This window comes from Flavobacterium algoriphilum (assembly GCF_048158655.1).
Lineage (GTDB): Bacteria > Bacteroidota > Bacteroidia > Flavobacteriales > Flavobacteriaceae > Flavobacterium > Flavobacterium algoriphilum.
Genome location: NZ_JBLNKY010000002.1, coordinates 403,700 through 494,520, shown reverse-complemented (window position 1 = coordinate 494,520; position 90,821 = coordinate 403,700). Strand labels below are relative to the sequence as shown.

The window sequence follows — 90,821 nt, the reverse complement described above, 5'->3', positions numbered from 1 at the left end:
AATCTTTCGATTCTATTACTCTTTATTCTTTTGTCTTGAAATCTCTTTCAAAACGGCTGTCAATTCAATATGTCTAGGAACGTGTTCTTCTTTTTTATAAACTGAATTCTATTCAGTCTCTTTGCTCATCACAACACTCGTTAAAGTGTTTCTCAAAGCGGGTGCAAAAGTGCAACTTCTTTTCTTAACCGGCAAGAAATATTTGAAGTTTTTTTTTGGAAATTTTTATCTCCTTTTACTTCTTCTTTTCTTATCAGTTTATCAAGGAACTCACCTGTTTTGCGGGGTGCAAATGTAACAAGCGTTTTCTAATCTCACAAGCTTTTCTGAATCTTTTTTTGAAAATAAATTCTCTAGTTTAATTCGTATTACTTGCCAGTTTGTTAAAGAACGTCTGCGTTGTTGCGGGTGCAAAAGTAGCCCCTTTATTCGCTTTATCAAGCTTTTTTAAAGCTTTTTTTTGATAATTTCTCAACCTAATCTTTAACTCGCTGGAAACATGATTCTTGAAACGAAACTATTTTCCTATACCCGGCCCAAGCTTCGGGAGAGAGTGACGAATAGATAGAATTAGTGGCAATCATTGTATATAGATAGTAGAAATATAACATTCTAAGTACACAGCTTATAAGGTAGCAAATGAATACTAATAAGTGAGATTTCTCCTTTGACTAAATCATAAAGTCGATAAAACAGACACCGTAGCCCCGATAGCAGTGAAAATCCTTTTCTCTCGTTTCTTTTACGAGAAAAAAGATTGAAACGAATAGCGGGAAATAGCTCCTAAATAAAAACATTCACTCTTTACCTATATATAAATGAGTGCGATTTTGTTTTTACACCTATTATAGTAACAAACCTTACATATATATTGTATGTATTTTTGTAATGGTCTATATTTGCATTCTTAAAATAATAAACAATGATTAAGATTACTTTGCCCGACGGGTCAGTTAAAGAGTTTACTCCAGGGGTAACACCTATGGATGTTGCCAAGAGCATTAGTGAAGGATTTGCCAGAAATGTGATTTCGGCTTCTTTTGATGGTACAACTGTGGAAACCATAACTCCTTTGACAACGGACGGCAGTCTTATATTGTATACCTGGAATGACGCTGATGGAAAGAAAGCTTTTTGGCATTCGACTTCACACGTGATGGCACAGGTGCTTGAGGAATTGTACCCAGGAATAAAATTAACTCTTGGGCCAGCAATATCTAATGGGTTTTATTATGATGTAGATTTTGAAGACCAGAAAATCACAGATGCGGACTTTAAAAAAATCGAGGATCGTGTTCTTGAAATATCAAGAGGAAAGCACGAATTCAAATTACGTCACGTTTCTAAAGCTGAAGCTCTTGAATTATACAAAGACAATGTTTACAAAACCGAACTGATTACCAATCTTGAGGACGGAACAATTACGTTTTGCGATCATGATACGTTTACTGATTTATGTCGTGGTGGCCATATTCCGAATACTGGAATCATCAAAGCGATGAAAATCATGAGTGTTGCTGGTGCCTACTGGCGTGGTGACGAGAAAAACAAACAGTTGACTCGTGTTTACGGAACTTCGTTTCCTAAACAGAAGGATTTAACTGAATACCTAGAATTACTTGAGGAAGCGAAACGACGTGACCATAGAAAACTAGGTAAAGAACTGGAGCTGTTTGCTTTTTCACAAAAAGTAGGTGCAGGATTACCATTGTGGCTACCGAAAGGAGCCGCTTTAAGAGATCGACTAGAACAGTTTTTGAAAAAAGCACAGAAAAAAGGCGGTTACGAGCAAGTGATTACGCCACACATTGGTCAGAAAGAATTATACGTAACTTCAGGGCATTATGCTAAATATGGCGCTGATAGTTTTCAACCTATAAGCACTCCGGCCGAAGGAGAAGAGTTTTTATTAAAACCAATGAACTGTCCTCATCACTGTGAAATTTATAATGTACGTCCGTGGTCATACAAAGATTTACCGAAGCGTTATGCTGAATTTGGTACCGTTTACAGATACGAACAAAGTGGTGAATTACACGGTTTGACTCGTGTAAGAGGATTTACTCAGGATGATGCGCATATTTTTTGTACTCCGGAACAACTGGACGAAGAGTTTAAGAAAGTAATTGACTTGGTACTGTATGTATTTGGTTCATTAGGATTTGAAAACTTTACAGCTCAGATTTCTTTAAGAGACAAAGAGAATAGAGATAAGTATATAGGTAGCGATGAAAACTGGGAAAAGGCGGAAAATGCGATTATCAATGCTGCCAAAGACAAAAATCTAGATACGGTAGTTGAATATGGTGAAGCAGCCTTCTATGGTCCGAAACTAGATTTCATGGTAAAAGATGCTTTGGGAAGACAATGGCAATTAGGCACAATTCAAGTAGATTACAACCTACCGGAACGTTTTGATTTGACTTACAAAGGATCTGATAATGAATTACACAGACCCGTGATGATTCACAGAGCTCCTTTTGGATCAATGGAACGGTTTATAGCTATTTTACTAGAACATACTGCAGGAAATTTCCCGCTTTGGCTGATGCCTGAACAAGCTATAATATTGTCTTTGAGCGAGAAATATGAAATATATGCGAAAAAAGTTTTAGATTTGCTAGAAAATCACGAAATTCGCGCCCTCGTAGATAATAGAAACGAGACGATTGGCAAGAAAATCAGGGATGCCGAAATGCAAAAAACCCCGTTTATGTTGATTGTAGGCGAGGAAGAAGAGAAAAATGGTACTATTTCAATCCGTCGTCATGGACAGGAAGGAAAAGGAAATATAAGCGTTACAATAGAAGAATTTGTTGCTATTGTAAACGAAGAGATCAATAAAACATTAAAAGTATTTACAGTTTAACTTAAATTATAAAGTCATAGCAATAAGAAGCAACAGAGGTTACCAACCTCGCGTAGAAAAAAAAGATGCACACAGAATAAATAGTCTTATTCGTGGTGTACAAGAAGTAAGACTTGTAGGAGAGAACATTGAGCCCGGAGTTTTTAAACTTTCGGAAGCTCTAAGATTAGCGGATCAATTTGAATTGGACCTTGTTGAGATTTCTCCAAATGCAGAACCACCGGTGTGCAAAATCATGGATTACAAGAAATTTGTTTACGAACAAAAGAAACGTGATAAAGTCTTAAAAGCGAAATCTACACAAGTTGTTGTGAAAGAAATCCGTTTTGGCCCACAGACCGATGAGCATGATTATGAGTTTAAGAGAAAGAACGCTGAGAAATTCTTGAAAGAAGGAGCGAAATTGAAAGCTTTCGTTTTCTTTAAAGGACGTTCGATTATCTATAAAGATCAAGGTCAAATCTTATTGTTGAGATTAGCAACAGATCTTGAAGAGTTTGGTAAAGTGGAAGCGATGCCTGTTCTGGAAGGAAAGAGAATGATTATGTTCATTGCTCCGAAGAAAAAGAAGTAAGCAGTTAGCAGTTTTCAGTTTTCATACTGTAAACTGAAAACCGAGACTGAAAACTAAAAAATAAGTAAGTAAGAATAAATTAAAACACTAGGAAAAAATGCCTAAAATGAAAACCAAATCTAGCGCCAAGAAACGTTTTAAAGTTACTGGTTCTGGAAAGATTAAAAGAAAGCATGCTTTTAAAAGTCACATCTTGACTAAAAAATCTAAAAAACGTAAATTAGCATTGACACACTCTGCGCTAGTTCACAAAACAGATATGAAAAGCATCAAACAACAATTAAGAATTATATAATTCTTTAGGTTAAAACAATTTAAAATAACCTTGGAGTATGGCTTTTAAGTTCTCTTGATTTAATTCGGGACGCCTGCTACAAAAAAAACAATAAAATTATGCCAAGAGCGGTAAATTCAGTTGCTAAAAGAGCAAGAAGAAAAAAAATAATGAAGCAAGCCAAAGGTTTCTTTGGTAGACGTAAAAACGTTTGGACAGTTGCTAAGAACGCGGTGGAGAAAGCAATGTGCTACGCTTACCGTGACAGAAAAGTGAACAAAAGAAATTTCCGTGCATTATGGATTCAACGTATCAACGCTGGAGCTAGATTGGAAGGAATGTCTTACTCACAATTCATGGGTAAAGTAAAAGCTAACGGAATCGAATTGAACCGTAAAGTTCTTGCAGATTTAGCGATGAATCACCCTGTAGCTTTCAAAGCAGTACTTAATAAAGTAAAATAAACGTTTTATCAACACAATTTAGATTACTTACTTATATAGAAACCTCAATCGAAAGATTGGGGTTTCTTGTTTTTAAAATCATTCATTTTTGCAAACTGTACTTTTTTATCATATACTTAGTTATCGGTTTCAAAGGTTTTCCTGTTTCTGGATGAAACCCTGGAGCATTAAAAAGTTCCACTACTCCATCGTGTTTACAATACCAAACTAATGGCTTATGATTCTTAAAGAAGCTTAACTTCCTATTTGAATCCAATTTATTTAACTTCATGATGTTTTCATCAATCGGAACAATCAACTCTAATTGACCGATTCCTAATTTATCATTAGCACAATCTACGGCTATATAATGATTACCCTCCCATTGCATGCATTCCTTTTTTGGAAATAAAATCCCTTTAACAGTATATCCCATAAAAAACAATGATAGTACTACTGCACAAAATAGCGCTGTCTTTTTACCCGTCTTATCATTATTCCCCTTCTTACCATCAGTTCCTGTTACAGCAACTTTTTCGATGAATTTCCCTAAAAGAAGATTCTCATCAGCTACTTTCTCATTCTCCATTAATGAAGGGAGTTCTAAATTATTATTTTCATTACTATTTCCATTAGATAAATACTTATTGTAAGGTCTTGGATTAAAATTAACCAAAACGGCTGCCAATTCAATCCTTGTCGGATGTCCCGAATCTTTCTCTCCTTTTAAAAAAGATATTATAGGTTTAAATTTTCCAATATCAAAATTCTCAATTGTCTTTCTCAAATCCACCTCTTCTTTAACATTAAAGAATATTCTATATAAATCCCCATCAGTATTTGTTAAGCTTTTATCCAGCTTCATCAAACACAGATTTCGCAATTGAGCGGGTGTAGGATTTAATAAAATACCAGAGACATCATCACTTTTCGACACCTCATATTTAACTCTAATAGCACTCTTATATTCTTCAAAAGTAATTTTGTTCATACGCTTTTATTGGAATTAATCGGAATTATCCAGAAACCTTCAGAATTACCGGAATTATAGGAATTCCATTAAAATTATTCTACAAAGACAGCATTCCTTTGCTTCAGAATTAGTTACTGTCTTGAATTGCAATAAGGACAAATGTACAAAACTACTTCCAAAAAAAGTGTTGCTAAACAGCATGGTAGGTTTATTCGGGAAGTATAAAAATACTATTCTGTTCCAGCACACTTTACTTCCCAAAAAACAAAAGAACGAAATGTCTTAATGGCTTGCCCACAGGCAAAGATCCGATTCCAACATCGGACAGCCAATCTATGTCTAATTTTTAATTAAAAAAAATGAAAAGAATAATTCTAGTATCGTGTTATATTGTTGCATGCGTTGCAATGGTTTCTTGTTCCAATGACGAAGTGGAAACTACTCCTAATAGTAAACAACAAGTATCGGCAAGTGCTGCTGCAGATCCAATTGACGGACAAAATGGTCAACTTCCGGTTCCTCCACCAAAATAATAATTATAATACAAAATCATAATTAGAACTGTATTTTAATTAATTACTGTATTTTCGGGGGATGAAACTTAAAAAGTTAAATCCCCTGTTTTTTATTTTATCCTTTTTTTTATTTATAGGACTTTCATCTTGCAAAAAAGAAGTGAACATTACAGCAAAACCAAAAAATAATTCGGAATATCAACACTACTATACACTTGCTGAAAAACATTTAGAGAACCAGCAAAACGATAGTGCCTTCTATTATTATAATAAAATAAAATCTAATTCAGATGTTTCCACAGATAATGAAAAAATAATTTATTCATTATTAAAAATGGCCATCATTCAACAAAATCAGGGAGATTATTCAAGTAGTGAAACTACGGCAACTGAAGCACTATCAATATTTCAAAAAAAGACTAACCCAGCTTTTAAATGTGCCATTTTAAATCTATTAGGAATTAACTACGAAAATTTATTTGATTTTGATAATGCGCTTCATTATTACAAACTAACCTATAATCAAGCGGATAATGAATCCCAAAAAGCAGTTTTGAAAAACAATATTGCAGTGGTATATATGGATAAAGAGGATTATCGCCGTGCCATACAAATTCTTTTGCCTTTGACTCTAAATAAAAGCTTTCCAAAAGATGATGAGAACAAAGCACGAGCACTTGATAATTTAGGCTATTGTTATTTTAAAATTGGGGATTCAAAAAGCCATAATTATTTGAATCAATCTTTGAAAATAAGAAAACAGATAGGAGATGACTTTGGAATAATGGCAAGTTATATTCATTTTTCTGAATTTTATAAAGATGCTAATTCTAAAAAATCCAATAGCTATGCTAGAATGGCCTATGAAAAAGCCACGAAAATAAACAGTGTAAATATTCGATTGAAATCATTGGCTCTATTGATAGGAAATAGCATAGGAAATGAATCTAAAAAATTCTCCATGCTGCACCTCAATATTACTGATAGTATTAATAAGGTGAGACAAAAAGCAAAAAATCAATTTGCTAAAATAAAATATGATTCCAAAAAGGAAAAAGAAGAAAATTTAAAACTAAAAACCCAAAAAGCGGAGAATGCTCTTCAATTGGAACAACAAAAAAATAAAAACCAACTTTTATATTTCGTTGTTGGAATAATCCTTTTGATCAGTATTTTCATATCCCATTTTCTTATCGCCAAAAGTAAAAGAGAAAAAATAGAAATCTCCTATCATACTGAGATTCGAATTGCAAAAAAACTACATGATGAGTTAGCTAACGATGTGTATCATACGATGGCATTTGCTGAAACTCAAGATTTATCCAACAGCCAAAACAAAGAAAAATTACTTAACAATTTGGACACTATATATTCCAGAACACGAAACATTTCCAAGGAAAATAGCACCATCGAGACCGGATCTCTTTTTATATTCAACTTGAAAGACATGCTGTCCGGATTCAATACTAATGAAGTCAATATATTGGCCAACGGAATTGATACTATTAATTGGACAACTTTAGAAAATAATAAGAAAATCACTGTTTATCGGGTGCTACAAGAATTACTGGTCAACATGAAAAAGCACAGTCAATGTAGTTTAGTTATACTAACTTTCAAAAAAAATGAAAATAAATTACAAATAGATTACACTGATAACGGTGTTGGAGCGACATTTGACGAAAAAAAATCAAAAAATGGACTGCTAAATGTGGAAAACCGTATTCAGGCTATAAAAGGAACAACTACTTTTGATACTAAATACAATAAAGGATTTAAAGTAAATATTATTTTTCCAATATAATCATAGTCTTATGTTTCATAAAGTTTTAGTTGCCGAAGATTTAGACAGTATCAGTATAACAGTTGTTCAAGCACTAGAGGAACTTTCTGTAGTAGAAATTCATCACGCCAAATATTGTGATGATGCTTTTTTAAAAATAAAAAAAGCACTCCATGATGAGAAACCTTTTGACTTATTGATAAGCGATCTATCCTTTAAACCGGATTATCGAGAAAATAGGCTGACTTCGGGTGAAGAACTTATTGAAGCCGTGAAAAAAGCGCAACCAAACATTAAAACAATAGTATTTTCTATTGAAGATAAATCATTTAGAATAAAATCCCTTTTTAATAATTCGGGAATCAATGCCTACGTATCTAAGGGGCGCAATAGTATTCCTCAACTTAAAAATGCGGTTGAAAACGTATTTGTCAGTGATGAGAAAATCATTTCAACCGAATTATCCCATCTATTAAGAGACAAATCAATCTTGGAAATTGAAGCCTATGACATTTCTCTTTTGAAATTTTTATCGAAAGGATTAATTTTAGATGAAATAGCATTAGAATTCAAAAAAACCGGAATCACTCCGAATGGAAGCAGCAGCATAGAGAAACGAATTAATAGACTCAAAATATACTTCAAGGCCAGTAACAATGTACATCTTATTTCTATAACCAAAGATTTAGGCTTAATATAATGCTCTACAGCGCCTCTTACAAGGACTAGAACAAAAGATATATCCTTCCAAATTTCAATTAATTCCCCTTATTTATTTGATACAATTGGTGATTCCTAATCACACGACTGAATATTTTTTATTTTTTTTTTAAAATAATTACCCTCTTTTACGGTTTCCCGTAAAGAATTAATTTTTATTAGGATTACGTTTGGCTTGTTTAACTTTAAAACTATAAAAATGGCCAATTTCACCAGTACCGATTTAGCATTTACAGGATATTCACAAACTATTGATCTTAATAATCCTGAAAATTTCAATGTGGTTTATGTAGATAAAACAGCAGAATTCGAAGTTGTTCATTTCTGCAATCAATTTTTAGAAAAATATAAAGTTCCTCAAACAAAAGCAAGCTTTCAAAAAGTAGAAAGCTTTTTACAACACGCTATTTTAGAACATCAAGTTTACCGGGAAGAATTATTAGACTGGATTGCGAGTAACTGGATTAAGTTATAGTTGGTTAGTTACTATTGTTTCTAAAACGAGTAAGTAATTGCAAATATATTCTATAGACAAAAAATATTTTTTGATCTGGCACTCCCATTATTTGCTTGAAAGCGGCTTTAGAATACTTTTCTTATCCAAAATGAGGTTTCCCGTAAGGAAGTGATTTTTAATAGGAATAAGTTTGGTGTCAGTTAAAAAGCCAAAGCTTTAAAATATTTATTCTTTTGAATTTTGATCTATTACTTCAACACAAATAACAATACTAATTATGGACCACGGCATCATTTATTGGGTATATAAATTTGGGAAATAAATAAGAATTAGGAAAACCATCAAGAAGTGATATTTTAATAAGTACAGGTTTGTTTCTAAATAATATCGAATTTTGTGGAACTAATTAATCAACTCAGATCATTGATCAACAAAATTAATCAGGTAAAAGATAAAATTGACTAACTAAAGTGTCTATAATTCTAAAAAAAATCTTTAATTAAATAACGTTAAACTAAATCAATTATGAAAAAACTAGCAATTCTTCTTTCTATCTTCTTCTTTATTTTAAGCTCGAATATAAATTCACAAAGTGGCCATTACAAAAATGGTAAAGGAAGTTCGCACAAAGGTGGTACTTACAAAAATTCTAGCACTAACAATCATTATAAAAAAAGAAAGTAATTAAATCTCTTTTATAATTTGAAATAAAAGCAAAAAACATCCAAATAAAATGAGCGCACTGAAAAACTACATGAAATACGGAAAATGAAAATACTTGAAAAGGAGCAAAAATACCTTGGTTTCGCTCCTTTTAGTTGTTATAAAGACCTTCTGGTTTCGTAAAATTAAATTTGAATAAAAAACTGAGATTAAATAAAATTAAACCCTTATTTAGCCGCTTTTTTAATAGTTTTTTGGAAAGAGGGACTTTTTCAATGCCCTCATTTTATTTGGATGTTTTTTGTTTTCTAGAATAGAATCATAATAAAAAAATCTAATTGAGATATATACTTCTTAAATTTATTAAGCTTTGAATCACTAGATTTTAAATAAAAATACTATTTTGGCTGAAGCCAATATTTTGCATTTCATATATTACATTCCATATATTTTTCTCTTGATGAAACCTTTATTTTTCCTACTATTTTTCCTTATTTCCACCATTGCCTTTTCCCAAACCAAACTCCTTTCCTGGAATCTGGAAAACTTTGGCAAATCAAAATCGGAAGAAACCATTAATTATATTGCAAAATCACTAAAAGAGTATGACATCATTGCCATTCAAGAAGTGGTAGCGGGTTTTGGAGGAGCGCAAGCAGTGGCAAGATTAGCCAATGAACTTAATAGAAAAGGAATGAAATGGGATTATGTGATTAGTGACCCAACCAGCAGTAGTGCTTATAAAGCCGAACGCTACGCTTTTATTTGGAAAACCAGCAAACTTAAAAAAATAGGAAAAGCCTGGCTTGAGAAAAAATATCATTTGAAAATCGACAGGGAACCGTATTTCTGCACGTTTCAATATGAGAACAAACAGTTTACAGTGGCTAATTTTCATGCCATAACCAAAAACAAACAACCGGAAACCGAGATTAAATATTTCAAATTTTTACCGGAGGAATATCCTATGCTGAATTTGATTTTTGCAGGGGATTTTAATTGTCCGCAATCGCACACCGTTTTCAATCCTTTGAAGAAAATGGGGTATCAGTCTATTTTGGTTGACCAAAAAACGTCGCTCAAACAAGAATGTAAAAATGATAAATGCCTCGCATCAGAATTTGACAATATGTATTTCAAAACTTTAAAAATAAATACTATAGATTCGGGAGTTATTCCTTTTTACAAAAATTTTAATTCACTAAAACAAGCCCGTGTAATATCCGATCATATTCCAATTTGGTTTGAATTTTCTTTGAATTGATATTAATCGAATACTTCAAAATTATCGCCGTCAAAACTGGCAAAAACCATACTGGGATGAGAATCCTGATGAAAAACATTTCCTTCCTTATCAATAGCAATTGCACCGGCAAAACCATCATAAGGTTTTAATTCGTTGAACGTTTTAGCAAAGGCTTCTTGTAATGTAAAGCCGTCAGTAACCCGAGTGACAATTTTAGCAGCAGTTGCATTACTTACAATATCCTCTCCTACTCCAGTCAAACTCACACCACAAAATGCATTGGCATAATTTCCGGCAACTGTTGCAGAATCTGAAATGCGTCCCGGAATTTCAAAACCTTTACCACCCGTAGAAGTAGCGGTGGCAATTTTTCCATTTTGGTCTAAAGCCACACAACCCACCGTTCCTGTTCCCAATGCTTTCAGTTTCGCTTCATATTCAGCTCGTCGTTGTGGGATTTCGGTTGAAAAAGATTCGAAACCGTGCTGTCGCGCAAAATTAATTGCTCCATTTCCTCCAAGAACTCTGTCCTCATATTGCATCAACATTTGGGCAACCTGAACAGGATTTTTTACTTCTTCGATATTGATAACACCACTCATTTTTTGAGTTTCACCATCCATAATTGCAGCGCTCATTCTTATTTTTCCGTCACTTTGTATTTGGGAACCAATTCCTGCATTAAACAATTCATCATCTTCCAAAAGAGAAACGGCATAAACCACTGTTTCTAATGCTGAATGTGTTTTTAAAAATGAATAGGAATCTTTTACAATTCGTTCCAGCGCGTTTTGCTTGGCAACTTTTGTTTCGTGATTGGTAGATGATTCTGAGAAAAAACCGCCGTGTATGATTAATTTCATATTATGAGTGTTTGGTATTGGATATTGCATATTTGGACTAAAGCCTAAAACCAATACCCAAAATTTGAATTATAAATAATGTGAAGATTCTATGTGCATCAAATGCGTTTCTAGATTATAGGTGTCAAATTTACTCATGACGTGTGTCACTAAATGTGAAATTGATATCGGCTGTCCTAATTCTACTTTCGTCAAATTGGTGTCTTTTATTTCCCGACCATCAACTAAAATAACCAATCCGGAACCAATGGCTTCCATTTGGACATTATTGGTAATCAACAACCCCGTATCTTCACCAAGTCCTATTCCCAGCACTCTAGGATTACCAACAACCGCTTGAAAAAGCCTTCCAATTCTGCCGCGTTGTACAAAATGCGTATCGATTATAACACCGTCTATTAAACCCAATCCGCTAGAAATTTTCACTTCCCCTTTCAATAAAGCTTCAGAGCTACTCCCTTGATAAATCATATTATTAGAAGCTGCCGCAGCTCCTGCAGAAGTTCCGGCATAAATAAATTCTTCATTATGGTATTTATCCAATAATATGTCATGAAACGGCGTTCCACCAAGAATGGAAGTCAATCGCAATTGATCGCCTCCGGTAAACATAACTATATCGGCAGCTTTTAATCGAGCTAAAACGGTTTCATCGGCAGCTTGTTCGCGTCTTTCTATAGTAAGTATATCTACATTTTTGGCATTCAAATACTCAAATGCTTTAACATATTCTGGACCAATTTCTTTTGGAATTACGGAGGCCGTTGTAATAACTTCTATTCGGGAATTCTCTTTGTGTTTTGATTCGTCTAATATCCTTTTTAAAATCCCAGTTTCAAAAAAGTTTAAATTGCTAGTTGCATTTTTATCTAAATCGGTTTCAGTAAAACTTCCTTTATCGACCGCACCTCCTATTATTATTAGTTTCCCTAGTATATTCATTTTGTAAAAATAACCAAAAAGATAAAAAAAGCCATTGAACTATCACTTTTTTTTAAATTATAACAAACAGTACAAGTATTGTTTATTTTTAAAGAAATAAATTTTGATTCCTATTCTAAAAAAACTAATTTAGTTGCATTCTGTACTTTTTATAAAAAAACTATTTAAAATACCTGTCTTTTTTTCAAAGTTAGGATCTATCAAATTTAAAATCAATTCATTACATATCCATTTTTCAGTTCAAAAAATAACATTCCCGTTTTTATGAAAATAATTAAAGTACAAGCCCTTCGTGGACCTAATATTTGGAGTATCCAAAGAAAAAAATTAATCCAAATGCGATTGGATTTGGAGGAAATGGAACAATTTCCAACTAATAAAATTGAAGGATTTAAAGAACGCATTGAAGCCATGTTTCCTACTATGATTGAGCATCGTTGCTCAGAAGGCTGTCGTGGTGGTTTTTTTTCCAGAGTGGAACGCGGTACTTGGATGGGACATGTAATTGAACATATTGCACTTGAAATTCAATCTTTGGCGGGAATGGAAACCGGCTTCGGAAGAACCAGAGAAACAAAAACTCCAGGAACTTATAATGTAGTCTTTAGCTATACTGAAGAAAATGTTGGCCTTTTTGCTGCAGAATCTTCTGTTGCAATTGCCGAGGCGTTAATTGCCGGAACGGAATATGATTTGAATGCCGACTTACAAAAAATGCGTGAAATACGGGAACGTGTTCGACTAGGGCCAAGTACGGGAAGTATTGTAGAAGAAGCCGTTTCCAGAAATATTCCTTGGATTAGACTTGGAACAAATTCCTTAGTTCAACTAGGATATGGAATTAATCAAATGCGTTTTCAAGCAACAATCACTTGTAAAACAAGTAGTATTGCTGTAGATATAGCATGTAACAAAGAGCTTACCAAAAAAATGTTGGACATGGCTTCGATTCCAGTTGCCAGCGGAAGCATTTGTACTGACGAAGAAAGTTTGGCTGAAACCATTAAAAAAATTGGGTATCCTATTGTATTAAAACCTTTAGATGGAAATCACGGAAAAGGCGCTTCCATTAATGTTACCAATTGGGAAGATGCGGTTTCTGGTTTAGTATTTGCTCAAGAATATGGCAAACGTGTTATTGTAGAAAAATTCATTACCGGTTTCGACTTTAGAATATTAGTCATTGATAATAAATTAGTTGCTGCTGCAAAACGGGTTCCTGCTCACGTAATAGGAAATGGAAAAGACACCATTCAGCAATTAATTGACACGACTAATCTGGATCCCAGAAGAGGTTATGGACATGAGAATGTGTTAACCCAAATTGATGTTGATAGAGACACCGAAGATTTATTGGAAAAATTAGGCTATGCATTAGAAACAATTCCGAGAATTGGGGAAATAGTATTCCTAAAATCTACAGCCAATTTAAGTACTGGCGGAACTTCTGTAGATGTTACCGATATGATGCATCCAGAAAATATTTTTCTCGCCGAAAGAATTTCAAGAGTTATTGGATTAGACGTTTGTGGTGTAGATATTATGGCCGAGAATTTAACGCAACCATTAAAAGAAAATGGTGGTGTAATACTGGAGGTCAATGCGGCCCCAGGTTTTAGAATGCACCTTGCTCCTTCTGAAGGATTACCTCGAAACGTAGCGGCACCAGTTATTGACATGTTATATCCTCCAGGAAAATCCTTTCGTATTCCTATAATTGCAGTTACGGGAACCAATGGTAAAACCACTACTACCCGACTTTTGGCACATATTGTAAAAAACAATGGTTACAAGGTCGGATTCACCACATCAGATGGGATTTATATCCAAAATCACATGATGGAAAAAGGCGATACTACCGGACCTCAAAGTGCTGAATACGTTTTGAGAGATCCAACGGTGGAATTTGCAATTTTAGAAACGGCTCGAGGAGGAATCCTTCGTTCCGGTTTAGGATTTAGCCGTTGCGATATTGGAATTATTACCAATATTCAGGAAGATCATTTGGGTTTAAGTGATATTCATTCTCTTGATGATTTGGCCAGAGTTAAAGCAACAGTTGTAAAAAGCATCAAGAAAGACGGTTGGGCTGTTTTGAATGGAGACGATGAACATTGTATAAAAATAGGTAAGGATTTAAATTGTAATGTAGCCTATTTTAGTTTGAGTGAAGATGGCGATTTCATTAAAAAACTTTGTGCTGAAGGAAAAACAGTTGCTGTTTATGAAAATGGATTTATAACCATCAAAAAAGGCGAATGGAAAATTCGTATCGAACGTGCCACTCACGTTCCTTTAACATTGGGCGGAAAAGCAAAATTCATGATTGCCAATGTCCTTGCAGCAACTTTAGCAAGTTATTTATGGGGCTTTAAAACCGAAGATATTAGTTTGTCATTGCAGACTTTTATTCCAAGTGCGGCACAAACTCCCGGTCGTATGAATATTTTTGAGTTCAAAAAATTCAAAGTATTGATTGATTTTGCTCATAATCCATCCGGTTACAAAGGAGTGGAAGAATATTTGCAAAGTGTCGAGGCCACCAAGAAAATTGGAATTATTGCTGGTGTTGGAGACCGTCGAGATGAAGATATTAAAGAATGTGCTTTTATAGCAGCTCGAATGTTTGACCACATTATCATTCGCCAAGAAAAATACCTGAGAGGAAGAACCGAAGAGGAAATTATTGATTTAATACTCGAAGGAATTACAAATTCAGGCAAAATAGTTACTTATGAAATTATTCCTAAAGAAACCGAAGCAATAAAACACGCCATCAATTGTGCCGAAGAAGGAAGCTTTATTACCGCATTAAGCGATGTGGTTACGAATGCTATCGATATTGTACAAGAATATTTGGATAAAGAAAATGAATCCGGAAGCATTTAATTTTTTTTGGAGCTATTCCTGCTGTCCATTGTATCTTTTTATCCTGAACTTATTTCAGGATCCTGAAACAAGTTCAGGATAAAAAGGATGCCACTCCCATCAGGGCTAAAAAACAAAAAGCCAATCGGTATTGATTGGCTTTCTGTTTTTATTAAGTCTTCTGTTTTTTCTTCTTGGCTGCAGGAAACAAAACATTATTCAAAATCAAGCGATAACCCGGAGAATTGGGATGTAAATCCAAAACCGTAGGCGCATCTCCCACCTGATGCTGAAAATCTTCGGGATCATGACCTCCATAAAAAGTGAACATTCCTTTTCCTTTTTCACCATGAATATATCTCGCTTCACCGTTCAGCTCACAAGTTCCCATCACCAAAATATTAGATTTTATCAGTGATACATCAAAAGAAGTCGTCTGTCCCATGAATCCTTTAACCAACTGCGTATGATTTTGACACAACATACTCGGAATCGGATCCCATTTAGCCGAAAATTCCATTAGGGTAAAATAATCTTTATCCATTAAAATCCTTCTTTTTGAAGTCATATCAATATCCGAAAATTCATATTGCTCTGGTCTTCTTTCTAAAATAAAATCTTTGAAAGCAAACGAATTATTGTAATTCATCTTCGATTGATAATTAGCATCGCTGGCGTCACCGTCAAACATAGCTTCACAAATATCTACACCATCAGCTGCCAAAGCGATATCAAAACTATCCGTTGCGGAACACATCGCAAACATAAATCCACCACCAATCACAAAGTCCCTGATTTTTTTGGCCACAGCTCCTTTTTCCTGTGACACTTTTGGATAGCCTAATTTAGTTGCCAATGCTTCGGCATCTTTCTTTTGTTCGATGTACCAAGGTGCATTTTTGTAGGCTCCATAGAACTTACCGTATTGGCCCGTAAAATCTTCATGATGCAAGTGCAACCAATCGTAAAGTAGTAGTTGATCACTTAAAACTTCTTCATCATAAATGGGTGTAAAAGGAATTTCGGCATAAGTCAAAACGAGTGTTACCGCATCATCCCATGGCTGTTTTCCTTTGGGTGTATAAACCGCTATTTTTGGTGCTTTTTCTAACACTACCGTTTCCATATTTTGTGAAGGACTCGAAATCTCCTCTAAAATTTTGGCTTCTTCACTATCCGAAAGAATTTCAAAACTTACGCCTCGAATTTTACATTCTTTCCGTATTTCTTCGGCATCAGGCAGTAAAAAAGAACCCCCTCGATAATTGAGCAACCAACTTGCTTTGTAATTTTTATCCAAACACCAATACGTAATTCCATAAGCCTTCAAATGATTTTGCTGCGTGGTTTCATCCATTGGCAACAAAATAAAAGAAGCTTTTACCGAAAAGGAAATGAAAATTAGTAGAATATAGAGTGACTTTTTGAAAGACATTACCGTTTTTATTTCAAAGATAATAGTTTTTAGGAGATGAAAATCATAAAAAAATCCGCTGTAGCGGATTTAAATTTATACATTAGAACGGTACATCACTGTCATCGTCCGGGTCATTCAAGTTACTTCCAAAAGCTTCATTAGCCGATGGCAAATTTTTAGTAATAAAAGGATTGTCATCTTGATTCATACTCGACGGTAAGTCATCATAACCGCCACTGTAATCTTCCAGATTATCAAATTTACCCAAATGTCCAATAAACTTCAAACGAACATTTTCTATACTACCATTACGGTGTTTTGCTATCATTATTTCCGCCTGACCTGCAGTTGGTGAGGCTTCATCATCATCCCATTCGTCAATTTTATAATATTCAGGACGGTATAAAAACGATACAATATCAGCATCTTGCTCTATCGCACCCGATTCACGTAAATCAGACAATAAAGGCCTTTTACTGGAACCACGCGTTTCAACTGCACGCGATAGTTGAGAAAGTGCAATTACTGGAACATTTAATTCCTTCGCCAATGCTTTTAAATTTCGGGAAATCGTAGAAATCTCTTGCTCTCTGTTTCCTCCTCCTTTTCCATTTCCACCAGCTGTCATCAATTGCAAATAATCGACAATTATAATTCGGATACCATGTTGGGAAACCAAACGTCTCGCTTTTGCTCTTAAGTCAAAAATAGAAAGTGACGGTGTATCATCAATATACAATGGGGCTTTTTCTAAATTTTTAACTTTGGTACTCAATTGCTCCCATTCGTGTTTTTCCAGTTTTCCGGTACGTAATTTCTCCGATGACAAACCTGTTTCGGACGAAATCAAACGGGTGATCAACTGAACCGATGCCATCTCCAAGGAAAATAGGGCAACTGGCATTCCGAAGTCAATGGCCATATTTCGTGCCATTGATAATACAAATGCAGTCTTACCCATTGCCGGCCTTGCCGCTATAATAATTAAATCACTTGGTTGCCAACCCGAAGTAATCTTATCTAATTTATCAAAACCAGTTGCTACACCACTCAATCCTTCTTGACCGGCTATTTCTTCGATTCTTTTTTTAGCTTGCAAAACTAAACTCTGAGCGGTTTCAGAACTCCGTTTTATATTTCCTTGTGTTATTTCGTATAATTTGGATTCGGCTCTATCTAATAAATCAAAAACATCCGTTGTTTCATCGTAAGAATCTTCAATAATTTCAGTAGAAATTCGAATCAAACTGCGTTGGATAAATTTTTGAAGAATAATTCTGGAATGAAACTCAATATGTGCAGAAGAGGATATCTTTTGCGTAAGCTGAATTAGGTAAAAATCACCCCCGGCCAATTCTAATTTTGCATTTTTCTTGAGTTGGGCAGAAACGGTTAATAAGTCAATAGGCTGCGTTTCTGTAAACAGCTGCACGATAGCCTCAAAAATATGTTTGTGTGCATCTTTATAAAATGCATCAGGTTGTAAAATGTCAATTACATCATCCACCCCTTTTTTATCAATCATCATGGCGCCAAGCACAGCCTCTTCTAAATCGAGAACCTGAGGTTGTAATTTTCCTTTTTCAAGGCTTATAATAGTGGTTTTATCAACCTTCACAGGTTTAATATTTTTGAAATTTTCCATAATGCGAAAGTAGCAAAAATTAAAAAAACATTATCATTGAGTTGTTACAAATAATTGTTCATAAGTAACTATTTTTTGTTTATAACCATAAAAAAATCCGAAACTGTAAGGCTTCGGATTAAATATCAAATTATAGGATTTTACTCTTTATATTCGCCCATTTTACTGTATTTTTCCATTCTTTGAGCAATTAATTCTTCTGTTGATAAGTCTTTCAATTCATTGAATCCTTTCATGATATATTGTTCCACCGTTTTGAAAGCAGTCTCTCTGTCATAGTGCGCGCCACCTAATGGTTCCGGTATAATATCATCAACTAATTTTTGTTTTTTCATATCGGCAGAAGTCAGCTTCAATGCTTCGGCTGCTTGTTCTTTATATTCCCAGCTTTTCCATAGAATAGAAGAGCAGGATTCTGGAGATATAACAGAATACCAGGTATTTTCCATCATATAGACCTTGTTACCAACCCCTATTCCTAATGCTCCGCCAGATGCTCCTTCACCAACAATAACGGTGATAATTGGCACTTTTAAACGAATCATTTCAAAAATATTTCTGGCAATGGCCTCCCCTTGTCCTCGTTCTTCGGCTTCCAGTCCCGGATAAGCTCCCGGAGTATCAATTAAAGTCAAAACTGGAATACCAAATTTCTCTGCCATTTTCATCAATCGCAACGCTTTTCTATATCCCTCAGGATTTGGCATCCCGAAATTACGGAATTGACGCGTCTTAGTATTAAATCCTTTTTGTTGACCAACAATCATAAAAGATTGTCCATCAATTTTTCCTAAACCACCAATCATGGCTTTATCGTCTTTAAAACCTCTATCACCAAAAAGTTCCAAGAAAGTTTCACCACACAAAGCTCGTACATGATCCATTGTGTAAGGGCGACTTGGATGTCTTGACAATTGTACGCGTTGCCAAGCTGTCAAGTTTTTATAAATATGCCTTTTAGTTTCTTCCAGCTTTTTGTTGATTTGTTTGCAAGTATTCGTTACATCAACATCCGATTCCTGACCAATAATAACACATTTATCTAACTGTTCTTCTAGTTCTTTTATAGGAAGCTCAAAATCTAAATATTCCATAGGATTTCTGCGTTTTTGTTTTTAATTCGAACCGCAAATATAAAATTTTAAATCGTTCAAAAAGGTAAATTTTATATTTATGTCTTAAACTGTATGTTCTAAATTCATAAAATCATTTTTTAAACGAAGAAAAAAACATATTTAATTCTTGTTTTAAAATGAAAATCAAGGACTTATAAGTAACTTTATTAACTTTTGTAAATAAAAATCGGACAAAACCAAATCAGATAATTTGAGTTTTAAACTCTTTGGTTACTTCTTTTCTGTTGCTGCTTCTTTTCTGGATTTATAGGCTTTCAAATATTCTCCTTTTGGAGTTCCATCATCAAAAGAGCTATATTTTATTAATGCTCTTACTCCTTGACGTGCTTCTTCATTGGTGAAATTTTCATATTCAATTCTATATAATGCGGAATACATTTCGGCACGACCAATTCCGTGATAGCAGTGGATCAACACCGGATAATTGTCTTTGTTATCCATTATTTTGAAAAACCGGTCTAAATTTTCTGGTTTTGGAACCTGATCTGAGCCATTATTAAAATAATTCACTCCGGTTATTTTTGCTACGGCTTGTTGCTCGGCAGTCAGTTCAGCAGGGATTTCTGGATTGTTCTTCAAATCTGTAGTTCCCGGAAAACGCAAATCAACAATCGATTTTATATGGTATTTGGTAACGTAACTTTCTATTTCATCGGGTGGAATCACTCCTGACTTGTATACTTTTCCTTCGGTTATGGTTTCAAAATTATGATTGATGTTTATGTCGTAGACATACTTCCCAACAAAGATTAAAACAATTCCAAGTAAAGTAAAACCTATTAATTTTCTATTTCTTTTCATATTGTAAAGATTAATACTATATTTATTTCCATTTAGATACTCTTTCCCCAATGTTTATGGATACCTAAAACACGGATAAGCCGATTCATCTTATTGCAATCACCATCCCGAATTCCTAGATTAAAAGTAGGCTACGGCACTTTAACAAACATCTTGAAAAGCGCTTAAATTTCTTTTTGATAATGCTTAATTACACCATTTAGGATTACAGTGATTACAATTATTATGGCTCCAATATAAAACTCAAAACTCATTTTTTCTTTTCCTCCAAGGATGAAATAGGCCAATACAATTCCGTAAACCGGCTCTAGATTAGTGGTCAGCATTACGGTATACGGCGTCAATTTTTGCATCACTTTAACCGAAGCAGTAAACGCATAAGCGGTACAAATCGAAGCCAAAATCAGAATTAGCATCCAATTATTAAATGTCAAAATAAAGAAATCCAGAGAGAATTTTTGTTGAAATAAAAAGTAAATTGTAATGAAGAATACACCCGCCAGAAACTCATAAAAGGAGATAACTGAAGGATCGTGATTTTCTATTAATTTCCCATTCATCAGCGTAAACAAAACACCCAATATTATGGCTGCCAAAGCGTACAACATGCCGTCTAAATAATTGACTTCGACTTTCATGATTAATGCCAGTCCAGCAATTATAATAAATCCAAAAAAAACTTCATACCAAAGCACTTTTCGGCCGTAAAAAAGAGGTTCTAATAGTGACCCAAAGAAAGCCCCCAATGAAAAAACGGAAAGCGTTATGGACACATTGGAAACATGAATCGCTTTAAAAAAAAATATCCAATGCAACGCAATTAACAGTCCCACAAAAATCAATTGCACGAAGGATTTTAACGGAATTCTAAATGATTTCTTTTTGAATATAATAAACAGGGATAAAAACACACTAGCAAAAAACATTCGATACCAAACTAAAGCATCCGCTGTTATGGTGATTAGCGCCCCTAAAATAGCGGTAAAACCCCAGATAAAAACAATCAGATGCAGGTTTAAATAAGACTTCAGTTTATCGTTTTGCATTTCGTAATAAATAAATGGCTAAAATTATAAAAGCAAAATTGGGTAACCAAACTGCCAACATAGGGGGAATACTTGATTTTTCAGCCAATACACCAAAGATTTTATCAAAGAAAACAAAAGCAAAAGCTAAGGCAATTCCTATCGCTAAATTAATTCCCATTCCGCCTCTGCGTTTCATTGATGAAACCGAAACCGCTATAATGGTTAGAATAAATGCCGAAACGGGAACACTGAATTTTTTATATAATACCACTAAATAGACATTGATATTAGACGAACCCCGCTTTTTCTCCTTGTCAATAAAGTTAATCAGTTTATTCAAACTCAATGTTTCAGCGATATATATCACTGGTGCCAAATCCTCTAAATCAAAACTAAAACGAGCATTTTTTTCACTTGCTTTTTCAATTTTATCTCCTTTTTCCCCTACCGTCCTTTTTGTGTAATCAAACATGGTGTAGGTTTTAGACTTCGGATTCCATTTTATTCTACTTGCCGAAATTTTATAAACCAGTTTCTCTTTATCGAATTTTTCTAATGAAAAATTAAAAGCAGTTTTTGATAAGGTATTAAAGCTATTCACATAGATGAATTCAGAATCGCTAATTTGTCGGTACACATCGGTGTCATCTCCCCGCATCGCTTCTTTTCCACCCGTTTTAAGATAGGTGTATCTAAAGTTATTAAACCCTTCACTGGCAGCAGGAACAACAAAAAAACCCATTAATAAAACAAAAACCGAAACGATGGAAGCACCAATAATGTAAGGTCGTAAAAAACGGGTAAAAGAAATCCCCGAACTTAAAATGGCAATAATCTCTGTGTTATTGGCTAGTTTTGAAGTAAACCAAATAATCGATAAAAACAAAAAGATTGGGAATAACGAATTGGCAAAATAAATCGTAAAATTATAATAGTAAATTGCAATTTCAATAAATGGAACTTTGTTTTCGATCATGAAATTAATCTTCTCCGAAACATCAATAATAATCCCAATAGGAATAAACATCAACAACATAACCGCAAAAGTGGCTAAATATCTTTTTAGGATGTACTTGTCAAGTATTGTTAACATATTTTAAATTATGAGTTATGAATTATTAATTATGAATTACAAACTAACCCATAATTAATAATTCATAATTATTTTATAATCTTTGGTTCATATTTTTCACCATCATTTCTTTCCAAGGTCTGAAATCGCCAGCTAAGATATGTTTTCTAGCCTCACGAACCAACCACATGTAAAATCCAAGGTTATGGATTGTGGCAATTTGTTTTCCCAGATATTCATTGGCAGCAAAAAGGTGACGCAAATACGCTTTCGTATATTCCGTATCCACGTAAGTAATTCCCATTTCGTCAATAGGCGAAAAGTCATCCTCCCACTTTTTATTTTTGATATTTATCGAACCGTTAGCCGTAAACAACATTCCGTTTCTGGCGTTACGCGTAGGCATCACGCAATCAAACATATCAATTCCAAGAGCTATATTTTCCAAAATATTTATTGGAGTTCCCACGCCCATCAGGTAACGCGGTTTGTCTTCGGGTAGGATTTCACAAACTATTTCGGTCATGGCATACATTTCCTCGGCAGGTTCCCCTACTGAAAGCCCACCAATTGCATTTCCTTGTTGATTCGAATTAGCAATATATTCTGCCGATTGTTGGCGTAAATCTTTATAACAACTTCCTTGAACAATTGGAAAAAATGTTTGTTCGTATCCGTATTTAAAAGGCTGCGTGTCTAAATGATTGATACAACGGTCTAACCAGCGGTGCGTCATTTTCATAGAACGCTTTGCGTAGTTGTAATCACAAGGATACGGCGTACATTCATCAAAAGCCATGATAATATCGGCACCAATGGTACGCTGAATTTCCATCACATTCTCCGGTGTAAAAAAGTGGTACGAACCGTCAATATGCGATTTGAACTTCACCCCTTCTTCCTTAATTTTTCGATTGGCCGAAAGCGAATACACTTGGTAGCCACCAGAATCCGTCAAAATATTGCGGTCCCAGTTCATGAATTTATGCAAACCACCTGCTTTCTCCAGGATTTCGGTTTGAGGTCGCAGGTATAAATGGTAGGTATTTCCCAGGATAATATCCGGGTTTATATCGTCTTTCAATTCGCGTTGGTGCACCCCTTTTACAGAACCTACAGTTCCTACAGGCATAAAAATTGGGGTTTCAATCACACCGTGATCAGTGGTAACAGTTCCCGCTCTGGCTTTGGACTGCGGATCTTTATTTAATAAATCAAACTTCATATAGGCGTTTTTCAGTGGGCAAAGATAGGTTAATTTGAAACCCCCATCAAAAAAATATTTTTCTTTCTATGACATGAAAAAGAGCGTTCATGACAACCAAAATTGAAATACTTTTTCGGAATAAAATTAGATAATTACATCATTTAAAAATTTAATTATCGTTTGGGAATTTCTTTTGGGCGTGCCCTAAAAAGGTCGGGCTATCCGTTGCAATCTCCCGAAAAAAAATCGGGAGGATTTCCACTGCTATCCCTCACGCAAATCAGCGGTTACAACAACTAAAATATTTTCCATACCAAGCCAAAAGCATGCAACAAATAAAAAGTCCTTTTGATAATTTGTAATAAAAATATTATTTTTATATTTGATAAAAATACGCTACTCAATAGCGACTATGCATCCTAAATTGGGTAGATTGTCGCTAATTTGTAGCGAGTATATACAAGTTGTGCGATATTTAAAAAAAGAAGAAATGATAGAAAAAGAATTTATTGAAGAATATTCTCTGTTTAGAAAGTTTAAATCTGAAAATATTAGTACTGACTTACAACAATGGAAAAAGACTCCGATTAATATGATTTGTCAAAATTGTAATTCAATCCAAACTTTTAACCTAACAAATAATTTCTTTTATCAAGGAACTAAAGTTAATGTAATTGCAAGTAATCGAGTATTAGATCTGGAATATATTTGTGAATCTTGTAAAGATTTTAAAAGACATTTTTATGTTTATGTAAATGAAGATGTAAATGAATTTTATAAAGTTGGTCAGTATCCTGAATGGGAAATTAAAATTGATAAAAATTTAGAAAAAACATTACATAAACATTCTTCAACTTTTAGAAAAGGGTTAGTTTGTGAATCTCAAGGATATGGAATTGGAGCATTTTCATATTATAGGAGAATTGCAGAAGAAATAATTGATGAATTGTTAGATTCTATTTCAGAATTAATAGAAGAGGAACAAAAAGAAAAGTATATAGCAGCGCTTAAGAAAACTAAAAGCACAAGAGTTACACAAGAAAAAATTGAGTTAGTAAAAGATTTATTACCATCCATTTTAAAACCAAATGGTATGAATCCTTTGGGTGTTTTACACAGTGAATTGAGTGAAGGATTACACGCATTGTCTGACGAAACTTGTCTAGAAAATGCAAATCATATTAAAACCATTTTAACATTTTTAATAAATCAAATTATTCAAAGTAAAGAATCAGCAAAAGTATTTACTTCAAGTATGAAATCATTATTAGAAAAGAAAAGTGGAAAATAAACATCGCACAACAGCCATTTTGAGCTAGCTGGAATTTAGTGGAATTATCATTTCGCATCAAGTTTTCGTTAAGCCGAAAATTGAGCGGTTACGATTTTCCAGCCATCTCAAAGTGGCATAACGTTAGGCGTCATACCCTGAAAAACGAACTGAAATATAACTAACATACAATATGAAAAAAGAATACACATTTGAATTACTAATAATAGACCCAAGTGGCAATAGTGAAATTCAGTCTCCCAAAAGTTTATTGTATGGTCTACTTTCAACTGAAAAATTATGGGAGAATCCAGAAGAAATAGATGATAAAGGTAAAAAATATATTAAAGATAAAAACTTAACTTTAAAAATAAAACCTGTTGATACAAGCTCTGTACTATACAATCTTTATGAATCCGCATTTATTTTAAAACTTGAATCAAATGATTTTGATAAACTTGAAAAGTTCAGATATCCTTTGGTTGTTCATTTAAAAAGCAGATTGAGATTTGAACACATTCGAATTTTAACAGATGATATTTCGACAGAAATTTCCAATAAGATTTATCCCTTAATAAATGAATTAGAAAATATTTTAAGAAGATATTTAGCAAAATTTTTTACTCAAAAAGTAGGGTTGGATTGGTGGAAACAAGCAGTTCCGGATAAGGTTATTGAAAAAACGAAAATGAGGCAAGACAATGAAAATGTGTTTTCAAAAATTGTTGAAACTGATATGACTTTAATTGATTTTAATGATTTAGGAGAGATTATATACAAACATAAATTAGGCTTTAACAAACCTGAAAATCTAACCGATAAAATCTTATCTATCAGTTCTGTTGAAGAACTTCAAAAACTAAAGCAGGATTTAGATGGGAATTACAATCGCTTTTTTAAACAACACTTCAAAGATTTTAGTTTTGATAGTAAATGGAAACAATTATTCCAGTTAAGAAATAAAGTTGCTCACAATAATTTATTTATAAAACCCGATTTAGAAAACGCTCAAAACTTACATATAGAAATTAAAGCTATTATTTTAAAGGCTGAAGACAAGATAGATGACTTTAGATTCTCAGTTGAAGAACAAGAAGCAATGATTAAAACTTCCAGTTCTAATATTACACCAATCCTACCAATTGATGATCAAATTCCAACAAATATTAAAATTGTTGGAAAAATTGATCTTCCCGAAAAACTTGACAATAATTTTGAAATAATTTCAGAAGAAAATTTGCTAAAAGAATTGACAAGAGCCGAAGATTCTTTAAAATATAAGAACCTAACTTTTATTGGTCTCAAATCTTTCGTAACAAATGTTTTAGCCAGTAAAGGATATTCATTTGGACCAACATATGCACAAATTAATGTTCTTAAAGACAAAGGAAAAATTGAAATTTACGATGTCGAAAATGGAAATGAAAATTCAGCTTGGCCAGTAAAAGCAATTCGTTTAGTTAAAATAAGTACGAACGCCTAACAGCTACTACAACGGATTTGGGCAATTGGCTTAATGGAAGGGTTAGTTTTATTTGGGATGATTTGGCAAATCCGAAAATAGGGCTTAATTTAGTTCCCCGCTCCCGCACGAATCCTTTCGTGTGGTAAGTGAGATATAAAATTCCCACCGTCAAGCCACGAGACGTAACCTGCAGCCCTAAAAACCAATAACGAGATTAAACAAACAAATTTAAATATGAAAAATCCCTTTTTTTTAATAATTCTAATGCTTGCTGTGTTTTCTATCAAAGGAAATGCACAAGACAATTCCTTTTTTTTGAAAGGGGAAAAGTCGCCTAATGTACATCATGTTGGTGATGTCTGGCTCAAAGAAATAAATAGTGCAGATACAATTTTCAACAGCAGTATTTCCATTGCGACATTTGGGATTAATGCAAGATTAGATTGGCACAAACATCCAGGCGGGCAAATCCTTATGTTTACTGAAGGCGAAGGGTATTATCAAGAAAAAGGGAAACCCAAACAAACGGTACATAAAGGAGAAATGATAAAATGCCTTCCTGACGTGGAGCATTGGCACGGTGCGACCCCAAAAAATGGTGTAACTTATATTGCAAGTTCCCCAACTCAAAAAGGAAAGACAATTTGGTTGCAGCGAGTGACAGACGAAGACTATAATAGCAACCCTAATAATCCTACGGATTTAAAAACTACGAGTTTAGAACAAGAAGTTATCAATCTATCAAAAAAGAAATGGCTTTGGATGTCGGATAAAAATGTGGACTCGTTAAATATCCTATTCAATGAAAAATCTGTTTTTGTTCATATGGGCGGAAGTTGGGGGAAAAAACAGGAAATTAACATCATTAAAGGCGGTGGAATTTGGTATAAGAATGCCGAAATTCAAGAAACATCAGTAGCAATTATTGGAAATACGGCTATTTTACTAAATAAAATCATATTGACCGCAGTTGTCGGGGGCAACGAAGTAATCAATCCCTTTATGGTAACAGAAGTGTATATTCATCAGGACAATAGTTGGACATTAAGTTCATTATCATTTACAAAACTGCTAACGCCATAACTTAAACAAAAAAAGGGCAGAACGTAACAAGGGAACAAATTAAAGTCAACACAAGCCAAATTTAGAGAAGATTAGAAAATCATTACAAAGAAGAAACCGAACTACTCCCTAGTTTCTATAAAGTAGATAGCTTCAAACCTTCAAGGGCTTAGTCGCAATCTGTCGATCAAGCACTTTGCAAAACGATAAACAACTAAATCAACACTATGTTAACATTCAACAAAAAATACTTTGGCTTCGCCATTTTATTTTTTCTTATTGAGGTTTTGATCGCGCTTTTCGTCAATGATCGTTTTGTCAGACCCTATCTCGGCGATGTTTTGGTTGTTATTTTAATCTATTGTTTTTTGAAATCTTTTCTCAAATTACCCGTTTTAACTGTTGCGCTATTTGTATTGATATTCTCTTTCGCTATAGAATTTCTTCAATTTTTAAATATTGTCGAAAAGCTACATTTAGAAAAATCAAAAATTGCCAGAACGGTTATTGGAACCTCATTTTCTTGGATTGATTTGCTGACTTATATTGCGGGAATTGCAATCGTAATTGCTGTCGAAAAGTATTTGATTAAAAAAAAGGAGTAGGAAATGCAAGTTTGTGACAAAATTAGAATATATGAAAACGTCCTAAAACAAGTTGGCACAAAGCGCAACTTATTTTAGGACATTATACTAAAAATTCATGTCATTATTCCATCATTTTTTCGCTGTAATACGCCATCTCAGACGTTATTTTACCTTTATCGTTGAAATTATCAATGAAAAATATTGGCAAAACAATTTTCTTTTTATCAGATTTTCTCGTTAATTTAAAATTCCACCACGATTGTACCACCATTGCATCTCCCATTTCATAATGCAAATAGTCCGGATATCCAACCATATCAATACTGGTTAAATCAAATTTATCAAATAGCTTTTGATCGTTTGCTTTTTGTTCCACTAAGGTTAAGCTTTTCCCAACGGGTGAATTGATATCCATGAAAGTTGCTTTTTCATCATAAAAGCTATAGGCTCTATCAAAATCTTTGTTTTCAAAAGCATAAATCATTTTTCGGACATTATTTATATTTTCATGATGATTATAAATGACTCCATTTTCTCTATCATTAAAGCTACTGTCAATTTCATCAAAAATGCTATTATTTGCATACTTAATTATTGTTTTAATTTTATTGTCTTTATCGACTATAAACAATCGATGAAAAGGCATATCTATTTTTACTCCTGTTTTGCTATGTACGCCTTTTAAATCTTCCCACGTTTGAACCCAAACTACATCTTTATTAGTGTCCTCTTTGTATTCTAAAGCGTCCGGATAAGCACCTTGAGATCTTGTAATACTTAAATACTCAACATTATCTTTCCAAAACTTTACTTCATTCAAAAAAGAAGCTTTATCGCTCCCTTTATTATCCTTATCAGAACTCACCCCATTATACGATTTAAAATCATCTGCTAAAAAGCTTGCTACTTTGTCAGCGTCACCACTGACATATGCGTGTGTCATGGCTTCTACTAAATTAATTGCAGGATGCTCTACATAAATAGTTCCATTAGTTTTTTTTTGTGCGAAAGTGATGCTAGTAGCAATCAACAATACAATTGAGAAATTTTTTTTCATGTTTAAGTAGTTTTTTAGTTAATAAGATATTAAATTTAATCAAAAATATTGACTGTCAGCACATTATATTAACATATGTTTTTATTTAGTTCCAATAATGGGGTGTTAATCTGAGATTTTATAGTCTAAAAGCAGAAGAATAGCGCTGATTAATGATAATTACTTTTACAAATAGTCCTCAAAATATAAAAACTAAGTAATTAGGAACAATTGTAAATTTTTCACACTTTTTTAACAACCAATCGCCATGCAATAAAAACATATAAACACTTAATTAACAGCTAATTATTTAAATTTTATTTAATTTTATGTGTTGGATATAACGTCAGTAAAAAATCATAAAAATGGAAATAAAGAATCCGTCAACAATGACAACAGAACCCCAAAACCAAAAACTCCTAATTATAAGAGAATTTCATGCAACCCGAGCGCGTGTTTGGAAAGCTTGGACAGATCCTGAAAATTGTATGAAATGGTGGGGACCAAAAAAATTTACTTGCCCGGTCTGTGAAATCGATTTTAAAATTGGAGGCAAATATCTTAATTGTATGCGATCTCCTGAGGGGCAGGATTTTTGGAGTACTGGCACCTATCTCGAAATTGTTCCTTTGGAGCGAATTGTATCTACTGATTCATTTGCTGATGAAAAAGGAAATGTAGTACCGTCCTCACACTACGGCATGAAAGGTTTTCCGCTAGAATTGCACGTAACCGTGGAATTTGAGGAGCATGACGGCAAAACAAAAATGACGCTTACTCATCAAGGGATTCCATCAGGAAAAATGACCGATTTAACTAAGGCCAGTTGGAACGAATCTTTTGACAAGCTTGTGAAAAGTTTAAAATAATGCTGAAAGGACATAGCTCTAAAAACAAAAAACTATTTTTATTCCTCAAACAAACTCACGGTTACGCGAACAGCGCATTCTCAAAATATATTAATCCTTTATTTTGGGGAATTCAAATGTGTCATATCAATCCTATTATCTAACTGATTGGTCCGTATAGCCCTTTAGTTTCATTTTTGCAGTAATTCCTAATTCTATTTATTATGATTGAAGGATTAAACACAGCGGAAGCTCAGGAAAAATTAAAAGTTTTTGGTTTTAATGAATTGCCATCATCAAAACCAAAATCTATTTGGAGGATTGCTTTGGAAGTCATGAAAGAACCCATGTTCATTTTATTGATTAGCTGTGGCGTCCTTTATATTTTATTGGGAGATTACAGAGAAGGTATTATTTTACTTTCTGCCATTTTCGTTATCATATTTATCACTTTTTACCAATATCAAAAAACTGAAAAAGCATTAGAAGCACTCAAAAAACTGTCTTCGCCACGTGCATTGGTGATTCGGGATGGAAAAGAAATCCGAATTCCCGGACGCGAAGTGGTTCCTGATGATATCATTGTATTAAACGAAGGCGATCGAATTACCGCTGATGCAAAAGTACTCGACGCCATAAATCTAACAATTGACGAATCGTTACTTACCGGCGAATCCGTTGCAGTTACGAAAAGCATAAAAACTGAAGATTCTCTTGGATTGGTTTTCAGCGGAACACTTGTAGTTCAGGGAAAAGGATTGGCGAAGGTTTTTGCAACGGGCCCAAAAACAGAGTTTGGAAAAATTGGAATCTCTTTACAAAGTATTGGGGAAGATGAAACCCGATTGCAAAAAGAAATGAAAATATTGATTCGGAATCTATTCCTGATTGCTATTTTCATCAGTATTGGTATCATTGCAATATTTTATTTTACAAGAGGCAATTTTATTCAAGCACTATTGAATGGGCTTGCCGCTGCGATGTCCATTTTACCCGAAGAATTTCCCGTTATTCTTACCGTATTTCTGGCTTTGGGTGCTTGGCGATTATCTAAAAAAAATGTACTGACCAGAAAACCTTCTGCTGTTGAAACACTGGGTTCGGCAACTGTTTTATGCAGTGATAAAACGGGAACCATTACCCAAAATAAAATGGAAATTGCCACTATTTATGATGGGCACGAAATTTTACTAAAAAGTATTTTTCATGCAAAACAAAATCAGATTTCCAATTTGGTTGTCACTGCGCATTATGCTTCTCGAATAGATGCGATTGATCCAATGGAACAGGCCATTTACAAAACATATGAAGCAATAATTACGCAAAAAAAATCGGATCCCAAACTTATCAAAGAATATCCATTAAGCAGGGAATTACTAGCAATGACTCGTGTTACTGAAAATACTTCTGAAAATTCCATATCCGTTTCTACCAAAGGTGCCCCGGAAGCTATTTTTAAGCTTTGCAAAATGAAAGAAGAGGAAACGACAAAACATTTTTTAGCCGTACAACAAATGGCCGAAGAAAGATATCGGGTTATAGCTGTTGCTAATGCGGAGTATCACAAGGAACAACTTCCAGATTCACAACAGGAATTTGAGTTTAATTTTCTCGGACTTATAGGTTTAGAAGATCCCATTCGGTTAGAAGTCCCGCAAGCCATAAAAGAATGCCATGAAGCCGGTATACAGGTGATCATGATAACTGGCGATTTTCCCGCTACTGCAAAAAGTATTGCTTCCTCTATAGGTCTTGATGCCGATAAAGGAATTATTACTGGAGAGGAGTTAACTACAATGAGTGATGAAGACCTGAAATTAAGAATAACTAAAACCAATGTTTTTGCCCGCGTAGTCCCTGAACAAAAACTACGGATTGTTCAGGCTTTGAAAGCCAATAACGAAATCGTGGCAATGACAGGAGACGGAGTGAATGATGCCCCAGCCTTGAAAGCGGCCAATATTGGTATTGCAATGGGAAATAAAGGAACTGATGTAGCGAGAGAAGCCTCTTCACTAGTTTTATTAGATGATAATTTTGCATCCATCGTTTCGGCTATACGTTCCGGAAGGAGGATTTTTGATAATCTGCAAAAAGCAATGTCGTACGTTCTCTCCATCCATATTCCTATAATTGGACTTACCCTTTTACCGGCATTTAACACTTCGATTCCATTATTACTGATGCCCTTGCACATCGTTTTTATGGAATTGATAAATGACCCTGTTTGTTCCATTGCATTTGAATCAGAGCAAGAAGAAAAAGAAATCATGAAACGCCCTCCCCGAGATCCCAACGAACAATTTTTTGGTGGAAGAAAGATAATACAGAGTGTCATACAAGGCTTTTTATTGTTGGCTATGGTTTTTTCGGTTTATTTATTTTCCGAATTCCAAGAATATCCCGAAGGAGAAGTAAGAGCCATCGTTTTTTCGGCTCTTCTGCTCGGAAATATTTTTATCATTTTGACCAATATTTCAAAAACAAGAAATGTTATCTCCGTAATAACCGAAAGAAATCCAGTTACAATTCCCATTCTATTAACCGCCATAATTATGCTGCTGTTAATCATTTCGATTCCGTCCTTACGCCAGACTTTTAATTTCGAAGTTACAAATTACAATCATTTCATACCATCTATTTTAGGAGCTATTGTTATTCTTATTATTCTTGAAATCATAAAATATTTTAAAATGAAGAACACAAAATAAAAAATATCTTGTGTAACAAAAGAGTACAATAGTGGCGGTTGGAGTAGTATTCAAAATAAAATTAGTCACTAAATTAAAATAGAACTGCAATGAACCAACCGAAATAGGACGTTAAATTTCGTAAAAAAATCATACTATTCGTATTTACAATTAGTTAATTAACAATTGATTCGATTCTAGTTTGTTTAATTTTATAGTATTAAAAAAGCAAGTAATCCGTTTGTAAAAAAACAGGTACCAAATTTAATACTACTTGCAACAATTAATCTTTAAAAAACAAACTATTATGAGACCTGAAAGTAGTAAAAACGAACCTTTTAAAGAAGATGTTAAAGCAAAATCAAATACGGCACATGGATTGAGAGATTTATTTGAAGTTGGATTGAAAGACATTTATTGGACCGAAAAAGTATTGACTAAAACGTTACCAAAAATGGTGAAAAATGCTTCATCGTCGGAATTAGTTAACTCATTAAAAAACCAGTTAAGTGAGACACATGAACACGTATCACGTCTGGAAAAAATATTTGAAGTAACAGGTATTGCACCAACAGCAAAAAAATGCGATGCGATGCAAGGTATATTAAAAGAGACCAATGGGCTAATCAGAGAAACGGATATTGGTATGGTAAGGGATGCTGGGCTTATCGCAGCGGATCAAAAGGTAAAACATTACGAAATTGCAACCTATGGCACTTTACATGCTTTTGCAAAAACGCTAGGTGAAAATAAAGCGGCAGAATTATTGGCTATGAATCTTCATGAAGAGAAAAAAACTGATGCTGCCTTAACTGGAATTGCTTTATCTGCTATTAATAGGGAAGCTTATAAAGCAAATTCAATTACAAATACTAGAATGTAATTTAACCCAAGAATAGTAATTTCTTACTGTTCTTTATTTAAGATAAAGCCTGCTTATGTGGGCTTTTTTTATGGATTATTACCATCTAAATTAGTAATTCAGAGGATCACAAACTGTAATCTAATGTACCGTAAATATTCAAAAAAACGTTTGCTGTAACCCTAAATAAAAATTACATTTGCAGCAGTTTAACTTTTACACACAAAATGAAGCCTAACACACAACAATTAAACGATTTAACTATCCAAGTCAGAAGAGATATTCTTCGAATGGTTCACGCTGTAAACTCAGGCCACCCGGGAGGTTCTCTAGGTTGTACTGAATTTCTTGTAACCTTGTACCAAAACTTGATGGAACGTAAAGAAGGATTTGATATGGACGGAATAGGAGAAGATCTTTTCTTCCTTTCAAACGGACATATTTCTCCAGTATTCTATAGCGTTTTAGCGAGAAGCGGTTATTTTCCGGTAGCAGAGCTAGCTACTTTCCGTCTTATCAATTCAAGATTACAAGGACATCCAACTACTCACGATGGTTTACCTGGGGTACGTATTGCATCAGGTTCTCTTGGACAGGGATTATCCGTAGCAATTGGTGCTGCACAAGCAAAAAAACTAAATGGTGACAACCATATTATTTATACGCTTCATGGTGATGGTGAATTACAAGAAGGTCAAAACTGGGAAGCAATTATGTATGCTTCTGCAAAAAAAGTAGACAATCTTATTGCTACAATTGACCTTAACGGAAAACAAATTGACGGTACTACTGACGAAGTTTTATGTATGGGAAGTATCCGTGCTAAGTTTGAAGCTTTTGATTGGGATGTTTTAGAAATTGAAAAAGGAAACGACATTGAAGCTATTTTAGCAGGAATGACAGATGCTAAATCCAGAACTGGAAAAGGGAAACCAGTTTGTGTATTGTTGCATACTGAAATGGGTAATGGTGTAGATTTTATGATGTATAGTCATGCTTGGCATGGTAAAGCGCCAAATGACGCACAACTAGAAAATGCTTTAGATCAAAACTATTCAGAATACGAAACTGACTACTAGAATTAAGATTGAAGATTAAGGATTTCTGATTGCAGAATTTTTAATCTTTTCAATTTTTTAATCTTTCAATTAAAAAGAATAATGAAAAAATATACAAATACAGGAAGTAAAGATACGCGTTCGGGTTTTGGAGCAGGAATGACCGAATTAGGGCAAACTAATGAAAATGTTGTTGCGCTTTGTGCCGATTTAATTGGTTCATTAAAATTTGACGATTTCAAGAAAAATCACCCAGAGCGTTTTTTCCAAATTGGAATTGCTGAAGCAAACATGATTGGAATTGCAGCTGGTTTAACCATTGGAGGGAAAATTCCTTTCACAGGAACTTTCGCTAACTTTTCTACAGGAAGAGTTTACGATCAAATTCGTCAATCCGTTGCTTATTCTGAGAAAAACGTGAAAATTTGTGCTTCACATGCAGGATTAACTTTAGGTGAAGATGGTGCAACACACCAAATCCTTGAAGACATCGGATTAATGAAAATGTTACCGGGAATGACTGTGATCAATACTTGTGATTACAATCAAACAAAAGCAGCAACATTAGCAATTGCAGATTACCATGGTCCAGTTTACTTGCGTTTTGGTCGTCCGGTTGTCCCTAACTTTATGCCTTCTGATGAACCATTCGTAATTGGAAAAGCAATTGTTTTAAACGAAGGTTCAGATGTAACCATTATCGCTACAGGACATTTAGTTTGGGAAGCACTTATTGCTGCTGAAGCATTGGAAGCAAAAGGTATTTCAGCTGAAGTAATCAACATTCATACGATCAAACCATTAGATGAAGAAGCGATTTTAAAATCATTGGCAAAAACAAAATGTATCGTTACTGCTGAAGAGCATAATATGCTTGGTGGTCTTGGCGAAAGCGTTTCTAGAGTACTAGCATTAAACAGCCCAGCTCCACAAGAGTTTGTTGCTGTGAATGACAGTTTTGGAGAATCTGGGACACCAGAACAACTAATGGAAAAATACAAATTGAACAATCAAGCAATTGTTGAAGCTGTAGAAAGAGTTGTTAAAAGAAAATAATTTACTTTATTTCTGAACATAAAAAATTCCCATTCTAACGAATGGGAATTTTTGTATACTGTTCTCTGGTTTTATTATTGACAAGTTTTATCTAAATGCTTTTTGATTCTTGTAGGATCAGTAGTGTTACCAGTACAACTTGGAATATCTGCAAAAGGAAAAGACAATCCAGTAGCTGGATTTTTAATTTCTAATTTAGTAGTATAATTATCTCCATCATCATCTACATCTACAAAATTAGGAACCCCATCTTTATCTGTATCATCAGGATTATCAACTCCTGTTGCCAACATACGCATGTAACCATCTCCATTTAAATCCTCTTGGTAAGACGGAATACCATCTGCATCCTGGTCTAATCTATTCATTTCATACAATTTGAAATTAAATACTAAAGGAGTATAAGAAGGAATAATTCCGCTTCCTGAAGAATAATAAGCCAATCCCGAAGGAATAAACATTACCCCTGCCCCAAAACCATTATGAGTTACTGTTCCGTCAGCATTAGAGCTATAGGTTCCCGTTTTAAATTGTGGAAATATTTCCCCCCATCCTGTGATAGTACTAAATAAATTAAAGAAAGATTGAGGATACTTAACTTCTTCAAATGGCGTTGCTGATATAGATGTAACCCCTGATACAGTTGTACGTGATATGTATTCTCCTTTATATGAAGCTAATACTGCATCTACATTACAAGGAGAAGCACCTGTTCCTGCTCTCAATACTAAATAATACATTTTATAAATAATATTATGTAGGCTTACATTTCTACTTTTAAGTTCGTAGGTAGTTTGGTCCCAAATTGATTTTTGAGTTCCTCCTGAAGGTATCGCTGTAATGTTCACATCTTGATCATCTGAAAATCCGGGATGATTTACAACTGTTATATAACTTGTTTTTAAATATTCTTCAATGTCAGTATTATCGGTGGCATATTGAACTGCATAATCTCTAAGTGGTTCAATTGTAGGGGTATCATTCTTCGAACATGAAAATAAAGAGATTGTTGTAATTAATAAAATAAAATAATACTTAAATTTGTTCATTATAGCTAATTTTTAAGTGCGCAAGATACAATATTGATTTATTTTTGTAAACTATTTAACTCCGATTTTAGAAAATTTATGAGAATAGACAAATATTTATGGTGCGTCCGATACTATAAAACGAGAAACATGGTAACTGAGGCTTGTAAAAAAAATCATATTACCGTGAATGGCCTTGTTGCCAAGCCATCAAAGGAGGTTTTTCCTACTGATAAAATCACGTTCCGGAAAGATCAAATCACCCAAATCATCACCGTTTTAGATATTCCTGAAAATCGTGTTGGGGCTAAATTGGTCGATATTTATAGAAGAAACGACACCCCGGCAGAAGCTTATCAACATTTGGAGCTTTTAAAATTATCGAAAGAACATTATCGAAAAAACGGAACGGGAAGACCTACCAAAAAAGACAGAAGGGATATTGATGAATTTGGAAATGAGATCAAAGATGATGAAAATACAGATTAAAAAACGGTTCTTTAATCTAAAAATATCTCTAAGCCTTAACTTTTTAAACTAAAATAATGAGCAAAAATATCATCTTAACGAATCAGGAAATTGAACATAAAATAAAAAGAATTGCCTACCAAATCTACGAGACTTTTGTAGATGAGGAAGAAATTGTTATTGCGGGAATTGCAGCTAACGGTTTTACTTTTGCAAAAAAAATAGCATTCGCACTGGAAACCATTTCTCCCCTTAAAGTTTCGCTTTGCGAAGTGCAAATTAACAAGCAAAATCCCGAATTACCAATTCATACCTCCTTATCAAAAGAACAATACGCAAATAAAGGATTAATCCTTGTTGATGATGTACTGAACTCAGGCACCACATTGATCTATGCGGTAAGGCATTTTATTGACGTTCCTTTGAAAAAGTTTAAAACAGCAGTCCTTGTAGACAGAAACCACAAGAAGTACCCTGTAAAAGCCGATTTTAAAGGAATATCATTATCTACCTCCCTACTGGAACACGTACAAGTTGTTTTTGATGAAAAAGGAGACAATTACGCTTATTTAAGCTAGAATAGCAACTATATCCATAACCGTCTGTTCGATTGTCTTATCATCAACAATCACCTTATGCTGCGCTTGGTTGTAATAAAAACTTCTATCGAAGAGATGTTTTGCAATAAACTCTTTCATCTCTTCGTCACTTTTATCGGCAATAAGAGGACGCTTACTTTTATTATGAGCTAATCTATTGAATAAAGTCTCTATTGAAGCTTTAAGATAAACAGACACTACATTATCGCCTTTTAGCAGCTCATGATTATTTGCATAACAAGGCGTTCCTCCTCCCAAACCTATAATTAAGTTGTCGGGGGAATTTAATAATTCGATAAAAACTTCGTGTTCTAGTTTTCTAAAATAAATTTCACCGTGCTTTTCAAAAATGTCATTAATTGACAAATTTACTTTCTCTTCGATCTTTATATCTAAATCCACAAAAGGAATTTCGATATTTTTTGACAGTTTATTTGCAATTGTGGACTTACCACAACCCATATAACCTAATAATACAATTTTTTTCATCTGAATAAAACCTTACAAATTAAGGTGTTGTGTAATTTTGTTAAAAAAAGACAAATTTATAATAAAATTGCTTGGAAAACTCCAAAATAAGTCCTTATATTTGCACCCGCATTCAAGGAAAGAATTTGACTCGATAGCTCAGTTGGTAGAGCACATCACTTTTAATGATGGGGTCCTGGGTTCGAGCCCCAGTCGGGTCACAAATTTGTGATCAACACATAATTTTCTTGAAGCATTGACTCGATAGCTCAGTTGGTAGAGCACATCACTTTTAATGATGGGGTCCTGGGTTCGAGCCCCAGTCGGGTCACTAAAGGTCGAGTAATTTATTACTTGACCTTTTCTTTTTTAAGGCCACGTGGAGAAACGGTAGACTTGCCAGCTTGAGGGGCTGGTGCTCGCAAGGGCGTGTGGGTTCAAATCCCACCGTGGTCACTTTAAAAGTAAAGATAAAATCCTAACTACTTATTTTATAAGTAATTAGGATTTTTTAGTTTTGAATCTGTATTATTTCTGTATTTTAAATTTTTTTGACTAATATATTTGATAGGTTTTACTACCTCTTTTGTTTCAATTTAACTTATCCCGTTCTCTTTGGTAAGTTAATATCTTTTTCAAAGCTGCTTTCCTGTGTTCCGGAGTTGCTTTCAGCTGTTGATTTGTTTCTTTATTTCTATCGTCCAAATATGTTTGATTAATAAAATCCTCAATTTCAGGCATTTTTAATCTTTCTTTATTTCTCTTTGTTTCAATTCTATATTCAAGTACTGCTAGTTTAATCAATTTGAACGAAATATAACAACAGATCGCAAAAAATAAGATAGGCAGCATAAGCATATTACTTAACACATCCAATAAACTTTCATTGTTTTCAGGTAGGCCAACTATTCTATTAATTCTTGGATTTTCGTTAAGATACTCAACATTTACTTGAAATGGTATTTGCGAAATCTGTTTTTTATTAGGTAATTCTTGAAAAGTAAAACATTCTGATGTAATTTTTTTGCCCCCAACAGCAGAAAATGTATAGCTATATTCGTAGCCATCAACATACCCTCCTTCATGATCGCTAACCTCAACAAATTCCTCGAACCATTCAGCTTTTGTAATTATTCCTTTTGTTTCATTTTTTTTTTGAAAAATGAAACGCAAATCTTTTTCGATTGGATTCAAAACCAATGGATCCCAAATAGTCAACCAACAGAAAACGACAATAGGCAATAGTCCAAACAAAATTGACTTAAATAACTTAAAAATAATTTCCACTTTTTCTGACATAAAATCTATATTTCATTATTATTTATCAATCAAATGCAATCTGTTAAATTTCTTACTATAAATGAGTTTATTTGTTTTAGTTTAATTTCAATTTATAATTCCCTTTTATATTCCCGCTGTAAAAACTTCCTTTTGAATCTGCATTTTTGAAATTTTCCCAAACTTCATAGGGCATATCTTGATGAATATAAGTTCTATTACCTGTTTCGATTACAAAAAAACCCGATGAACCATCACAACTAAAATAATTTGCAGAAGTAATCCAGGAACTACCCGAAACATCTGCTTTGTCTGTTGTTTTGTAATTTGAACTTAAAACAATTTCCTTCGCTTGGTCGTAGTTCCTGAAATTATTTGGGACTTCCGCGCAATTATTACCGCATGAAGCAATTGTAGTAAAAATTAAAAAAGCGATTGTTTTTTTCATAGGATTTTTTAATGAAAGGATGTAGTATTAATTATAACGGTCATAATTGGTCTTTCGTGGAATGAGCATAGAATTCATAGAAATAATAAAGGATGCTACAATAATAAATTCAGCTAAAAACCATAAATCCCAGTACGGCACTATTCTCCAAAGTTGAATTAATAATGCTGTAGAATTAATAATTGAAAACATAATACCTATTATAATTGTAAAAGTATTTATAGGAAATAGTAAGTTCATTAATCCACATATTATTGCATTAAGGATTCTTGCTAAATTGAAGACTAGACTTAAAGCAGTACTTATTCCTATTATGAGTAAGAATATTTTTAGCCAAAAGTTTAGACTGTTGAACCAATTTAGCATATTGATGATTACATTGTCCAAAAACCAAGCGATAAGAACATAGACTAATGACGTAATTATAAAAGCAACAAAGGGATAAAGAATAGAAAGTAATATTTCTTTAAATATACTCTTCTTTTTTGGCTCAATCACTTCATAAGTAGGTTCTATATTAATGTTGTTTTCAATTAATTTATTATTTGATATTGCTAGTGCTTTTATTTCATCTCTGTCATAATCAGCATCTGGAAATGTCTCTATGAGCAAATCAATATTGTCTTCATTAACATCGGTTAACCGAACTTTTTTCTTTATTTCTTCATTATTTAAAACCTCACTCTTTTTTATCTGAAACATCATTTTTGCTTTCTCGGATTGTGGTAGGTTTTGCATCCATTCATTGAGTTCCTCTTGTTTTTTCATAATTTTGCGGTTAACAATTGTGATATAAGAATATAATATCTAAAAGTAAGCAATTGAAAAACAATGCTTTTACGGGTTCCCTCAAAGCGAGTTTGTTTATTTTTAATCTACATAATATATTGATTTTAAATTACATCATAGAGCTATATTTTTAATGTTCACGGCGTTCATGTTGTTCAAGGTATGAACTGTATGAACATCGTGAACAATAACTCTACAATTTTAAATATTTATTTACTGCACCCAATGAAATTCCCATCTCGGAAGATATGACCCTCTGGCTTTTGCCCTCCTGACTTAACTCTTTTACTCGTGAAATAATATTGCTTTTGTCTTTCTCTGTATATTGCTTCAGGTGTTCACGTTCATTTCCAAGACTAACAAACTCAAATTGTAAAAAATTATACTCTTTACTTATTTGACAAACGCAAACATTGTCAGCGTCAAAAACCTGTTCACAATTTCGCTGTTTTATTTGCTTTATGTAGCGGATTTGCTTGTCCTGGTTGCTCTCTCCAATAGTAAACGAACTATCGCAAAAATTCATTAACATCTTACTTCCTTGTAAATCGTTCTTGGTTATAGGTTTCGATAAATCCCTCTTTGGCGTGTGTGCCAATATTAAAATTGAAAGGAAATATTTAGTTTTCAATTCCTTCAGCTTTTTCATTAACGGCAAAGCTTCCCTTGCTTTCTCGTTGTCGCTTTTCAAGTAAGTAATGTTATCAATTATCAATACTCTTGAATTGGAACTTAATATACCTTTCTCAATCGATAGTATAAGATAGTCATCAAATGTTGCATCTTTTGGCAACTCTAAATCGGGGTTTATTTCAACCCTTAAAAAATTGTCGTCGAAGTCGTAATTATCTGTATAATCTTTAGAATATCTATTTTGGAACTGCTTGTCTGATAGTTCAAAATCAAAGTATAAAACGGGCTGTTTTTCGGTTTCGATAGCGAAACTTTTTATTTGTTCTCCTTTGCTTATACTATTTCCAATTTGAACCGCTAAAATGGATTTTCCCAAATTTGTGTCTGCAAATAAAATACATAATTCTCCCTCATACCATAACTGACTAAAAAGCATTTTTGGAATAGGTCTGCTCTTTGCTTCTTCAATCCATTGGTTGGCTGTTTTTATAGTAAACAAACCGTGTTTCGCTTCCGCTAGATTAACCGTTCTTTCTATTGTCACACTATTTACAGCTTTATCAATTGCCTTGCTTAAATCGATTCTTTTTGGTGTTTTAGTTTCCATCATCAAATAGATTTAATTGATTTATATCTGACTTTTTAAGTCGCTCAAATTCTGCGGGGTTGGTGCTTAAAAACTGTACGTATTCGCCGGTATAGTCACATTGAAACTTATCCGACGAAGCCACTAAATAATAATTATTTTCTAAATCTGCTTTGTAGCGAGTTCCTGCTTCAATAGGAATGCTTATAGCCTTACAAATAGCATTATTAGAGGTAGTAACATATTTCAAGCCTAAATAATACCGCTTCAATTCGGGCAATTTTAAGATAGTTTCAAAAGCAAGGCTCGAACTTTTTATAATTTCTTTACGAATTGACGATACTGCATCCTTATTTTTCATCGTAATAGATTATTAGCGTTAATACGTACTATCAAATTAATAAGCAAATCATCATGAATCGGTTCACATGGCTTCAGTCCTTTCAAAAGGAATTTTAATTGTCTTTGATACTTAATTTGCTTATTTTTAATTTGGTCTTTTAAAGCGGTGTCGGAGGTGTTCAATATCTCGTTCATCGCTTTATTTTTGAAGTTGGGTAATAGTTTCTAAAATCTCATTTCGCTTGTAGTAGTTCTTATGCGAAAATTTATAGACTTTAATCTTCTTCGCCTTAACCCATCGCCAGAGGGTTACGGAATTTGTTTTCAAAAAGGCGCAAGCTTCTTCTTCGTCTAGTAAGATTTCGTCGTCAATTGTTTTTTGTTGTGGCGGATGTTTAATATCGACTAAAAGACTTTCGATATTCTCTAAACGTTTTTCTAATACTTCAAATGGATTGCTCATATTTCTTTGTTTTAAGTTCACAAAGATTGCAACCAATTGTAGTGGCGTAACCGGTTATAACCAGTTACATATTTTTAAAAATTTGAATAATAGATTTTTAAGATAAGTCTGCTAGTTTAATTTTTAAAATATTTAATTCAGTCATTGCTTTTGCTTTTGCCTTTTCATCAATTAATAATTCTACAACCCGCTTTTGAGATTTGATTCTATTCTTGCATTTTATTTTATTTTCTCCGGATGCTTTTCTATTGGCATTGTCTGTATAAAACACAAAATCATGATACAACCCTTCGCCCGAATTTTTGGCGGTGTAGCCGTATTTATTTGCTATGGATTGTGCGTTATCTCTACTAATAAATTGTTCGTTATAGTAATACAAGAGCGCAATAACAGGAACTCCCTCTTTTTTATCGATAGATAGTGTTTTAGGCTCCATTAAGTGATTGCTTATTCCGGTTAAATATTCTATTTCTTCGTTGAACATTTCCGTATCTTTTAAATAACCCACTTTTAAAGCACTTCTAACCCATTTATCTACAACCCTTTTTTGCAAATTTATTGGCAAGCTATTAACCTCATCTTCAAATTGTAACACGTTATTTTTTCGCAAGGATTTAAGCACATCTTGTAGATTATGTTCTATAATTCTTTTTTTTAACTTTATATCAAAAAGTATTGGGTTCTTAGAATTTGGAAACTTTAGAGCTTTTAAATTTAATTTGTACAAAGAAGTTAAAGAGTAATATATCGCCTTTATTTTTGTTACGTCATTTTCAGAATGTGAACTTAAATCAATTCCAGTATTTTCAATCTCATTTATCAAATCAAATTTTCTTAAAACATCAATAGTATGATTCAATAATTTTTCATCTGTTAAATGTCTCATTATAGAACATACAACTAAAAGCCTATAATGTAAATTAACTTCGTCGCCGTCACCATCGTAAATCTTTTCTTCGTAATCAATGTAATTTTTCAAAACAATAAAAATACCATCAGTTGAATATTTACAAACTGTATCAATATTAATTTGTTCTTTTTTATAATTATTCATCTGATGATTTTATATTTTGTGATTTGTCAATAGCTAATTAACCGACTGATTAAGATTATTTATTAAGTTTTCCTCTCTAAATAGTTTGATTAATTTCTTCCTAGCACTATCAGTATAAACCGTATTATCGAGACAATAAACTTGATCATCCGTTAATCCGAAAATCTCACTATTAACTTTTTTAAATGCTTTTTTTAATTTTTTCCATTGTTCAACATTGTTTACTGTGTTTAAATACTCTTTTTGAATTTGGTTTAGATTTCTCAAGGTTTTGTGTTTTAAGGTTATTTATTATTATTATTATTGTTATTTTTTTTTTTGGCTGCTTTATTCGATCTATATTCTCTTCTGTCTTGTATCGTTTGTTTTATCTTAGAAAGTTTCTTCGGTTTCGTTTCCGGAGTTACAATTAACTGCATCAATTCAATTTAGGCCAAAATTGATTTAAGAAGTTGTACTTGTTGTTCATTAAGTTTAACTGTATATTCCATGCTGTTTTTGCTTTATAAATTATTTATAGAGTAATATTCAGGGGAGAGGTTATCTATCATTTTACGCACTTCTTTTAGCAAATAGAAACGTAAAATTAAAGATAGGGTGGGTCTAGATTTTGATTTCGATTCCGAAATGTTTTTAAACTTTGCCCTGTTGCTATCAGGTTGCCCCAATAGCTACCTTAAATCTACTATTCAAATCTAATCAATTTGTATCGTTTGACAATCAAAGTAAAAACACATAGATTATTTAAATTTAATTATAGGTTATCAGCAACTTGTTTTACTGTTACACAATACTTTTATTGTTTTATCAATTTGTTGTTGTCCAAGGTTCTGTTATTACTTTTACTTTATTTTTTCTTTATCAATGATTTTACAAAAGATTGTATTTTCTATATTCTAAAAATAATTAGTTAATTCCAATGCCAAATCTTTGTTGGATTTCCCCAAATATTGGCGGAACATAACCTCTGTAGAATGTCCAGTTACATAAATTAAATAGGCAGTTGGAATAGTTCCGTAAAAGTTTGAAGCAAAGGATCTGCGTCCAATATGACTGCTGACTAAATCGCATTTTCTGTACTCTTTGGTTACTTTTCTATAAATTTTGGGTTCGTTTTCGTCGTCGTTTTCAACTTCAATTTTTTTACTTCCAATGACGGTTTGAGTAATTTCAGCAAGTTCACAAACTACTTTGATGTAGTCATTATACTTTTGGTCTGAAATAGCATAAGGGAAGTCGCCGTTTCTCCTGGCGAGTATCTCGATAACTTTAGGGTGTAATGGTAATGTCATAATCTTACCAGTTTTCTTTTGTGTAAATTCAATCAAACTTTTGCCGTTTTCAATTCGTATCATTTCTTTCGTAAACCTCATAAAATCTGAAATTCTTTGGGCAGTAAAACAAGAGATGATTAACCAATCTTTTGCGTTTTCTAAACTCTCTGTTAATTTGTCTTTGTCAATATTTTCAATTTCCTTGATTTCATCAAAGGTTAAGAAGATATTAGTAGCTTTTTCCCGTGGAAAACTCAACTTATCTAGCTCCAAACTTGTTTCTATTCCTTTACTTCGTGCATCAAGGCAAATGGTTTTAACCTCAGCGAAATCTCTTTGTATAGTTATTCTACTGTATTTTTCTCTTTCGCAATAATCCGAAAATTCAAGTTTAAATCTTTTGTTTACGTTTTTTATTAAAATCGGCGCATTCCTATTAATTTGGAAACGCTCCAACTTCTTTTTAAGCACATTAATCTTTCTAATCAAAACAACACTAGGATAGTTTTCTTTATATTTAATATAGTAGTCTATGTACTCGATAAGGTTATTAGGAATTACCTCTATCGGGTTTTTAATTTGAGGATTGTAATAATTATTAATTTCAGTTTGTAACCAATCTTTTGTTATCGCCTCCGGAGTTGTTGTATGGAAACAGTCAATAATAAAATTGTCAAGAGCATTACACAAATTATTTACACGTGTCTGCTCATTGCTTATATCTACATTACCCTTGCTTTTTATTTTACGTTGCTTTGACCAAAAGTCCTTTGTAACTTCAATTTGAGCTTTTGCAGTCCAAATGTAGTTTGTTGCTTTGTCATCTGTTTTATGCGTATGCTGGAGCCTAACTTCAAGTTTTGCTTTGCTTCTAACTGAACGATATAAAAAATGTACGGTTGCCATTTGAATTGCATTAAAATTTCATAATACAATAATACATAAATTTGTATTATAAAATGTAATTATAAGTAATTACTTGTAATTAAATGTAATTATTAAAATATCAAATAATCTTCTTATGTCCTATATTTATTAGTAAATTTGTAATAAATACTCTCTTAAAAGATAACAGTAACATTACATAAAAGTATTCCCACCGTGGTCACTTTTTAAAAACAATTATAAATCCTAATTACTTATTTTATAAGTTATTAGGATTTTTTTTTAATTTTAAATCTTTATTATTTCTGTATTCTAACTATTCAGCTCCCTTAATGATACCTTTTTTTAGTAAAATAATGGGATCAAGTCCAAAACCTGTGGAGCAATAAAAATTATGCGTAAATACTAGTTAGTATTAAAAGGAAAACGCAACGTCTCTAACGCCTCTAAATTACGCTCTAAAAGCTAAATCGTATACTTTTTCAATATTCTAAGGATGGCGTTTTTAAAACATTTGGTTTAGACAGAATTTCAGATTTAGATATCACGCATAAAAAATTTGAATATCCTAATGACTTCAATCCGGAAGAAAAATTTCAATATTCATTTGGCATCATCACTGATGGAACAAAACCGGTAAAAACTAAGCTTTGGCTATCACACGTTCAAGCCGATCACATAAAATCCATACAATTACACCATTCTCAAAAAATAGTGTCTGAAAACGAAAAAGAATGCGTCATTGAATTATTTATGAGTCCAACCTACGATTTATTATGAAATTGCTCTCCATTGGTCAGGAAGTAAAAGTTCTGGAACCTGAGAGCCTAAAAAACAAGATGATTAAAATGCTGGAAGCAACTTTGAAACATTATACAAACAAATAAAGAAGCTACGTTTATTTAGAATTTAATAGTCCATTCTATTTAATATTCTCAAATCATCTAAAATGGTTCGGAAATTATTCCATCAAGGTCACGAATAATACAAAAGCGTCAAAGTGGCAATTAATTTTATGCCATTTAAGAAGTAAAAAAACAACCTTTCAAATCATTTTAAAGAGTCACGCCGAGTCTAAATAAAAAGAACAATACTATTAGAACTCCCACCGATAAACTCGCTGTAGTAATAAACAAAGCCCCTAGATAGAAAAATAACGCATTATTTTTATTTTCATTTCTCATTTGTTTGTGTTTTTAGTTTCTTACTCAATAAACTATTCGTTTCTGTATTAAATCCTTTAAATTCCATGTAGTAAGTATTTTTTATTCCAAAGTAACCAGTATTAAATCATTTTCACAATACCAACTTTTAGTGATATTTACTTATTTCCTTCTAAATATTTCACAAAACTAAATATTAGAAATAAGAATAAATTGAGGTTTCCCTCATTTACAGAAATTTTATTTACCACAACCCCATAATTTTCATCTACTGATTCATAGGAGCTGTCCTGTGTATTTACAAATTAGCTCTTTGGAATTCCTTTTCAATTACTTAAAAAAAGCTTAATCAAACAATTATCGGCTTGAAACACACAATCCAAAAAATATCGACAATAGCATATAAAAAAAGCGTCTCGACAAACTGCCGAGACGCTTATAAATAAAGCACGTTATTCTATTTTCTAAACATTTCTTGTAATGGCTTGAGTTGTTCTAAATCAACATTTGATTTTTGCAACACGCTTATCATGGTTATGATATTCGTAAGATTCATATCTTTTCCTAAAACACGAACAATGGCAAAACCAGTTTCTTTTTTATTGGCAAAAAAAACAAATTCTTCGATGTGCTCATCTGAACCGACACAGCTTACAGATGCACCTTCTTTTCCAGAACCAAATTTCATCAGCTGCTGGTACTTTTTATCCTTTAGAATCAAATTGACTTTAGCGCGTTCTATTTCAAATTGAACCTTGTTAGTATCATTCAGTTTAAAAGCCAGAACATTCATCTTATCAAAAGATTGCAAAGCTGCTTTTTGTTCCAATGTCAATTTTGTTTGATCCACATTCAATATATCCGGAGAAACATCTAAAGCCACAAAGTTTTTGTTTTCTGTATTTTCAACAAAGTACTTCTGCAATGTTGGTTCTGAATTGCAACTGAATAAAAACAAGCTAAAAAGCAGTGCAATATTATAAACAGGTTTCATTTTATTTTTTACCTTTTGTTGCTCTCTTCAAATCGTCACCTCCAGGAATCCTCATTTTGTCCGTAAGAATTGAAATCTCACTCAAATCAAAATCCCCGGTTAAGGACATCAAAACCGTATCGTCATTTTTAGCTCCTTCAATAAACATCAGCAACTCTCTAATTTGAGAATCTTTAGCCCCTGATTTCACTAAAATTTTAATATTTTTTCCGCTGTCATTTACACGCATCAATTCTTCGAGACCTGCTGTTTTGATGTATTTATCTGCGGCAACTTTCATTTCGCCTTCTGCTCTGGCACTTTTAGTAGTAAACACTTTTAAATTCTCTAATTTTTTTATCAAACTCAGATATTGCTGTGTTTCTCTATCGGAAGCATCCACTTTTACTTTACTCATCAAGTCAAACATTTTTTTGTTTACAATGATTGAAGTAACATCATCTTGTCCGTCGAATTTATCGAAGGCCGCTTGCGCAAAAAATGGACTTGAAACTAATACTGCTGCTAATGTTATTAAAAAATTCTTCATTTTTTTTATATTTATTATTGTTTAAAAATTAATTCTTTTGAATCTTGGTATTCTTTAATGTAATATACACTTTCTATGCCAACGTTTACATGATTCGATAATAATGCCAATGCTTTTTGAGTTGCTGCCAGAGCAACTTCAGGATCATTATACGTTCCCAAATCCTGCTTCTCATTTCCATTGTCATGATTATAAAACACATAGATCCAAATTCCTAGCAAAACGACTACCGAAGCCGCAATAGACAACCAGGCTACGTAACGTTTCCTAGATTGTAGTGGAATTTCTTGATTCAACATTTGCCCCTTTGCCTGCAGAAAATAACTAAACATGGGCTTGTATTTTTCTAAATGCTGCGCAACATCCAGCGAAGAAAAATAATTACGTAATTCATTTTCTTCAGCAATACTGGTTACTCCCTCAAAGTATTTTTCTAAAAGTATTTCTATTTTATTAAATTCCATAGCTGTGTATTTTTGTCATGCTCTCTCTTATCGTTTTCCTGGCTCTTGAAAGCGCTACTCGAATGGCAGTTTCATTCATATCTGTTATTTCCGCGATTACTGCAAATTCATATTGTTCTATGTCCCGCATTTGTATTAACAATTGTTGTTGTTCCGGCAACTGGTTTATTATTTTTTCAACCCAGTTCAAACTATCAATGTCTTCTACTTTTTTATCTAAACTTGGCTGGTTATCGGTAAAATTATTGTGAACGATTTTAATATTTCCCGCTCTTTTGGATTTCAATTGATCCAAACAATAATTTTTTGTCATTGTCATTACAAAAGCTTCGACATTATTAAAGCCATCTAAATTTTTATTTTTACGCCATAATTTAACCCAAACTTCCTGAGTCGCGTCTTCAGCCTCTTCAGTACTTATGAGCAGTCGCTTAGCCAGCCGAAAGACTTTGTCTTTGAAAGGTGAGATTAGCTGCACAAACTCATTTTGGTTCATAAAGAGTATTTATTGGTTCGGTTATACGATCAAGACGATTCATGTTTCTTTTTGTTACAAAAAAACATAAAATAAAAACTAAAGTTAGTATTTTTACGTTTATAATAGATATTGCATCCCAAAACATGAAAAAAACATTCCTACTTTCGCTATTACTGCTATCTGTTTTTACTTTCCAAAGTTGTCAAGATAATGACGATATAGCTGCACCTGTAAACTTAGATATTCAGGATTTTATCTGGAAAGGATTAAATCAATATTATTTATGGCAAGCTGACGTACCCAACTTAGCAGATGACCGATTTGCAAATCAAATAGAATTAAATGCTTTTTTGAAAGGATATCCAGTTCCTGAAAATTTATTTGACGCCTTGAGAGTCGACAAGACCATTGATCGATTTAGTTGGATCGTAGATGACTATTTAGAACTCGAAGGAGTACTTCAAGGGACCACAAAAAATGATGGTCTTGATTTTGGTTTAAGTTATAAACCAGGAAGCACTACCGAAATATTTGGATATGTTCGTTATATTATTGCAAATTCAGATGCTTCTACAAAAAACATCAAGCGCGGCGATTTTTTTACAGCAATAAATGGCACACAACTTACCATAAGCAATTACAAAGCATTATTAGCAGCTGATAGTTACACATTAAATATGGCGGATTACAATGGCACTACAGTTGTCTCCAATGGAAAATCGGTGGCATTGACAAAAACAGTCTTAGCCGAAAATCCAATTTTAATCAATAAAGTAATAACTTCGGGTTCACATAAAATAGGCTATTTAATGTACAATGGTTTTTATGCTGATTATGATATGCAATTGAATGATACTTTTGCTTCGCTAAAATCACAAGGAATAACTGATTTGGTTTTAGACCTACGTTATAATGGCGGTGGTTCTATTCTTACAGCAACACGATTAGCAAGTATGATAACGGGACAATTTACGGGGCAGGTATTCGCAAAACAACAATGGAATGCCAAAATCAATAGCTATTTTGAAACGAATAGTCCTGAATCTTTAAAAAACAACTTCACTGACAAAATTGGGACGGCAACCATCAATAGTTTAAAATTGACTAAAGTTTATATATTGACTACTCATAGTACTGCATCAGCAAGTGAATTGGTAATTAATGGATTGAAGCCTCACATTACTGTTGTACAAATTGGCGATGTGACAACCGGAAAAAATGTTGGATCTGTTACCTTATATGATTCCCCTACTTTTGGCAAAGAAAACAGAAACCCTAATCACAGATATGCGATGCAGCCAATTGTATTAAAAATAGTAAATTCAGTTGGTTTTGGTGATTACTTTAATGGATTACAACCGGATTACTTGTTAAAGGAAACCGTTACTACTTATGGGGTTCTTGGAGACACTTCAGAACCATTATTAAGTACCGCTATCGGAAAAATCACCGGAACAACTAAAATGCTTAAACAAAATCCAGAGAAAAGCTTTGAATATTTTAAAGACGCTAAATCTATAAATGGATTGCAAAACCAAATGTATATTGAGAAAGCACCCGAAGGTCTTTTAAAAGCTTTGAAATAAATAAAAAAGCTAAATATAATAAAACGATTTTTTTTAAGTTATTATCTAATAATCAGTATTTTAAATGGAGAAAAAAACATGAAAAAAACATCTAAAGCATTCTTGTTCTTAATCCCGATTTTTTCTCTTACTTTTATTAGTTCTAAATCATTAGAGCCAAAAAAAATAAATATCGTTATTGATGCAAGTCATGGCGGAAATGATTACGGAGTCATCTCTAATTCTATTACCGAAAAGAAAATTGTAGAACAGGTCACTAACAAAATTAAGTCTTTAAATAGCAATGTTGTAATTCATCTTACAAGATCAGATGATACCTTCTTATCTTATGAAGAAAGAACTGATTTTATTAACAAAATCAAACCTGATTTGGTTTTATCGCTACATGTAAATTCAAGTTTAAATAATAAAACATCCGGCTTAGAATTTTATGTAGCAAAAGAAACTGAGTTCTTTGAAAAATCAAATGAAATTGCCACAAGACTGCATGACAAATTTTCAAAGGATACAAATTTGAAAATAGCAGGTATAAAAACAGGTCCTTTCTACATTCTTAAAAGATCAGATGTACCGGCAGTAATTGTAGAACTTGGTTATTTAACCAATGAAAATGATAAAAAAAACTTGATTAACGATAAAGAGCAAAGCAAAATTGCTAAATCTATTTCAGAATTTATTTCAGAAATGAAATAAAAACAAAAAACCCGTTCCAAATTAAGGAACGGGAATTAAGACTAAAATAATTTTTATTTATTTTTTAGAATAAGAAATTCAAACCTATTTTAAAATTTCTTCCTCTAGTGCTAAATCCTCTGCTTTCAACAAAATCTTTATCAAGAATATTATCAACTGCACCAAAAAAATTCAATCTATTTTTGATTAATTCATAACGAACATTAGCATTTACTAATTGATAGTCTTTCAAAATTTCGGAGTTTAAAACAGCGTCATATGTTGGAGCTGGATAAGTGGTATACTCTAAATATCTATCTGAAACAAACTGATACGCCAGATTAAAGGCAAGACGTGCTGTTGCTTGCACATCCACAGAAGCATTTACTTTATGTTTTGGGTTTAGAATACGAGATTGTCTTTCTAATTCGGTATAAGTATAATTAGCATTGAATTTTACTTTATCATTAAAAGCATACGAAATCATTGTCTCAAGACCTTTGGCTTTGTTTTTACCATTGACATTGAAGTATTTATAAGTCATCAAATCAAAACCTATTGCATCTTCCTCTTCTCTTTGAAAAGCAACTGCATTCAAAACAACTTTTTTGTTTAGCAAGCTTACTTCAAAACCAGCTTCCGCAGTGGCATCTTTTTCAGGAGCTAAATTCAAATCACCATACGGAGAGTACAATTGGTACAAACTTGGAGCAACAAATGCTGTACTATAAGAAGCCAAAACTTTTAGTGATTCTGAAAAGCTATAGGATGGATTAATATTATAAACTAAATTATTACCATATTTACTATGCATATTATAACGTGCTCCTGCATTTAAGTTTAATCCAAAGTCAGAATTATAAACTGCAGTAACATAAGGATCAATCATATTGAATTTGGCTACTTCATTAGTAATAACATCATATTCGCTTATGTTTGACATTTCGTGGAACTGAAATTGTGTACCTGTCACTACAAATAACTGAGATGAAATTTCATATTTATTGAAGGCATCAACATTGACACTTCTAGACTTCGCTAGGAATAAAGATCCATAGCTAAAGATATCACGATTAATTATGTTTGCACTCGTATTAATTACCAATTCTCCTTTATTGTATTTGTATTTTGGTGTAAAACCAACTCTAAACTGCTCTGAAAGACTGAAATTTTTAAGATCATCTGCAAACGAGCCTGCATCAAATTTATTTTTCATTCGATCATAATTAGCAAAGAAATCAAATGATAATTTTTTGTTTGGGGTAAAGCCAATTTTCACAAGAGAATTTACTCTTGAAAAATTATCGTTTTCAAATTTAGTATTTGAATTTAATGGTTTTGCTTCTGATATCCCAGTTGTTTCTGTACTATTCAAAGAGGCAAAATAATTTATTTTTTCAAAACCACCGTTTACAGCAAATCCCTGATTGTAATCTTGCACACTATAATTTGCTTTTTTAGCAACTGTTTGCGTGCCAATATTCATATATGCATTACCTGCAATAGCTTTCTTGCCTGCTTTTTTTAATGTAATATTAATCACACCAGTCGCTGCTCCAGAACCGTATAAAGTACTTGAAGCGCCTTTCAAAATCTCGATACTTTCAATTTGCTCTACTGGAAGCAATCTCAAATCATACGATAAGCTAATTCCAGAAGCATCTGTTACTGGAACGCCATCAATCAAGATTAGAATCTGATGACTTCTTCCTCCACGAATGTAAAGCCCTAAATCTTTACCATTACGACTCTGATTCCCATTAATTTCAACACCTGCAACCGTACTTAAAATTGAAGCTACTGATTGTCCTGCTTTTTTCTTCAAATCTTCAGCAGTAATTTTGACAATCACTTTTCCTGATTTTTCTTTTGACAATGCAAATTTCGAATCGGAAACAACTACCTCATCAAGTTGTTTTGATTCTTGGTTTTGTGCATACGTGTTCATTGCAAATAACAATGCAACCGCACTAAAGCGAATGAATTTTTTGTTCATTTTAAAAATGTAAAAATTTAATAAATTGGGAGAAAAGCACAGAATGACCCATACCCAAACCTTTTTTCCCGAAAGTTTGATACTCGATGTAATAGGCAGGTCTCCTGGCTTGCGTTTTGTTGTTTACCTTCCCAAGAAACTAAAATAAATTCAGCTAACTCAGTGGTTTTGTAGATAACAACAAGCTTTATAGCTTACAGTTGCGGGTACAGCGCTAGATTTTTGAATTTTGAATTTTGAATAATGAATTCAGATTTTAACTCTGAAATCAAAAATCGTTAATCATCAATCTTCAATCACTCTCTTCCCTTTTAATGTGGTTTGAAAAAACAAACCTCAACCTCAATACGGTGGCAAATATAATGTTAAAATTACTGAAAAATCAATTTTACAATGCTTTTCGAAGTAAACTTTAAATAAAAAACAGAAATTCAACCACTTAACAACTTTTATTACAAGATTTTATTCTATTTCAATTTTAATTACAGATCCAAAATCTACTTTATTCTGAAAAGCGTCTTTAAGAGATAAATCCGAAATTTTACATAAAAAACTTCGTATCACTCCTGCATGTGCCACAATAATTACTGGTTTTGAATTGGTTGTCTGAAGTTCATTATTTATAAAATCAATTACCCGATCATGCAAATCAATAAATGATTCTCCATTGGGTACGCGCACATTTACAAAATCAGTCATCCAAGGTGTAAAATCATCCGGTGAAATTGCATCCCAATTTTTCATTTCCCAATCGCCAAAATTCATTTCCATTAAACGGGAATCTTCATTTACAGCAGTAATTTCTGAATTGGCTCTGATATAATTTGCCAAAAGTACACAGCGAACTAAAGGACTCGAATATAATATTGCATCTTGGGGCAATTGATTCAGAACAGACTGAAAAACAACCTTGTAAGGCTCCATGATTTTAACATCGGATTGTCCGTAACAAATTCCTTTTTCGCAAACCGTTTCTGTGTGACGTACTAAATAAACTTCCATAATGCAATAACTGAGATATAAAAAACCACTTCACAAACCTGTTGGGTTGCGCCCAAACAATCCCCGGTATACCCGTCAATCCATTTCTGAAAATAACGCGCCAAAAAAAATCGGGTCAGAAAAACAGGGATTAAAACCAACAGCATTTGCCACTCAAAACAGGATAAAATAACTAATGGAAATAATCCAAAAAAGAAAGCTCCTACCACTTCTCTCCATGAATAACTTTGCGCGATTGGTTTGCTTTTACTTGAAGCATCCTCACGAGAATATTGACGTGTAAAAACAATTGATATCGCCGCTAATCGACTGATGGAATGCGCCGAAACAAGGAGTAATAAAATTATACATTGTGGATTATAAATTATGAATTTAGGATTATCCGAGACATCAATTAATTGAGTCAACCCTTGAAATTTAAGCACTAACAACAGCACTAAACCAATTGCTCCATAAGCACCAATGGCGCTGTCTTTCATAATTATCAGGATTTTTTCTTTGGTCCAACCACCACCAAAACCATCGCAAACATCAGCAAAACCATCTTCATGAAAAGCTCCTGTCACTAAAACCGAAGCAATCATAGAGAAGATTACCGCAATTTCAGGAGTGACTAAATAATTAAAAACGCAATATACACCAAAAGCCACGCTACCCACAATCCAACCAATTAGTGGAAAATAACGAGACGCTTTATTTAAATAATCCGGATTATGATCGATGGTTGCAGGACACGGAATCCTAGTGTAAAACATTAATGCAGTAAAAAATATATGGAGTTCTTTTTTCATTTTTGGAATTATTTTTTGATTTTATTTCTCACGTAGAGAAGCACTGCAGTGCGTCTCTACAATCTTACGCCTCAATCGTTAATCGACCGCTAACCCCCGCTGATTCAAAACTGGCCATCTCATTCAAGAATGCCACAGCCGATTGGATAATAGGAAATGCGACAGAGCAACCCGTACCTTCTCCCAATCGCAAATCAAGTTGCAACAGGGAACGAACTCCTAAGTAATCTAATATTTTTTGGTGTCCTTGCTCCGCGGAAGAATGGCAAAAAATAGCATTTTTAATAATGGATGGATTCTTTTTAAAGGCAATTAAAAAAGCAACACTACAGATAAAGCCATCAACAAGAATCAACATATTGGCTTCTTTTGCCTGAAGCATTCCACCTACCATTTGCATGATTTCAAATCCTCCAAAATAAGCTAACTTACTATCTAAATCCTCTGAACCATTGTAATTAGCAAGGCATTTTTTAAGAATATCTATTTTTCGAATCAACTTTTCCTCATTTACTCCAGTGCCGTTTCCCACGCAATCTTGAATAGGCAATTCTAAAATAATGCTCATTAAGACCGAAGCTGTAGCTGTGTTGCCAATGCCCATTTCTCCAAAACCAATGCAATTACTCCCTGCTTTTGCAATAGCGGCAACAATTTCGCTTCCTTTAATAAAACACAAATCAACTTCTGTTTTACTCATTGCTGGTCCTTGTAAAAAAGAGTGCGTTCCCTTCCCTATTTTAGCCGAAATCAAATTCGTATTCACAGGGAAATCATAATTAACACCTGCATCCACTATAGCTAATTCAATCTTATTTTGTTTACAAAACACGTTGATTGCTGCTCCTCCTATCAAAAAATTATTCACCATTTGTCTCGTTACATCTTGCGGATAAGCACTTACTCCATGATTTGCAATTCCGTGATCCGCAGCAAAAACAACCAGATTAGGTTTTATAATTTTAGGTTCTAAAGTTTGAAACACCATCCCTATTTGTTTGGCAAGCTCTTCTAAAATTCCTAATGAACCCGTTGGTTTGGTTTTTTGGTCTATTTTATGTTGTAACGCATTTGCAAAAGCAACAGAATCCATTTCCTTTTTAGTATCAGAAAACACTTTGCCCACTTTATTATCATGCAAAACAGTGATTTCCTCAATTAATGGAATTTCTTGTTTTTGTTTCCAATTCAGTTGCTGCAACATGGGTTGATTATTATAATCAGTAGCTGGTTTTCCTACGCAAAAATAGCCCAAAGGCTCCATGTTTTCGGGTAACCCCAATAACTCCTTGAACTTATAATAATTCAATATGGAAACCCATCCCATAGAATAGCCTTGCTCTGTTAGAGAAAGCCAAATATTTTGCGCTGCACAAACAGAACTGAACTTTACCGCTTCGTTACTCCCGACGGTTCCAATCGTAAAATTATTTAAAACCGAACGATCATAACAAATGACTAATCCAAGTGGCGCTTCTTCTATTGCTTCTAACTTTAGGGCTTTGTATGCTAGTTTTTGTTGTTCGTCATCTGTAAGCGAAACTGCTTTTTCATCATAATCTAAAAACAAATCTTTAATGGCTTTTTTTATTTCAGTCGACCTGATCAGATAATATTTTGTAGCATCAGTCAAACCCACTGAAGGCGCCCAATGTCCTGCTTGCAGTGCTTTTTCAAGAACAGCATCAGGCACTTCGTCATTAGTAAAATGACGGGTGTCACGACGGGATTTTAAAATTTCATCTAAATAAGTCATGTTAAAATGATTTGTTTTGGTGATACAGCAATCGCAATTAATTTAAACCATATAAGGAAGATAAGTCCATTTAAGTTAAGTTTCAATGTCAAAATTTTACGCTTTAGTAGGTTTACTAGACAATAACTACTTTGATCTTTTATGCCCTTATATTCCTTATATGGTTTCACTTTTTTCGTTTTCTTTTGTTGTAAATTACGTTCCAACTAATCGTATATAATTGTTTTTATGCTTCTTCCAAACAATAAAGCAATAATTTTCATAGGTAATTCTAGTGAATTCAGGCAATTCAATCGCTCCCGAAAACAACGGGCAATTAAGTACCAAAGTATGAAATTCCCCATTTTCACCACAAGGATCTATTCCTTCTTCATGTAATTCTTGAGCTAATTCTTTGGTCAAAATTTTACCCAGATAATTTTCTCCCATCATGGTATTACAAGAAACAATCATCGCTACAATTCCGTTTTTAAGCATTTGGTTAACCAAAACGATTCGGTCTTGTTGCCACAAAGGCAAAATTGCTTTTAGCGAAGCTGCGGCACATACTTTATCTTCCCAATCTTTATGCGGTTGCAAATCAATATCACCAAAAACGGCTGCTTCTAAATCATATTTGGCTTTTAGCCTTTTCAAAACTGCAACAAACTTGGCTTCATAATCACCCCAAGTTGCGGGAATTCCTTCCAGAGGCAGTCCCATTTTTTGGGCTTGCTGATTCAATATAGACAAGGGCAATCCATGAGAACGCGACACTTTCCCATTTTCATTCATCATATTGAGTAATACTTTTGGAATAAATCCTTGCCGAATTGCTTGCATCATTGCATAACAACTGTCTTTTCCACCACTCCAAGAAGTTACAAAATTCATATGTAGTTATTTATTGATTTTTAATTGAATATGTAATACGCTATGAGACAATACTTTCTTTGAATTCAATATTGTAAAATCATAGCTATTTCATTTTTTCTCTTTTATAGTTACGGGAATTCCAGAAACCATAAGCACAACGGTATCGGCCTTTTTAGCAATGTATTGATTCATCCAACCTTGAAGTTCGGTGAATTTTCTACCAATATGATTTTCAGCATGAACGCCCATTCCTATTTCGTTGGTTACAATAATTATAGTTGCATTTTCTTGATTGGCAATAGCATCAAATTCGGCTTTAGCTTGTTCTAAACACAAGGGAACAGCATTTTTAGTATCCACAAAAAAGTTCGTTAACCAAAGCGTAACGCAATCGACGATAGCTACTTTCCCCGAAAAATCAATTTCGCTCAAGTGCTTTTCTTTTTCGACATTAATCCATCGTTCGTCCCGATCTTTTTGATGGCGATCGATTCTCTTTTGGAAATCATCATCCCATTTTCTGGCTGTAGCCACATACATTGGTTGGTCCGACAATCCTTTTGCTAAATTCTCGGCATAATTACTTTTACCGGAGCGTTCGCCGCCAGTGATTAAATATATCATTCTAATTGTAAATTATTAATTGTAAATTGTAATACCTTCTTTTATGCTAATTGAACAACTTATTTCTTGACATCAACTTTCCTTGAAATACGTTTTAATATTGATATTGCATCGTTATTTATATTTTCATATTCTTTTTCAAATCAAAACTCTTAGTCTTAACAATATTATCTTTCATCATTTATAATTCATAATTATTTATACGGACAATGTCGACATCCATTGGTACAACAATGTCCTCTTTTTAGATGAAACCAAGCTTTAAAAACATAGTTCCCATTTTCTAAATAATAATCGATTTCTTCTATGAGATTCGTCGTTTTTGGTAAATCTTTGGCTTTGTTATCCGTTGCAGTTTCAGAAGATACTGTTGCAACATATTCGTCAATTTTAGCGGAGCAAGCAGTTGTAAAACAATTGGAACACAAGCAATTCAACACTTCGGAGGGAGTGAAAATGGGCGGAAAATCGTTGCACCAGCATTTACTTCCTTCTGGAGTGTACCCACAATTAAAAGGAGTTCCACAAGTAGAACAGTTTTTGACTTTAATGCTATTCATTTCGTAAAGATAGTATTTGTTGAATTTTTTACTGCTAAAAATAAACAAGAAATTTTATAAATTTGGTATACCTTTGTTGCTATCGAAAAATAAAACATGAAATTCACCTTTAAATTAATCCTTTTTGTTTTCTCTTTTTCCACTTTCGTTGGATGTAAAAAAAGCGAAAACGGGAACGTAAAAGAAAGTACAAATTCAAAAAACACGATCGAATATGCCTCGGGACTTTCTATTAATACCTACGAAGGATATTCAATAGTTACAGTTTCAAATCCTTGGCCTGAAGCCAATAAAAACTTCACGTATATATTAAAAGAAAAAAACGGCAGCATTCCTGATAGCCTACAAAAATACACCACAATTTCAGTGCCTTTAGAATCAATCGTCGTTACCTCAACGACCAACATCCCTTTTTTGGAAATGCTGGGAGTTGAAAAATCACTGGTAGGTTTCCCGCATACCGATTATGTTTCCTCTGAAAAAACCAGAAAACTAATTGACGCCCGTGCTATTAAAAACATAGGACAAAACGAAAAATTAAACATGGAGCAGCTCATTGAATTGGCGCCTAATTTAATCGTAACCTTTGGAGTTGACAACAACAATCCAATGATTGATAATTTACAAAAAAGTGGTCTTAAAGTACTCATTCAAGCGGACTGGATGGAACAAACACCGTTAGGAAAAGCAGAATGGATTAAGCTTTACGGTGCATTATTTCGCAAAGAAAAAGAAGCCAAAACGCTTTTTGATGAGATCGTTAAAAATTACAATGATGCGATACAATTGGTAGCAACCAAAAAACCAACAGCAACAGTTCTTTACGGATCTATGTACCAAGACACATGGTATATAGCAAGAGGAAACAGCTGGGTAGCCCAATTTATGAAAGATGCCAAAGCAAATTATTTGTGGGCAAATGTTGAAGGAACAGGAAGTCTTAGTTTGCCTTTTGAAAAAATATTAGAGAAAGCAAAAACAGCGCACTATTGGATTGCAACAGGTTCATTTAAAAGTAGTGCTGAATTCGAAAATAGTAATCCGCATTACAGTCAGTTTGACGCTTCAAAATCTAAAAATGTGTATACTTTTGAAAGTAAATTAGGTGCAACAGGAGGAACCATTTATTATGAATTAGCTCCAAGCCGACCGGATTTGGTATTGAAAGATTTTATCAAAATCTTTCATCCTGAATTGCTTCCAAATTATACGTTTACTTTTGCTCAAAAACTAAATTAAATTGGCAAATCAAAAACGAAATACGATACTATTTTTCTTGCTTATTTTTGGGCTTGTGCTATTGTTTTTTACAAACATTAGTTTTGGTTCTATAACAATCCCTTTTAGAGAAATTTTTACTAGTTTGACTGGTGGTCAAGCGAGCAAGTCTACTTGGGAATATATCATCATCAATTATCGGTTACCCAAGGCCATTACTGCAATACTTGTTGGAATGGGCTTATCCATAAGTGGTTTGCTGATGCAAACTTTATTTCGAAATCCATTGGCAGGACCTTATGTTTTAGGGCTGAGTTCCGGTGCCAGTTTAGGTGTCGCTTTTGTACTATTAGGCGCGGGCTTACTTCCACCTTTTTTAAGTACTATTTTGTTATCCTCGTATGGAGTGGTTTTAGCCTCAACTATAGGAAGTTCTGTTGTATTACTCGCCGTTTTGATGGTTTCCCAAAGGCTACGTGATACCATGGCCATCTTAATTGTGGGATTGATGTTTGGCAGTTTTACCAGCGCAATAGTAGGTGTTCTTACGTATTTTAGTTCCGCTGAACAATTGCAAAAATTCACGTTTTGGTCCATGGGAAACTTAGGCAATTTGTCTTGGTCTTCTATAGTAGTTCTAACCGTTTGTGTGGGGATTGGTTTGTTATTAAGTCTGTTTAGCATCAAGCCACTTAATGCATTACTATTAGGTGAAAATTACGCTCGCAGTTTAGGTTTGAATTTCAAAAAAACACGATTAATTATTATTTTTGCAACAAGTATTTTAGCAGGAAGTATCACAGCATATGCAGGTCCAATTGCCTTTATAGGACTGGCAGTTCCTCACATAGCAAAATTAGTATTTCAAACCAGTAACCATTCGGTTTTATATTGGAGTACGCTACTTTTAGGTGCTTCAATTATGCTTGTTTGTGATGTAATTTCAGAATTGCCCGGATTAGAAATCACTTTGCCAATCAATGCGGTGACTTCAATAATTGGTGCTCCTGTAGTAATTTGGTTGTTGGTTAGTAAACGAAAAATGATTGCCTAATGGAAAATAAAATCATCTTGCAAGCGTCTCAAATCAGCATTGGCTATTCTCATAAAAAAGAGAAAACCGTAGTAGCTTCGAATATTTCTATTGCTTTAAAAAAAGGAAAACTGATTGCTTTAATTGGTGCTAATGGCATAGGAAAATCAACACTTTTAAAAACAATAACGGGAATCCAGAAACCGCTTTCCGGTACTGTTTTCTTGAATGAAAGGAAAATTACTGATTACGAACCTTTGGACTTGGCCCAAAACTTAAGTATCGTTTTAACCGAAAAATTGCCTCCCAGTAATTTAACTGTTTTCGAACTCATTGCTTTAGGAAGACAACCCTACACTAATTGGATGGGAACTTTATCTGATATTGATATTGTTAAAGTTAATGAAGCCATGGCATTGACACAAATCAGTCATTTAGCCCCAAAAAAACATTATGAAATTAGTGATGGGCAATTGCAAAAAGTATTAATTGCACGCGCTTTGGCACAAGATACTCCGTTAATTATCTTGGACGAACCGACAACCCATTTGGATTTGTTACACAAGGTGGCTTTATTCAAACTCTTGAAAAAGCTTACTCATGAAACTGGAAAATGCATTTTATTTTCTACTCATGATATTGATATGGCGATACAATTAAGTGACGAAATGATTATTATGACTCCTGAAACAGTGCTTCAAGACGAGCCTTGTAATTTTATTTCAAAAGGAAGTTTCAATACCTTGTTCAAAGACGAGCATATTGTTTTTGATGCTGAAAAGGGAAAATTTTTGATTATTTAAATCATTTTCCTTTCAATAAATTTATACTCACTGTTGCCGTATTGGAATCAGGAAATCTCCTAAAGAAATTAGCATCCGGATACAATCCAGCTTCAGCTGCTATTTTGTGCAAAACGGGAATTTCGACGATGTATTGATCCGAAAAACCATGCGTAGCATCATACGCCGTAGCAGCCGTTTTCCCTAAATTTGCCGCAGTCAAATTTGGAGCAATCGTATGCAATTCAATCATTAACAATCCAAATTTTCGAACGTAAGGCGACCATTTATTCAGATGTTCCAATAGATTATCTTCAACAAGACTATTACTGATACGCTCTCCCCTATGCGCAAATGCTCCTGTAGAATGGCTTACTCTGTTTTTGGTAACGTGTTTTGGCATTTCCCAAATTCGGTTGTGATCCAAGAAGGTTCTCACATTCAGCAAATCTTTCAAATCAATGTTATAATTTTCCAATAAATCATTGGCTAACAAATCGGGTTGCCCAATATCTCCCCAAATTACTTTGGCCCAAATATCGGCTTTGATTAAATTGGCTCGGGTTACTTTCAACGCCGCCTTATTGTAATCGGCACCAACTAGGAATAAAGGATAATCATCAAGCATTTTTCCGCGAAGTGTTTGTCTTTCGATTACAGTATAAATATGTTCTATAAATGCTCCGTTGCCACAACCCATATCCAGAATTCCTTTCGGCTGATCTTCTATTGGTAAATTGAATAATTTGATGATAATGGCATCTACAACTTTAAAATAAGTATCGTGCGCACCTCCGCTTCCCCAAACATTCATTTCTCGGTCCACATGAATTTCATCTTCGCCTTCGGCCACCGTTCGAAGGATATTTGGATTACCAAAAAGCAATTCCTCCATTTTACTAAAAGTAGGTAAATAGGAAACCGTCACTCCATAAGCAGAAGCCCTTTTCGCAAAAAACAATCCTTTTTCCGTAAACTGGTAATTGCCTTTTTTTTGGATAAACCAACCTAAATCAACAAAAAAATCTAGTATGATTTTGAAATTTTTCGGAGATTTATGAAATTCTTCGGGACGAAAAGAAATCTCCATAAAATATTTATGGAACATCCCGCTCATACCCAGTCGTACTAATATTGGCCCCACCAAACAACCTTCAATGTGCGTTAGAATCTGACGTTGAATTTCATTAGTCAGCGTATCATTCAAAAATGAAATTCCATAATCAGTTGCATACAAATCAAAAATTAAACCCAATCGAACAAAAGGAATATCGTCTAATAATCGCGTGCGAAATTGCATCGTGAAATGCAGTAAATCAAGCACATCTTCATATAAATAAAACATTGGAAAAGCAATGGCGCTTTTACCGTTTATGCTAAATTTAATTTGGTCCGTGGCAGTATTGATATGATAATCCAGGAATCCCTGCGAACACAAAACACGCAAGCCCACATTAAGATAACCTTCATTGGCTTTAAAATGTTTTGTGAGTTCCGTAAGTTTGACTTCTTTTTTGTCAAGAATATAAGCCAGCACTCCTTTTTCAAACAAAATATACGCGACCGGAGCGGTAACTAAACCATCCAAATGTTTGAAAATAGTGCTTCTAAGAGTAATTTTATCAATCATAAAAAGTACGTTTTAATGGATAAAAAACACAATTCAATCAATAATGACCTACTCAAATATATGAAATTTCAACCACAATAACGCCTTACTTTTTTACAACTTCTTATTTCTAATTTACAGTTTACTAGCGATTTGTCTCTTTGCTTCGCCAATGACAAACGCGACCGAATTTGCAATGTTAAAACTTCTAATCAGCGATGACATTGGAATTGTCAAATGATTGGGAAATTCGTTTAAGACTCCTTCGCTCAAACCTTTACTTTCTTTCCCAAAAACTAACCAGTCACCATCCTGAAAATCATTCTCGAGATACGATCTTTGTGCATGGGAACTCATCAGGAAAACTCGGGACAAATCAGGAATTTGTGCTTTCCATTCGGCTACGTTTTGATATTCAGCAACATCAAGATGTACCCAATAATCCAAACCGGAACGTTTTAGGTTTTTATCATTAATAACAAATCCAAAAGGATGAATTAAGTGCAATCGGCTTTCGGTACCCACGCACAATCGGCCAATATTTCCGGTATTATTTGGGATTTCAGGTTCTACTAAAACAATGTTTAACATATTATACTTTATTAAAGATTGAAAAATTAAAGGATTGAAAAAATCAGATCAAATCCTTTAATTTTCTATTTGAAAATTTTCTACTTCCAAGACTTCTCCAGCCTGCAAATCATGGAGGTATACGTTTCCTATTCGAACACGAACCAAGCGCAATGTAGGAAAACCAACAGCGGCAGTCATTTTACGGACTTGGCGAAACTTCCCTTCGTTGACTGTAATAGAAGCCCAGGAAGTTGGACCATGACGTTCATCCCGTATTTTTTTTCCTCTAGTTCCAAAGGCCGGAATTTGATGTATTAAAGTCGCTTTACACGGTTTTGTAATGTACTTAGTGCCGTTGAAACCTATTTCAACCCCTTTTTGCAGTTGTTCAATAGCTTCCTGATGAATAACCCCATCCACTTGAACATAATATTCTTTATCAACTTTTTTACTTCTAACAATTTCGCTCATCATTCCATCCGTAGTCAACAACAATAATCCTTCGGAATCTTCGTCAAGACGGCCAATTGCCATCGTTCCTTTGGGGAAATTGTGCAGTTCCCCCAACAGTTTCTTTTTTCGTTTTAATTCGTAAATAAACTGACTCAAATAACCGTAGGGCTTATGAATGATAAAATGGGAATGAGACATTGAATTGTTTTCTATTTTTGGCAAAGATAGTTTTGTTTTAACTGTATTTAAAATAGTATGCCTAACATTTATTGGCATAAACTAAAAGCTATGTTAAATGCTTCTTTTAATCTGCTAAAATGGCGTAATTTTAAACAAATTACCCTTTTTACCTAAAATATAAAAACATGAAAAACAACGATTTAGGTTCAAAAAAAACAAACAATAAACAAAATACGAATGAAGGATTTAGCGGTGAGAACCTAGCCAAAAGTGCAAATCCTGAGGTATCACATCTGAAAGCAGAAGTGGAAACCGACAATCATGGAAATAAAAAAATTGTTCAAAGAGCGCGTAATATAGACGGAACCTTGGAACAGAATGAGGACAATACTCCTAAAAATTTAAGTTCAGATACCGCAAATGTATCTGAAGAACAAGCTAAAAAAATGGTAGAAAACAAAGATCATAACTCGGATATAATTCCAAACCGCTATCCTAATGAACATCCCGATAATAAGGAAGACAGAGGAAATATAAAACTGGATCAATAAGAATTCATTTAATTTTTTAATAAGCCAATAAGTACATCTTTTCTTATTGGCTTATTAATTTCAGAAAACTAAAGCAAGTGATTTTCATTAGATTTCACTGTTTTAATTTTCCCAGAACCGGTCAAAAACAATACAATACAAACTAAAGTGCAATATGAAATTAATAAGAACTTGGTTGCATCCAAGAGCTTTACAGTAACAAACGGATAAGGATAAAAGAGCGTTTTTAACCAATCGATTTACCAAAATGGTTTAAGTTCAAAGATCCATCATAGCAATTGTGGCATCTTTTTATTACTTTTACTTTTCAGAAAAAAAATACTTTTATGTCAAATATGCTTACGTTCTTACTGCTTTTTATTATTGCTCTCGCTATTGGTGTTTTCATTGGAAAACTCATTTTTTCCGCTCGATTTCAGTCGGAGAAAATTAGTTTAGAGGAAAAACTGATTGCTTCATCTTCACAATTCAATCAACTAAAAGAACAAATTGTTATTGACAAAATAGCCTTTGAAAAGCAATTAGAGAATGCCAATGCTGAGAAAGAAAGCATTCGAAACGAAAAAGACAGTCTGGCCATTCAGCTTTCTAAAAAAGAAGTTGATTTTGAGAATCTTTGGGAACGCAACAAAGAACAAAAAGAGGAGGTCGAGAAATTACAAGAAAAATTCACTAAAGAATTTGAGAATCTCGCTAACAAAATATTAGAAGAAAAATCCAATAAATTTACGGAGCAGAACAAGGAAAACATGAAAAATATCCTGTCACCTTTACAGGATAAAATTCAATTATTTGAAAAGAAAGTCGAAGACACCCATAAAGAAAGTATTGATTATCATGCAGCTTTACGCCAACAAATTATAGGCTTACGGGAAATGAATATCCAAATGAGCAAGGAAACTATCAACCTGACTAAAGCTTTGAAAGGCGACAGTAAAATGCAGGGAAATTGGGGCGAATTGGTTTTGGAACGCGTTCTTGAAAAATCAGGATTAGAGAAAGGCCGTGAATATGAAGTTCAACAAGCCTTCACTACTGAAGATGGAAATCGCGTTTTTCCTGACGTTGTGATTAATCTGCCTGACGGGAAAAAGATGATTGTCGATTCTAAAGTTTCTTTAACTGCTTATGAAAAATATATCAATGAGGAAGATGACGATGTAAAAATTGGTTTTTTAAAAGAACACGTCAATTCCATCAAACGCCATGTTGAGCAATTAGGAAATAAAAACTACCACGATTTGTATCAAATAGAAAGCCCTGATTTTGTTTTGTTGTTTATCCCTATTGAACCCGCTTTTGCTATGGCGTTGAATGAGGATACAAGTTTGTACAATAAAGCATTTGAGAAAAACATTGTTATAGTTACCCCTGCCACTTTATTAGCTACTTTGCGAACTATTGACAGCATGTGGACCAACCAAAAGCAACAGGAAAACGCTTTGGAAATTGCGCGGCAAGCAGGTGCTTTGTATGATAAATTTGAAGGTTTTGTAGCTGATTTAATCAAAATTGGAAAGAAGATAGACGAAAGTAAAATTGAATACAGTGGCGCCATGAATAAACTGGTGGAGGGAAAAGGAAACCTAATTGTAAGTGTAGAGAAATTGAAAAAGATGGGAGCTAAGGCGAAAAAAGCACTTCCTGAAAGCATATTGAACAGAGCGGAAAAAGACGAAAATCCATTATTAAATTAAATAAAATGAAGCGAATTTTAGGAATTATTTTAGGAATCGGTACGCTAGTTATGATTTGTTATTTTGCATTTCTCTATTACGTCCCATACAGTGAAGGGATTCGTTCCGGCGAACTCATAAAATTGAGTCATAAAGGAATGGCTCTAAAAACATGGGAAGGTGAATTAAGCCAGGGAATTTCTGGAGCTCAAATTTTTAGTTTTTCTGTTTTGGACAGCGATAAAAAAGTGATTGAAGATTTGAAAGGACTTCAAGGAAATTAAGTAAAATTAACTTATATAGAAAGATACAGAACATTTGCTTGGTGGGGAGAAACGAGATATTTTGTTTCATCCGTTCAAAAAGAAACGTCACCTTTCAATCAAAAATAATTTTCATGAATACTACTTTTAAAACTGTCTCTTCGTCAAATATCAGTATTTCAGAATTGATGTTGCCATCCCATACTAATTTTAGCGGTAAGATTCATGGTGGTTATATTTTATCTTTACTGGATCAAATTGCATTTGCTTGTGCTTCAAAATTTTCAGGGAATTATTGCGTTACAGCATCTGTTGATACCGTAAATTTCCTAAAACCAATTGAAGTAGGCGAACTGGTTACGATGAAAGCCTGTGTGAATTATGTGGGCAATAGTTCTATGATTATAGGCATTCGCGTGGAAGCCGAAAATATTCAAACAGGTAAAATAAAACATTGCAATTCTTCCTATTTTACAATGGTTGCCAAAGATAAGGAAGGGAAGAGTATGCTTGTTCCTGGTTTAATCTTATCCAATCTTAATGAAGTGCGCCGTTTTTACAATTGCATCAAACAAATAGCGTTAAAAAAGGAAAAAGACCTACATGAAGAAGAGTTTAACTATAGTTCTCCTGAGTCGCTGGCAAGCCTGAAAAAATACAATGTACAACTAGAGCTACAGTAATCCTTCCCAACTGATTTTTGAACTAAAACCAATCGGTTTAAGATATAAAAAATCAAAAAATAATTCAATTTAAAATTTATAAAAACAGCTAAAATAAGTTTTTATTAATGCGATTATTTATCATTAATCGTAAACTTATTTCCTTGAAATTTCGTAACTTTAAGTAGTTTAATTCATAAATGATCATGAAAAAAATTACGCTCCTTTTGCTGTTTTTCATAGTTAATACTGCTGTTGCACAAGAAAAAATGACTACTGATAAAGGAATTATCTATTTTGAGGCATCAGTTCCATTCTTTGAAGAAGTAAAAGCAATCAATAAAAATACAGCCTGTATTTTGATTACTAAAACTGGAGAGATAACCTGTTTTGCGATCATCAAAAATTTTCAATTTGAACGAAGTTTGATGGAGGAACATTTTAATAAAAATTACATGCAGAGTCATCGATTTCCTAAAGCTATATTCAAAGGCAGAATTGAGAAATTTGATTTGAAAAATATTGACTCAAATGCGACTGAATATCAAATCACAGGAAAAATTACCATGCATGGAAAATCAAAAAAAATCATTGTATTGGGTACAATCAAAAAGGGAGTACAAGGAATCGAATTAAATACTAATTTCCCATTAAATACCGATGATTTTGAAATCGAAATTCCTTCTATCGTACGAAGTAAAATATCCAAAAACGTGAACACTCAGCTTTATTGCGTTTTACAATAAAGCTATTTAGCTAAACAATGCTTAAGAGCTTCCTCCAAGTTTTTGTATTTAAATTGAAATCCTAATTTTTCCAGTTTTTCGGATGACACTCTTCTTCCATATAACACAATTTTAGACATCTCACCCAATACAAATTTTAATACAAATTCGGGGACATTGGGCAACCAAATAGAATAACCTAAAACTCGCGCCAATGTTTTAGAAAAAATTATATTGTTGGTATTGTCCGTTACGGCTGCATTATAAGGTCCATTCATTTTTTCATTTACAATAGCCTCAAGATATATATTACACAAATCATCGACATGTATCCACGGCATATATTGCTTACCTGATCCTAATCCTGAACCCAATCGATACCTAAATATAGGAATCAGTTTCTTTAAAAAACCATCATTTTTTCCTAAAACTAATCCCGTTCGGATTTTTACAGTACGAATATGTAAGTTTTCAATAAAATCTATCCCGTTTTCCCATTTTTGACACGTAGAACCAAGAAAGTCATGGGCTAAAGGTGTTTCTTCAGTACAGATTTCTTCTCCGTTCACAGCTCCATAAATTCCAACTGCCGAAGCCGAAATAAAGGCATCCAGTTTTTTATTGTTTTTCTTTAAAACAGAATAAATCAATTGTGTTGACTTTTCTCTACTTTCAATAATCGCTAATTTACGTTTAGCAGTCCATCTTTTTTCAGCGATGTTTTCACCCGCTAAATGGATTACGTAATCCGCATTAAGTACTCCCGCTTCATCAATCGTTTGATTGGAAACATCCCATTTAAAATAAGAAATATCGGATGTATTTTTTTTCTCACTTCTACTCAATATAGAAACTGAGAATCCTTTCTCAATTAACAAATCAGTTAAGTGTTTACCGATAAATCCTGAACCTCCGCTTATTAATATATTTTTTTTCATAACAAAACAAATCTAGTCATTTTGAACAACAAAAACATTAACATTAATTTTTGTTTAACATTATTAGATTTTAGTTAAACATTCACTACCTTTATACTCTAATTTGAAATATATAAAAAATGGCTACTAAAAAATCAACAATAACAAGAGATAAAATAGTTTCTATGTATATGGATTATACATTGGAAAATAATGACAAACCGAAATCCGTTTATAATTTCACTAAACTGAATAACTTTTCAGAAGCTGAATTTTACAATTTTTTCGGAACCATGGAAAGTGTAGAAAAAGAAATCTTCAAAATATTTCTAGAAAAAACGGTCGAATTACTCGAAAAAGACCCAGATTATGAAGCCTATGATATGAAAAGTAAAATGCTGAGTTTTTACTTTACTTTCTTTGAATTATTAACTGCTAACAGAAGTTATGTAACCATGAGTTTGAAACAGCATGACAATGATTTGAAAAATTTAATGCAGCTCTCCAGTTTGAGAAACAGTTTCAAAAACTATGTCGCAGGAATAACTTCAGACGAATACCGAATCAAGCTGGAAAAGTTTCAAAACTTTCAGGAGAAAGCAATACAGGAAACTTCTTGGATACAACTTTTACTAACCATAAAATTTTGGTTGGATGATTCTTCTCCAGCTTTTGAAAAAACAGACTTATATATTGAAAAGTCAATAAAAGCAACATTTGAATTCATGAATATAGCACCCATTGACAGCTTAATCGATTTTGGGAAATTTATTTTCAAAGAAAAAATATACAACAAGTAATGAAAACAATAGACTACATCCCTACGTCAAAAATTGAAAGAGCAACTAAGTTGGTTCAAACGGGCGCAAAAGTTGGCGTAAATTATCTCAAATATTACGGAGAAAAAATGGTCAATTCTGATTTGACTCGTGATAAACTCAATGAAGATAACGCAGAAGATATCTACGATGGACTAAAAAGTTTGAAAGGCAGCGCGCTGAAAGTAGCACAAATGCTAAGCATGGACAAAAGCTTTTTGCCACAGGCTTACGTAGAAAAATTTTCGCTTTCACAGTTTTCCGTTCCGCCGCTTTCAGCGCCATTAGTACTGAAAACCTTTAAGAATAATTTTGGAAAAACACCTTATGAAATTTTTGATGAATTCAATGCGAATTCAGTTAATGCCGCAAGCATTGGACAAGTTCATCTTGCAGTAAAAAATGGCAAAAAACTGGCTGTTAAAATTCAATATCCAGGAGTAGCCAATAGTATTTCATCTGATTTAGCCTTGGTAAAACCAATCGCTATTAGAATGTTTAACCTTCAAGGAAAAGATTCTGACAAGTATTTCAAAGAAGTCGAAGACAAATTGATTGAGGAAACCAATTATTTATTGGAATTAAAACAAAGCCAAGAAGTCGCTGAAGCCTGCCAAAAAATTGAAAATTTACTTTTCCCAAATTACTATCCAAAATTTTCATCGGAGAAGATTATAACAATGGATTGGATGCAAGGAATTCATCTCTCTGAATTTACTGCTAAAAATGATAATCAAGAAATAGCGGACAAAGTTGGTCAGGCATTATGGGATTTCTACATGTACCAAATTCATATACTGAAAAAAGTTCATGCTGATCCGCATCCGGGAAATTTTTTAGTGAACGATGTAAACCAGTTAGTGGCACTTGATTTTGGTTGTATGAAACAAATCCCAAATGAGTTCTATATGCCTTATTTCGAATTAATAAACAAACAAGTTATTGATAACAAGAAACTTTTTAGCCAAAAATTATTTGAATTAGAAATCCTTAGAGTGGATGATTCCAAAGAGGAAGTGAAGTATTTTACTCAAATGTTTTACGATTTGTTATCCCTTTTCACCAAACCTTTTCAAACCGAAACATTTGATTTCTCGGACGCAGCATTTTTTGAAAGCATCGCACAATTAGGTGAACGATTCTCAAAAGACACTAATCTTAGAAAAATGAACGGAAATAGAGGTTCCAAACATTTTATTTATATGAACAGAACCTTTTTTGGATTATATAATTTGATGTTTGATTTGAAAACAAAAATTGTTGTCAATCAATACCAAAAATACAACTAGTGAAAAAAGAAAATCTGCCTTCAAAAATGTGCTTGGTTTGTAACCGAGCTTTTAGCTGGCGGAAAAAATGGGAAAAAGTTTGGAACGAAGTCAAATACTGTAGCGAAAAATGCAAAAGAAACAAAAAGGGTTAGTTTGGTTTAGAAATGATCTTAGAGTCAATGACAATGAATCATTGACAAATGCTATTGATGAAAATGATACCGTAATTGCGGTGTATTATTTTGATCCAAGACATTTTGAACAAATCAGATTTGGTTTTAAGAAAATAGAAAAATTTCGAGCTAAATTCCTAATTGAATCGGTAACCGCATTGAGACAAAATCTGGAGAAACTGAATATTTCGCTTTTGGTTTATCACCAAAAACCAGAAGATTCTATTCCCGAAATTATAGCTCAAAATGGAATTAGTTCCGTTTACTTCCAAGAAGAATGGACGAGTGAAGAAATGCAAGTTTTGGAAAATATAAAAGCTAAAGTTTCGGATTCAGTATCCTTCAAAGGGACTTACAATCAGTTCTTATTTCATCCTGCAACTATTCCGTTTGCTATTGCATCAATTCCAAATGTTTTTACACAATTCCGGAATCAATGTGAAAAATCAACAGCCGTCAAACCCGAATTTACAGTTCAACCATTGTCTAAAGAAAATTGGATCACAAACGAAACTGTAATTCCTAAAATGGAAACATTAGGATATGCTGATTTTGAAATGGATTCCAGAACGGCTTTTCCCTTTCGTGGTGGTGAAAACGAAGCGCTAAACCGACTTGAGCATTATTTTTGGGAAACCAAAAAACTAAGCGTTTACAAATTAACTCGGAATGGATTAATTGGAACTGATTTTAGTTCGAAATTTTCTGCTTGGTTGGCTAATGGTAGCATTTCGGCAAAAACTATTTATTGGGCGATCGTCAAATATGAGCAACAAATTGGAAAAAATGATTCGACCTATTGGTTGATTTTCGAACTGATTTGGAGGGATTATTTTAAATATGTTTCAATGAAAAACGGCATTTCTATTTTTAAAATTGGAGGAATTTTAGATAAAAAATACGATTGGAAAAACAATCCATCAGCCATAAACAAATGGATCCACGGCACGACAGAAGAGCCTTTTGTAAATGCCAACATGATTGAATTGGAACATACTGGCTGGATGAGCAATCGCGGCAGACAAAATGTAGCCTCTTATTTTGCAAAGAATCTTCTGCTAGACTGGCGCATTGGAGCTGCTTATTTTGAAGCGATGCTTATTGATTACGATGTACACAGCAATTACGGGAATTGGATGTATGTTTCAGGAGTTGGGAACGACCCAAGAGATCGAAAATTCAATATTAAATTACAAGCTGCCAATTACGACGGACAATCAAAATTCCAGAGATTATGGCTGCAACAACAATTATTTTAAAATTAAATGAATACAAACAAGAAACATATTAATGTGGTTTGGTTTAAAAGAGACCTTCGTTTACAGGATAACGAAGCGATTTTTAATGCAACAAAAACAGACACACCCACTTTGTTGCTTTATGTATTCGAAAAATCATTAGAAAACGATTCCCATTACAGTCCAAGACACTGGAATTTCATTAAGCAATCGCTTGTAGATATCAACAAACAGCTACAACAATCGAATACACATGTTTTAACGGTCTCCTCAGAAGTGCTGCAAGTATTCAATACCATACAAGAAACATATAAAATAGACACGGTTTTTTCACATCAAGAAACAGGTTTGAAAATCACTTATGAAAGAGATAAAACCTTCAAACGATTTTGTAAAAATAATCAAATCAATTGGGTTGAAAATACCAATAACGGTATTTTCAGGGCGTTGAAAAACAGAACGGATTGGGTTTCAAAATGGGAAAAATACATGAATGAGCCAACATTTATTTTTGATTTCAAGGCAGAAAATTTTCTTGATATTCAAGCAATAACCGAACTCGAAAAAGTATTAGAAAAAACAAGTCTTGAGACTTTTCCTGATGCTGTTTTTCAAAAAGGCGGTGTTACAATGGCGGGGAAGTATTTAGAATCCTTCTTTGACGCGCGTTATCATAATTATAGTTCCCATATTTCAAAACCTTTATTGGCTCGAAGAAGTTGCAGCAGATTATCCCCTTATATCGCTTGGGGAAACTTATCATCCAGACAAGTTTTGCAAAAAGCAGCCACGTTCAGATTGACGTGCAGTCACAAAAAACAAATCGATTCTTTTACATCCAGACTGACTTGGCAGGCACATTTCATACAAAAATTTGAAATGGAAGAAATCATGGAGTTTGAAAGTGTAAATAAAGGTTTTCATTCTTTGAAAAAGAAAATCAATGAAAATTATATTAGTGCTTGGAAAACAGGACAAACTGGCTTTCCATTAATTGATGCTTCGATGCGTTGCTTGAATGAAACCGGTTATTTAAACTTTAGAATGCGCGCAATGTTGGTATCCTTTTTTACGCATAATCTATGGCAGCCTTGGCAGGAATCCACACAACATTTATCCCAAATGTTCCTGGATTTTGAACCGGGAATTCATTTTCCTCAGTTGCAAATGCAGGCTGGTGAAACCGGGATCAATATGTTACGCATCTACAATCCAATAAAGAACAGCTACGAACACGATCCTGATGGTGAATTTATAAAAAAATGGGTGCCTGAATTGCGTAATTTACCACGAGCATTTGTACATGAACCTTATAAAATGACCTATTTAGATCAGAAATTTAATAATTTTGAAATAGGCATCAATTATCCGAAACCAATTGTAAATATGGAAAGAACGAGAAAATTTGCCAGTGATTTTTTATGGAAAATGAAGAAAAATCCATTGGTAGTAGAGGAAAGTTCCCGAATTTTAAAGTTACACACTATGGCTGATATTGGCGACAGTGAATAATACTTCAATACCCATTTAAAAATTAATAGTAATTTAACTAAAAAATATTGTGACTACAAAAAAAGAACTTACTGATTTAGACAAGGACCGAATCATAGAAATGGCTTGGGAAGACCGAACCACTTTTGATTCGATTTTAATGCAATTTGGATTAAAAGAACAAGAAGTAATCGACCTAATGCGCACCGAAATGAAAGCTTCTAGTTTTAGAATGTGGCGCGAAAGAGTACAAGGCCGTAAAACAAAACATGAAAAATTAAGGGATTTTCGGGAAGGTAGATTCAAATGTACCATGCAAAGACAAATTAACAATAACAAGATTTCTAAACGATAAAATTAGGTCTTAGTGAACAGTAATCAGCCAAAATAACAACATAAAAAAATGAAAAACATAATAATCATTGGTGGTAGTAAAGGAATTGGTAAGGCTATTTTGTTGCAACAATTAGAGACTAACTTGGTTTATAATATTAGCCGAAACGCACCAGAAATCACACATCCCAACCTGAAACACTTTTCTATAGATGTATTGCAGGATTCGCTACCAGAAATAGAAACTATTGACGCCTTGATTTATTGTCCGGGTTCCATCAATTTGAAACCTATAGGAAGTCTTAGCATAGATGATTTTAGAAATGATTTTGAAATTAATGTCATTGGCGCTGTTAAAGCCATTCAAAAATATTTACCTGTTTTAAAAAAGGGAACTAATCCATCGATTATTTTATTCAGCACGGTAGCTGCAAAATTAGGAATGCCGTTTCATGCCAGTATTGCTACTGCAAAATCAGGAGTTGAAGGATTAGTAAAATCGTTGGGAGCAGAATTGGCTTCGATAGTTCGCATCAATGCCATTGCTCCCACGATTACTGAAACATCTCTTTCGGCAAATATTTTGAGAAATGATCGAATGAAAGAAAACATGGTAGAACGCCACCCGATGAAAGGCTACTTGAAACCGGAAGAAGTAGCTGGTATGGCAGAGTTCTTGATTTCGGAAAATGCAAAATCAATTTCAGGTCAGGTATTTGAGATGGATTATGGAATTGTAACTTTTAAAATCTAAAAATAATTAACTATATTTAAAATTCAAGATAAAATAAGATGATCAAAGAAATGAAAAGTTACGAGAAAATTGAACAATACGACCCGGAAATAACCGAAGTATTAGCGGATAATTATAGAGTAATAATTGAAAATTTAGGGGAAGACGTTAACCGAGAAGGACTTGAAAAAACACCGGAACGCGTAGCCAAAGCGATGCAATATTTGACTCACGGTTACGGACTTGATCCTTTGGAAATACTAAAATCAGCTATGTTTACTGAAGACCATAAACAAATGATTGTGGTAAAAGACATCGAAGTATATTCAATGTGTGAACACCACATGTTACCGTTTTTTGGAAAAGCACACGTAGCTTATATCCCAAATGGTAAAATTGTAGGTTTAAGTAAAATCCCAAGAGTTGTGGATGCTTTTGCCAGAAGAATGCAGGTACAGGAAAGATTGACAGACCAGATTAAAAATTGCATTCAGGACGCTTTGAATCCACTTGGTGTAGCCGTAGTGATTGAAGCCCAACACATGTGCATGCAAATGCGGGGCATTCAAAAACAAAACTCTGTTACAACAACATCGTCTTTTACAGGTGCTTTCGAAAAAGACAAAACCAGAAAAGAATTCATAAGCTTAGTTTCAAATAAATTGAGTTAGTTTTGGTTTAAAAACAGTAATACAACGATTTTTACAACTAACAAAACGGATTAAAAATTGTCACAAAGGCCTAAAGACTCCAAGGAAAAACTTGATCAATTAACCAATAAACTTAGTCTTTAAAGCCTTAGCGGAAAAAAAATACAAAATGATAAAAATTCTCTTAACAGGTGCTACAGGTTATATCGGGAAACGACTTTTACCTATTTTGGTTGAACAAGGTCATGAAGTAATCTGTTGTGTGAGGGACAAAAACAGGTTTTATTGTCCTGTAGAATTTAAAAAAAGTGTTACTGTAATTGAAGTCGATTTTTTGAAACAAGAAACATTGGCAAACATTCCAAATGCAATTGATGCCGCTTATTATTTGATTCATTCCATGTCAGGATCCGCTGATAATTTTGATGAATTAGAAAGGGTATCGGCACTAAATTTTGTGCAACGATTGAATGAAACCACAGCGAAACAAGTCATTTATTTAAGTGGAATTATAAATGACAAATCATTATCCAAACACTTATCCTCCCGAAAAAAGGTAGAAGAAATTTTAAACACAGGAACTTTTGCGACCACTACCCTGAGAGCTGGAATTATTGTAGGTTCCGGGAGTGCTTCGTTTGAAATCATTCGGGATTTAGTGAATAAACTTCCCATAATGATTGCTCCAAAATGGCTCAATACTAAATGCCAGCCCATTGCGATTCCAGATGTACTCGATTTTTTATCCAAATCATTATTAAATCCAGTCACTTACAATCAGAGTTTTGACATTGGCGGACCGGATATTTTAACGTATAAAGAAATGCTTTTGGGTTTTGCGGAAGCTAAAAAACTAAAGCGATGGATTTTTACTGTTCCCATAATGACGCCAAAATTATCTTCCTATTGGCTGTATTTTGTAACCTCAACATCCTATAGACTCGCGTCGGCACTGGTGAGCAGCATGAAAGTCGAAGTAGTTTGCAGTGATAACAGAATCAATTCTTTATTGAATGTTACACCAATGTCCTATAAACAAGCGCTTTCACGTGCTTTGATAAAAGTAGACGAAGATAAAGTAGCTTCGAGCTGGAAAGATTCCTTAGTCAGCGGACGTTTTAGCAGCAATATGTCGGAATATTTAAAGGTTCCAAAAAAGGATTGCTACATCGACCGACGTAAAATGGAAATCATAGACAGAGATTTTACCATGAATAGAATTTGGTCTATAGGTGGCGATACTGGTTGGTATTATGGTGATTGGCTTTGGAACTTACGCGGTTTTATAGACAAATTGTACGGCGGTGTAGGCTCCAGAAGAGGCCGAACAAACCGGCACGATATTCATTCTGGTGATGCTTTAGATTTTTGGCGCGTTTTGTATGCCAATAAAGAAGAGGGAAAACTAATCTTATTTGCCGAAATGAAATTACCAGGTGAAGCTTGGCTCGAATTTAAAATTATAAACAACACACTATATCAATCAGCTACTTTTAGACCTAAAGGAATTTGGGGTAAATTATATTGGTATTCTGTTTTGCCTTTTCACGGATTTATTTTTGAGGGAATGTTGAAGAAATTGATTCAATAATCTTTTTAACCTAAAAGCTTACATGACTTATATGTTACATTTCTTTTACTTCAAAATCCCGGCTTTATAAGTAGCAATCGCTCGGTCTCTAGCCATAGCGTGCTCTACCATTGGTTTTCCATATCCTAAATCAAATTCCGAAATCCATTTTCGGATGTAAATTCCTTTTTCGTCGAATTTTTTTTGTTGAATCTCCGGATTGAAAACACGAAAATAAGGAGCTGCATCACAACCGGTTCCTGCAGCCCATTGCCAGTTTCCAACATTGGCAGATAATTCATAATCCAATAATTTTTGGGCAAAATAGGCTTCGCCCCATTGCCATTGAATCAATAAATGCTTACAGAGAAAACTCGCTACGACCATACGAACTCTGTTGTGCATGTATCCGGTTTCATTTAGTTGACGCATTCCGGCATCGACCATAGGATAACCAGTAGTTCCCGAGCACCAGCGCTTGAAATCTTCTTCGTTATTGCGCCACTGAATCCCATCATATGCCGCTTTGAAGTTCTGGGTTACGACTTTTGGAAAACTAAATAATATTTGCATAAAAAATTCTCTCCAAATCAACTCGCTCAAAAAAACATCGTTTTTATGAAATGCCCAATTGACTAATTTCCGAGTGCTTACTGTTCCAAAACGAAGATGTGGTGAAAGATAGGAAGTTTGATCCAAAGCAGGAAAATCTCTTATATCTTGATAATTTGCTATGAATTTTAAATTGTGAGGCTTGACTTTTATTGGACTTTCTTCGAAACCTATATGTTCCAAAGTTGGTAAAGCAAAGTTACTTTTGTAGAAATTAGTAAACATATCCGTGGCATCGTATTCTTTAACCGGAGCCATTGATTTGTATTTTTCTAACCATTTATTTTTAAAAGGAGTATAAACCGTGTAAGGCAATCCATCGGCTTTTGTAATCTCTTTTTCTTCGAAAATCACTTGATCTTTAAAAGAACTAGAGATCGTATTGTTTGCTTTCAATACCTCACAAATGGCTCTATCTCGTTGAATTGCATACGGTTCGTAATCTTTGTTGAAGAAGACTGCTGCGACATCAAATTCTTCTAAAAGTGATTGCCAAACGTCAATAGTTTTTCCTTTTTTAATTAAAAGCGAGCTTCCTATTTCCCTTAATTGTGTATTTATTTTCGAAAGTGATTCGTGAATGAAACTTACTCTAGCATCGTTTTTTGGTAAACTATCTAAAATGGTATCATCAAAAATAAACAAGGGAATCACCGGATATTTAGATTTCAAAGCATGGAATAAACCAATGTTATCTTCTAAACGTAAATCACGTCTGAACCAAAAAAACGATACTTCTTGTTTCACCATTATTTAGAATTAAACATTTGGTCAACCACAACACGTCTGTGATCAAAAATAGCTTTCAATTTATTTTTTACGACAAGTGTATTCATAATTCGGCCAATGAAACCCAAAGGCAACGCATAATGAACTAAATCGGTCATTTTTACTCCGTTTTCAGTAGCTTCAAAAAAATGTTTGTGATGCCACAATGCATAAGGTCCAAAACGCTGTTCGTCAATAAAATAGCTATTCTCTTTTACGAATGTGATTTCGGTTACCCACGGCAATTTAAAACCTAAAAGTGGAGACACTTTGTATTGTATTATTTGCCCTGCGTACATGGATTTATTATCGAAATCAGTGATTTCAAAACCCATTGTTTTGGGTGTGATTTTTTGAAGATTACTTGGACTGGAAAAAAAAGCCCAACATTCTTCTAAACTTGCATTTACATACTGAACGGATTCTTTTTTATAGAGTTTCATCTGTGGTCTTTGTTATTTTTAATCGGAAATTAAATAAAATACTGGTTGCGTGAGGGATGACAGTGGAGCTCTTTTTATAGATGGCTTTTTGGCCAGCTATAAAAAAACGGGAACGTACAGCCCGACCCGATTTTTCAGCGGGTCACGCCCAAATAATATTATTATATTTTATAGTATTTGAAAGGAACAAATAACATTCCGAAACACTCGCCATGTTCCTTACCCAAATGTTTGTGGTGTACTTTGTGCGCTTTTCGCAAGCCTATTATATACTTGTTATTCGTGTTTTTGAACCACTTAAATCGTTGATGAATTATTACATCATGAATCATGAAATAACAAAATCCGTAAAATGTGATTCCGAGTCCAATAAAAAACAAATAGTTCATTCCTCCTTGTACTCCAAAGTAAAAAAGAACGATGCTTGGAACGGCAAAAATCACAAAGAAAATATCATTTCGTTCAAAAACATTCGCGTATTTCGGTTGATGATGATCAGCATGAAAATACCACATCAAACCGTGCATAACATACTTATGTGTAAGCCATGTGACACATTCCATGAAGAGAAAAACGCTTAAAAAGATAAAAAAAGAAATCATTATTTTGTTATTTATTTAAAATATAAGTTTTAAAAGCAAGCACTGTTTTATACTAATTTCAACTTGTAAGTTACAAAAGATTGCGCCAATAACCCCGCTTTGGTATAATTAGAAACCCGAATTCTTGCGTTACCAATTTCATGGCAAGGTGTGTTTTCAAGTTTTTTCAATAGTTTTTTATAATAGACAAATGCGGTGTAAACTCCAAATTTAGCTTCAATAGGAAGTTTCAAAATTCCTTGATACGCCACATTAAAATCTTCCTGAATTTCCTTTATAATCATTTTTTTGGCATTTTCATCGAATGAATTCAAATCGACTCCAGGAAAATAATTTCGGTTCAAAACTAGGTTATCGTCCTTCAAATCTCTTAAAAAATTTACTTTCTGAAAAGCAGAACCCAATCGCATGGCTTCGTCTTTCAACTGTTCGTATTTTTGTTCTTTTCCGGCTACAAAAACTTTAAGACACATTAATCCAACCACATCAGCGGAACCATAAATGTATTCATCATATTCTGCTTTACTATTGTAATCTGATTTCACTAAATCTAATTTCATACTTTTCAAAAAAGATTGAATCAAGTCGTCCGTAATATTGTATTTCTTTACCGTATGCTGAAAAGAGTTTAAAATCGGGTTCAGACTTACACCAGAATTATACGATTTGTAATATTCTTTTTCGAAATCATTAATCAATTCTTTTTTATCAAAACCGTGAAATGAATCTACAATTTCGTCCGCAAAACGAACAAAACCATAAATACTGTATATCGCATCCCTAATGATTGGCGAAAGCATGTATACCGCCAATGAAAATGAAGTACTGTAGTTTTTGGTAACCAGTTTACTGCATTTGAAAGATACGTCATCAAATAATTGCTTCATTGTTATTGTTCTAAAAATTGTTTGTTTATTAACTCTGACACTAGTTTCCCTGAAATTAATGCTGGCGGAACACCTGGTCCCGGAACGGTTAATTGACCCGTAAAATATAGATTCTTTACTTTTTTACTTTTTAATTTCGGTCTTAAAAAAGCGGTTTGCAATAAAGTATTCGCCATTCCGTATGCATTTCCTTTATACGAATTGTACTCTGAGACAAAATCATTTTTACAGAAAGATTGCTTAAATATAATATTATTTTTTACACTTTGTTTAGTTAAAATTTCAAAGCGATCTATTATTTTATTAAAATATGCTTCTCGCAATTCATCTGTATCAGTTATTCCAGGTGCTAATGGAACAAGAAAAAATCCAGTTTCCATTCCTTCAGGAGCAGCAGTTGTATCAGTCAACGAAGGAAAGTTTGCATAAAACAAAGGTTCCTTTGGCCACTGAGGTTCATCATAAATATCCTTGGCATGCTGATAAAAATCAACATCAAAAAACAAGGCATGATGCGATATATTTTCTATTTTTTTATCAAACCCAACGTAAAATAATAATGATGAAGGCGCAAAAACACGATTATCCCAATATTTCTCGGAGTACGCTCGATGTTCCTTATCCAGTAACGTTTCGGTGTGATGATAATCCGCTCCACTCAAAATCAAATCGGACTCAATCGTTTCGCCATTCACAACTATCGCTTTTGCCGTTTTATTCTCAACGATTATCTTTTCAATATTTGAATTTGTGTGAAACGTAACTTTTAATTCTCTTGCTAAACTTTCCATCGCACGAACGACATCAAACATTCCTGTTTTTGGATGCCATGTTCCAAGGCCAAAATCGGCATAATTCATAAAACTATAAAACGATGGTGTATCAGAGGGTTTTGCTCCAAGAAATAATACCGGAAATTCTAATATTTGAATTAAACGTTCATTTTTGAATTTCTTACGAACCTCTTTACTGATATTACTAAAAAACTGCCCTACTTTCAAAGCGGTTTGCTTAGTTACTAATTCCAATGGTGATACCCCGGGACGATACACTAAATCTTTAATCGCAATGTCATAATTGCTTTTGGCTTCGGCCATAAATTCATTTAGTATTTTACCACTCCCTTTTTCAATAGCTTCAAAAGCAAATATAATATCAGGCAAATTATCTGCAATTGCGATAAAATCATCTATACCGTAATATACTCGATATGCCGGAGATAGTTTAATGAGCTCATAGTAATCAGTTGTTTTTTTGTTAAAATCAGCAAAAAAACGTTCAAATACATCAGGCATCCAATACCAACTCGGTCCCATATCAAACGTAAACCCCTCTCTTTTTAATTGCCTGGCTCTTCCGCCGATAGTATCATTTTTTTCGAAAACACTAACTTGATGGCCACTTTTTGCCAAATAACAAGATGCTGCTAAAGCTGAAAATCCCGAACCTATAATTGTAATTTTTTTCTTCATTTGTTTACCAAATATACATAAATATTAAACAAAAAATTAAATTTGGGCTATTAATTCTGAAATGGAATCGAAAATTAAAATTTTATCAGTAATTTCTTCTTTTTTAATGAATTCGACCAACCTACCAATGAACCATAACTCAGTGTTATCGTCTACTAATTCATCAGTCATTTTAGTCACATAATCATTTATGGAATCTTTATCCGGCTGAACGGTTAAGTAGGATATGAAAACAATCGAATTGAAATGTTTCTTTAAATCTTTCAAATTTTCAATTGGCATGCTTTCTCCCAAATAAATCGTTTTATATCCATTCAAAAGGATTTCATAATTTAAATACATCAATCCTAATTCATGTATTTCATTCATAGGAAGAGACAAAACAAATACCTTGTCAAATTTGGTTTGTTTCAAAACCTGCAATTTTTCAGTATTAACCAATAGTTTTTGCTTGATCAAATAACTGATAAAATGCTCGTGTGCTGGAGTAATTGTATCAGACTGCCATAGCAATCCTAACTCATTCATCAAAGGAATAAAAACCTGATGGAAGATTTCTTTGAAAGATTTTTCGGCAATCAACCAATTGTAAGTATTAAAAAACAACTCCTGATCAAAGTTCATCATTGCCATTTTAAAAGCACTGATAGCATGATTTTTTGCGTTTTTTGTAGAAATAATTTCTCTTACAAGAGACGGTATTTTTTCTTGGGGATAAGTGGCGATTTTTGAAATTTTATAACCATAATCATGTAATAAAGTAATATTTAAAAGCTTTTGCAAACTAGCCAAATCATACAACCGAATGTTAGTATCCGTGCGCATCGGCTGAAGTATATCGTACCTTTTTTCCCAGATTCGTATAGTATGCGCTTTTATTCCAGAAAGATTTTCAAGGTCTTTAATACTGAAAATACTTTTTATATTGTTCATTGTTTATCTAAATTTAATAAACAAATGTAAAATATTTTTCTTTATAAATTTGAAATAATCTGAAAACAATTGTTTTATTCTAAAGTGACGGTGTTAAACGTATCCAATTTATCTAAATTCAGGATCGTTTTAGAATTATCAGTGCTTCGGGCATACATCGGTTCAAATTTTGCTCCATACACAACCTCATCAAAAGTATACGACGTTCGAATTGCAACCGTATTACTGAACATATCATCAAAGGTTTTTATAAAAACAAGGATTTCGCCGTGAATATTTTCAAAATCTTCTTTAGTAAAGTTATAAAGCGGACTGTTTTCGGTAATTGGGTGAACCAAAGTCCAGCTTAAAGTTAAAGCATTTATTTTATCCAATTCTAATTCCAAAGAATAGAAATTATTAGTCCTTATACCATTTTCTTCAATGCTCATTCCAAGAGTCATTTTGGCTTCAGCATCAGTAAAATTTGTATTTTTAAAAGGTGAAGTTCTAATCATTAAACCCTTGATTTCTCCATAAGGTGAAATCAAGGCATTATGCGAAAATTTTAAAAATGCTGTCGGTTTACTAAATCGCCCGAAGAATAAACCCGTGGCAATAGCAAAACTCAACAACCCAATTAAAGCTTCGGCAGCAGAAACAAGACTTGCCATAAACCCTGACGGACTAATATGCCCATACCCTACAGTGGTAAAAGTTTGAGCACTAAAAAAATAAGCTTGACCAAACTGTACCCAATTTGATCCTGAGGAATCAATACCATTTAAATACTCAATACCGATAGCATAATAGATTGAGGCAAACAAAAAATTAATTCCAACATAAAATAACAATAGAATTGACATGAATTTCCAACGCGGCAAATCAATCATTGTATGATACCAACTGATACGATGTAAAAAATGAATTCCCCGTTTCTCTATATTAGCTGTCCCGTTTTTATTAATAAAACGACCGCCATAACTATTCGCATTCGTCCCAAAGCCAGTATTTTTATCTGCTTTAGCTGATCTATTGATATTTTTCAAAGAGGCCATTTTATTTCAATTATTTGTGAGGTAAAAATAGCTAAAAAAACAGTTTTAAATTTTACTTTATTGAAGGATATTTTTAGGATTTCAAGTTTAAAACAACTTATCAATCCTATTTTTACTAAAATATTAACTAAAAAATAATTAGTATTTTAGCCATCAATTCTTTTCTTATTCGAACAAAAAACAAACTAAACTAGATAATTTATGAAAAATCTGTTCTTTCTCCTCTTCAGTATTTACACCCTATCGGCTTTTGCACAAACAACTACAATTAAAAAATCTCCTTTACTTGGGGAATCGTCTGCTAAAAGCGTTGGAATGTCCGAAGAAAGACTAGCAAGAATTGATGCTATGTGCAAAGAAGCAATAGAAAAACATGAAATTCCTGGAGCTGTTGTCCTAGTGGCAAGAAACGGAAAAATTGTGTACTACAAAGCCTTTGGAATGGCTGATAATGAATCTGGAAAAGAATTAAAACGCGACGCTATTTTTAGAATTGCTTCTCAAACAAAAGCCATTACCGCTACTGCAATTATGATGTTATGGGAAGAAGGGAAATTCAAATTGGACGACCCCATTTCAAAATATATCCCAGAATTTAAAAACGAACAGGTTTTAGACACTCTGTATGAAAACGGTACCTATAAAACTATCCCTGCCAAAAATCCAATTACCATAAGACATCTTTTAACACATACTTCCGGAATTGGCTATGGTGCAATTGACAGTGACGTTCGCTTTAAAAGGATATATAAAAATGCCGGAATAACCGATTTGTTTACTACCGAAAACATTAGTATTGAAGAAAGCATAAAAAAACTGGCGAAACTTCCTTTACACCATAATCCTGGTGAAAAATTCACTTATAGCGAAGGCCTTGATGTAGTAGGTTATCTTATAGAAATAATTTCAGGAATGCCGCTTGATCAATTTTACAAAACAAGAATTTTTGACCCGCTGGAAATGAACGATACCCGATTCTATCTTCCCGAGTCAAAACACAATCGCATGGTTTCGATTCAGAAAAAAGAAAATGGAAATTGGATTAAGTTTCCTACCACATTTTATGACCCTAATTATCCATTAAAGGGAGCGCAACGCTTTTTCTCTGGAGGGGCTGGTTTATCAAGTACCGCTAAAGATTACGCAACTTTTCTTCAAATGTATTTGAATAATGGAGAATTAAACGGTATCCGTCTACTAAGCAGAACTACAGTCGAATTGATGATGAAAAATCAAATCGGTAATTTACGAGGAGACACTGGAGCCTATCATGGCTTGGCTTTTGAAGTTATTGATGAAAAAGGCGAAAACATGGGAGGTAGAAACAGTAAGGGCACATTTGGATGGGGAGGATACTTCAACACCCAATATTTCGCAGATCCAAAAGAAAATATTATCGGAATCATATTGAAGCAAACACAAGAAGCCAATACGGATTCTACAGGTTGGAAATTTCGTCAATTAGTTGGCCAATCTATTGATGATTAATATAAATTGAATTAAAAAACTAAATAATGCTTTTTAGTATTCGCTCCTAATACAAAAGCCTTTGTAAAAAGAACCTCGTTCAATTTTTAACGAGGTTTCTTTTTACTTTCAAATCGCTTCTTAATTTGTTCAATCCTTTTTTGAGTTCAACTCTTTTATTTACAAATCCCTTATGCAATGATTTTTTTGGGGCTTTTTATCAAACCCAACAAAAATATAATTTGGTATTTTACCTCCTAAAATAAAATTCACCAAAATAAATCAAACTAACTGAAAATCAGTACCTTTATATTCTATATTTTTTTATTTAAAACTAAATGTTATGTATAACGAGATGTTTAAAGATAGAATTGAAGCGGGTTTAATGCTTTCAAAAAAATTAAAAAAATATCAGAAAACCAATACCGTAGTTCTTGCTGTTCCCAGAGGCGGAGTGCCTATGGGTTATATAATTGCCAAAAGGTTACATCTTCCTTTAGACATTGTGTTCTCCAAAAAGATTGGACATCCTTATAACAAGGAATTTGCAATAGGTGCCGTATCATTAGATTCCACGATTATTGATGAGCATCATGGTATTTCCAATGAATATATCGAAGAAGCGATTGTCAGACTCCGAAAATTAATGCGGAAAAAATATGTACTCTATATGGGCAATCGTGAACCTATTGATATCAAAGGGAAAAACATAATTGTAGTAGATGATGGTATTGCAACCGGAAATACTTTGCTGGTCAGCATAAGTATGTTGCGAAAAAGAAACCCTGCAAAAATTATTGTTGCAGTACCGGTTTTACCTCGTGAGACTGTAGCCATATTTGAGAAAAATGCAGATGAGTTTATCTACCTGATTGCCTCCAAATCTTTTAAAGGTGTAGGCGGATTTTACAAAGAATTTGACCAAGTCGAAGATGACGAAGTTATTAAAATATTGAGTGTTTCAAGCCCTATTGAATAGCATTACAAATCTACTATTGTTTATTTTAAAAAAATCAATCATGGAGAAATTAGATTTGGACATCCCTTTGTCATCTGTAACATTGAAAGGGGATTTAGTAATTCCAGAAAACGCAATTGGGATTATTGTTTTTTCACACGGTAGTGGCAGCAGCAGGTTCAGTGTGATAGCAGAACTCCTTCAGCAAAAAAAAATAGGCACGTTCCTCTTTGACTTACTTACCGAAGAAGAAGATGGTATTTACGAAAACCGGTTTAATATCGATTTACTCACCAACCGACTAATAGAAACTACTTTATGGCTTATGGGTTGTAAAGGCGCAAAAAACATAACCATAGGCTACTTTGGAGCAAGTACCGGAGCTGCATCAGCATTAGGAGCTGCAGCCCATTTTGGAGAAAGAATAAAGGCCGTGGTATCACGCGGAGGACGTCCTGATTTAGCAATTACTGAATTGCCATTAGTAACCGCTCCCACACTACTCATTGTGGGTGGTGAAGATGTTCCAGTTATTGGGATGAACAAAATGGCTTATGACCAATTGCAATCAATAAAAGAAATGAAAATAATTCCCGGAGCGACCCATTTATTTGAAGAACCAGAAAAATTACAGGAAGTAGCTGATTTAGCGATTGTTTGGTACAAAAGATATTTAACAAAAGAAAACCAGTTAATCCTGTGATGCTTGTCCTAAAATCAAACTTATATTTCAATTCAGTTGAAACCCTTTTACTCGTCTTTCTGATTATTACATTGAAATCAAACCAATCGATAACATTTAAATAGAAGTATCATGGCAACAGTAAACTCATACATCACCTATAATGGAAATTGCGAAGAAGCATTCCATTTTTACAAATCGGTTTTTGGTGGTGAATTCTCCTATTTTGGAAAATTTAAAAATATGCCAATACTAGAGGGAAAAACCTGCCCTCCGGGAGATGCCGAAAAAATAATGCATGTTTCGCTACCCATTAGTACAGAAACAGCTATAATGGGAAGTGACATTTTCGAATCCTTTGGAGCTAAAACTGTTTATGGGAATAATTTTTCGGTTTCCATTAATGCAGAAAGTAAAGAAGAAGCCGATAAACTCTACGATGCGCTTTCAATAGGTGGAAAAGTGGGAATGCCCATGGAAGATGCTTTTTGGGGAGGCTATTTTGGAACATTCACAGATAAATTTGGAGTGAAGTGGATGGTGAATTTTGAGAAAAACCAAGGAGAATAAAAACCAAATGCAATTAATATATCACATGAAAAGACCCTTAATTAGGGCTTTTTTATTATTGATACAACATAAATTCAAATTTACATGCTCAAATACACATCGCTTGTGGCTTCAGAAATAATAAAAAAACATAAGCAGTAAGAAAAACTGGATTATACTATTAACCCTTTTTAATAGACTACCTTACACAAAAATCAATGTCTATAGAACATAAGGTTCGAATGGTTGAAAAATTATTCGACCGTCTGGAAAATGAAATTAATGCTTTCCAATCAGAAACTAATTTATATTGTCGTACTGGTTGTGGCAAGTGCTGTTCCACTCCAGACATCGTTGCTTCCCCCTTGGAGTTTTTTCCATGGGCATTACATCTGTTTTTAAACGGTAAAGCCGAAGAAATGCTTATTGAATTAAATAACAAATTCGATAGCAACTGTCATTTATACCGACCAACTGATGTTTTGGACCGAAGCAACGGAAGCTGTAGCAACTATCGCTATCGCGGATTGATTTGCAGGCTTTTTGGGTATGCCGCCAGCAGGGACAAATATGGTAAACTGCGATTGGCTACTTGCAAAATAATCAAAGAAGAACAACAACAAAACTACAAGGATACTGAAGAAGCCATTAGCAAAGGATTATACGTGCCCATTTTTTCGGATTATTACATGCAACTTTCACAAATTGACAACAGACTAGCCATTACTTTACTCCCAATAAACGAAGCCTTGAAAATAGCCATTGAAGAAGTCTTGCATTATTATGCTTATAGACCGTTTCCCGATGGTGTCGAAAACATTGCTTAGAAAAAGTAATTTAACATTAAAACAAGGCAATTACTAATGATGCAAAAACAAGCGCTTTTTTTCCTAAATTAATTATTTGACCTATACGATGACTACGCACATAATAAAATAGAAAGAAGGCAATTTGTTGAAAAAGTTATCGCTATTAATATTTAAAAGTCCCGTAATTGGGGCTTTTTTAGCATTGATTGGAAACTATTTAAAAGGCATAAATTATAAATCTCCTTATAATAAATTTGGTTATATTTGAAAACACGAACTTAATGACGAAAGATTCTAACTATTTGCAAAAAAGAGTCGTGTGTATTTTATGAACAAGCAGTAATTTTAACAAAAATAATTTCAAATTAAACAATGCTACCTATGTCACAAAAATTTCTTTATGCTTTCTTCATAATTATAGTAACATCACTAAACGTTTTAGCTCAGAAAAAGCCGCTCAAAGTTGGAATTATTGGTCTCACGCATACCCACGTACATGGAATTCTGGGTCGCGAAAATCTTGGAGATATTCAAATTGTAGGGATAGTAGAACCTAATCGCGGTTTAGCACAACGATATTCCAAAGAACACAAATTCCCAATGAGTATTGTTTTTAATACGATTGAAGAAATGATTGATAAAACACATCCAGAGGCAGTTACTGCTTTCGGTACCATATATCAACATTTAGAAGTCGTTGAAGCTTGTGCTCCAAAGGGGATTCATGTAATGGTTGAAAAGCCATTGGCCGTGAGTCTGGAACATGCTAAAAAAATGGAAATGCTTGCTAAAAAGCATAACATTCACCTACTTACTAATTACGAAACCACTTGGTATCCTTCAAACTACAAAGCATATGATTTATTAAAAAAAGATAAAGTAGGCGATTTACGCAAAGTTATAATTCGTGATGGGCACAAAGGTCCTAAAAAAATTGGCGTTAATAGTGAGTTTTTAGAATGGTTAACGGATCCTGTTCAAAACGGAGGAGGTGCTATTATAGATTTTGGTTGTTATGGTGCAAATCTAATGACTTGGATAATGGAAGGCAAAAAACCAAATTCAGTAACTGCAATAACACAGCAACTACAGCCTGAAAATAATCCAAATGTGGATGACGAATCAACAATAATTTTAACGTATGACAATGCAAATGCATTAATTCAAGGATCCTGGAACTGGCCTATTGGAAGAAAAGATATGGAAATTTATGGTTTAAATGGAGCTATATATGCGGACAATAAAAGTAACTTGCGGGTGCGCATTGCCGATGGTTATGACGGATACAAAGAAGAATCATACCCGATTAAAGAATTAGAAGCACCTCGTAATGATCCCTTTTCCTTTTTAGCTGCTGTTGTAAGAAACGAAATCACCCTAAAACCTTACGAACTCTCCTCTTTGGAAAACAATATGATAGTTATGGAAATACTTGATGCTGCATTAAAAAGTGCTAAAACTAAAAGGA

At 33.6% G+C, this 90,821-nt stretch carries 93 protein-coding genes, 3 tRNA genes, 2 pseudogenes and 1 riboswitch (1 of these 99 cut by a window edge); of the genes and pseudogenes, 53 read left to right on the top strand and 45 right to left on the bottom strand.

Annotation, left to right across the window (positions count from 1 at the left end):
* Window positions 1–922 precede the first annotated feature (922 nt).
* The 4 genes from thrS (at window position 923) to rplT (ending at window position 4,181) form a co-directional block, all read left to right on the top strand.
* Window positions 923–2,869: a threonine--tRNA ligase gene (gene thrS / locus ACM55G_RS07135; RefSeq protein WP_416843193.1), complete on the top strand. Its 1,947-nt coding sequence runs from the start codon at window positions 923–925 to the stop codon at window positions 2,867–2,869.
* Window positions 2,870–2,885: 16 nt separating this feature from the next.
* Window positions 2,886–3,443, top strand: a complete 558-nt coding sequence (gene infC, locus ACM55G_RS07130; protein ID WP_416843209.1) for a translation initiation factor IF-3 — start codon at window positions 2,886–2,888, stop codon at window positions 3,441–3,443.
* A gap of 97 nt (window positions 3,444–3,540) precedes the next feature.
* Window positions 3,541–3,738 (top strand): 50S ribosomal protein L35, encoded by a 198-nt coding sequence (gene rpmI, locus ACM55G_RS07125; RefSeq protein ID WP_022827375.1) that lies wholly within the window; start codon window positions 3,541–3,543, stop codon window positions 3,736–3,738.
* A gap of 98 nt (window positions 3,739–3,836) precedes the next feature.
* Window positions 3,837–4,181 (top strand): 50S ribosomal protein L20, encoded by a 345-nt coding sequence (gene rplT, locus ACM55G_RS07120; RefSeq protein ID WP_416843192.1) that lies wholly within the window; start codon window positions 3,837–3,839, stop codon window positions 4,179–4,181.
* Between the two features lie 82 nt (window positions 4,182–4,263).
* Here rplT and ACM55G_RS07115 read toward each other — a convergent pair whose 3' ends face one another.
* Window positions 4,264–5,151 carry a hypothetical protein gene (locus tag ACM55G_RS07115; RefSeq protein ID WP_416843191.1) on the bottom strand — a complete coding sequence of 296 codons (888 nt, stop codon included), beginning with the start codon at window positions 5,149–5,151 and terminating at the stop codon, window positions 4,264–4,266.
* Between the two features lie 341 nt (window positions 5,152–5,492).
* Between ACM55G_RS07115 and ACM55G_RS07110 the strand changes: the two genes are divergently transcribed.
* The 6 genes from ACM55G_RS07110 to ACM55G_RS07085 all read left to right on the top strand — a co-directional run bounded on the left by ACM55G_RS07110 (window position 5,493) and on the right by ACM55G_RS07085 (window position 10,535).
* Window positions 5,493–5,666, top strand: coding sequence for a hypothetical protein (locus ACM55G_RS07110; protein WP_416843190.1), 174 nt, complete (start codon window positions 5,493–5,495; stop codon window positions 5,664–5,666).
* 142 nt (window positions 5,667–5,808) lie between these two features.
* Window positions 5,809–7,452, top strand: a complete 1,644-nt coding sequence (locus ACM55G_RS07105) for a tetratricopeptide repeat-containing sensor histidine kinase (RefSeq protein WP_416843189.1) — start codon at window positions 5,809–5,811, stop codon at window positions 7,450–7,452.
* Between the two features lie 10 nt (window positions 7,453–7,462).
* Entirely contained in the window at window positions 7,463–8,131 is a 669-nt protein-coding gene (locus ACM55G_RS07100; protein ID WP_416843188.1) for a DNA-binding transcriptional response regulator, read from the top strand.
* Between the two features lie 219 nt (window positions 8,132–8,350).
* Entirely contained in the window at window positions 8,351–8,626 is a 276-nt protein-coding gene (locus tag ACM55G_RS07095) for a hypothetical protein (RefSeq protein WP_416843187.1), read from the top strand.
* A gap of 507 nt (window positions 8,627–9,133) precedes the next feature.
* Window positions 9,134–9,292 (top strand): hypothetical protein, encoded by a 159-nt coding sequence (locus tag ACM55G_RS07090; protein WP_416843186.1) that lies wholly within the window; start codon window positions 9,134–9,136, stop codon window positions 9,290–9,292.
* 439 nt (window positions 9,293–9,731) lie between these two features.
* Window positions 9,732–10,535 (top strand): endonuclease/exonuclease/phosphatase family protein, encoded by an 804-nt coding sequence (locus ACM55G_RS07085; protein WP_416843185.1) that lies wholly within the window; start codon window positions 9,732–9,734, stop codon window positions 10,533–10,535.
* 2 nt (window positions 10,536–10,537) lie between these two features.
* Here ACM55G_RS07085 and ACM55G_RS07080 read toward each other — a convergent pair whose 3' ends face one another.
* Together ACM55G_RS07080 and ACM55G_RS07075 are read right to left on the bottom strand one after the other, a co-directional pair.
* On the bottom strand, window positions 10,538–11,380 hold the full coding sequence (locus ACM55G_RS07080; protein ID WP_416843184.1) for an isoaspartyl peptidase/L-asparaginase: 843 nt from the start codon (window positions 11,378–11,380) through the stop codon (window positions 10,538–10,540).
* A gap of 69 nt (window positions 11,381–11,449) precedes the next feature.
* Window positions 11,450–12,322: a cyanophycinase gene (locus ACM55G_RS07075; RefSeq protein WP_416843183.1), complete on the bottom strand. Its 873-nt coding sequence runs from the start codon at window positions 12,320–12,322 to the stop codon at window positions 11,450–11,452.
* A gap of 264 nt (window positions 12,323–12,586) precedes the next feature.
* Between ACM55G_RS07075 and cphA the strand changes: the two genes are divergently transcribed.
* Window positions 12,587–15,211 (top strand): cyanophycin synthetase, encoded by a 2,625-nt coding sequence (cphA, locus tag ACM55G_RS07070; protein WP_416843182.1) that lies wholly within the window; start codon window positions 12,587–12,589, stop codon window positions 15,209–15,211.
* A 151-nt stretch (window positions 15,212–15,362) separates the two neighbouring features.
* On the opposite strand, the gene ACM55G_RS07065 is transcribed toward cphA, so the two are convergent.
* The 7 genes from ACM55G_RS07065 to tgt all read right to left on the bottom strand — a co-directional run bounded on the left by ACM55G_RS07065 (window position 15,363) and on the right by tgt (window position 23,514).
* A complete protein-coding gene (locus ACM55G_RS07065; protein WP_416843181.1) occupies window positions 15,363–16,625 on the bottom strand; it encodes an asparagine synthetase B in 1,263 nt (420 codons plus the stop codon).
* Between the two features lie 82 nt (window positions 16,626–16,707).
* Window positions 16,708–18,252, bottom strand: a complete 1,545-nt coding sequence (gene dnaB, locus ACM55G_RS07060) for a replicative DNA helicase (RefSeq protein ID WP_416843180.1) — start codon at window positions 18,250–18,252, stop codon at window positions 16,708–16,710.
* A 140-nt stretch (window positions 18,253–18,392) separates the two neighbouring features.
* Window positions 18,393–19,346 (bottom strand): acetyl-CoA carboxylase carboxyltransferase subunit alpha, encoded by a 954-nt coding sequence (locus tag ACM55G_RS07055; RefSeq protein WP_416843179.1) that lies wholly within the window; start codon window positions 19,344–19,346, stop codon window positions 18,393–18,395.
* 252 nt (window positions 19,347–19,598) lie between these two features.
* On the bottom strand, window positions 19,599–20,189 hold the full coding sequence (locus ACM55G_RS07050; protein ID WP_416843178.1) for a dual specificity protein phosphatase family protein: 591 nt from the start codon (window positions 20,187–20,189) through the stop codon (window positions 19,599–19,601).
* Window positions 20,190–20,353: 164 nt separating this feature from the next.
* A complete protein-coding gene (locus ACM55G_RS07045) occupies window positions 20,354–21,235 on the bottom strand; it encodes a DMT family transporter (protein WP_416843177.1) in 882 nt (293 codons plus the stop codon).
* Window positions 21,222–22,310: an LptF/LptG family permease gene (locus tag ACM55G_RS07040; protein WP_416843176.1), complete on the bottom strand. Its 1,089-nt coding sequence runs from the start codon at window positions 22,308–22,310 to the stop codon at window positions 21,222–21,224. Before ACM55G_RS07040 ends, ACM55G_RS07045 begins: the two co-directional genes overlap by 14 nt.
* A gap of 73 nt (window positions 22,311–22,383) precedes the next feature.
* Window positions 22,384–23,514 (bottom strand): tRNA guanosine(34) transglycosylase Tgt, encoded by a 1,131-nt coding sequence (gene tgt / locus ACM55G_RS07035; protein ID WP_416843175.1) that lies wholly within the window; start codon window positions 23,512–23,514, stop codon window positions 22,384–22,386.
* A gap of 472 nt (window positions 23,515–23,986) precedes the next feature.
* Here tgt and ACM55G_RS07030 point away from each other — a divergent pair, with 472 nt between their 5' ends.
* The 4 genes from ACM55G_RS07030 to ACM55G_RS07015 all read left to right on the top strand — a co-directional run bounded on the left by ACM55G_RS07030 (window position 23,987) and on the right by ACM55G_RS07015 (window position 27,898).
* Window positions 23,987–24,787, top strand: coding sequence for a hypothetical protein (locus ACM55G_RS07030; protein ID WP_416843174.1), 801 nt, complete (start codon window positions 23,987–23,989; stop codon window positions 24,785–24,787).
* 172 nt (window positions 24,788–24,959) lie between these two features.
* Entirely contained in the window at window positions 24,960–26,249 is a 1,290-nt protein-coding gene (locus tag ACM55G_RS07025; RefSeq protein WP_416843173.1) for a hypothetical protein, read from the top strand.
* 216 nt (window positions 26,250–26,465) lie between these two features.
* Complete coding sequence (locus ACM55G_RS07020) at window positions 26,466–27,314, top strand: DUF4440 domain-containing protein (RefSeq protein ID WP_416843172.1); 849 nt, start codon at window positions 26,466–26,468, stop codon at window positions 27,312–27,314.
* Window positions 27,315–27,520: 206 nt separating this feature from the next.
* Window positions 27,521–27,898, top strand: a complete 378-nt coding sequence (locus ACM55G_RS07015; protein WP_416843171.1) for a ribosomal maturation YjgA family protein — start codon at window positions 27,521–27,523, stop codon at window positions 27,896–27,898.
* A gap of 103 nt (window positions 27,899–28,001) precedes the next feature.
* Here ACM55G_RS07015 and ACM55G_RS07010 read toward each other — a convergent pair whose 3' ends face one another.
* The gene (locus tag ACM55G_RS07010; RefSeq protein WP_416843170.1) at window positions 28,002–28,937 is read right to left on the bottom strand and encodes a nuclear transport factor 2 family protein; all 936 of its coding nucleotides are present in this window, start codon (window positions 28,935–28,937) and stop codon (window positions 28,002–28,004) included.
* A gap of 344 nt (window positions 28,938–29,281) precedes the next feature.
* Here ACM55G_RS07010 and ACM55G_RS07005 point away from each other — a divergent pair, with 344 nt between their 5' ends.
* The 5 genes from ACM55G_RS07005 to ACM55G_RS06985 all read left to right on the top strand — a co-directional run bounded on the left by ACM55G_RS07005 (window position 29,282) and on the right by ACM55G_RS06985 (window position 35,430).
* On the top strand, window positions 29,282–29,785 hold the full coding sequence (locus ACM55G_RS07005) for an SRPBCC family protein (RefSeq protein ID WP_416843169.1): 504 nt from the start codon (window positions 29,282–29,284) through the stop codon (window positions 29,783–29,785).
* A gap of 203 nt (window positions 29,786–29,988) precedes the next feature.
* Window positions 29,989–32,475: a cation-translocating P-type ATPase gene (locus ACM55G_RS07000; RefSeq protein ID WP_416843168.1), complete on the top strand. Its 2,487-nt coding sequence runs from the start codon at window positions 29,989–29,991 to the stop codon at window positions 32,473–32,475.
* 286 nt (window positions 32,476–32,761) lie between these two features.
* Complete coding sequence (locus ACM55G_RS06995) at window positions 32,762–33,337, top strand: YciE/YciF ferroxidase family protein (protein ID WP_416843167.1); 576 nt, start codon at window positions 32,762–32,764, stop codon at window positions 33,335–33,337.
* Window positions 33,338–33,543: 206 nt separating this feature from the next.
* Window positions 33,544–34,395 (top strand): transketolase, encoded by an 852-nt coding sequence (locus tag ACM55G_RS06990; protein ID WP_416843166.1) that lies wholly within the window; start codon window positions 33,544–33,546, stop codon window positions 34,393–34,395.
* Window positions 34,396–34,476: 81 nt separating this feature from the next.
* Window positions 34,477–35,430 (top strand): transketolase family protein, encoded by a 954-nt coding sequence (locus ACM55G_RS06985; RefSeq protein ID WP_416843165.1) that lies wholly within the window; start codon window positions 34,477–34,479, stop codon window positions 35,428–35,430.
* 74 nt (window positions 35,431–35,504) lie between these two features.
* Here the strand turns inward: ACM55G_RS06985 and ACM55G_RS06980 are convergent, their stop codons facing one another.
* Window positions 35,505–36,479, bottom strand: coding sequence for an FKBP-type peptidyl-prolyl cis-trans isomerase (locus tag ACM55G_RS06980; protein WP_416843164.1), 975 nt, complete (start codon window positions 36,477–36,479; stop codon window positions 35,505–35,507).
* 78 nt (window positions 36,480–36,557) lie between these two features.
* Here ACM55G_RS06980 and ACM55G_RS06975 point away from each other — a divergent pair, with 78 nt between their 5' ends.
* A complete protein-coding gene (locus tag ACM55G_RS06975; RefSeq protein WP_416843163.1) occupies window positions 36,558–36,947 on the top strand; it encodes an RNA-binding S4 domain-containing protein in 390 nt (129 codons plus the stop codon).
* Window positions 36,948–37,003: 56 nt separating this feature from the next.
* Window positions 37,004–37,504, top strand: coding sequence for a phosphoribosyltransferase domain-containing protein (locus ACM55G_RS06970; RefSeq protein WP_416843162.1), 501 nt, complete (start codon window positions 37,004–37,006; stop codon window positions 37,502–37,504).
* Here ACM55G_RS06970 and ACM55G_RS06965 read toward each other — a convergent pair.
* Window positions 37,496–38,014: a shikimate kinase gene (locus ACM55G_RS06965; protein ID WP_416843161.1), complete on the bottom strand. Its 519-nt coding sequence runs from the start codon at window positions 38,012–38,014 to the stop codon at window positions 37,496–37,498. The genes ACM55G_RS06970 and ACM55G_RS06965 overlap by 9 nt on opposite strands.
* Window positions 38,015–38,141: 127 nt before the next feature.
* Here ACM55G_RS06965 and ACM55G_RS06960 point away from each other — a divergent pair.
* The 3 genes from ACM55G_RS06960 (at window position 38,142) to ACM55G_RS06950 (ending at window position 38,449) form a co-directional block, all read left to right on the top strand.
* Window positions 38,142–38,214, top strand: a tRNA-Lys gene (locus ACM55G_RS06960).
* A gap of 37 nt (window positions 38,215–38,251) precedes the next feature.
* Window positions 38,252–38,324 (top strand) — tRNA-Lys (locus tag ACM55G_RS06955).
* 42 nt (window positions 38,325–38,366) lie between these two features.
* A tRNA-Leu gene (locus ACM55G_RS06950) sits at window positions 38,367–38,449 on the top strand.
* A 135-nt stretch (window positions 38,450–38,584) separates the two neighbouring features.
* On the opposite strand, the gene ACM55G_RS06945 is transcribed toward ACM55G_RS06950, so the two are convergent.
* From ACM55G_RS06945 to ACM55G_RS06900, 10 genes are all read right to left on the bottom strand, one after another.
* Window positions 38,585–39,280: a hypothetical protein gene (locus ACM55G_RS06945; protein ID WP_416843160.1), complete on the bottom strand. Its 696-nt coding sequence runs from the start codon at window positions 39,278–39,280 to the stop codon at window positions 38,585–38,587.
* 88 nt (window positions 39,281–39,368) lie between these two features.
* On the bottom strand, window positions 39,369–39,719 hold the full coding sequence (locus ACM55G_RS06940; protein ID WP_416843159.1) for a KTSC domain-containing protein: 351 nt from the start codon (window positions 39,717–39,719) through the stop codon (window positions 39,369–39,371).
* A 27-nt stretch (window positions 39,720–39,746) separates the two neighbouring features.
* A complete protein-coding gene (locus ACM55G_RS06935; protein WP_416843158.1) occupies window positions 39,747–40,487 on the bottom strand; it encodes a hypothetical protein in 741 nt (246 codons plus the stop codon).
* 214 nt (window positions 40,488–40,701) lie between these two features.
* The gene (locus ACM55G_RS06930; RefSeq protein ID WP_416843157.1) at window positions 40,702–41,751 is read right to left on the bottom strand and encodes an AAA family ATPase; all 1,050 of its coding nucleotides are present in this window, start codon (window positions 41,749–41,751) and stop codon (window positions 40,702–40,704) included.
* Window positions 41,738–42,088 carry a hypothetical protein gene (locus ACM55G_RS06925; RefSeq protein WP_416843156.1) on the bottom strand — a complete coding sequence of 117 codons (351 nt, stop codon included), beginning with the start codon at window positions 42,086–42,088 and terminating at the stop codon, window positions 41,738–41,740. The genes ACM55G_RS06930 and ACM55G_RS06925 overlap by 14 nt, the downstream gene beginning before the upstream one ends.
* On the bottom strand, window positions 42,085–42,264 hold the full coding sequence (locus ACM55G_RS06920; RefSeq protein WP_416843155.1) for a hypothetical protein: 180 nt from the start codon (window positions 42,262–42,264) through the stop codon (window positions 42,085–42,087). The genes ACM55G_RS06925 and ACM55G_RS06920 overlap by 4 nt, the downstream gene beginning before the upstream one ends.
* A 4-nt stretch (window positions 42,265–42,268) precedes the next feature.
* Window positions 42,269–42,532: a helix-turn-helix domain-containing protein gene (locus tag ACM55G_RS06915; protein WP_416843154.1), complete on the bottom strand. Its 264-nt coding sequence runs from the start codon at window positions 42,530–42,532 to the stop codon at window positions 42,269–42,271.
* Window positions 42,533–42,629: 97 nt separating this feature from the next.
* Window positions 42,630–43,586: a hypothetical protein gene (locus ACM55G_RS06910; protein WP_416843153.1), complete on the bottom strand. Its 957-nt coding sequence runs from the start codon at window positions 43,584–43,586 to the stop codon at window positions 42,630–42,632.
* Between the two features lie 33 nt (window positions 43,587–43,619).
* On the bottom strand, window positions 43,620–43,853 hold the full coding sequence (locus ACM55G_RS06905; protein WP_416843152.1) for a hypothetical protein: 234 nt from the start codon (window positions 43,851–43,853) through the stop codon (window positions 43,620–43,622).
* Window positions 43,854–44,482: 629 nt separating this feature from the next.
* Complete coding sequence (locus ACM55G_RS06900; RefSeq protein ID WP_416843151.1) at window positions 44,483–45,766, bottom strand: phage integrase SAM-like domain-containing protein; 1,284 nt, start codon at window positions 45,764–45,766, stop codon at window positions 44,483–44,485.
* A 725-nt stretch (window positions 45,767–46,491) separates the two neighbouring features.
* Here ACM55G_RS06900 and ACM55G_RS06890 point away from each other — a divergent pair.
* Window positions 46,492–46,632 carry a WCX domain-containing protein gene (locus ACM55G_RS06890; RefSeq protein ID WP_416843206.1) on the top strand — a complete coding sequence of 47 codons (141 nt, stop codon included), beginning with the start codon at window positions 46,492–46,494 and terminating at the stop codon, window positions 46,630–46,632.
* Window positions 46,633–47,365: 733 nt separating this feature from the next.
* Here the strand turns inward: ACM55G_RS06890 and ACM55G_RS06885 are convergent.
* From ACM55G_RS06885 to ACM55G_RS06870, 4 genes are read right to left on the bottom strand one after another with little or no spacing between them, the layout of a single operon-like run.
* Complete coding sequence (locus ACM55G_RS06885; protein ID WP_416843150.1) at window positions 47,366–47,902, bottom strand: DUF4252 domain-containing protein; 537 nt, start codon at window positions 47,900–47,902, stop codon at window positions 47,366–47,368.
* 1 nt (window position 47,903) lies between these two features.
* Window positions 47,904–48,431: a DUF4252 domain-containing protein gene (locus ACM55G_RS06880; protein WP_416843149.1), complete on the bottom strand. Its 528-nt coding sequence runs from the start codon at window positions 48,429–48,431 to the stop codon at window positions 47,904–47,906.
* Between the two features lie 14 nt (window positions 48,432–48,445).
* Complete coding sequence (locus tag ACM55G_RS06875; protein WP_416843148.1) at window positions 48,446–48,895, bottom strand: hypothetical protein; 450 nt, start codon at window positions 48,893–48,895, stop codon at window positions 48,446–48,448.
* Entirely contained in the window at window positions 48,885–49,391 is a 507-nt protein-coding gene (locus ACM55G_RS06870) for an RNA polymerase sigma factor (protein WP_416843147.1), read from the bottom strand. Before ACM55G_RS06870 ends, ACM55G_RS06875 begins: the two co-directional genes overlap by 11 nt.
* Window positions 49,392–49,516: 125 nt before the next feature.
* Here ACM55G_RS06870 and ACM55G_RS06865 point away from each other — a divergent pair, with 125 nt between their 5' ends.
* Window positions 49,517–50,959: a S41 family peptidase gene (locus ACM55G_RS06865; RefSeq protein WP_416843146.1), complete on the top strand. Its 1,443-nt coding sequence runs from the start codon at window positions 49,517–49,519 to the stop codon at window positions 50,957–50,959.
* A gap of 78 nt (window positions 50,960–51,037) precedes the next feature.
* Window positions 51,038–51,652 (top strand): N-acetylmuramoyl-L-alanine amidase family protein, encoded by a 615-nt coding sequence (locus ACM55G_RS06860; RefSeq protein WP_416843145.1) that lies wholly within the window; start codon window positions 51,038–51,040, stop codon window positions 51,650–51,652.
* Window positions 51,653–51,716: 64 nt separating this feature from the next.
* On the opposite strand, the gene ACM55G_RS06855 is transcribed toward ACM55G_RS06860, so the two are convergent.
* From ACM55G_RS06855 to ACM55G_RS06825, 7 genes are all read right to left on the bottom strand, one after another.
* Window positions 51,717–53,627 carry a TonB-dependent receptor plug domain-containing protein gene (locus tag ACM55G_RS06855; protein ID WP_416843144.1) on the bottom strand — a complete coding sequence of 637 codons (1,911 nt, stop codon included), beginning with the start codon at window positions 53,625–53,627 and terminating at the stop codon, window positions 51,717–51,719.
* Window positions 53,628–53,703: 76 nt separating this feature from the next.
* A riboswitch (cobalamin riboswitch) is annotated at window positions 53,704–53,981 on the bottom strand.
* A gap of 108 nt (window positions 53,982–54,089) precedes the next feature.
* The gene (gene cobC, locus ACM55G_RS06850; protein ID WP_416843143.1) at window positions 54,090–54,629 is read right to left on the bottom strand and encodes an alpha-ribazole phosphatase; all 540 of its coding nucleotides are present in this window, start codon (window positions 54,627–54,629) and stop codon (window positions 54,090–54,092) included.
* The gene (locus ACM55G_RS06845; protein WP_416843142.1) at window positions 54,614–55,420 is read right to left on the bottom strand and encodes an adenosylcobinamide-GDP ribazoletransferase; all 807 of its coding nucleotides are present in this window, start codon (window positions 55,418–55,420) and stop codon (window positions 54,614–54,616) included. Before ACM55G_RS06845 ends, cobC begins: the two co-directional genes overlap by 16 nt.
* Window positions 55,421–55,484: 64 nt before the next feature.
* The gene (cobT, locus tag ACM55G_RS06840) at window positions 55,485–57,176 is read right to left on the bottom strand and encodes a nicotinate-nucleotide--dimethylbenzimidazole phosphoribosyltransferase (protein WP_416843141.1); all 1,692 of its coding nucleotides are present in this window, start codon (window positions 57,174–57,176) and stop codon (window positions 55,485–55,487) included.
* A 195-nt stretch (window positions 57,177–57,371) separates the two neighbouring features.
* Complete coding sequence (locus ACM55G_RS06835; RefSeq protein ID WP_416843140.1) at window positions 57,372–58,049, bottom strand: Dph6-related ATP pyrophosphatase; 678 nt, start codon at window positions 58,047–58,049, stop codon at window positions 57,372–57,374.
* 90 nt (window positions 58,050–58,139) lie between these two features.
* Window positions 58,140–58,655 (bottom strand): bifunctional adenosylcobinamide kinase/adenosylcobinamide-phosphate guanylyltransferase, encoded by a 516-nt coding sequence (gene cobU / locus ACM55G_RS06830; protein ID WP_416843139.1) that lies wholly within the window; start codon window positions 58,653–58,655, stop codon window positions 58,140–58,142.
* A 194-nt stretch (window positions 58,656–58,849) separates the two neighbouring features.
* On the bottom strand, window positions 58,850–58,954 hold the full coding sequence (locus ACM55G_RS06825) for a DUF5522 domain-containing protein (protein ID WP_416843205.1): 105 nt from the start codon (window positions 58,952–58,954) through the stop codon (window positions 58,850–58,852).
* A 7-nt stretch (window positions 58,955–58,961) separates the two neighbouring features.
* On the opposite strand from ACM55G_RS06825, the gene ACM55G_RS06820 reads away from it, so the two are divergent.
* From ACM55G_RS06820 to ACM55G_RS06805, 4 genes are all read left to right on the top strand, one after another.
* Window positions 58,962–59,222 (top strand): hypothetical protein, encoded by a 261-nt coding sequence (locus ACM55G_RS06820; protein ID WP_416843210.1) that lies wholly within the window; start codon window positions 58,962–58,964, stop codon window positions 59,220–59,222.
* A gap of 89 nt (window positions 59,223–59,311) precedes the next feature.
* On the top strand, window positions 59,312–60,454 hold the full coding sequence (locus ACM55G_RS06815; RefSeq protein WP_416843138.1) for an ABC transporter substrate-binding protein: 1,143 nt from the start codon (window positions 59,312–59,314) through the stop codon (window positions 60,452–60,454).
* 1 nt (window position 60,455) lies between these two features.
* Entirely contained in the window at window positions 60,456–61,487 is a 1,032-nt protein-coding gene (locus ACM55G_RS06810; protein ID WP_416843137.1) for an iron chelate uptake ABC transporter family permease subunit, read from the top strand.
* Window positions 61,487–62,269 (top strand): ABC transporter ATP-binding protein, encoded by a 783-nt coding sequence (locus ACM55G_RS06805; RefSeq protein WP_416843136.1) that lies wholly within the window; start codon window positions 61,487–61,489, stop codon window positions 62,267–62,269. The genes ACM55G_RS06810 and ACM55G_RS06805 overlap by 1 nt, the downstream gene beginning before the upstream one ends.
* Before the next feature lies 1 nt (window position 62,270).
* On the opposite strand, the gene ACM55G_RS06800 is transcribed toward ACM55G_RS06805, so the two are convergent.
* The 3 genes from ACM55G_RS06800 to ACM55G_RS06790 all read right to left on the bottom strand — a co-directional run bounded on the left by ACM55G_RS06800 (window position 62,271) and on the right by ACM55G_RS06790 (window position 65,081).
* Complete coding sequence (locus ACM55G_RS06800; RefSeq protein ID WP_416843135.1) at window positions 62,271–63,878, bottom strand: class I SAM-dependent methyltransferase; 1,608 nt, start codon at window positions 63,876–63,878, stop codon at window positions 62,271–62,273.
* Window positions 63,879–63,992: 114 nt separating this feature from the next.
* On the bottom strand, window positions 63,993–64,448 hold the full coding sequence (locus ACM55G_RS06795; RefSeq protein WP_416843134.1) for a tRNA (cytidine(34)-2'-O)-methyltransferase: 456 nt from the start codon (window positions 64,446–64,448) through the stop codon (window positions 63,993–63,995).
* A gap of 57 nt (window positions 64,449–64,505) precedes the next feature.
* Window positions 64,506–65,081 (bottom strand): pseudouridine synthase, encoded by a 576-nt coding sequence (locus ACM55G_RS06790; RefSeq protein ID WP_416843204.1) that lies wholly within the window; start codon window positions 65,079–65,081, stop codon window positions 64,506–64,508.
* Between the two features lie 167 nt (window positions 65,082–65,248).
* Here ACM55G_RS06790 and ACM55G_RS06785 point away from each other — a divergent pair, with 167 nt between their 5' ends.
* The 5 genes and pseudogenes from ACM55G_RS06785 (at window position 65,249) to ACM55G_RS06765 (ending at window position 68,961) form a co-directional block, all read left to right on the top strand.
* Window positions 65,249–65,614, top strand: a complete 366-nt coding sequence (locus ACM55G_RS06785) for a hypothetical protein (RefSeq protein ID WP_416843133.1) — start codon at window positions 65,249–65,251, stop codon at window positions 65,612–65,614.
* Between the two features lie 326 nt (window positions 65,615–65,940).
* Window positions 65,941–67,311 (top strand): DNA recombination protein RmuC, encoded by a 1,371-nt coding sequence (locus tag ACM55G_RS06780; RefSeq protein ID WP_416843132.1) that lies wholly within the window; start codon window positions 65,941–65,943, stop codon window positions 67,309–67,311.
* A gap of 5 nt (window positions 67,312–67,316) precedes the next feature.
* A pseudogene (locus tag ACM55G_RS06775) lies at window positions 67,317–67,682 on the top strand (6-phosphogluconate dehydrogenase).
* A gap of 5 nt (window positions 67,683–67,687) precedes the next feature.
* Window positions 67,688–68,236 carry an acyl-CoA thioesterase gene (locus tag ACM55G_RS06770; protein WP_416843131.1) on the top strand — a complete coding sequence of 183 codons (549 nt, stop codon included), beginning with the start codon at window positions 67,688–67,690 and terminating at the stop codon, window positions 68,234–68,236.
* 185 nt (window positions 68,237–68,421) lie between these two features.
* Window positions 68,422–68,961, top strand: a complete 540-nt coding sequence (locus ACM55G_RS06765) for a YceI family protein (RefSeq protein WP_416843130.1) — start codon at window positions 68,422–68,424, stop codon at window positions 68,959–68,961.
* Between the two features lie 2 nt (window positions 68,962–68,963).
* On the opposite strand, the gene ACM55G_RS06760 is transcribed toward ACM55G_RS06765, so the two are convergent.
* Complete coding sequence (locus ACM55G_RS06760; RefSeq protein WP_416843129.1) at window positions 68,964–69,878, bottom strand: TIGR01777 family oxidoreductase; 915 nt, start codon at window positions 69,876–69,878, stop codon at window positions 68,964–68,966.
* Between the two features lie 119 nt (window positions 69,879–69,997).
* Here ACM55G_RS06760 and ACM55G_RS06755 point away from each other — a divergent pair, with 119 nt between their 5' ends.
* From ACM55G_RS06755 to ACM55G_RS06715, 9 genes are all read left to right on the top strand, one after another.
* Window positions 69,998–70,657: a TetR family transcriptional regulator C-terminal domain-containing protein gene (locus ACM55G_RS06755; protein ID WP_416843128.1), complete on the top strand. Its 660-nt coding sequence runs from the start codon at window positions 69,998–70,000 to the stop codon at window positions 70,655–70,657.
* Window positions 70,657–71,964 carry an ABC1 kinase family protein gene (locus ACM55G_RS06750; protein WP_416843127.1) on the top strand — a complete coding sequence of 436 codons (1,308 nt, stop codon included), beginning with the start codon at window positions 70,657–70,659 and terminating at the stop codon, window positions 71,962–71,964. The genes ACM55G_RS06755 and ACM55G_RS06750 overlap by 1 nt, the downstream gene beginning before the upstream one ends.
* Window positions 71,964–72,098, top strand: coding sequence for a DUF2256 domain-containing protein (locus ACM55G_RS06745; protein ID WP_416843126.1), 135 nt, complete (start codon window positions 71,964–71,966; stop codon window positions 72,096–72,098). The genes ACM55G_RS06750 and ACM55G_RS06745 overlap by 1 nt, the downstream gene beginning before the upstream one ends.
* Entirely contained in the window at window positions 72,074–73,378 is a 1,305-nt protein-coding gene (locus tag ACM55G_RS06740) for a DASH family cryptochrome (protein ID WP_416843125.1), read from the top strand. The genes ACM55G_RS06745 and ACM55G_RS06740 overlap by 25 nt, the downstream gene beginning before the upstream one ends.
* 6 nt (window positions 73,379–73,384) lie before the next feature.
* Complete coding sequence (locus ACM55G_RS06735) at window positions 73,385–74,869, top strand: cryptochrome/deoxyribodipyrimidine photo-lyase family protein (RefSeq protein WP_416843123.1); 1,485 nt, start codon at window positions 73,385–73,387, stop codon at window positions 74,867–74,869.
* 49 nt (window positions 74,870–74,918) lie between these two features.
* Window positions 74,919–75,203: a TIGR03643 family protein gene (locus ACM55G_RS06730; protein ID WP_416843122.1), complete on the top strand. Its 285-nt coding sequence runs from the start codon at window positions 74,919–74,921 to the stop codon at window positions 75,201–75,203.
* Between the two features lie 48 nt (window positions 75,204–75,251).
* Window positions 75,252–75,935, top strand: coding sequence for an SDR family NAD(P)-dependent oxidoreductase (locus ACM55G_RS06725; protein ID WP_416843121.1), 684 nt, complete (start codon window positions 75,252–75,254; stop codon window positions 75,933–75,935).
* A gap of 38 nt (window positions 75,936–75,973) precedes the next feature.
* Window positions 75,974–76,585 (top strand): GTP cyclohydrolase I FolE, encoded by a 612-nt coding sequence (folE, locus tag ACM55G_RS06720; RefSeq protein WP_416843120.1) that lies wholly within the window; start codon window positions 75,974–75,976, stop codon window positions 76,583–76,585.
* 151 nt (window positions 76,586–76,736) lie between these two features.
* Window positions 76,737–78,155: an SDR family oxidoreductase gene (locus tag ACM55G_RS06715; RefSeq protein ID WP_416843202.1), complete on the top strand. Its 1,419-nt coding sequence runs from the start codon at window positions 76,737–76,739 to the stop codon at window positions 78,153–78,155.
* Between the two features lie 45 nt (window positions 78,156–78,200).
* Here the strand turns inward: ACM55G_RS06715 and ACM55G_RS06710 are convergent, their stop codons facing one another.
* From ACM55G_RS06710 to ACM55G_RS06680, 7 genes are all read right to left on the bottom strand, one after another.
* The gene (locus tag ACM55G_RS06710; protein WP_416843119.1) at window positions 78,201–79,496 is read right to left on the bottom strand and encodes a cryptochrome/photolyase family protein; all 1,296 of its coding nucleotides are present in this window, start codon (window positions 79,494–79,496) and stop codon (window positions 78,201–78,203) included.
* On the bottom strand, window positions 79,496–79,957 hold the full coding sequence (locus ACM55G_RS06705; RefSeq protein WP_416843118.1) for an SRPBCC family protein: 462 nt from the start codon (window positions 79,955–79,957) through the stop codon (window positions 79,496–79,498). Before ACM55G_RS06705 ends, ACM55G_RS06710 begins: the two co-directional genes overlap by 1 nt.
* Before the next feature lie 161 nt (window positions 79,958–80,118).
* On the bottom strand, window positions 80,119–80,559 hold the full coding sequence (locus tag ACM55G_RS06700; RefSeq protein ID WP_416843117.1) for a sterol desaturase family protein: 441 nt from the start codon (window positions 80,557–80,559) through the stop codon (window positions 80,119–80,121).
* Between the two features lie 47 nt (window positions 80,560–80,606).
* Window positions 80,607–81,446, bottom strand: coding sequence for a phytoene/squalene synthase family protein (locus tag ACM55G_RS06695; protein WP_416843116.1), 840 nt, complete (start codon window positions 81,444–81,446; stop codon window positions 80,607–80,609).
* 2 nt (window positions 81,447–81,448) lie between these two features.
* Window positions 81,449–82,918, bottom strand: coding sequence for a phytoene desaturase family protein (locus tag ACM55G_RS06690; protein WP_416843115.1), 1,470 nt, complete (start codon window positions 82,916–82,918; stop codon window positions 81,449–81,451).
* A 36-nt stretch (window positions 82,919–82,954) separates the two neighbouring features.
* Window positions 82,955–83,851 (bottom strand): MerR family transcriptional regulator, encoded by an 897-nt coding sequence (locus ACM55G_RS06685; RefSeq protein ID WP_416843114.1) that lies wholly within the window; start codon window positions 83,849–83,851, stop codon window positions 82,955–82,957.
* 74 nt (window positions 83,852–83,925) lie between these two features.
* Complete coding sequence (locus tag ACM55G_RS06680) at window positions 83,926–84,888, bottom strand: ion channel (RefSeq protein WP_416843113.1); 963 nt, start codon at window positions 84,886–84,888, stop codon at window positions 83,926–83,928.
* A gap of 201 nt (window positions 84,889–85,089) precedes the next feature.
* Between ACM55G_RS06680 and ACM55G_RS06675 the strand changes: the two genes are divergently transcribed.
* The 7 genes and pseudogenes from ACM55G_RS06675 to ACM55G_RS06650 all read left to right on the top strand — a co-directional run.
* Window positions 85,090–86,376, top strand: coding sequence for a serine hydrolase domain-containing protein (locus ACM55G_RS06675; RefSeq protein WP_416843112.1), 1,287 nt, complete (start codon window positions 85,090–85,092; stop codon window positions 86,374–86,376).
* 322 nt (window positions 86,377–86,698) lie between these two features.
* Window positions 86,699–87,334, top strand: a complete 636-nt coding sequence (locus ACM55G_RS06670) for a phosphoribosyltransferase (RefSeq protein WP_416843111.1) — start codon at window positions 86,699–86,701, stop codon at window positions 87,332–87,334.
* 40 nt (window positions 87,335–87,374) lie between these two features.
* Window positions 87,375–88,016, top strand: coding sequence for a dienelactone hydrolase family protein (locus ACM55G_RS06665; RefSeq protein WP_416843110.1), 642 nt, complete (start codon window positions 87,375–87,377; stop codon window positions 88,014–88,016).
* Between the two features lie 111 nt (window positions 88,017–88,127).
* Window positions 88,128–88,565, top strand: a complete 438-nt coding sequence (locus ACM55G_RS06660; RefSeq protein ID WP_416843109.1) for a VOC family protein — start codon at window positions 88,128–88,130, stop codon at window positions 88,563–88,565.
* Between the two features lie 197 nt (window positions 88,566–88,762).
* Entirely contained in the window at window positions 88,763–89,371 is a 609-nt protein-coding gene (locus tag ACM55G_RS06655; RefSeq protein ID WP_416843108.1) for a YkgJ family cysteine cluster protein, read from the top strand.
* 99 nt (window positions 89,372–89,470) lie between these two features.
* A pseudogene (locus ACM55G_RS14925) lies at window positions 89,471–89,527 on the top strand (hypothetical protein); the annotation flags it as partial.
* 207 nt (window positions 89,528–89,734) lie between these two features.
* A protein-coding gene (locus ACM55G_RS06650) for a Gfo/Idh/MocA family protein (RefSeq protein WP_416843107.1) crosses the window boundary here: on the top strand, window positions 89,735–90,821 show its 5' portion. Its footprint extends 20 nt past the window's final position; only the first 1,087 of its 1,107 coding nucleotides appear in the window; its start codon is at window positions 89,735–89,737; its stop codon lies off the right edge, out of view.

Excerpts from the sequence above, each read along its gene's own strand:
- thrS (WP_416843193.1), top strand. The coding sequence starts at position 923 with ATGATTAAGATTACTTTGCCCGACGGGTCAGTTAAAGAGTTTACTCCA.
- rpmI (WP_022827375.1), top strand. The coding sequence starts at position 3,541 with ATGCCTAAAATGAAAACCAAATCTAGCGCCAAGAAACGTTTTAAAGTT.
- rplT (WP_416843192.1), top strand. The coding sequence starts at position 3,837 with ATGCCAAGAGCGGTAAATTCAGTTGCTAAAAGAGCAAGAAGAAAAAAA.
- ACM55G_RS07115 (WP_416843191.1), bottom strand. The coding sequence starts at position 5,151 with ATGAACAAAATTACTTTTGAAGAATATAAGAGTGCTATTAGAGTTAAA.
- ACM55G_RS07110 (WP_416843190.1), top strand. The coding sequence starts at position 5,493 with ATGAAAAGAATAATTCTAGTATCGTGTTATATTGTTGCATGCGTTGCA.
- ACM55G_RS07100 (WP_416843188.1), top strand. The coding sequence starts at position 7,463 with ATGTTTCATAAAGTTTTAGTTGCCGAAGATTTAGACAGTATCAGTATA.
- ACM55G_RS07095 (WP_416843187.1), top strand. The coding sequence starts at position 8,351 with ATGGCCAATTTCACCAGTACCGATTTAGCATTTACAGGATATTCACAA.
- ACM55G_RS07090 (WP_416843186.1), top strand. The coding sequence starts at position 9,134 with ATGAAAAAACTAGCAATTCTTCTTTCTATCTTCTTCTTTATTTTAAGC.
- ACM55G_RS07085 (WP_416843185.1), top strand. The coding sequence starts at position 9,732 with ATGAAACCTTTATTTTTCCTACTATTTTTCCTTATTTCCACCATTGCC.
- ACM55G_RS07080 (WP_416843184.1), bottom strand. The coding sequence starts at position 11,380 with ATGAAATTAATCATACACGGCGGTTTTTTCTCAGAATCATCTACCAAT.
- ACM55G_RS07075 (WP_416843183.1), bottom strand. The coding sequence starts at position 12,322 with ATGAATATACTAGGGAAACTAATAATAATAGGAGGTGCGGTCGATAAA.
- cphA (WP_416843182.1), top strand. The coding sequence starts at position 12,587 with ATGAAAATAATTAAAGTACAAGCCCTTCGTGGACCTAATATTTGGAGT.
- ACM55G_RS07065 (WP_416843181.1), bottom strand. The coding sequence starts at position 16,625 with ATGTCTTTCAAAAAGTCACTCTATATTCTACTAATTTTCATTTCCTTT.
- dnaB (WP_416843180.1), bottom strand. The coding sequence starts at position 18,252 with ATGGAAAATTTCAAAAATATTAAACCTGTGAAGGTTGATAAAACCACT.
- ACM55G_RS07055 (WP_416843179.1), bottom strand. The coding sequence starts at position 19,346 with ATGGAATATTTAGATTTTGAGCTTCCTATAAAAGAACTAGAAGAACAG.
- ACM55G_RS07050 (WP_416843178.1), bottom strand. The coding sequence starts at position 20,189 with ATGAAAAGAAATAGAAAATTAATAGGTTTTACTTTACTTGGAATTGTT.
- ACM55G_RS07045 (WP_416843177.1), bottom strand. The coding sequence starts at position 21,235 with ATGCAAAACGATAAACTGAAGTCTTATTTAAACCTGCATCTGATTGTT.
- ACM55G_RS07040 (WP_416843176.1), bottom strand. The coding sequence starts at position 22,310 with ATGTTAACAATACTTGACAAGTACATCCTAAAAAGATATTTAGCCACT.
- tgt (WP_416843175.1), bottom strand. The coding sequence starts at position 23,514 with ATGAAGTTTGATTTATTAAATAAAGATCCGCAGTCCAAAGCCAGAGCG.
- ACM55G_RS07030 (WP_416843174.1), top strand. The coding sequence starts at position 23,987 with ATGATAGAAAAAGAATTTATTGAAGAATATTCTCTGTTTAGAAAGTTT.
- ACM55G_RS07025 (WP_416843173.1), top strand. The coding sequence starts at position 24,960 with ATGAAAAAAGAATACACATTTGAATTACTAATAATAGACCCAAGTGGC.
- ACM55G_RS07020 (WP_416843172.1), top strand. The coding sequence starts at position 26,466 with ATGAAAAATCCCTTTTTTTTAATAATTCTAATGCTTGCTGTGTTTTCT.
- ACM55G_RS07015 (WP_416843171.1), top strand. The coding sequence starts at position 27,521 with ATGTTAACATTCAACAAAAAATACTTTGGCTTCGCCATTTTATTTTTT.
- ACM55G_RS07010 (WP_416843170.1), bottom strand. The coding sequence starts at position 28,937 with ATGAAAAAAAATTTCTCAATTGTATTGTTGATTGCTACTAGCATCACT.
- ACM55G_RS07005 (WP_416843169.1), top strand. The coding sequence starts at position 29,282 with ATGGAAATAAAGAATCCGTCAACAATGACAACAGAACCCCAAAACCAA.
- ACM55G_RS07000 (WP_416843168.1), top strand. The coding sequence starts at position 29,989 with ATGATTGAAGGATTAAACACAGCGGAAGCTCAGGAAAAATTAAAAGTT.
- ACM55G_RS06995 (WP_416843167.1), top strand. The coding sequence starts at position 32,762 with ATGAGACCTGAAAGTAGTAAAAACGAACCTTTTAAAGAAGATGTTAAA.
- ACM55G_RS06990 (WP_416843166.1), top strand. The coding sequence starts at position 33,544 with ATGAAGCCTAACACACAACAATTAAACGATTTAACTATCCAAGTCAGA.
- ACM55G_RS06985 (WP_416843165.1), top strand. The coding sequence starts at position 34,477 with ATGAAAAAATATACAAATACAGGAAGTAAAGATACGCGTTCGGGTTTT.
- ACM55G_RS06980 (WP_416843164.1), bottom strand. The coding sequence starts at position 36,479 with ATGAACAAATTTAAGTATTATTTTATTTTATTAATTACAACAATCTCT.
- ACM55G_RS06975 (WP_416843163.1), top strand. The coding sequence starts at position 36,558 with ATGAGAATAGACAAATATTTATGGTGCGTCCGATACTATAAAACGAGA.
- ACM55G_RS06970 (WP_416843162.1), top strand. The coding sequence starts at position 37,004 with ATGAGCAAAAATATCATCTTAACGAATCAGGAAATTGAACATAAAATA.
- ACM55G_RS06965 (WP_416843161.1), bottom strand. The coding sequence starts at position 38,014 with ATGAAAAAAATTGTATTATTAGGTTATATGGGTTGTGGTAAGTCCACA.
- ACM55G_RS06940 (WP_416843159.1), bottom strand. The coding sequence starts at position 39,719 with ATGAAAAAAACAATCGCTTTTTTAATTTTTACTACAATTGCTTCATGC.
- ACM55G_RS06935 (WP_416843158.1), bottom strand. The coding sequence starts at position 40,487 with ATGAAAAAACAAGAGGAACTCAATGAATGGATGCAAAACCTACCACAA.
- ACM55G_RS06930 (WP_416843157.1), bottom strand. The coding sequence starts at position 41,751 with ATGATGGAAACTAAAACACCAAAAAGAATCGATTTAAGCAAGGCAATT.
- ACM55G_RS06925 (WP_416843156.1), bottom strand. The coding sequence starts at position 42,088 with ATGAAAAATAAGGATGCAGTATCGTCAATTCGTAAAGAAATTATAAAA.
- ACM55G_RS06920 (WP_416843155.1), bottom strand. The coding sequence starts at position 42,264 with ATGAACGAGATATTGAACACCTCCGACACCGCTTTAAAAGACCAAATT.
- ACM55G_RS06915 (WP_416843154.1), bottom strand. The coding sequence starts at position 42,532 with ATGAGCAATCCATTTGAAGTATTAGAAAAACGTTTAGAGAATATCGAA.
- ACM55G_RS06910 (WP_416843153.1), bottom strand. The coding sequence starts at position 43,586 with ATGAATAATTATAAAAAAGAACAAATTAATATTGATACAGTTTGTAAA.
- ACM55G_RS06900 (WP_416843151.1), bottom strand. The coding sequence starts at position 45,766 with ATGGCAACCGTACATTTTTTATATCGTTCAGTTAGAAGCAAAGCAAAA.
- ACM55G_RS06885 (WP_416843150.1), bottom strand. The coding sequence starts at position 47,902 with ATGAAACCTGTTTATAATATTGCACTGCTTTTTAGCTTGTTTTTATTC.
- ACM55G_RS06880 (WP_416843149.1), bottom strand. The coding sequence starts at position 48,431 with ATGAAGAATTTTTTAATAACATTAGCAGCAGTATTAGTTTCAAGTCCA.
- ACM55G_RS06875 (WP_416843148.1), bottom strand. The coding sequence starts at position 48,895 with ATGGAATTTAATAAAATAGAAATACTTTTAGAAAAATACTTTGAGGGA.
- ACM55G_RS06870 (WP_416843147.1), bottom strand. The coding sequence starts at position 49,391 with ATGAACCAAAATGAGTTTGTGCAGCTAATCTCACCTTTCAAAGACAAA.
- ACM55G_RS06865 (WP_416843146.1), top strand. The coding sequence starts at position 49,517 with ATGAAAAAAACATTCCTACTTTCGCTATTACTGCTATCTGTTTTTACT.
- ACM55G_RS06860 (WP_416843145.1), top strand. The coding sequence starts at position 51,038 with ATGAAAAAAACATCTAAAGCATTCTTGTTCTTAATCCCGATTTTTTCT.
- ACM55G_RS06855 (WP_416843144.1), bottom strand. The coding sequence starts at position 53,627 with ATGAACAAAAAATTCATTCGCTTTAGTGCGGTTGCATTGTTATTTGCA.
- cobC (WP_416843143.1), bottom strand. The coding sequence starts at position 54,629 with ATGGAAGTTTATTTAGTACGTCACACAGAAACGGTTTGCGAAAAAGGA.
- ACM55G_RS06845 (WP_416843142.1), bottom strand. The coding sequence starts at position 55,420 with ATGAAAAAAGAACTCCATATATTTTTTACTGCATTAATGTTTTACACT.
- cobT (WP_416843141.1), bottom strand. The coding sequence starts at position 57,176 with ATGACTTATTTAGATGAAATTTTAAAATCCCGTCGTGACACCCGTCAT.
- ACM55G_RS06835 (WP_416843140.1), bottom strand. The coding sequence starts at position 58,049 with ATGAATTTTGTAACTTCTTGGAGTGGTGGAAAAGACAGTTGTTATGCA.
- cobU (WP_416843139.1), bottom strand. The coding sequence starts at position 58,655 with ATGATATATTTAATCACTGGCGGCGAACGCTCCGGTAAAAGTAATTAT.
- ACM55G_RS06820 (WP_416843210.1), top strand. The coding sequence starts at position 58,962 with ATGAGATTCGTCGTTTTTGGTAAATCTTTGGCTTTGTTATCCGTTGCA.
- ACM55G_RS06815 (WP_416843138.1), top strand. The coding sequence starts at position 59,312 with ATGAAATTCACCTTTAAATTAATCCTTTTTGTTTTCTCTTTTTCCACT.
- ACM55G_RS06805 (WP_416843136.1), top strand. The coding sequence starts at position 61,487 with ATGGAAAATAAAATCATCTTGCAAGCGTCTCAAATCAGCATTGGCTAT.
- ACM55G_RS06800 (WP_416843135.1), bottom strand. The coding sequence starts at position 63,878 with ATGATTGATAAAATTACTCTTAGAAGCACTATTTTCAAACATTTGGAT.
- ACM55G_RS06795 (WP_416843134.1), bottom strand. The coding sequence starts at position 64,448 with ATGTTAAACATTGTTTTAGTAGAACCTGAAATCCCAAATAATACCGGA.
- ACM55G_RS06790 (WP_416843204.1), bottom strand. The coding sequence starts at position 65,081 with ATGTCTCATTCCCATTTTATCATTCATAAGCCCTACGGTTATTTGAGT.
- ACM55G_RS06785 (WP_416843133.1), top strand. The coding sequence starts at position 65,249 with ATGAAAAACAACGATTTAGGTTCAAAAAAAACAAACAATAAACAAAAT.
- ACM55G_RS06780 (WP_416843132.1), top strand. The coding sequence starts at position 65,941 with ATGTCAAATATGCTTACGTTCTTACTGCTTTTTATTATTGCTCTCGCT.
- ACM55G_RS06770 (WP_416843131.1), top strand. The coding sequence starts at position 67,688 with ATGAATACTACTTTTAAAACTGTCTCTTCGTCAAATATCAGTATTTCA.
- ACM55G_RS06765 (WP_416843130.1), top strand. The coding sequence starts at position 68,422 with ATGAAAAAAATTACGCTCCTTTTGCTGTTTTTCATAGTTAATACTGCT.
- ACM55G_RS06760 (WP_416843129.1), bottom strand. The coding sequence starts at position 69,878 with ATGAAAAAAAATATATTAATAAGCGGAGGTTCAGGATTTATCGGTAAA.
- ACM55G_RS06755 (WP_416843128.1), top strand. The coding sequence starts at position 69,998 with ATGGCTACTAAAAAATCAACAATAACAAGAGATAAAATAGTTTCTATG.
- ACM55G_RS06750 (WP_416843127.1), top strand. The coding sequence starts at position 70,657 with ATGAAAACAATAGACTACATCCCTACGTCAAAAATTGAAAGAGCAACT.
- ACM55G_RS06740 (WP_416843125.1), top strand. The coding sequence starts at position 72,074 with ATGCAAAAGAAACAAAAAGGGTTAGTTTGGTTTAGAAATGATCTTAGA.
- ACM55G_RS06735 (WP_416843123.1), top strand. The coding sequence starts at position 73,385 with ATGAATACAAACAAGAAACATATTAATGTGGTTTGGTTTAAAAGAGAC.
- ACM55G_RS06725 (WP_416843121.1), top strand. The coding sequence starts at position 75,252 with ATGAAAAACATAATAATCATTGGTGGTAGTAAAGGAATTGGTAAGGCT.
- folE (WP_416843120.1), top strand. The coding sequence starts at position 75,974 with ATGATCAAAGAAATGAAAAGTTACGAGAAAATTGAACAATACGACCCG.
- ACM55G_RS06710 (WP_416843119.1), bottom strand. The coding sequence starts at position 79,496 with ATGGTGAAACAAGAAGTATCGTTTTTTTGGTTCAGACGTGATTTACGT.
- ACM55G_RS06705 (WP_416843118.1), bottom strand. The coding sequence starts at position 79,957 with ATGAAACTCTATAAAAAAGAATCCGTTCAGTATGTAAATGCAAGTTTA.
- ACM55G_RS06700 (WP_416843117.1), bottom strand. The coding sequence starts at position 80,559 with ATGATTTCTTTTTTTATCTTTTTAAGCGTTTTTCTCTTCATGGAATGT.
- ACM55G_RS06695 (WP_416843116.1), bottom strand. The coding sequence starts at position 81,446 with ATGAAGCAATTATTTGATGACGTATCTTTCAAATGCAGTAAACTGGTT.
- ACM55G_RS06690 (WP_416843115.1), bottom strand. The coding sequence starts at position 82,918 with ATGAAGAAAAAAATTACAATTATAGGTTCGGGATTTTCAGCTTTAGCA.
- ACM55G_RS06685 (WP_416843114.1), bottom strand. The coding sequence starts at position 83,851 with ATGAACAATATAAAAAGTATTTTCAGTATTAAAGACCTTGAAAATCTT.
- ACM55G_RS06680 (WP_416843113.1), bottom strand. The coding sequence starts at position 84,888 with ATGGCCTCTTTGAAAAATATCAATAGATCAGCTAAAGCAGATAAAAAT.
- ACM55G_RS06675 (WP_416843112.1), top strand. The coding sequence starts at position 85,090 with ATGAAAAATCTGTTCTTTCTCCTCTTCAGTATTTACACCCTATCGGCT.
- ACM55G_RS06670 (WP_416843111.1), top strand. The coding sequence starts at position 86,699 with ATGTATAACGAGATGTTTAAAGATAGAATTGAAGCGGGTTTAATGCTT.
- ACM55G_RS06665 (WP_416843110.1), top strand. The coding sequence starts at position 87,375 with ATGGAGAAATTAGATTTGGACATCCCTTTGTCATCTGTAACATTGAAA.
- ACM55G_RS06660 (WP_416843109.1), top strand. The coding sequence starts at position 88,128 with ATGGCAACAGTAAACTCATACATCACCTATAATGGAAATTGCGAAGAA.
- ACM55G_RS06655 (WP_416843108.1), top strand. The coding sequence starts at position 88,763 with ATGTCTATAGAACATAAGGTTCGAATGGTTGAAAAATTATTCGACCGT.